A 109,839-nucleotide genomic window follows, 5' to 3' on the forward strand; every position below is an offset into this window, starting at 1 on the left:
AAAGCGACCAAATCAATCTCCTCACCCTTGCGCCACCATCTACCGATTTTTGTGAAGCGGAACGGAAGCTCCCCTCTTCTGTTCAGCTCGATTAGGAACTCCCTCGCAATTTGCTCGAAAACGAAGCCGAGGTACTCGTTGAAGTTCCGCTTAATGTCGTCAATAACGTCAATCCCCATTTCGATTTCGCTCCTCCGCGGATAGACGAAGCGGAACCAGAAGTTGAAGAGGTTGTCCGCTATGCGGTAGCGCCCCCGCTTTCCGCCGGTTACGGGCAGTTCCTCGGTAACGTAGCCCATCTCCTGGAGGACGAGCAAGTACTTGCCAAGCGAGTTCTTCTCTATCCTCGCCCTGTCCGCTATCTCCCCGAAGCGGGTGTAGCCGAGCGCTATCGCCCTGAGGATTGAGAAGTAGCGCGAGACGTCGCGGAGCTCCTCCTTGAGGAGGTATTTCGGCTCGTCGTAGTACTTGGCGCCCTTCGAGAGGAGCAGAAATCTGAGGTTGTCCCAGAAGTCAAGCTCGGGATTGTAGTCGGCCCAGTACTGGGGAACCCCACCGAAGACGGAATAGACGTAGACCGCCTCCTCCGTGCTCAGCGGGTGGAACTTCCTGACCTTAAAAAAGCTCATCTCCTCGACCTTCCACGCTCCGGTTCTCCGCCCGTATATCGGGGATTTTGCCGAGAGAATGCCCTCCATGAATGAAACCAGCGAGCCACAGAGAACGAGCATTATCTTCGTCTTCGAAAGGTGCAAATCCCAGTACTTCTGAAGGACGCTAAGGAATTCCCTGTGGGCCTTGGCCACGTACTGAACCTCGTCTATCACCACGACGAGCCTCTCCCCGCTTTTTCCCGCGAGGTAAGTGAAAAACGCTTTCCAGCTCTGGAGCGGATTCTCCCGCAGGAACGGGTCGTTGAAGTACTCCGCCAATCTCTCCGAGAAATCCTCTAAGATGGTCTCGCTCTCCTCCGCGAGGAGATAAACTCCCCCGACCTCCGAGAGGAACCGTTGAAGGAGGTACGTCTTGCCTATCCTCCTCCGGCCGTGGAGGATTACCAGTTCTGGCTTCCCCGAGGCGTACCTCGACCTCAGGAACTCGAGCTCGCTTTCGCGATCAATGAACTTACTCGTGAGTATCATACTTGTGAGTACGTTTTATGGCTTATAAACTTTGGGGCTTGGAGTTGATGTGGTATCGTGGGTCCCGCTGGGGCTACTTCTTGTGGAGAATCCCCGCTAACAGCTCCGCCAATCTCTCGGCGCGCTTCCTTATCAGCTCGCTCGGCTCCTGAAAGAGGCCCGTCGAGCCTGGCTGACAGCCTATGAGCACGAACTCAGCGTTAACCATCGTCTTCATGAACTGGGTGACGAACTTCAGCGGAAGTCCGTGCGTAGAGATGGCCTCGCCGAGAGTCCCCTCTGGGTCGGCTATGATGTACTCGCCGACCTCACCGCCGAAATCAACGGCATCGACGAGGACGACGAGGTCGGGCTTAAAGTTCGCTATCTTCCCAGTGTAGTTCTCAGGAACCTCGCCACAGTTCAGCACGAGGACGTTGGGGTTGTCCAGCAACTCCTTCAGCCTCTCCGCCACAAGCACGCCGAAGGCGTCGTCCCCCCTGATGTCGTTTCCAATTCCGCAGACCACGACCCTTTTCGCGTTCTGGAAGAGTTCTTCGAGGTTCATTGACTACCCTCCCCAACGAGCTTCTTTTTTCTCAACAGCTCGATAAGCTCAAGGCCCGTTACGACGTAAATTTTCGTGTTTTCAACTTCAATTTTCATGCTTTCGTTTCTCATATCGAGAAGGTCTCGGTCGTAGGTAACTATGGCGAACGCATCGCCCTCAACTGCGACCTCAATCCACTTGTCATCGCTTTCATCTCTGCACAGTTTGACCTGCTTTTTTGGCGTGACGAACTGGCTGTGCTCTTCAATAAACCTTAAAACCCTCGTGGGGTTCTGGAGAGGAACTTTGGAGCTTTTGGGAACCTTTGAGTACAGTGCCGTTATCTTCGGGTGCGCGAGCTTGTACCTAATCTCCGCTACGGTTTCGGAAGAAGCGTAGTTTATGAGGATTCCCCGGCGGATTAGCTCTAAAATGAATGCAACGGCGTTCCTTTTCGGGTTTTTGCTGAGGAGAAACGATATCAGGGCCGATGTCTCAATCACAACTCCAAGCCCATGGCCTTTAGCTTTCTCTCGATTTCCAGCCATTTTCTGATGTCCTCCTTGACCTCGATGAGGAGTTCGCTGAGGCTCTCTGGGGCGTCTTCCGTCGGCTCCTCAACCTCAAGGCCTTCAACGGCCTTTTCCTTTTCAGCTTTCTCAAGTCTCTCAAGGTTCTCTTTCCATTCGAGATACTTGAGGAGTTCCTCAACGGTAACGCCGAGAGAACTGGCGAGCTTTAAAACTATCTCGGAGATTAAAACCCTCTTCTCCCGGTCTTCAAGGAGTCTTTCAACGGTGTAAACTTCAGAATTAATGACCTCGCTCATGGTCCCACAGGGGTCGTTTTGACACGGGCGTATTTTAAGGTTGCGATTGGGAACCGGGAGAAAGAAAAGTCAGATGGCCTCTGCCCCGTGCTGTCTCAGAAGGTTGTAGATGTGCGGGGCGGCGTCGGTGTAGAGCGTGAACTTCTTGCCCCTTGCCTTGAACTCAAGGTAATAACCGCCGAGAAGGGCCTTTTTGAGCTGAAGGAACTTTATCTCGCTCAGCGGAATGTCCTCGTAAACTTCACCGATTCCTGCGGCCCTTAAAGCGGCCTTTATGGCGACCGTTGCAACGTAGCCCCTCAGCCTGTACTTGCCCGTGAGCTTGAGCCTCTTGTTCGTTATCACGAGGTTTCCGACGCGCTCCTGACTCATCGCCCCCATCTTGAAGCGGACTTCACCGCGGTAGAGTTCCTTTTCGGGCTCTTCCGCCGAGACGGTAACCTTCTCGACGGTTTGAGGCACTTCAATCGGCTTCGCCTCTGCGAAGCGCTCCGCTTGCTCTTGAGTGGCTTTGGCGACCGCTCCGGTTTCGGCCTCGTAGGCTTCAACGACGGCCTTGAGAAGGAAGTAGTGGAACTCAAAGAGGTATTTGAAGAACTTAACGTCGCCGACGACAAACTTATCGCGCTCGTCGAGCATTTTGCGGGCTTCGTTGAGTAGCTCACGCATTTTCTCCACGTCGCCGAGGTAGAGTGCGTCGCAGGCGCGGGCGGCGAATTTTAATGCCTTCAACATTATGGCAATATCATGTAATGGCTTAGGCACTACTTCTTGGCCAATAACATCTTTTAGAACTTCTTGGGATTTCCACCCTAAAAGATCTCTTGTTAATTTTGAAGCGAAGATGTTCATGCCTTCCAACTCTTTCGTAGCGAGTTTGAGATTTGAAGCAGCGTTCTCAAAATCTCCCTCAGCTAATGCCAAAATTGCTTTGCTAATAGTTGGCCGTAGAACATCAATATAAGCCTGTTTCCAAGATTTTTTAAACTGTGCTAACATTTTTGAAACGTCTCCACTACAGGCTTGTTGCACATCTTCAAGAAGCTCTTTTTCTCGCTTCTGTGCTTTCAATAACTTAGCCTTAGCTTGAGAATAGCTACGATGTGCGTCATACCAAAGGAAGGGGAATGTAAACCAAAATGATGAAAGAGCTACTGCCACTATTAAAACGCTGAGATTGTTTATAGATTTGATGAATAGGTAAGCACCTAACGCCCCAAGAGGTGTCGTTATTAGTGTCCATCTTTTAAATCTTTCAACATCCTTTTGATGAAATTCCACATCATGCTCTAGTTTCTCGCGTCTCTCTCTCCTCAGCAGCTTTTTTGGCAATATTTAGGCAGTTGTTAATTTTAGTAAAGTCAATTTGTGGAGCTTCTTTTACCCGCTCCAGCTCAGCTTTCATCTTCTCAAGAAGAGCGTCGAGGTTGACGTTGGCCTGCAACGACACACCACCCGAAGAAGTAGGGCGTGAAGATATTTAGGGGTTTCGGCTCGGAGCCTCTAAAAACGTTCTTTATTCACACGATGAATTCCAGTCAGGATTATAAGTGGCACTCCTTTATCTATGGTGGTCAAGAGATACAGGCAGAAGACGACAATTCCAGACCCTCTATGGTCTCTATATCCGCCTCTGCCTCATCCTTCGTGTAGTTTATTGGCACGTCCCTCTTTCTCAGTTCGTAAAGGAATTCCCTCAGACTCAGGCCCGCAAATTCCGCGGCCTTTCCGAGGCTCAGCCTCCCCTCGCGGTACAGTTCTATGGCCGCGAGCAGAAGAAGCTCCCTCTCCGGTTTCGGGCCGAGGAACTCGCGAAGCGTGGCAGGGGTGACACCTTCCATGCTCTCACCTGAAGTACAGTCTCCGGAGGAATATTTAGGGATTTCGCCCCCTGAAACGAATAGAAAAAGAAAGCTCACAGCTTCTCCGCAAGCTCCCTGATTTTTTCAGCGAACTCCGTCTTCATGAGCTCCTCGACGTTTCCAATCTTTGCGTCGAGGTCAGGATAGAAGGGTATGCCGATGAGGTACGGGACGTTGTAGCGCTCGGCGAGCTTCCTGACGTCGCTCTCGTCAAGCCCCTCCGAACGGAGAACCATGTTCTCGACGACGCCGAGGACCTTGTGCTTCTCCTCGAGGAGCAACTGTATGAGCTTCTCGACGACGTTGAGGGCGAGCTTCGACGGGGTTGCAACGACGAGGAACTCACCCCTCTTGAGGAAGCGGAGGACATCCAACAGCTGGTCGCCGAGTCCAGGTGGCATGTCGATGACGAGGTAGTCAAGCTCGTCCCAGCGGGTTATCGTGAGGAGCTCGATGAGGGCGTCGCTTATCTCCTTCCCGCGGAGAGGTGTGGGTCTGTTCTCGGTGTAGTAGGCGATGCTCATGAACTTTATCCCGTGGACAGTCGGCGGGACAACGCCTTTGTCCTCCTCCGGGAACTCCTTCGGTTCGAAGCCGAGAATCACGTGGTCGCTGGCTCCGTGGAAGTCAAGGTCAAGCAGGCCGACCTTATAACCCTTCTCGGCCAGAGCTAAAGCGAGGGTCGTCGAGATGAGCGATTTTCCTACTCCCCCCTTCCCGCTGACGACGGGGATTATCCTCTTGACATTCTCAAGCCTCGCGCTTATGGCTATCTCGCGCGGGTCAATCATGCCTCTCCCTCCTTCTCAATCATTATCCCGGCGACGTAAACGCCCCTTCCCTGGACGACCTCAAAGTCGTGGCTCCCGCACTTCGGACAGGCAAGAAACGCGTGGACGACATCAGGAATGAAGTGGATGTCCTCCTTTATGCGCTCGTCGAACTGGTCCTTGACTTCCTTGAGCTTCCAGGTGTGCCCGCAGTTGCGGCACTTGAAGACCGCCTCTTCCTCCTCGAAGATTATCTCGGCCCCCTCGGCAATCGTTCCCGCGAACATCTGCTCCATCGCGAACTTCACTATGTCCTCTGCAACGTCCTGGAGTTCGCCGAGAACGACTTTGACTGCCTTTACTCTCTTCGCCCCCTCCCTCTGGGCGTAGTTCAGAACTGTCCTGACTATGGCATCCGCCAGCGCCCACTCGTGCATGGTATCACCGACGGAAATTGGCGTGCCACCTTAAAAATGGTTGGGTTTGAAACCGGTGGTGTGCAGACAAATTTATTAACGGTTCGATGGAACTCTCCACGGTGGTGGGATGGGACACGAGCACGGGCACGGGCTTAAAAGGAATCTAGCAATCTCAATCGCCCTGAACCTCACGATAACCATCGCAGAGGTAATCGGCGGTCTCATCTCGGGCAGTCTGGCGCTCCTGAGCGATTCGCTTCACAACTTCAGCGACAGCATGAGCCTGCTCGCGAGCTACTTCGCCCTAAAAATCGCCGAGCGAAGGCCCAACGAGAAGTACACCTTCGGCTACAAGAGGGCCGAAATCCTCGTGGCCTTTATCAACTCCGCCGTCTTAATCGGCGTTTCGCTCTTCCTCGTCGTCGAGGCCTACAGGCGCTTCAGAAACCCCCGGCCGATTGACACGACGGTAATGCTCCCCGTGGCGGTCCTCGGCCTAATCGCGAACCTCCTCTCGGTTTTCCTCCTCCACGAGCACGCCCACGGCCTTAACGTCCGCTCCGCCTACCTTCACCTTCTGAGCGACACCCTCTCGTCGGTGGCCGTCGTGATTGGTGGTTTGTTGATTCGGTTCTACGGCGTCGAGTGGGTTGACCCGCTCGTTACAGTTTTGATAGCGCTCTACATTCTCCGCGAGGCCTACGAGGTGCTGAGGGAGAGCGTTGACGTCCTGATGGAGGCATCGCCGGAGCTCGACCTTGAGGCGATAAAGGCCGAGCTGGAATCGATTCCCGGCGTTAAGAACGCCCACCACTTCCACGCCTGGTGGGTCGGTGAGAGTGGGATTCACTTCGAGTGTCACCTATCTGTTGAGGACATGCCCCTGAGCGAGGCGCAGAGGATTATAGACGAGGCCGAGGAGAGGCTTAGGAGATTTGGGATAACCCACGTTACGGTTCAGCTTGAGGTTGACCGGTGCGAGCCCGGTCTGCTGTGCCCAGACGCCTGAAGAGGAGCGCGTAGCTCAGCGGGCCGAGGATGGCCTCCCCGAGCACGCCGGTGAGTTCGAGCAGGACGTCGTAGACTATCAACCAGAACGCCAGAAAGCCGAGCACAGCCTTTCTCTCGTCACCGTTGAGGGAGGCGAAGAAGAGGACGAGGGCGAGCGTTCCAACTGCATCGGTGGCGAGCGGTGGGAGAACCCTGGGGAGAAAGGCGAGGGCCGTGAAAATCGTCGCCCCCGAGATGAAGCCGGCCGTGAATGGACGCGACGGCGTGAGGGGAACGTCCCTGCTCCCGAACTTCTTGGCGAGGAGGAAGAGCGCGAGGGCAGATAGAAGGGCAACCGAGTACTGACCCGGGGAAGGGACGTAGCCGGTGAGGTGCGCGAAGGCAAAGGCGGAGGTGCAGAAGGCGATTGTGGCCAGAAGGGCCCCGCGTTTCCCGATGAGGGGCCTTCCACGCAGTTCGGGGTAGAGAAGCTCCACTATCAGAATCGGGAGGGCCATGCTCATCGTGGCGTGGTAAGCCGTCAGGAGAACGGCCCAGCTCGTGTTCACGCCGAAGACCCTGCCGTAGTCCTTAAGAACTCCGAGGTCGGGCCAGTTCGGGTCGAACCACGAGCGGATTACGAGCCCTTCCTCAACGACGCCGTAGAGGGCGCCGAGGAGCATGAGGCCGACCTTTCCCCGGCCGAGCCGTATCCACGCCTCGCGAATCAACAAAACGCCGGAGCCGTAGAAGAGCCAGAGGAGGGGAAAGGAGAGCGGTTGGACTACAAGCTGGATAGGGTGCGTTGAGCCACCGAGGACCTCGGCCAGGAAAGGTGAGAGGAAGGTGAGGAGTAACACAGCTCTGGTCTCTTGTCTCATGCGTTAAACTTCGCCCTTCCGGTTAAAGCTTTATGCGTGAACCTCTTGGCTTCCGTAGACCTCCGCGAGACCCTTCTCAATCGCCACCTCAACGGCCCGGTAGTAGCCTGGAACGTAGAGGCTCGGTCCGCGGAGAACGACCGTCTCGTCCACCCAGTTGAGCTCGGTGAGGGCCTTCGGCTTTCCGTGCTTAACTATCTCCTCCCAGAGGCGTCTGTTGATAACGCACCCGGGGTCGTCGCCGGCTAGATCCAGCGTGTAGTGGTAGGCCCTCGCGCGGCAGCCCCCGCAGATGTACTTGTAGGGGCACCGGCCGCACTGGCTCTCCCAGCTATCCCTGTCGCGGAGGAGGTTGAATATCCTGCTGTTCTCCCATATCTCCTTGAACGGTCTGTGCCTGACGTTTCCAACGGGGAGCGGGAGGAAGACGCAGGGTATCACTGTTCCGTCGGGCTCGATTCCCGCGTAGATCCTGCCGGCACCGCAGCCGCCTATGAACTCGGCGAGCGTCTTCACGGAGTTGTCCTCGCCTATGTAGAAGTGCGCCGGCGTGACGCTCTTTCCCTGGCTCATGAGCAGGGTAACGCGCGCGTACTGCGGCGCGGTCGTCAGTATCTCGAGCTTCCTCTTCTTCATCTGCTTGTAAACCTCTTTCATGAACTCCTCGCGCTCCTCGGGAGAGAGGTCCACCTTGACCATGTCCTCCGCCCTTCCCGTGGGCACGAGGTTAAAGAAGATGACGCGCCTCACGCCTATGCTCTCGGCGAGGTCGAGTATGTCGTCTATCTCCTGGTAAGTCTCCTTGTCCATTATCGTGGCCATTCCGTGGCTGAGCCCCAGCTCAACCGCGTTCTCCAAGGCCTTCACCGCGTGCTCCCACGCCCCCGGGATTCCGCGGAACCTGTCGTGCTTCTCCGGCTTCGCCGAGTCCACACTGACCTCGACGTACTTTATTCCTGCCTTGATCGCCTTTTCAAGCTCCTCCTTCTTGGCGAACATCCAGCCGTTGGTTGCCACCGACGTGTGAATTCCCCTGCTCGACAGCTCCCTGACGATTCTGAGGAAGTGCGGGTGTATCGTCGGCTCGCCGCCGCTTATCGCAACCGCCGCGACGCCGGCCTTGTCGAGCTGGTCAACGAGCATCAGCTTCTCCTTGAGGGATAGCTCGCTCGCGAGCGGTTTGTCTGCCCTCTGGTAGCAGTGCTGGCAGCGGAAGTTGCACATGTTGGTGAAGTTCCAGACTATAAGGAACGGCCCAGCAAGGCGCTGGGGGACGGTGACGCCGTACTTCGCTATGCCCTCGAGGACGACCCAGATTCCGCGCCTTATGTGGGGGTCCCTCAGCAGGGCCTCCTTGACGGCCTCCTCGTCGCCGTGGGCGAGCTTTATGCCGAGCTTGAGCAGGAGCTTTATCGTGTCCGCCTGGAAGCGGACCATCATCGGCGCGTTTATGCTCTCGCCCGCGTAGATGCTTAGCGCCCAGTACAAAGCAGGGAGCTCGCGTCCGTTGATTTCATACTTCTTCAGAGTCGGCTTTATCAGCGCCCTCGCTATCGGGTTTCCGAGGATGAGTTTGAATGCCTTCAGTGCCGTGGTTACTTGATTTCCCCCGCCTTCGCTGGATTCGACCTCCTCTTTGACGTCTGCGGATGGATTCATTGCGTTTGGAAACGGCTCCTTTATCGTTTTCGGAGCCTTCATTTTCCCACCTCCGGTGAATAATATCTCCAATGGGTGTTTAAAGTTTTCGGAAATATCAGGAATTTCTGACATAAACGTTAGCCTTTAATGGGTTTTGCTTTCATGAGTCAAAGGAGGTTTTATAAGCAAGTAAACCGTAGTACAAATCTGGGTGGAACACGATGGGTGACGAAAAGACTTTCGTCAGACTTATTGAGAAAATAATGATTCGTTGGGGTTACTCCCACGTTGAGGGCAAGCTGTATGCGATGCTTCTCCTAAGTGAAGAGCCCCTTACGATTTCTCAACTCGTTGAGAGAACTGGGTTTAGTCGTTCTGCAGTTTCTACTGCTCTCAATCGCCTCGTTCGTGATTATCTGGTTGAAGTTAGGAGGCGGGGTAGAATAAAGTACTTTACAGCCATCCCGGCATTTTTTGAAAAGTTCCTTGAGCAACCTAAGAACCTGCTTGAGAAAGAAGTTCTCCCTCTTGAGGAGGCGGTTAAAGGTTTACTGTCCTCTGACCCCCCAGAGGGTACGAAACATCGTCTTAAGGCAGTCCTTGCCGAGCTCAGACTTCTTGAGTACTCCCTTCTTCGGCTTATGGAGATTGAAGCGGATGAACTCAGGAAGCATTACCTGACTGATGAAAAACCTTTTAAATGAGGCTCTTCTCATTTTCTTCGGGTGACCTAAAACGAACTACCCGGAGTTAGCGCTCATAGCCTTCATCCTGAGCGTCGTCTTTTCGATAGGTGGCGTCGGTTCGGCCATAGCCATAGTTCCGGTTATGGGATGGCTGGGAGTACCCCTGATGAGCGCCAAGCCGACGGGGCTGTTCATAAACGTCCTCTCGATGCTTTCAGCGACCGTCAAGAACCTGCGGGCGAAAAAGCTTGACGTCCGCTTCGGCCTGCCGATTCTCGTCACCGCGACTTTAGCTTCGCCCCTCGGGGCCTACTCCGGGAGGTTCATACCGCACCGCGTCGTTTTAGCTGTCTTCGTGGCTTTCCTCCTCTACTCGGGGACGATGATGCTCTTCTTCAGGCCGAAGGGGAGGGAAAGGAAGGGTAACCACATCGTTGAAAGCTCGCTCATCGGTGGAATTGCTGGCTTCCTCGGCGGTCTCCTCGGCGTCGGCGGAGGCGGGATAATCAGCCCGGCCCTAATCCTCCTCGGCTACGAGCCGAAGAAAGTCGCCAGCACTACCGCTTTAATAGTGTTCTTCTCCTCGCTGAGCGGTTTTCTGACCTACTGGAAGCTCGGAACCCTTGACTGGGAGTTGCTACTCTGGGTCTCCCTTCCAGCAATACTCGGTGGCTGGCTCGGAACTCACCTGATGCACTTCAAGATGAGCTCGGCTCAGGTAAAAAAGGTGATAGGGGTCATAATGTACGTTATAGCCCTCAAGACGCTCCTCGTCGCGCTGGGCTTCTGAAGACGAAGTTCCTGAGCGTTAAGGCTCCGGTAACCAGCCACATCGCCAGCAGGAGCCAGTAGAGGGCGAAGCCGAAGTCGGTTATCGCGTTTATCCCGAAGGTCGTCCCGACCTTGAAGGTCGCGCTGACGTAGGCGCCGAAGGGGAAGATGAAGGCCCACCACGCGAGGCTGTAGGGCAGGTTGAGCTTCCTGATGTAGTGGAGCGTTAGTATTACCGCCATGACGAACCACCAGACGCCAAAGCCCCAGAAGATTAATCCGAACGCCAGGAACGGCTCCTTCACCTTTAGGAAGTCGCTGGCCTTCACGAGGGCGTAGAGCGTGCTCGTCCCGGCTCCTATCGGTCCGAGGTTAATCCAGATTGACGGGGCGATTCCACAGGGCATCGGCTCGTGCTTTATGAAGCGGTAGAGGACTATCGCGAAGAGGGCCAAGTAAAGGAAGAAGCCCGCGCCCCAGGCGAAGTAGTTGATGAAGGCCATCAGCTCCTTCACGGTTCCCGAGGAGAGCGCCATGAGCTTCGCCCCGCTGATGGGGATTACTATGAGTCCGACAGGTGGAATGAACCAGGCCGGCGTTATGTTCTTGGTGTCTATTCTATCTCCTGTGAAGACGATGTAGGGAATCAGGAAGGCGAAGAGCAGGACGAAAGGAACGCCGAAGAGCCAGAAGGCCCAGGCGAGCCTTTCATTTCCGAAGATGAAAAGCCAGTCCGCTGAGAGAACGAGAGCCGCGACGCCTATCGTGCCGTAGAAGTTGCCGAGGACCGGGTGGTAGAGGTCCTTCAGGGCCTCCTCGCGGTACTTTACCCACCTCAGAGTCCACGGAATCAGGAGGACGAGAAAGAGGAGCGTGTTGAGGTAGACGAGGAACTCCGCGAAACCGTTTAACGCCGAAAGCCTTGATGAGTAGGCTTTGCTGACTAAAGCCAGCGCTCCAGTTCCCATCACGCTCGCGAACCAGCTTGGGGCGAAGTCCTTAACTCCCATACGACCACCAAAGAAATGAAAAAAAGTTCATTTAAAAAGTTTTTCAATCCTTCCCCTCGAGAAACGCCTTCACGACCTCTACCGCCCTGCCTTCGAGTCCGGTGACAACGCTAATTCCAAGGCTCTGGAAGTGTGCGAGGGCCTTTCTGCCGACCCTGTTGGCAAGAACGACATCGACGTTTTTCTCCTTTAGAAGTCTTGGGAGCTCCCCCGCTTCGTGCTCTTCCGGCAGTTCTATCAGTTCGGCTCCGTTGAGCATACCCTCCTTTACGGAGAATACGGCAAAGTACCTCGCCCGCCCGAAATGCTCGCAGATTTCACCCTCGAATGAGGGCTCCTCGACGGGAATCGCTATCCTCATCCCAACCACCAGAATCATGAACGTGTTTTCACGTAAAAACCTGTCGGTTTAAAATGGGAGGTTGATAACATCAATGAACCAAAACCGTTAAAAGCGTGTTACCATTTTTGGATTTGGTGATACGATGCTGACCCTCAACAGGCTTGTTGAGGCCAGGGATTACGAGGGAATCCTGCGCTACGCCAGGGAGTTCCACGGACACGTCTGCCCCTACCTCGCGCTCGGAATCAGGGCCTCGATTATAGCGATGGAGGAGCTCGGCGTTGGGCGGCTTGACTACGAGGGAAGCGTTGATGAAAGGATCCTTGCAATAGTGGAGAGCAACAGCTGCTTTGCCGACGGCGTTCAGGTGACGACCGGCTGCACCCTCGGCAACAACTCGTTGATATACCTCGACCTCGGTAAAACGGCGCTCACACTCGTTAAGCGCTCGGACTGGAGCGGTGTGAGGGTCTATGCCGACGGTGAGAGGCTACGGAAGTACTACCCTGAAGAGGCCACCGAGCTCTTCAACAGGGTCGTGAAGGAGCGAAAGGGGACAGAGGAGGAGAGAAAGCGCCTCTGGGAGCTCTGGGAGGAGATCGCCCACAGGATGCTGCACCTTCCAAGGGGTGAGTTTAAAATAGAGCGCGTGAAGGTTAGACCCATAGAGCCCGCCCCGATTTTCGATAGCGTTCGCTGTTCAAGGTGCAACGAGCTTGCAATGGCGAGCCGGATTGTTTACCGCGACGGAAAATCCTTCTGCCTGAAATGCGCCGGCGAGAAATACTACGCCGTTATAGGCAGGGGCATCGTGGAGGTGAATGGAGATGGGGTTTGACTGGAGGAAGGTTCTGGCGGTCTTTCTCGTCGTTCTGGCCGTCTCAATGGCCGGCTGTATAGGAACCTCGACGTCGAGCTCAACCAAGCCAGTCAGCTCCTCCCCAACGGTAACGAGCTCAACCGCGAGCCAGGGCTACATCACCGTCACCGACATGCTCGGGAGGACGGTAAAGGTTCCGGCAAACGTAACACGGGTCGTTGCCGTTGGACCGGGAGCTTTGAGGATACTCGTTTATCTCAACGCTACCAAAGACGTCGTCGGAATCGAGGAGTTCGAGAAGCGCTTCCCCTACGGGAGGCCCTACATCCTGGCCCACCCCGAGCTTCTCAAACTGCCGGTCATCGGCCCGGGTGGTCCCGGAAAGCTCCCTGACATGGAGGCCCTGATTAAGGTCCATCCGCAGGTCATCTTCATGGTTTTCGTGAGCAGGCAGACCGCCGATGAGGTTCAGCAGAAGACGGGAATCCCCGTCGTGGTCCTCAGCTACGGAACGCTGAAGAACTTCACAGACCCGGTCTTCTTCAAGTCGCTCCTCCTGGCCGGAAAAATCCTCGGAAAGGAGAAGAGGGCCGAGGAGGTCATAAAGTTCATCGAGGAACAGCAGAGCTACCTTGAAAACCTCACGAAGGGCCTGAAGAGTCCGAGGGTTTACGTCGGCGGAATAGGCTTCAAGGGCGCCCACGGGATAACGAGCACCTTCACCGACTACGCGCCCTTCACGGTTCTGGGCCTCGACAACATAGCGGCCAACCTTACGAGCACCAACTACGGCTGGGTGCAGGTGGACAAGGAGTGGCTCCTCAAGGAGAACCCGGACTACATCTTCATCGACGAGGGTGGTTTGAAGATAATCCTCGACGACTACAGGAGCAACCCCGACTTCTACAACTCGCTCAAGGCCGTGAAGGAGGGCCACGTCTACGGAGTCCTGCCCTACAACTTCTACAACACCAACATCGGAATCGCCATAGCCGACGCCTACTATATCGGAAAGGTCCTCTATCCAGAGCGGTTCAAGAACATCGACCCAGTTAAGAAGGCGGACGAAATATTCACGTTCCTCGTCGGGAAGCCGGTTTACGGCGAGCTCGCCAAGGAATTCGGCGGGTTCGGAAAGATAGACCTCGCCAGCGGAAACGTCACCTACGGCCTTCCAACGAACCCGTGATGCCCTATGGACTACAAGGCGTACCTGAGGCGAAAGCTCCTCATAGGCCTCGCCCTTTTCCTTTCCCTGTTAGCTGTCTCTCTGTTCTCCCTCTCAAGCGGACCCTATCACGTTCCGGTTAGAGAAGTCCTCGCGGTTCTCTTCGGCGGTGGAACCAAGGACGACCGCCTCGTAATCCTCGGCATAAGGCTCCCGAGAATCGTCGCCGGAATCCTCGTCGGGGCTTCGATGGGCATCGCCGGAGCGGTTCTGCAGGGCTACCTGAGAAATCCCCTCGCAACTCCCTTCACTATGGGCGTCTCGAACGGCGCCATGTTTGGCGCTTCCCTGGCCATAATCCTCGGCGCGGGTTATTCCCTCAACTCGGGGCAGGTCTTCCTCAACAACCCCTACGCGGTGGTTCTCTTCGCGTTCCTCGGGGCGATAAGCGCCACCCTCGTCATTCTCGCTCTGGCTAGGCTCCGCGGTCTGAGTCCAGAGGCGATAGTTTTGGCAGGAGTCGCGATGAGCTCCCTCTACGTTGCTCTAACTACCCTCGTTCAGTACTTCGCAAACGAGCTTCAGCTCTCGGCGATGGTCTACTGGAGCTTCGGAAACCTCGCGAGGGCAACGTGGCGTGAGAACGCAATAATGGCGCTCGCGTTCGCCTTCGTTTTCGCATACTTCCTCGTCAAGCGGTGGGATTTGAACGCCTCAACCCTTGGAGACGAGATAGCCAAGAGCGTTGGGGTCAACATCGAGAGGGAAAGACTGATAGGGACCCTCCTGGCGGCGTTCGTTACGTCCATAACGGTGGCCTTCGTGGGGGTAATCGGCTTCATCGGACTCATCGCGCCCCACTCGATGCGCCTCATCGCTGGCGGTGATTACCGCTCGCTGATTCCCCTCTCGGCGTTAGCGGGGGCGCTGCTCCTCGTCTCGGCCGACACAGTCGCGAGGCTAATCGTTTCGCCCATGAACCTCCCCGTTGGCGTCATAACCTCGTTCCTCGGCGCGCCGACGTTCATATACCTCCTCGTGAAGATGGAGGGCCGGCGATGATTGAGGCGAAAGGCATAAGCTTCTCCTACGGCGAGCGGGAGGTCCTGAGGGGAATAAGCTTGGAAGTCGGCGAGGGTGAGTTCGTGGCAATACTCGGCCCGAACGGGGCCGGAAAGAGCACCTTTCTCAGATGTCTCGCCGGAATCCTGAAGTGCGACGGTGTCTTCGTCAAGGGCAGACCGATTAACGACTACCCGCCGAGGGAGCTCTCGAAGGTTCTCGCCTACGTCCCGCAGAGGGTCGAGCCGGGGTTTTTGACGGTCTTCGACACCGTTCTCCTCGGCAGGAGGCCCTACATGGGGTTAACCCCTTCGGAAAGGGATTTGAAAGTCGTCGAGGAAGCCCTGAAGAGGCTCGGCATTGAGGAGTTGGCCCTCAAGAGGACGAACGAGATAAGCGGCGGCGAACTGCAGAAGGTCAGCATAGCGAGGGCTCTGGCTCAGGAACCCGAAATCCTGCTGATGGACGAGCCGACCAACAACCTCGACCTCAAGAGCCAGCTTGAGGTGATGAGGCTCGCGAGGGAGCTGGCGAAGGAGGGAAAGACCGTCATTACTGTCATGCACGACGTGAACTTAGCTCTGCGCTTTGCGAAGAGGTTCGTCTTCATGAAGGACGGGAGAAAAATAGCCGATGGTGACCTCGAAGTCCTGAGCGAGGGACTCTTTGAGGAAGTCTACGGCGTTAAGGTGGAGATAGGGGAGGTAAGAGGGGTCCCCGTGGTGGTTCCCCTCTAAAGCTCCGCCTCTCCAAGGAACTCGAGCATCTCGAGCAACCTCGGGTCCTTGACCTTCTCGATGGCCTTCTTGGCCTCTTCCTCGTCAATCTTGCCGTCCTTGAAGAGTGCGAGAGCTTTCACAGCCTCAAAGAAGTCCTTCATGTCCGGGAAGGCGTTGATGAACATGTCTATGTTGAGGTAAACCGTCTCGAAGTCGTCGTCGAGGAAGAGTTGCCAGAGGACGTCCATCAGCGAGCCGAAGGCTATGTCCTCGTAGTCCGTTCCCCTCGCCCTTATGAGGGCGTAGAGGCACTCCTGTAGGGCCGCATCGTAGTTCTCTTCCTCCTCGAAGATTTCCTCGAAGCTGAGGTGGGCCTCGACGAGAAGCTCGTTGTCGTTGAGGACCTTCGGCAGGACACCGGCTATTATGGCCTTGCCCCTGTAGGTGTCGCCGGCCTCGAAGGTTATGTAACCCCTGTGAATCTCAATCCTGAGGAGTTCCCTCTCGTCGCCGAGCTCCTTGTAGAGCTCCTCAGCCTTCTCGATTAGCTCGAGGGCCTTCTCGTACTCCTGGAGCTCCTCGTGAATCATGGCCATGCTGTAGTATATCCTCGCGGCGTGCTCGATGTTGCCCTTGGCGACCTCCTCTTCAAGGAGCGCCCTGAACAGCTCAAGGCTCTTCTCAAGCTCCCCGATGAGGTAGTAGAGGTCAGCCAAGTGGAACTTCAGCTCGAAGTCGTCGCTCTCCTTCGCGAGCTTCTCGAACTCCGAAATCTTGTCCTCGTTGAGTATCTCGTGGTAGTAGTAGAGCACGAGCTTGTAGAGCTCCCAGTCCTTGCACTCCTTCGCAAGTTTTTCGGCCTTCTCGAGGACCTCCTTAAGCTCCTCGTCGCTCAGGTCGTCCACCTTGTAGTAGAGAATCCTCCTGAGCTTTTCGCAGTTCTTCTCCTCGATGGCCTTCATAATCTCCTCCATGCTTTCACCCCGGTTTTCTAACGCGCCGATGTATTTAATTCTTTGGCTACCTTTTTAACCCCTCCGCGAGAGCTATGGACATGCTCCAGGTGATTTTTCTCGGCACCGGCGGGATAATGCCGACGCGCGAGAGGAACGTTCCAGCGGTGGCGCTCCGCTACAAGGGTGAGGTTATACTCTTCGACGTCGGCGAGGGCACGATAAGGCAGATGAACACCGCGAAGCTCAGCCCGATGAAGGTCGAGAAGATTTTCATCACCCACTTCCACGGCGACCACTACCTCGGGCTCGGCGGGTTGATTCAGACGATGAACCTCTGGAATCGGGAAAAACCCCTCCACATCTACGGGCCGAAGTACACCTTCGAGTTCGTGCAGAACTTCATTAACAGCGGTTTCTTCAGGCCGGTTTTTGATATACACGTCCACGAGCTCGGCGAGACGAGGCTTAAGTTCGGGGACTACGAAATCTGGAGCTTCAAGGTCGAGCACGGGATTCCGGCTCTGGGATACGTCTTCAAGGAGAAGGACAAGCGAGGAAAGTTCCTGCCCGAGAAGCTTAGGGAATACGGCCTCAAGCCCGGGCCGATGCTCGGAAAGCTTGAGAGGGAAGGCCAAATTGAGTGGAACGGCAGGATAATCCGCCTCGAAGACGTCACGGGACCGAGGAGGCGGGGAGTTAAGATAGTCTACACCGGCGACACCGAGCCTGCCGAGAGGGTGAGGCTCTTCTCCGAGAGGGCCGATTTGCTGATTCACGACGCCACTTACCTCAGCGATGAAGACCGGGGAGATAGCTACCACTCCACAGTTAAGGAGGCCTGCGAGACCGCGAGGAGGGCGAAGGTAAAGCTACTCGCCCTCTTCCACAGGGCCTTCCGCTACACCTACGACGAATACCTGAGCGAGGCATCGCGGATATGCCGGGAATTCGGCGTGAACTTCGTCGTTCCGAGGGACTTCGACGTTTTAACGTACAAATCCGGCGAGTGGCGATTCCGGAACCTTCTGGGGGGAGGAAGATGAACTACCTCCGCTACGTCAAGCTCATAGGCACGATGCACGTCTCGCCGAGGAGCAGGGAAGAGGTCATCAGAACGATACTGGGGGAGAGGCCGCACGCCGTCGCGATAGAGCTCGACAGGGCGCGCTTCTTGGGGATGGAGCGGAACGTCGAGCTAACGCTTGAAGATTCACTCAGAATGGGCAGGGCTGGTTTGATAAACTACGCTTTGGCCAAGGTCGAAGAAAAGCTCGGTGAGACCTTCGGAATGTCGCCTGGTGAGGAGATGAAGGCCGCGATAGAATCTGCAAAGCTGTTGGGAATCCCGCTATACCTGATTGACGAGGACATCAGCGTAATCCTCGCCAAGATTGCCTCGGCGCCCTTCAGGGAGAAGCTCCTAATGGCGCTCGAGGGCCTGAGCGTTTTCCTGCCCCTAGGAAAGGCCGAGGTGGGCGACCCGATGGAGGAGTACAGGACGATGATGGTCGAGTTCAGGCGTCGCTACCCTTACCTCTACCGCGTCCTCGTCGAGGAGCGCAACGAGGTGATGGCGAGGAACTTGATGGCGATAGTGGATTCACTCCTCGCGCGAGGGATTAAGAGGCCCAGGGTTATAGCCGTCGTCGGCCTCGGACACAAGCCCGGCATCGAGAGGATTCTGAACGGACGTTACTTTTATATGGAGAAGTGAGGAAAATTTTCGGGGATTGGCCATGAGGGACAGGCTTGAGAAGATGCTGAACGTGGAAATACTCGACATTGAGGAGACCGACGATAAGATTATCGTCTACGTTCCCGCTGATAAGGTTAGAATCGCGGTCGGGAGCGGTGGTGCGGCCGTCAAAGCTGCCGAGCTCGTAATCGGCAAGAAGATTGAAGTCCGCGCCAAGGAGTGAACCACCACCTCAGGTGATACCTTGGGGAAAGGTTAAATAAGTTAAAGCGGAGTTTCTTCGGTGGTGCTTATGGAGTACAAGAGACCCTTCGGCGCCAGGATTGATGAGAACGGAGTTATCCCCGGGGCCAAGAAGCTCGTTAGAAGGCTCAGCGACATGAGGGGCTACTTCTACGACGAGAAGGCCTACGAGGAGCTCCTCAAGGAGGACCCCGTTGTCTACGAAGTCTACGCGGTTGAGCAGGAGGAGAAGGACGGCGACCTCAACTTCGCGACGACAATCCTCTACCCTGGCAAGGTTGGTAAGGAGTTCTTCTTCACCAAGGGCCACTTCCATGCGAAAGCCGACAGGGCCGAAATCTACTACGCCCTCAAGGGGAAGGGCGGAATGCTCCTCCAGACGCCGGAAGGAGAAGTCGAGTGGGTTCCAATGGAGCCGGGAACGGTCGTCTACGTTCCACCCTACTGGGCGCACAGGACGGTGAACACAGGAGACGAGCCGTTCGTATTCCTCGCAATCTATCCAGCGGATGCGGGCCACGACTACGGCTCGATAAAGGAGAAGGGCTTCGCCAAGCTCGTCGTCGAGGAGAACGGTGAGGTTAAGCTGATAGACAACCCGCGCTGGAAGTGAGCGAAACCCTTATTAGGTTTCTCCTCTTTTTCACTCTCGGTGATACATAATGTGGGACGGGCTTTACGCTTCTGCCTTCGAGAGGGTTAGGGCTAAGGTAGGCAACGTTAAGGGCGTTCTCCTAGCCTACAACACCAACATCGACGCCATCAAATACCTCGAAAAGAGCGACCTCGAGGCGAGGGTTGAAAAGGCTGGAAGAGAGGAAGTCCTCCGCTACTCCGAGGAACTGCCGGAAAAGATAACGAGCGTTCCCCAGCTACTCGGCTCAATCCTCTGGAGCGTCAGGAGGGGTAAAGCTGCGGAACTGTTCGTCGAGAGCTGTCCCGTCCGCTTCTACATGAGGCGCTGGGGATGGAACGAGCTCAGGATGGGTGGTCAGGTCGGCATAATGGCCAACCTCCTTGGAGGGGTTTACGGGATTCCTGTTGTGGCCCACGTTCCCCAGCTCTCGAAGCTCCAGGCGGGCCTCTTCAAGGACGGGCCCATCTACGTGCCGAAGGTCGAAAACGGTGAGCTCAGGCTCGTCCACCCAAGGGATTTTGGTGGTGACGAGGAGAGCTGTCTCCATTACATCTACGAGTTTCCCAGGGGCTTCATGGTTCTTGACTTCGAGGCCCCGCGCGAAAACCGCTTTATCGGAGCGGCCGACGACTACAACACGACCCTCTTTATCCGCGACGAGTTCAGGGAGCGCTTTGACGAGATTGCCTCCGGCGTCAGCCTCGCGATAATCAGCGGGCTTCAGGCTTTGACCAAGGACAACTATCGCGAGCCCTTCGAGACGATAAGGGAGCACCTGAAGGTCCTCAACGAGAAGAACATTCCCGCCCACCTCGAGTTCGCCTTTACGCCGGACGAGACGGTGAGGAAGGCCATCCTCGACCTGCTTCCCGCTTTCTGGAGCGTCGGCCTCAACGAGGTCGAGCTGGCCTCGATAATGGAAGTGATGGGCGAGAAAGCCCTTGCCGAAAAGCTCCTCGCGAACGATCCCGTTGACCCGATAGCGGTTACCGAGGCGATGCTCAAGTTAGCTAAGCTCGGCGTTAGGAGGATTCACTTCCACACCTACGGCTACTACCTCGCGCTGACCGCTTACAGGGGCGAGTTCGTTCGCGATGCGCTGCTCTTCGCGGCTTTAGCGGCGGCGGCGAAGGCCAAGCTCGGCGACGTTCCCTCGATAGACGAGATAGTCAGGGCCATGGACGTGCCCGTGAACGAGAAGGTAAAACCCGTCGAGGAGGCCTTAGCCAAAGAGTACGGAATGAAGGAAGGACTCGCTGAGGTCAACGGTTACCAGCTCGCATTCGTTCCGACAAAGATAGTGGCCAAGCCGAAGTCAACGGTCGGTATAGGCGACACCATATCGAGCTCGGCCTTCGTCGGGGAGTTCGCCCTTCGCTGAGGGCAAGCTTTTAATTTTCCCCGTCGTATTTTTCATTTGAAGGGATTTTGGAGGTGATGCTTTGCTACTTGAGGCGCCGGTTTATAAGGAGCTCTTCGGGGCGGTTGAAATATACGAGGTTCAGAAGGTCATAAAGCTGGACAGCGAGACGAGGGACGTTGGAACCTTCACCGTAAGGAACGTTCCGAGGGAGGACATCTACCGAATCCTCGAGGATATAGCGATAGTAGTCCCGATGAAGGACGAGAAGCTCCAGCTCGTTGACGGCGTGCTCAAGGCAATTCCCCACCAGTGCCCGATAATAATCGTCTCGAACAGCAAGCGTGAGGGGCCGAACCTCTTCAAGCAGGAGGTAGACCTTGTAAAGCACTTCTACAACCTCACGCGCTCGCGGATAATAATGGTCCACCAGAAGGACCCGGGCCTGGCCGAGGCCTTCAAAAAGACGGGCTACACCGAGATACTCGACGGCGACTCGGTGAGGAGCGGTAAGGGGGAGGGCATGCTAATCGGCCTGCTCCTCGCGAAGGCGATAGGGGCAAAATACGTCGGCTTCGTCGATGCCGACAACTACATCCCCGGTTCGGTGAACGAGTACGTCAAGGACTACGCCGCTGGTTTTCTCATGAGCGAGAGCGACTACACGATGGTCAGGCTGAGCTGGCGCCACAAGCCCAAGGTGACGACGAAGGGGCTCTACTTCACGAAGTGGGGGCGCGTCAGCGAGATAACCAACCGCTACATGAACGCCCTTTTTGGGGTCGCCACAAACTTCGAGACCAACATCATAGCGACCGCCAACGCCGGCGAGCACGCGATGAGCATAAAGCTCGCCGAGATAATGCCCTTTGCAACGGGCTACGCCATAGAGCCCTACGAGCTGGTCTACCTCTTCGAGACCTTTGGAAGGTGGGGCAGGGGCAAGGATGAGGTCTACGACCAGGGCGTCGAGGTCTTCCAGATTGAAACGCTGAACCCGCACCTCCACGAGGACAAGGGCAAGGAGCACGTGAGGTCGATGTTGCTGAGCTCCCTAGGTACGATATACCACTCGGAGCTCGCCACAAGTGAGCTCAAGGGGCGCATCCTTGATGAGCTCAGGATTCACGGCCTCCTCGGCGAGAACGAGGAGCCCCCAAGGCCTAGGGTGATGCCCCCGGTTGAGGGAGTGGACGTGAGCGAGTGGATGAAAACCCTCGAGGACGAGGCTGAGACGCTCCTCGAGTTCGAGGTGTGAGCGTTGATTAGGGTCATCTTCCTCGACCTCGACGGAACTCTCCTGGGAAGCGATTACTCGCCTGAGGGGGCCCGTCCCGTCATTGAGGAGCTCCTGCGGCGGGGCTACGAGGTCGTTGTGAACACCTCAAAGACCCGCTTTGAGGTCGAGTACTACTTAAAGGCCTGGAACCTTGAGAAGCCCTTCGTGGTTGAAAACGGGAGCGCGGTCTACGTTCCGGTCAACTACCTCCCTCCCAAGGTCGTCGACGAGTTCAGGGTGAAACGCGGAAAGTACCGCGTGATTGAGCTAGGGAGGCCCTATTCGGAGATAAAGCGCGCGCTCGATAAACTTGCTGGGGAGTACGGGCTCAAGTACTACGGCAACTCGAGCCTTGAGGAAGTTATTACCTTCACGGGCCTGCCCGAGGAGCTCGCAAAGCTCGCGATGAAGCGCGAATACAGCGAGACGATATTCAGGTGGACGAAAGAGGGGTTCGAGGCGGAGCTTGAAAAGATTGGATTTAGAGTAAGCAGGGGGACGAGGTTCCTGAACGTCACCGGCAACACCGACAAGGGCAAAGGGGCCAGTGCTCTCCTCGAACTCTACTCTCTCCTCGGCGAGGTTGAGAGCTACGCGCTCGGGGACGGTGAGAACGACTTTTCCCTCTTCGAGGTTGTTGATAACGCCTTCATCGTTGGGAAACTCTCTCATCCAAAGGCTAAGCATATAAGCTCGATTGAAGAACTCCTGGGGGTGATACCGTGAAGACCGTAATCCTTGCGGGAGGAAAGGGAACGAGGCTGTGGCCCCTGAGCAGGGAGCTGATGCCGAAGCAGTTCGTCCGCTTCCTCGACGATAGGAGCCTCTTCCAGAAGACCGTTGAAAGGGCGCTTCTCTTTTCAAAGCCGAGCGAGATATTCATTGTAACAAACAGAAACTACCGCTTCCGCGTTCTGGACGACTTAAGGGAGCTGGGTGTTGAAATCCCCGAGGATAACATACTCCTTGAACCGAGCGCCAAGAACACCCTGCCGGCCATCCTCTGGGCGACGCTCAGGATAGAGGAGGAGTTTGGGAACTCGGTCGTTGCGGTTTTACCAAGCGACCACCTCATAGAGGTCAACGAGGCCTACGAGAGGGCCTTTAAGAACGCTGAGAGGCTGGCTAAAAACCACCTCGTCACCTTCGGAATCAAGCCGACCAGACCGCACACGGGCTACGGCTACATAAAGCCGGGCGAGAAGATTGAAGAGGACGGGAGGATAATCGGCTACACCGTTGCGGAGTTCAAGGAGAAACCCGACCTCGAGACGGCAAAGCGCTACGTCGAGAGCGGCTACTACTGGAACAGCGGGATGTTCGCCTTCTCGAGCTCGCTCTTCATTGAGGAGGTTCAGAAGCACGCCCCCGACGTCTGGGAGGCCTTCGAGGAGAGCGGTGACATAGAGGAGGCCTACAACCGCGTCCCGGAGATAAGCATAGACTACGGCGTCATGGAGAAGACCGACAAGGCGGCCGTCGTTCCTCTCAACACGGTGTGGAGCGACCTTGGAAGCTTCGACGCCATCTACGAAGTCCTCGAGAAGGACTCCGACGGAAACGCGGTCAGGGTTCGCGGAAAGAACGGCTACCACATAGGGGTCAACTCGAAGAACAACCTCATAATGACCGAGCGCCTGACAGCGACTGTCGGCGTTGATGATTTGATAATCATAGACACCGGCGACGCCCTGCTCGTGGCGAAGAAGGGCGAGAGCCAGCGCGTTAAGGAGGTCTACAAGGCACTTAAGGAGCTCGGCGACGAGCGCGTCATCGTCCACAGAACCGCGTACAGGCCCTGGGGAAGCTACACCGTGCTTGAAGAGGGCGACCGCTACAAGATAAAGCGCCTGACCGTTCTGCCGGGCAAGAAGCTCTCCCTCCAGATGCACTACCACCGCTCCGAGCACTGGGTCGTGGTCAGGGGAACCGCCAAGGTCATCGTTGGGGACAGGGAGATACTTCTTCGCCCTGGAGAGAGCACGTTCATTCCAGCCGGCGTTAAGCACCGCCTTGAGAACCCCGGAAAGGTCGTTCTGGAGGTCATAGAGACCCAGATTGGTGAGTACCTTGGCGAGGACGACATAGTTCGCTTTGACGACGAGTTCGGGAGGGTCTGAGATGGGAAAGCTGTTCGGAACCTTCGGCGTCCGCGGGATAGCCAACGAGAAGATAACGCCCGAGTTCGCGCTCAAGATGGGCATGGCCTTCGGGACGATGCTCAAGCGCGAGGGAAGGGAGAAACCGCTGGTCGTCGTCGGCAGGGACACGAGGGTGAGCGGGGAGATGCTGAAGAACGCGCTCATCAGCGGACTCCTCAGTGTCGGCTGTGACGTCATCGACGTGGGAATAGCACCCACCCCAGCGATACAGTGGGCCACCAACCACTTCAAGGCCGACGGCGGGGCGGTTATTACGGCCAGTCACAACCCGCCCGAGTACAACGGCATAAAGCTCCTCGAACCGAACGGAATGGGCCTCAAGAAGGAGCGCGAAGCGGTCGTTGAGGAGGTCTTCTTTAAAGAGGACTTCGACAGGGCGAAGTGGGACGAAATCGGTGAGGTTCGCGAGGAAAACATAATCAAGCCCTACATCGAGGCGATAAAGGCCAGGGTGGACGTTAAGGCAATCAGGAAGAGAAGGCCCTTCGTCGTCGTTGACACCTCCAACGGCGCCGGAAGCCTGACCCTTCCGTATCTCCTGCGTGAGCTCGGCTGTAAGGTTGTGAGCGTCAACGCCCACCCCGACGGTCACTTCCCGGCCAGAAACCCGGAGCCTAACGAGGAGAACCTTAAGGACTTCATGAAGATTGTTAAGGCCCTCGGTGCTGACTTCGGAGTTGCCCAGGACGGCGACGCTGACAGGGCCGTCTTCATAGACGAGAACGGGCGCTTCATCCAGGGCGACAAGACCTTCGCCCTCGTCGCCGATGCGGTTCTTAAAGAGAGGGGCGGTGGACTGCTCGTTACTACCATTGCGACCTCAAACCTGCTCGATGACATCGCGAAGAAGAACAACGCGAAGATTATGCGCACGAAGGTTGGGGATTTAATCGTCGCGAGGGCTTTGCTTGAGCACAACGGGACCATCGGCGGCGAGGAGAACGGTGGCGTCATCTTCCCGGACTTCGTCCTTGGAAGGGACGGGGCAATGACCACCGCGAAGATAATCGAGATTTTTGCCAAGTCCGGCAAGAAGTTCAGCGAGCTGATTGATGAACTGCCGAAGTACTACCAGTTCAAGACGAAAAGGAAAGTTGAAGGCGACAGGAAGGCGATAGTCGCCAAGGTTGTGGAGCTCGCCAAGGCTAAGGGCTACGAGATAGACACGACCGATGGAACGAAGATACTCTTCCCCGACGGCTGGGTTCTGGTTAGGGCAAGCGGGACCGAGCCGATAATAAGGGTCTTCAGCGAGGCCAAGAGCGAGGAGAAGGCCAGGGAGTACCTTGAGCTCGGGTTGAAGTTGCTGGAGGAAGCCCTGGCCTCCGGTGGTTGAGCCTTTTCCTCACACTCTTTTCACCGTCCTTGGCCTCCTATCAATGTTCTCTTACGGCACCAAATGGTTCAAATTCTAGTGTCACTGGCACCAGTAATATTACCTAAAAGAAGATACTATTTGAGCTTTTAACTTCTAAGCTGCGCGTGGGTGTGAAGTTGTGTTACATACTAATTCGGCTGAATCGTATCTGTTAGAAGTTTGCACCAACATGCTTAAATTAAGTTGTTTATTATATAAAAACGCCAGATGTTACGTGTCGGTGGAGGGTTGGCAAATGAGGAAGATTCGGGCTTTAGTAATTTTTTGGATTGGACTTATGGTTTTTAGTAGTGTTGCTTTTGTGATGGCAACCCCATACTACCACCACATAGCCAGATATGTTGTTGGTGGTAGTGATAGGGAAGAAGCGAAGGATGGTATGTACGCTTTTGTGTCCGGAACCTTCTACCTGCCCCCCAAATACGGCAACGGAGGTTTTTTAACGAACATCCATTGGGATGCGGGACCAAAGGACGTGGTTGGGATAGGATTCTATCCACTGTATCCACATTGGGGGGAGAATCCAAACGCTAAGATATATGGCCCCAATGCGTATGCTGAGGTGAAAGTAGTCGATGATTTTGTGGTTGTATACGCCGAGATTGACGAACATGATGCTTATAGGGCTGCATGGGAGGATAAGCCCCACCACGGGGTGGGCAACCAATGAAAACCAGCGCATCTGCGCTCCTCCTCCTAGTTTTTCTCGTAACCTCACCTGTCTTGGCAGCGGGGACGACCGGCCCTGGTGTGCCGTACTGGGTTAGACCCGGTGCAACCCTCGAGTACCGTGCCTTCAGCACCCATCCAGCCGGCGGCGGCTTCATCTTCAACGTCAGCGGGGTCCCTGTGGCCGTCACGGGCCCCAACGTCACGGTGGTTTTCCGTGTGCTCGAAGTCAAAAACGGACTCGCTCTAATGCACGTTTCCATCATCGTGACGACTGGAAACGTGTCCTTTGCACCCGTTCTCGTTATCTACCCCAACAACTCCACGGTGCGCCCCTTCTGGAATGAGAGCAGTATAGTGGCCGTGAAGGCTTTGGACAACTATACGAAGGTTGTACTGAGCTCCCTGAGGGTGGATGGGCAGTACCGGATAAACCTGACGACCGGGTGGGTCTACGACCTCAAGGGAAGGCCCTACGGACACACGGTTCTGTGGGATGATTTCAGGCCGAACGAAACCTTCGCCCTCTACCACGGGAAACGTGTTAAGGTAGTTGCCGTTAAGATTGTAAACGTGAGCATGAGGACGTACTACGGGACCTTTCCCAAGCCCAACGTGGTGGTACACAGCGGGCGCGTCGTCACCCCCATAACTGTTTCCTCCTTCGACGCCATTTACAGCCCCGAGTACGATATCTGCATATCCTTCATGACGGACCCGATACCGGACTTCAACGCCGTTGGGGTCTACGGCTTCATGTGGACCGATGACAGGGCAACCAGAATTGACACTGAGCTCTCGGAGAGGCATAGAGGGATGGTGAGCGGCATGTGGGCGTGGGGGGTTATACTCTCCAACGCAACCCTCAGCCAGGGACACGGCGCGGCCGTGACGCCCCCTCGGAACTCCAGGCTTCGTTATCTGGTGGTATTTCTGCTCATTGTAATCTGTGTGACCTCAGCGGTGTGCTTTGAGAGACGGAGGCGGTGAGGATGGGGCGTTTGGCGAACCTCTTCTTCTGGGAGATTAACGACCCCCTCAGGGTCCTGGTTACGGCAGTGGGGACCTTCGTTATCGGCCTCATATTCCAGCACAGCCTCCTCGTGAGCCTCGGGCAGGTTGGGACGGTCTCCCAGATGGCCGAGGGGCTGCACTCCATGACCGGTCTGGTGCTCGTTCGAGCGGCGACGTCGTCCAACCTGTGGGTTGTGGCTACGTTCTTCGTGGTCGTTTTGACGGCCCTTGCGTTCCGGGCAGGAATTGAGAGGGGCTACGAGGCGGTGGTTTTCTCCCTCCCCTACTCCCGCGCAGGGGTGTTCTGCGTTAAGCTCGTGGCAACCCTCCTGATGTCCGTCGTGATACTTCTCGTGCCGGTTGTTCTCTTAACCGCGGTTAACCTCGCGGACGTTCCCCGCTTTGACCTCTCCGTACTCCTCGGGGACAGGTTTCTTGGTCTAACAATAGTCCTTCTGGCAGGTCTCTTTTACGTTGTTTCGATTGCAACGCTACTCGCCACCGCCCTCAGGAGCATGCTAATGGCCCTCGTCCTGGCCTTTCCGGTCCTGATACTACCGTACCTCCTGGGCGTGAACCTCCCACCGAGGAACTTTCTCTTTGACGTCTGGGGTACGCTGACGATACTGACGGCTGACTTTTCCCTATCCCGGTTCATCACTGAAAAAATCCTCCTCTACGGTTTTATAGTTCCCGGGGCGGCCGTCGCGGCGTCCCTTCTGATGATTCTCGGGAGGGACGTTAGATGAGGCACCGCCTCGTGCTCTCCATCCTAATCATCCTCGGGTTCGTTTTCCTCCTTCCTGTGCTGGAGTTTGGAGCAATCCATGGGGCCGTCTGGCCGGGAGGCGTTTACACTGTCTCACAGACGGAGGGCTCCCAGTTCAGCTCCCCTGGATGGGCGGTGCTCAACCTAACGTGCAACGGCAGGACCGGTAGGGTGCTCGTGATGGACGACACGATGGGCAGGCCCATCCTGAACGCCACGGTCTTCGGTCACGGAAACTTTGAGGTCGTTATCCCCCATGCGGGTGATTACAGCGTTTTCTCCATGTCTAACGGAACCCTCGTGTGCACTGACCGACTGTGGTGCCCCCACCCAACGGAGCGCGTTCAGAACGTCTCCTATCTGGCATCTTCCACATGCTTTGCGCTCTCTGCGTTCCTTCTCTGGAGGTGGTGGCATTGATTGAGGCGGAGAACCTGACCAAGCGTTTTGGGCGCATAGTGGCGCTCGATGGTGTTACAGTTGAGATTCCCGAGGGTTTCAACCTAATCCTCGGTCCGAACGGCGGCGGAAAGAGCACGTTCTTCAAGCTCGCAACCGGCATCTACAGGCCGAGTTCCGGGAGAATACGGCTGTTCGGAGAGAACCCCTGGAAGGATGCTGGGATTAAACGGAAGATTGGGGTCTCCTACGACCCCGTTTCGTTTCCTCCTCTAATCTCTGGCAGGGAGTGGCTTGAGTTCATAGCGCGTTCCAAAGGCTTCGATGAGAGTGAGGTCGAGCGCGTTGGGAAGCTCTTTCAACTCGACTTTCTCGACGAGAGAACGTCCAACTATTCCTCGGGAATGCTCAAGAAGCTCGCGGTGGCTCAGGCATTCGTAGGCGCTCCCGACTTGATAATGATAGACGAGCCCCTGGCTAACGTCGACTTTGAAACCATGGGGCGGTTCATAAAGCTTTTCAGGAAGATGAAGGGCAAAACGAGCTTTCTTATTATAAGTCATATATGGAGCCCTCTGAAGCCCCTCGTGGACCGACTGTACGTTATCTCGAACGGAAGGCTCATCCTCCACGGGGAGGCAAGGGACCTCTGGGATGACGTTGAGAACCTGTTTCGCTTTCCAAGTCTCGACTAGTTCAGGAACTTTATAAGCATGTCACTTATACTTCTCTGGGGAAGACCATGAACGGAACGACGCTCTTCATAAACGCCCTCGCCCTTGCTTGCCTCGCCCTCGGCTTCATGAAGGACCGGGCAAAGACGAGGCAGGCTCTGAAGGTCTCCGTGAAGTTTTTCGTGCGGATTCTTCCGACGATGCTCGCGATAATCCTGATAATCGGCCTTATGTCCGGCTTCGTGCCACCCAAAACAATCTCCCGCGTCGTCGGCCGGGAGGCGGGGTTCATCGGCGTCCTAACGGTAGCGGTTCTCGGGGCGATACTCCAGATACCCTCCCTGATAGCGTTTCCCCTCGCCGCGTCCCTGCTCAACATGGGGGCCTCGCTAACCTCGGTGGCAGTTTTCATAACGACGCTGACGATGATTGGCTTCGTTACCCTTCCGTTGGAGATTAAAATTCTCGGGAAGCGCTTCGCCCTGCTGAGAAACGTCCTCAGCTTCGTAATCGCGATTCTGATAGGTCTTTTAATGGGGGTGTTACTTTGAGGGCCGACGGCAAAGTTCCAAAGGGTCCGGGGAAGGGCCGTGGAGCCATGAAAAATCAGAAGAAGGCCCTCCTGCGCGATTTGGCGTTCCTCGGTGTCGTTGTGGTGATAACCGCGGTGCTCCTCCTAATGTTCCCGGAGAAGAGAGCTCCTGTTTTCTCGGCGTCGAAGGACTACCTCGTGGAGATGCTCCTCGTAATGCCAGCAGTAATGGTCCTGATGGGCCTGTTCTCGGTCTTCGTCCCCGATGAGCTAATCGTGAAGTACCTCGGGAAGAGCTCCGGGCTCAAGGGCATGCTTATAGCGATACTGCTCGGCGCTTTCCCGACCGGACCGCTCTACGTGGCCTTCCCGATAGCGGCGTCGTTGCTCAAGAAAGGCGCCCGCGTCGCGAGCGTCGTTGTTTTCCTCTCGGCCTGGGCCTGCATAAAGATTCCGCAGGAGCTGGTTGAGTTGCAGTTCCTTGGGCTGAGGTTCATGGTAACGAGGCTGACCCTCACGATAGTCTTCGTGCTGGCAATGGGCCTGCTCATGGAGAATATTTTGGGGAGGGAGCTGAGGGACGTCCCCGGAGCTCCTGAACCGGGAAGGCGGTGAGGATTATCTCTGGAGGAGGCCCCTTAGAATCCCCACCGCCTCCTCCACGCTCAGCGGGATTTCGTTGATGCCGAGCTCGTGGAAGAGCCTCACTATCTCGGGCACGTCAAGGTTGGCCTTTTCTATGAGTTCCGGCCTCGAGAACAGCTCCCTCGGCGTTCCCTCGAAGAGGATTTCTTTGTTCACCACGTAAACCCTGTCGGCGAGGCGAATCAGCCTCAGGTCGTGGGTAACCACCACGACGGTCTTTCCTTCCCCCTTCCAGCTCCGAATCATGTCGAGCACGAAGTTCCTGTTCCTCAAGTCTAAATCCCTCGTCGGCTCGTCGAGGAGGAGAACTTCCGGCTCCATTGCCGTCACGCAGGCTATCGAGGCCTTCTTCTTCTCGCCACCGCTCAGGCTGTACGGGTGTCTATCGGCCAACTTCTCGATTCCGAGCTTCTTGAGTTCCTCCCGCGCCCTTTCAAGGCCCCGCTCTTTACCCCACAGGTGAACGGGTCCGAAGGCCACATCCTCCAGAACCGTCGCGCTGAAGAGCATCACGTCCGGGTTCTGGAACAGGAAGCCGACCTTCCGCCGGAACTCCTTGTCTGTCATCGTGTCCTCCGTTATCGGCTTTCCCTCGAACAGTATCTCGCCCTCCGTTGGCATGACCAGCGCGTCCATCAGCTTGAGCAATGTGGTCTTTCCGGCGCCGTTCGGCCCGACTATGGCCAGGGTTTCTCCCCTCTCAACCTCCATGTTTATTCCCCTGAGCGCCCACTCCCCGGTTGGATAGCGGTAGGAAACGTTTCTGAGCTCGTAAACCTTCATAGCAATCCCCTCGTGAAGGCAAACGTTAGTACGACGAGGAGAACGGTGAAGGCCGAGAACGCGTAGTCGACCGTTCCAGCCTTGAACTCCCTCAGCGGTTCGATTTCGTTGGCGTAGCCCCTGGAGAGCATGGCATAGTAGAGGTCCTCGCCAAGGGAGTTGGCCTTTATGAAGGTTGCCCCGATGTGCTTTCCGGCCTCCTTCCAGCTCTCGACCATGCCGAGTTCTCCAGCCAGCCTCGCCCTCCTCGCGTGCATCGCGTCGAGCAGGAGCTTGGCGAGGAGGAATATGTAGCGGTAGGTTAAGGTCGTTATGGTTATCACCATTCCGGGAACCCTGAAGAACGCGAGGGCCGAGACGATGTCGTTCCACCGGCTCGTCATCGTGAAGAGTATCGCGTAGGAAACCGCCGTCGCGACGCGGAGCGTAAAGAGAACCGCCCAGTGTATTCCCTCCCTGCTCGCGGTGAGACCGAAGAGGTGAAAGGCCGGCTCGCCCGGAATCATGAATATCGAGGGGAGCGCTATAACCCCCGTGAAAATCGGAATGAAGACCCAGACCCTCTTCGTGAACTCGACTACCGGCAGTCTGGAGAGGACCGCGAGGGCGAGGGCGAGGAAGTAGAAAGCTAAAATGGCGTCAATCCTCCCGAGGGAAACCACCGTCGCGACTATCGCAACGAGCGAGAACACCTTAACCCTTGGGTCGATTCTCTGAAGCAGGCCGTCCATTCTCGCGTACCTCTCGGAGAAGACGGCGTTGGTCGTGAACTCGAGGACTTCCCTGGCGGTCTCTTCAAGGAACCCCATTCCCACCACCAAAAAATAAATTCAGGAGGAGGCGCCCTTGCCGACCACGAACTTGACGAGGGCGTAGTAGAGGGCAACGACGAGTGCCGTTCCAACTATTGCGGAGATTATGTAGCCTATCGAGGCGTGGAGCTTGTCCTCCCAGCCCGGGATGTTGTAGTCGGGCAAAATCGCGTGGTTCCATATTGTTGAGAGCTTCTCCATGCCGGGCAACTTGTGGCCGACCATGTGCTCTACTGTCTGGACGTCCCACTCGCCCCAGGCATCGTCGTAGTTCCACACGAGCAGTATTCCAATCGGCGAGAGGATTATCATGACGCCGACGATTGCGAGGAGGGTTTTGGTTACCCTGTCCATTCAATCACCCCCTTGCAAGGGTCCTCATCTCAAAGAGGTCGGGCCTGCTCTTTCTGACGTACCACACGACTGCCGCGGTAACGACCGCCGCGGCGGGGCCCGCTGTGACGAGGTGCGCTATTGCCATCGCCGGAACGGAGACGCTGAGGGGGTAGGGGCAGTAACCGGGCTGAATGTAGGGCTGTATTCCGAGTTCGATGCCCGCCATTATCGCGGCCGTTACTATGCCGACGTAGGCGCCGATTCCAGCGGAGAGGACCTCGTTGAGCTTGAACTTCTCGGTGAGGAACTTGTAGGTGTAGTAGCCGACGAAGGGGAGGACGACGCCCATGTTGAAGACGTTGGCGGCGTAGGTCGTTATTCCGCCGTCGCCGAAGAAGAGGGCCTGAATGAGCAGAACTATGCTGAGCGATACCGTCGCGGCCCAGGGGCTTATGAGTATCGCTATTATCGTTCCCCCGACGATGTGGGCAGTAGTTCCCCCGGGAACCGGCATGTTGTACATCATAACGAGGAACGAAAAGGCCGTCAGCACTCCCAGCAGGGGCACCTGGCTTGGCTTGAGGTTCTTGAGCCACTTGAAGGCCTTGTACCAAATCGGTATCATAATCAGGTAGAAAAACGCACAGGTGTAGGGACCCAGGTATCCGTCGGGTATGTGCACCTTTATCACCCCTCTTCTCGGTTGGGTGTTATCAAAAATCAAATGGGTGCTATCATATAAAAAACTTTTTGAAAAGAGTGTTACCAACCTCGGGTTCACAACCACCCGATTGCAAGGAAGCGGAATCAAAACAAAATCTGGGAGAAGGGGCTCAGAGGTAGCCCCTGTCCTCTTCCTCCGGGGTCGGAGGCATAGTCTGCTCGAGCATCGCCCTCTGCATCTCCTGAACCTTTCTGAGTATCTCCTCGGTTTCTTTGGCGCGCTCCTCGAGGGCCGTCATGTCAACCTCGATTCCGAGCACCTTGGTGACTGCCGTCAGGACGGCCTTCGCTGCCTTTGCGTCAACGATGTAGCCGAGGCTCTCGCCGAGCAGGCTTATACCGTACATCGAGCGGAGCTTGCCCATGCCGAGGAGAAGGCCGGCCGCTCCCACTATGGCTCCTCCCTCGTCCTCCCTCCAGATTACCTCTACGGAGCAGTCCTTGAGCTTCTCCTTGTAATAATCCACGAGCTCCTCGTGGGTTACCGCCGCCAAAACCCTCGGCTCGCCCTGGAGCTCCGGCACCTGGTAGCCACCCATCGTTATTATCTCCCTGACGCCGAGTTCCTGAACGAGGTCGAGCATCTTGCCGACAACCTCGTAGTGGCCGGGGCTGTCCGTCGGCGGAACCTGCTGGTCGCCGGTGATGATGATTAGGTCCCTTCCGTTCTCGTCGGGGTTAACCCAGTAGTAGAACTCGTTCTTCATGAGTTCGACGATTGAGCCCTTCTTTATGATGACCTGGTGCATGAAGTGCGGTGAGTAGAGTTCTGCGAACTTCACCGCGTTGAGCTCCTGGATGAGGTGCTCCGCGGCGAGCTTTCCAACAAGGCCTATGCCCGGGAGCCCCTCTATGAACACCGGGTCCCTGAGCTGGGGCCTCTCAAGGAGGTAGATGGTGGTTTCCTTCATTTTCTCACCTCTATCCCAAGGACTTCCCTTCTCCACCTGCGCCTGTACTCACCGTAGGGGTCCTCCGGCGAGAAGCGCGGTGGGTGGGCTACCTTGGTCTTGGCCCCGCAGACGGGGCAGGTCTCCTTTAGGGTGTACCTGCCACATTCGGGGCACTTCCTTATGCGGAACTTCATGGTTACCTCCTCTTAATCTTCCTTATGCGCTTCTCCTTTCTAATGAGGGTCGCCTCTCCGCCCGCTTCCTTTATGACGCGGAGGATTTCTTCAGCTATGCTCTCGAGAACCTCTTCCGCCTTGTAGTAGTCCGGGGCGGTTATGTCAATCCTGTACCTCGGAGCGCCCTGGTAGGTGAACTTGACGTCTATGTCCTTCTCCTCGTTGGCCCTGTCCCTGGCCCTAATCAGGGCCTCCTTGATTATCTCGATTCCGTTGGGCTTCGGAACGGTTATCTCGAACTCCGCATCGATGGTAACGGTCGGAATCTCGACGTAGGCCTCGATAATCGGCTTGAGCGCGTCGAGCCACTCATCTGGAATGAGGCCCTTCAGAACCTCAATTCCGTTCTGGGCGGCGTCCTCGAAGGCGGCGTAAACTTCTCCGTATTCCTCCTCGAGCGGAACCCAGACCTCGCGCCAGGCCGTCTCGAAGTCCTTGCCTATCTTCTCGGCGGCCATCTTGAGGAGGTTCTCGGCCTTCTGAGCCCTCTTGTACTCCTGGAGCTTGGCCTTCCTCTGCTGCTGGTTCACCCTCTTGAGGCTCAGGTCTATGTGCCCCTTCTCAGGGTCAACGCGGATGACCTTGACGACTACCTTCTGGCCCTCCTTCACGTAGTCCCTGATGTTCTTGACCCAGGTTGGAGCAACCTCGCTTATGTGCATGAAGCCCTCCTTTCCGGGATACTCGTCAAGGGTGAGGAACGCTCCGTACGGGTGAATGTTCTTGACGGTAGCGACGACGAATTCTCCCTCCTCGGGAAACTCCTTGGCTTTCCTCGGCATTCTAACCACCTCTAAATTTTTCTCTCCGGAAGGTTTACGAGAAGAGGTTTTTAAAAGTTTGGCGGGGAGTAAAAAGGAGGGAAATCACTCGAGAACCTCGAGGATCTTGGCCTTGATGACGCCCTTACCACCGGTCGGCTCGACGAGAGTTGCACCGCAGACGAGACAGCGAACCTTCGTAGCCGGGTGGCTGAAGACTATCTGCTCGTTGCCGCAGTCAATGCACTTGACGCGGAGGAACCTGCTCCTCGGCATCGGGATGAGGTTCTTCGGGAGCGCCATGTTCACACCTCCACGAGCTCGAACTTCTTAACGCGGAAGCCCTTTCCTCTGGTGTGGGCCTTACCGCAGACGGTGCAGCGGAAGCGGAGGTCGAGCTTCTTGACCGGCTTCTCCCTTCCGGCTGGGTTCGGCCTCGGGAAACCGCGGTAACCCTTGAGGATTCTGCGGAAGCGCCTCTGACCCTGGCTGAGCTCGCTCCTCGGCCTCTTCTTGACCTTCTCTACCTTGTGGATGGTGTGCTTCTTACAGTACGGGCAGTACGTCCTTATCTGCTTCGGGTACTTCATCTCACTCACCTCCACCGGGAGCCCGGCGGGTTCCTTAACGGATACCCCCGAGCCATGAGCCGATGATTAGCTCGGGTTCCCGGTTTGAGACGATGTTTAAAAAGCTTTTTCCCGGTTCCGAAACTTTTAAATACTAAATGTTACTAAAATGTCCCGGTGATGGGAAATGAGGAGGATGATTGACCTCGTCAGGGAGGCAAAGAAGGTTGAAGAGAGGGCTGAGAGGGACTACCGGAAGCTCCTCAAAGAGCTCGATAAGCCGGAGTACGCCGATTTGAGGGGGCTTATTTTAAGGCTCGCAATAGACACGGCCTTCCACAAGCGCCTCATGGAAGCCCTTGAGAAGGCCTACAACGACGCCATCAAGCTGGTGGAGGAGTACGCCGTCGAGAAGCCCAACGAGGACTTCGCCCTCATCCCGGGCGTTCCAACGATGGTCATGCCCCTCGGCTTCGGCCCGATTGGCGCCAGGATTCCGCCGGAGGAGATAATCGAGGAGTACCTCAAGGACTTCCCGACCGAGGTCGTTCTGCCGGACACCGAAGAGAAGCTCATCGAGATTCTGAGGAAGTACGCTGAGGAAGAGGAGCAGATGAAGGAGCTCTACGAGGAGCTCTCAAGGAGGGCATTCCACCCGGTTGTGAGGGAGCTTGTGAAGGAGCTCAAGAGGAACGAGGAACAGCACGAGAGCCTCGTCAAGGGCCTCGTCGAGAAGTACTCTAAAGATTGAGTATCAGCGGAACTACGAAGGGAACGACCGCGGTTAGAATGAAGCCGTGGACGAAGGCAACCAGTGCCACCTCCCTTCCTCCAAATTTTGTTATTATCGGCAGGGTTGTGTCCATCGTCGTTGCCCCGCCCATCACCACCGCCTTTTTTGGGTCGATTTTTCCGATTGCAATGGGGTAGAGCAGGATGGTCAGGATTTCCCTCATCAGGTTGCCGAGGAAGCCAACCGCACCGTAAACCGCTGAGTACTGTGCTATAAGAGGGCCCGTCAGCGAGTACCATCCACAGCCGGCCCCTATGGCGAGGCCCCACCTTGGCTCTATTCCAAGAATCAGCGACGCCAGCAGTCCGCCAAGAATTGAGCCCGTCAGTGTCAAAAACGGCAGGACGAGAGCCTTTCGTCCGACCTTTCTGAGCTCCTTAGCGTTGAAGTTCAGCCCGAGGTCCATCCCAATCAGGAATATGAGGACGTAGAGCATTAGCTCGTAGGCGTTCCCGAAGTCTGGACTGAGGAAGTGCCCCACGAGCGTTCCAATGGTGAGCGATGCAAGGACGAGGTAGAGAAATCTCACCTGACCACCTCCGCGAGGAGAAGGCTACCGGCTATCGTCAGAACCGCGAAGATGGCTGAAACGCCGAGGAGCCAGAGGCCGTTTACCTGGACTTCCCCGGTCTTGACCCCAAGGAAGAAAATCATTGCGAGTAGCGCGATGCTCGTGGGAGTTTCAAGGTTCGGCCTTTTTCCGGCCCTTTTCAGGAGGTAGCCCAGCAGAAGGCCGAGGATGAGCGGGATGAACACGTTCATGCCTTAGATTTTGCTCTGAAGGTTAATAAAAGTATCGAATGGGCTCGGAGGGTGTTCACGTCATCATCTGTGAGCCCTCAGTTTGCTTGCTATTCTTCATCGCCCGGGAAGGCTTTGAGCGGGAGGTTTTAAACGTTTCCCGAAAATCCATCGCTTTACGGCCGTTTTCGGCGAAACTTTGAGACTCAAGGTTTTTATGATGAACGTCTCAACCTTCGGGTGGTGGTCGTTATGATTAGGGCATCAGAGCGTGCAATGGGCGTTGAGTACGCGATTAGAGACGTTGTTCTCCCGGCGAGGGAGCTCGAGAAGAAGGGAATAAAGGTCATAAGGCTCAACATCGGTGACCCCGGCAAGTACGACTTCCAGCCGCCGGAGCACATGCAGGAGGCTTACTGTCGCGCCATAAAGGAGGGCCACAACTACTACGGGCCGAGCGAGGGTTTACCGGAGATGAGGGAGGCGGTCGTTAAGAGGGAGAAGTGGAAGAACGGCGTGGACATAACGCCGGACGACGTCCGCGTCACAACGGCCGTAACCGAGGCGCTCCAGCTCATATTCGGCTCGCTCCTTAACCCCGGCGACAACATACTCGTTCCAAGTCCAAGTTATCCCCCATACGTCGGCCTCGTCAAGTTTTACGGCGCCGAGCCGAGGGAGTACATGACCGTCGAGGAGAACGGATGGCAACCGGACATCGATGACATGAGGAAGCTGATAGACGAGAGGACGAAGGCAATAGCCGTTATTAACCCTAACAACCCGACCGGGGCGCTCTACGAGAAAAAGACCGTCAAGGCGATACTCGATTTAGCTGGAGAGTACGACCTGCCGGTTATAAGCGACGAGATTTATGATTTGATGACCTACGAGGGCAAGCACGTTTCCCCCGGCTCGCTCACTAAGGACGTCCCGGTTATAGTGATGAACGGACTCTCCAAGGTCTACTTCGCCACCGGCTGGCGTCTGGGCTACTTCTACTACGTTGACCCCGAGAACAAGCTCACGGAGCTTAGAGAGGCGATAGACAAGCTAATGCGCATAAGGATATGTCCGAACACCCCCGCGCAGTTCGCCGCTATAGCCGGCTTGACGGGTCCGATGGACTACCTTGAGGAGTACATGAAGAAGCTCCGCGAGAGGAGGGACTACATCTACAAGCGCATCAACGAGATTCCCGGTGTCAGCGCGGTCAAACCGCAGGGGGCGTTCTACATCTTCCCGAGGATTGAGGAGCGCTCGAAGTGGAAGAACGACAAGGAGTTCGTGCTCGATGCCCTCCACGAGGCGCACGTCCTCTTCGTCCACGGCTCCGGCTTCGGAAAGGCCGGTGACTGGCACTTCAGAATAGTCTTCCTCCCGCCGGTCGAGATACTCGAGGAGGCCATGGAGAAGTTCGAGGAGTTCATGAGAAAGAGGCTCGGGGCTTGATGCCCCGTTTATCCCCCTGAAACAACGGGGATTACCTCCACTTCAGTTCCGTCCTCGACTCTCTCGTCCTCAAGGACTACCCTTCCATTAATCCTCGCTATGGCGCTTTCAGTATTGAAGCCGACCTCTCTGAGGACGTCAGCTATCGTCATGCCTTTCCTCCATTCGATTTCCCTCTCTATTCCCCTTCCGAGGACCCTCACCCTAATCATCACAACCACCGATGGACGTATCCTCTCCAGTCTTATAAACTCCACTGGCCAATGATGAGCGGTCGGCCCGGCACCGAGAGGTGCGGAGGGCCACCACTTCTGAGGCCAGCAAGCTTTGCTTGCGCAAAGCTTGACCAAAAGGGGTAAACCCCCCCAGAACTGGCAACGGAAGAGTTACATGCCTTTTACATAATCCGTCAGTGAGAGGTTCACATTCATACGGGCTTGGAGGTGTTTAAACTCGAAACGCGCCCGGAGGGCGCTAATGAAGGAAACACGTTCAAGAATGGCAAATTTAAGAGCAAACCCACCCGAAAATGAACCCTTTAAAAAAGCATGCTTCACTTTGATGAAACTTTGCCCACAGCCTTTAAGAAAGGCTGGCGAAATAAGCGCCCTTTTTACCAAAGAGCAAGAGGTCAGTCGTGCACTAACAAAAGAGCAACCAGCGGGGGTTTAACACTACACCAAAACTCCTTGAGATAGTTTCAACTTATTTTTGGCGTCCTCCGGACGCCGTTTGTAGAGTGAAACCCTTTTGAAAGAGCAAGTCAAAAAGAAACTCCTTTACAACTGCCGAATTTCAAAAGGGGCACCTTATCTTCCGCCAGCGCTTTCGTCAGAAAGGGCTGTAATGGTGGGCCCGGGGGGCTTTGAACCCCCGACCACGCGGTTATGAGCCGCGCGCTCTGACCAGGCTGAGCTACGGGCCCACTGATGGCGCCGCCGCCCGGATTCGAACCGGGGACCGCCGGATTAACAGTCCGGCGCTCTACCAACTAAGCTACGGCGGCTCGACCCAATGTAGGGGATACAAGGGACGTTTATAAATTTTGCGGTTGGAGCGGGGAAAAGGTTTTTAACTCCTGGCGGAATCCCTAAAGCGAGCCTGCCCCGGTAGCCTAGCCTGGCGGGGCGGCGGACTTGTAATCCGCCGGTCGCGGGTTCAAATCCCGCCCGGGGCTTCATTCACTTCTCGAGCAGAGCCTCAACGAGTGCAACAATCTGCCTGTGGACACCATCAACGTCCTCCAGTGCGTTGACGATTTTAATCTCAGGAAAGCGCTCCGCGAGCTTTAGGTAGTTTTCGCGAACCTTCTTCTGAAGCTCCACTATCTTGTCGAACTCGGTCTTTATGCTCCTCCTGCTTATGCGCTTCATGCTCTCCTTGACGGGAAGGTCGAGGAGCAGAACGAGGTCGGGCCTTATTGCAAAGCGGTTGAGGTCTATCAGCCACTCAAGGTCGAGTCCCCTCGCCCATTGGTATGCAAGGGAGGAGTAGAAGTATCGGTCCGAAATCACAACCTTTCCGGATTCGAGCGCGGGTTTTATGAGCTTGTCAACGTGTTCGGCCCTGTCCGCCGCGAAGAGTAAAGCCTCGGCCTCGTGGCTTATTTTAGCCCCGTCAATGATTCCCTCCCTTCCACCCGTCAAAACGAGCTTCCTGATGAGCTTGCCGAAGGGAGTGTCCGTCGGTTCCTTGGTGAGAACGACCTCGTAACCCTTTTCTTCAAACCACAGCTTGAGCAGCTTTGCCTGGGTTGACTTTCCAGCGCCGTCTATGCCCTCAAGCACAATGAATATCCCCAAGCCCGTCACCCCCAAAATGGAAGAACGTGTAAACCCCTCGGTGAGGGGCTTATAAAACTGCCGTTAGAGCCTTTTGAGGTAGTCGAAGAGGGACCACATACTCATGAATTCCTTCCGCTCGCCGTCCTTGTAGAACTCAACGACGCCATCGGGTCTAAAGCGCATTCCAAAGTCGTAGTCGCCTTTGCTCAGCTTGTGGAGGAAGACCTCCTTGGGCTTCGGTGGCAGGTAGCTGGTCATCATGTCGTTCATGAGCTCGACCTCGAAGCCAAAGTGCTCGTTCATCCTTGGGAAGAAGAGCACCGCAGGGGTGTTCATTGCATCAACGAGGGCTTTTCCCTCAAGCTTGAAGTTGTAGTGCTTGAAGACGTCGTGCATGAAGTCGTCAAGGGCGTTGGGGTAGTAGACCGTCGCACCGATATCGTTGGGCTGGGCCTCGATGAAGCTCCTGCTCTCGAGGATGGCGTTTATCTCGTCGACGTCGATTCCACTGACGTAGACGCGGACGCCCCCGTAGTAGTAGACGTACGCAAGGGGGAGGCCCTTCTTATGGGCGAAGTCCTTGAGTGCTATGAGCGGAATCAGGCGGACGTCCATTATTGTTGAACCGGTGCTGACTATGCCAACAACCATCGCCCTCTTTCCATAGCGTGAGATGGCCCTTCCGTCCCTGCCCACTATTATCGTACCATGGGAAACGGTTCCTATGGCCCTTCCAAGGAGGGCAAGCTCCTCGGGATTAAACCTCTGCGAATAATACACTTCCACTTCCACCACCTCAATCTGGGAGTATTATACTCTCCCGACCAATCCTTGACTCGACCCAAATCTTCACGTTCGAGCCTATCTTGCTGAAGTCCTCGATGAGCGTGTTGTCGCCGATGACGCTACCGGGCTGTATGACGACGCCCTTGCCTATGTGAACGTTTTCTCCTATTATGGCCTCCTTTATCTCGGCACCGTCCTCGATGGTCACGCCTGAAAAGATTACCGAGCGTTCAATTTTAACGTTTCTGCCTATCTCAACGTCATCACCAATGACCGCGAAGCCCCTGATTTCCGGCTTCCGCAGAACGCAACGCCTGCCAGTGTAGAGCGCCCCACCGTACTCAAGGTTGCCCTTAAGGCTTTCGGTCTTCACCTGAGGCAGGAGGAGCCGTCCGAGGAACACATCTTCCGTCGCCTGAAGGTAGCTCGACGGCCTTCCGACGTCGTTCCAGTACTCCTTGAAGGGGAACCCGTAGAGCGGGAGGTCGTTTTCGAGCATCCTCGGGAAGAGGTCCTTGGAAAAGTCGAAGTTCTTGTTCTTGGGGACGTGGTCGAACGCTTCCGGCTCAAAGACATATATGCCAGCGTTGACGAGGTTGCTGAAGACCTCTTCCGGTCTGGGCTTTTCCTTGAACTGCTGAATCCTGCCGTCCTCGTCTATTATCGCTATGCCGTACTGCGTTGGGTCGTCAACCTCCGAGAGGGCTATCGTAGCGAGGGCCTTTTTCTTTTTGTGGTACTCGTAGAGCGCCCGCAGGTCGAGGTTCGTGAGAACGTCGCTTGAGACGACAAAGAACGTATCGTCCATGTGCTTGACGACCTTCTTGGTGGCACCGGCCGTTCCGAGCTTCACGTTGTCCTTGTTGGAGTAGTGAATCTCTATCCCCCACTCGCTTCCGTCGCCGAAGTAGTCGATTATGCGCTCCTTAAGGTAGCCGACTAGAACGTAAACCTCATCGACCCCGGCCTCGATGAGGCTCTGGAGGGCGTACTCCATCAGGGGTCTGTTGAAGAATGGTATCATGGGTTTTGGCCTGTAAACCGTCAGCGGGAGAAGCCTCGTTCCCTTGCCTCCGGCCAAAATCACTGCCTTCATCTTGCACCGCACCGCTTTATTGTATCACTCCCAGTTAAAATACTTTGCGCCCGTCGTCGTTCATTCACATGGATGCGTCCATAAGCCCACTGATGACCATTACTCGGTGCATGAGTTGACAACTCTGCCCAAAAAATTCGACGTTACATCAGACAATGGCCCTTTAATCGCCCAGTTGATGGTCACAACGACGAAGGAACTTTAAATAGGTAAGATGCACACATCCGATGGAGGCGACAAAAATGGACGCCCTTGAAAAGCTTAGGGAACTCCTCCCCGAGGAACAGTTTGAGAAAGTTAAGGCGATAGACAACCCCGAGCTTCACGCTTTTTTGGCGGAGTGGATTGAGTGGCTCGAGCCGAGCAAGGTCTTCGTCTGCACCGACAGCGAAGAGGACGAGCAGTACGTCCGCTGGAAGGCCCTCTACTACGGCGAGGAAAAGATGCTCGAAACGCCGAACCACACGGTCCACTACGACAACTACTACGACCAGGCCAGGGACAAGGCCAACACCAAGCTCCTCGTTCCGGGTGGAAAGGAGATACCCTTCCTCAACACCAAGGACCGCGACGAGGGCCTGAAGGAGATTAGGGAGCTCATGAAGGGTGTCATGAAAGGCAAGGAGCTCTTCATCTGCTTCTTCGTTCTCGGACCTAGAAACTCCGTGTTCACGATTCCCGCCGTTCAGCTCACCGACTCGGCCTACGTTGCCCACTCCGAGTTCATACTCTACAGGAAGGGCTACGAGGAGTTCAAGCGCCTCGGAAGGAACGCCAAGTTCTTCCGCTTCGTTCACAGTGAGGGGGAGCTCGACGAGAGGAAGACGAGCAAGAACCTGGACAGGAGGAGGATTTACATTGACCTCGTGGACGACACGGTCTACTCCGTCAACACCCAGTACGGCGGCAACACGATCGGCCTTAAAAAGCTCGCCTTCAGGCTCACCATCCAGAAGGCGGTCAGGGAGGGCTGGCTCAGCGAGCACATGTTCCTCATGCGCGTGAACGGCCCGAACGGCAGGAAGACCTACTTCACGGGTGCCTATCCGAGCATGTGCGGCAAAACATCCACCGCCATGATTCCCTGGGAGAACATCGTCGGCGATGATCTGAGCTTTATAATACCCGTGAACGGCGTCGCCCGCGGTGCCAACGTTGAGAAGGGCGTCTTCGGCATAATTCAGGGCGTCAACCCCGAGGACGACCCGATAATCTGGAAGGTTCTCCACTCTCCGGTCGAGATAATCTTCTCGAACGTCCTCGTCAAGGACGGGAAGCCCTACTGGAACGAAATGGGCGTTGAAATTCCTGATGAGGGGGAGAACCACAGCGGAAGGTGGTGGAGGGGCAAGAGGGACGCGGAAGGAAACGAGATACCGCCGAGTCACAAAAACGCGCGCTTTACGGTTTCTCTCGAGCACTTCCCGAACGTTGACCTTGAAGCCTTGGAGAACCCGTGCGGTGTGGAAGTCGGCGGAATGATTTTCGGCGGCCGCGATAAGGACACCTGGCCCCCGGTGAGGGAAGCCTTTGACTGGAAGCACGGAGTGGTAACGATGGGCGCCTCGCTTGAGAGCGAGACGACGGCGGCGACCCTTGGGAAGGAAGGCGTTAGGGCCTTTAATCCGATGGCCATACTCGACTTCATGAGCGTCCCGCTCGGCGAGTACATCGAGAACTACCTGAGGTTCGGCGAGAAGCTGAGAAAAGCGCCGAAGATATTCGCCGTCAACTACTTCCTCCGCGACGAGAACGGCAACTGGCTCAACCACAAGCTCGACAAAGCGGTGTGGCTCAAGTGGATGGAGCTGAGGGTTCACGGCGACGTTGATGCAATCGAGACGCCGATAGGCTACATTCCCAAGTACGAGGACTTGGCAAGGCTCTTCAAGGAGGTTCTCAACAAGGACTACAGCAGGGAAGCCTACGAGAAGCAGTTCACGATAAGGGTTCCAGAACTGCTTGCGAAGATTGAGCGCATAGAGAAAATCTACCGCGAGAAGGTCAGGGAAGTTCCCGAGGAGCTCTTCCAAGTTCTCGAGGAGGAGAGGAAGAGACTCCTTGAGGCAAGGGAGAAGTACGGCGACTACATAAGCCCGTTCGCGCTTGAGGGCGCATGACTTCTTCTTTTCTCCTTTCGTCGAACGCCTAACTAAACTGTTCTTCTTTTTGGGAGTGTTCGTGAGTTTTCAGTGAATTAACTCCCCACCAACCAATCACAAAGGCTGAGGCGGAATGAACGTCCAAACCCAATCCCCGAGCAAATTCCCGCCCTAATTTTGAGGAACCGGCAGGATTAACCAGATAGACCTCAAAACCCCTCTTCAACGCCATAACAACACCATACTCAAGAAGTTCTTTCTTAGCAAAAGTTGACGCCTTACGATTTCCTTTCCTTGAAGTCGTTGCCTTTCCGTTTTTCCTCTTAATCCTCCCCAAATCCTCGAAGAACACGACCCTAACACCATGATAAAACGCATAATCCAGCAATCGAGCAAGAGCCTTTAGCCTCAAATCCCGAGCCCTCCTGTTCGAGAACCCCGGAGAATTAACTCCCGGAAAATGCTCAACCTTAACGTCCCGAATAATCCCCCTCTCATCGAGAATAACCATATTCACCCTGTCCGAATTCAAATCAAATCCAGCGTAAAGCTTTCCATTAGCAGTCCTCCCGTAGTGTTTAAGATAAACCTCGAAAGGCACCTGAACATGAAGATAAACCTTCCCATTCCGAAGAACAACCTGCACGCCGTATTTGAACTTTTGAGCATCCAAAAGGACAGGAAGAAACTTCCCAGCGGTCTTCATCTTAAAGTTTAGCCATTCACCGTTCGAGCGGATTCTAACGTTCAACCCTTCAATCTTCACGTTCCTGTTCCCCTTCTCGTTCTCCTTGGGTTTGCTGATGAGGAATTTCGACTTCAAGTGAATGTGTCTCGGATTCCCACCGTTTTGCTCTGCCCCCTTTAACAGCATTTTAGCATAATCCCACGCGCTGTCAGAATACCACCAGTTATTGAGAACCAGCCGAGAAACTTCCTTTACACCCTCGCTCTTCTTGACTCCCTTGAGCTGGAGTCTTATCGCCAGTTCGACGGCTCTTTTGAATTTTTCAGTCAAGAGAGCGAGTTTCAGGTAGTCTTTCTGTCTTTCTGGTTCGAGTTTTGTTTTGATTGTGATGTAATTCACTTCCGCTCGGTGGGTTTTTCGTGTTTTTCGAGCCATAATTCAATAGCCTCCGTTATGGCCATTCCAAGAGCACCCTTTTTAACTCCATAAACGTCGAGGATTTTCTTTCGGAACTTAACTTCCAGCTCGTCCGGGATTTTCACGGTGATGACACCCATTGTATTCACCAAAATACTTAAATACTTGTTTACTTAAATAGTTTTTGGTAATGATGCCGGCCCGGTGAAGTCAGTGAGCTAGGCGAGGTGGAGGGCTGGCTGAACCCTGTGGGTGTTCGGGCGACCCGTTCCGCCGGAGTGTGCTGAAAGAGTAAGGAGAGTTGGGCGGGGCGGTCTAAGTCTGGGCACCCGCAGTAGCTCGGGGAATGAATCTCTACGTGGGCACACAAAAACTCACGTAGAGAAGACCCCGAGCGACAGGGTTTTTAAGGTTCGCGAGAAATTAGTATCACCCATGATGATACGCGGTGGTTTCTATGGCGAGGGTTGACGAGTGCACTTATGAAACAATTCGTGAGAGACTTCCGAGTCCGCTCAGGGGGCTCGCTGATTTAGCTTACAACTACTGGTGGAGCTGGAACAGAAGGGCTACGAAGCTCTGGGAAAAGATAGACCCCGAGCACTGGGCCGAGTACAAGAACCCTGTGAAGCTTCTCCTCGACACGCCCCCCCACAGGTTCCGCGAGCTCCTTCGTGATGACGACTTCATGAACCTCTACGAGCTCGTCATGGAGCAGTTTGAGGACTACATGAACCCGGACTCAACTTGGTTTTCGACCAACTATCCAAACTGGGACAAGCCGATTGTGTACCTGTGCATGGAGTACGGCATAAGCAAGAGCCTCCCCATTTACTCCGGCGGGCTCGGCATCTTGGCCGGCGACCACGTCAAGACCGCGAGCGACCTCGGGCTTCCCTTCATAGCCGTCGGCCTGCTCTACAAGCACGGCTACTTCCGTCAGGAGATAGACGAAAACGGAAACCAGATTGAGGTTTTCCCGGAGTACAGACCTGAAGAGATGCCGATAAAGCCCGTCCTCGACAGGAACGGGGAGAGGCTCCTAATTGAGGTGCCGATTGAGGACAGGACGGTCTACGCGAGGGCCTTCGAGGTTCAGGTCGGCAGGGTGAGGATTTACCTCCTCGACACGGACGTCCCCGAGAACGGCGAGGACGACAGGAAGATATGCGACTACCTCTACAACGCCGAGATGGACAAGAGGATAAAGCAGGAAATCCTCCTCGGCATCGGTGGAATGAGGCTGTTAAAAGCCTTGGGAATAGAGCCCGGCGTCGTCCACCTCAACGAGGGGCATCCGGCCTTCGCGAACCTCCAGAGGATTGCGTGGCTCATGGACGAGGGCCTCACGTCCACCGAGGCGCTGAGCGTCGTCAGGGGAACGACGGTCTTTACGACTCACACGCCCGTTCCGGCCGGCCACGACAGGTTTCCGATTGAGGAGGTTCGGAAACGACTCGCCAAGTTCCTCGAAGGCAGAGAAGAGCTCCTCGAACTCGGCAGGGAGGGGGACCACCTCAACATGACCCTTCTAGCGATTAGAACGTCGAGCTACGTTAACGGTGTCAGCAGACTGCACGCAGAAGTGAGCAGAAGGATGTGGCAGGACCTCTGGCCTGGAGTTCCGCTCGACGAGATACCCATTGAACCAATAACCAACGGCGTCCACACCATGACGTGGGTTCACAACGAGATGAGGAAGCTCTTCGACCGCTACATTGGCAAGGTCTGGCGCGAGCACACGAACCTTGAAGGTATCTGGTACGCGATTGAGAGGATTCCCGATGAAGAGCTCTGGGAAGCCCACCTCGAGGCTAAGAGGCAGTTCATCGAGCTCCTCAGGAGGAAGGCGATGGAGCGGAACGAGCGCCTCGGAACCGACGACCCGATTCCGGCCATAGACGAGAACGCGCTCATAATAGGCTTCGCGAGGCGCTTTGCAACATACAAGCGCGCGGTTCTTCTTCTCACGGACCTTGACAGGCTCAGAAAGCTCCTGAACGACCCGACGAGGCCCGTCTATATTGTCTTCGGCGGGAAGGCCCACCCCAACGACCTGGGAGGAAAGGAGTTCCTGAGGAGGATTTACGAGGTCAGCAAGATGCCCGAGTTCAGGGGCAAGATATTCGTCATGGAAAACTACGACATGGGAAGCGCGAGGCTCATGGTTGCTGGTGTTGACGTCTGGCTGAACACGCCGAGACGGCCCCTCGAAGCCAGCGGAACGAGCGGAATGAAAGCAGGATTGAACGGGGTTTTGAACGCAAGCATCTTCGACGGCTGGTGGGTCGAGGGTTACAACGGAAAGAATGGCTGGGTCATAGGCGAGGAGAGCACCGAGCCCGAGAGCGAGGCCGACGACATTAAAGATGCTCACGCCCTCTACGACCTCCTTGAGAGGGAGATAATCCCGACCTACTATGGCAACAGGCCGAAGTGGATTTACATGATGAAGGAGAGCATAAAGAGCATCGCCCCTCGCTTCAGCACCCACAGGATGGTCAAGGAGTACATGGACAAGTTCTACTCAAAGGCCATGAGCAACCACATATGGCTCATGAGGGAAAACTACCGGGGCGCGAAGGAGATAGCCGAGTGGAAGGACCGCGTAACCGAGTCGTGGCCAAAGGTGGGCTTCGTTGACGTCAGGGTTCTGGACGACCGCTCTGGCCTTGAGGTGACGGTTGACCTCGACGGGCTGAAGCCTGAAGACGTCCGCGTCGAGCTCTACTACGGGGTCAGGGCGGAGGGATACCACATAGAGAGGCCGCACATCGTCGAGCTCAGGCATCCGAAGCGGCTCGAAGGTGGAAAGTGGCTCTACACCTACCGCGGAAGCGCGCTGAGGCACCTCGGAGACCCCTGCTGGCACTACGCGTTGCGCGTTTACCCGCACCACGAGAAGCTTCCCCACAAGTTCCTGCTCGGACTTATAAAATGGAGAGGGCTGGATTGAAAAGAATCACTTGTGGGCGAAAATCGCCCTGACCTTTCCATCTTTTACCTCGTCTATTCTCACGAAGCCGAAGCGCTCGAACTGGACGACGTCATCAACCTTAACGTCGGCGTCGCTTTCAAGGAGTCCCTCCCTGATGATGAGCTCCTCGCCCTCGGGAACCCAGACTTCACAGGGCTTGCCCTCGGTGACCCAGTGAACCATCCTCCACCTGTTCTTTCTGGCCACTTCGTAGTCAACGCTGTGGAACCTCGCCTTAATGCCGTCCTCGTTCACCTCAAGGATTTCGACGTTGAAGAGGTCCTTAAGGCGAACGAAGTTGCCGGGCTTGAAGAGCTCCATGTCGTCCCTGGAGACGTAAACCGGTTTTCCGGGGACGAATTTGAGCCTCCTAACGCCCCTCTCCGGGTGGTCTGGATGGAGTGGAATCTCGGCTGTGAATTCCTCGTCGTAGCCCTCTATGTACATCGGAACCGGGTCGGCGACGAAGAAGTAGCGGTTCGCTATCGGCTCGATTATGCGCCTGTTTATCGCCGCGAGGTTGTCCCAGCTTATTGTTGTGTCACTCCTCTTAAGCCCAACCTCGATGATTAGCTCCCTTATCGCTTCCGGCCTTATGCCACGCCTCCTCAGGGCCCTAATAGTTCCGAGCCTCGGGTCGTCCCAGCCGAGGTATTTACCTTCCTCGATGCCCTTCCTCGTCTTGGACTTGCTGAGGATAACACCCTCGATGCTCAGCCTGCCGTGGTGCACCGTGACCGGATACTCCCAGCCGAGGTACTCGTAAACGTACCTCTGCCTCGTCTCGTTCTCGGCGTGCTCCTGCCCGCGGAAGATGTGCGTAACGCCAAGCTCGTGGTCGTCTATGGCGGAGGCGAAGTTGTAGAGGGGCCAGACGCGGTACTTGTTGCCTGTCCTCGGGTGGTCCGGGTTGTCTATTATCCTGAGCGCCGGCCAGTCCCTGACGGCGGGATTTGGGTGATTGAGGTCGGTCTTTATCCTGACGACCGCTTCGCCCTCCCTGTACTCTCCGTTGAGCATTTTCCTCCAGCGTTCGAGCTGAACCTCAACCGGCTCGTCCCTGTGGGGGCAGGCTATTCCCTTGTCGCGGAGCTCGCGGAACTTCTCCGGCGGGCAGGTGCAGACGTAGGCCTTGCCCATCTTTATCAGCTTCTCGGCGTAGTCGTAGTATATCTCGAGCCTGTCGCTCGCTATGTGTATCTCGTCAATCTTGAAGCCGAGCCACTCAAGGTCCTCCTTAATCCACTCGTAGAAAATCGGCTCTGGCCTCTTGACCTTGGGGTCGGTGTCGTCGAAGCGGAGTATGAACTTGCCGTCGTACATCCTCGCGTACTCGTGGCTCAGAATAGCTGCCCTCGCGTTTCCGAGGTGGAAGGCACCGTCGGGGTTGGGCGCGAAGCGGGTGACGACCTTCCCCTTCTCCGCCTTGGGAAGCGGGGGAAGGCCCTTCTTCTCCTCCTTCTTGGCCTTTTTCTCCTCGAAGAACTCGGGATAAAGTTCTCTCAGCTTCGCCTCCTGCTCCTCAACGGAGAGGTTATTCACCTTCTCGACTATCTCGTTCACGAGCGGGATTATCTCCTTGGCTTTTGGCCTCAGCTCGGGGTTCTCACCAAGAACCTTTCCGATGACGGCTTTGGGGTTCGCCTTTCCCTTGTGGGTGTAGGCGTTGATGAGCGCGTACTTCCAGATTAGCTCCTCCACCATCTTTAACCACCTGTGGGAGAATGGGGAAAGCGGTTATAAAGGTTAGTCCAAAAATACAAAAGAGAGATAAACCTAAACGTTAAAATCTAGTTTACGAACGTTACGGTGAGGTGACCATGGAGCTTCTGAGCACTGGAATCAGAAAACTCGACCGTGCAATCGGGGGAGGCCTGATTCCAAACGGCAACCTCTTGATAATTCACAACACCTACTCAACCGGCTGGACAATAGCCTTTGAGATTATGAGAAATCGAGTTGAGATGGGAGACTTTGGAGTTGTAACGAACACCGTTTTGCCCCTCTCCACGCTGGAAATTGAGCTCGTTCCCTCCGGCGTTGACCTCCGCACCCTTGGTGAAAGTGGAGACCTGGCAGTCATAGACGTCTTCGGCTCCCTTCACGGTATCAAATACAATGAAGACTTCGTTTACTCCGGGGAGAACCTCTCAGCAGACACGTTCGTTCCAAAGTATTCAATGCTGTTCAGGACAATTGAACAGGAAAAAATGGGCGACCAGCGGGTTGTTCGCGTGGATTTCACACTCGATGGCTTTGCGTTTTTCCTGGGGGAGAGGAACACACTGAGAATATTTCAGAGGTTCATGGCACTTAGTGAAGCAGACGGTAGAGAGTCCATAAACCTGTGGGTTCTCAACAGGGACAGAACCTCGGAAAAGTTCCTGTCGTGGTTCTCGCTTTACGCCCACTACGTCGTTGAAGTCGTTTCCAGGGAAGGCATGGGGGAGAGGCTGTACGTGAGAAAAAGCCCCCTGGTGTACACCCCAAAGGAGAAGGGAATGTCAATAGAAAGGGGAAGAAAAGGAGTAATCCTCCGCTAATCACTCGGCGAAGGTTATTATCTTGAGCTGGACAGGCCTTCTAACGACGTTGTACTTCCTCGCGCCGATTAGGTAGCGAACGCCGGTTTCGCTGACTGTGTCGATGAGCCTCTGGGTGATGACGCCGTTGAAGACGACTGCGTAAACGTCCTTGCGCTCTTTGAGCTGGTTCGTGAGCTCCCTGACTGGAATCTCCGCTATGACGTTCTTGTTCTCGTCGAGGAGGAGTGCTATTCCGTCCTTCTTAACGCGCTCGATGAATTCGCCGAACTCCTCAAGCTCTGGAACGCGGGCCTTCTCGATGGGCTTGACTATCTTCTCCTCCTTGGGCTCTGGCCTCTCGACTTTCTCAACCTTCTCCGGCTTCTTTTCCTCGACTTTAACCGGGACGACCCTCGGCTCCCTCGGCTCGACCTTCCTGGGCTCGGGCTTCCTCTCTTCCCTTTCCCTTATCAGCTCGTAGAAGCTCTTGCCCTTGTTGAACATCTCGTTGATGACCTGCTCGGCCGGAACCTTGCTCCTCAGGGCCTTGACTATCTCTTTCTTGGTGAGTTCCTCGACCTCCTTGCCCTCAGGGGCACGGGCAACGTAGTCAACGTCCGCCACCTGGAGGAGCTCCTTGAGTATGAGCTCTCCACCGCGGTCACCGTCGGTGAAGGCGGTAACTATTCTCTCCTTGCTGAGCTTGATTATGGTTTCTGGAATCGAGGTTCCCTCCACTGCTATCGCGTTCTTTATGCCGTGCTTGAGCAGGTTGAGGACGTCGGCCCTTCCCTCAACGACGATGATTGAGTCGGAGAACGGAACGTGGGGTCCAGCGGGAAGCTTCTCAGGGCCGTACTCGATGAGCTCCTTAGCTCTGACTGCCTTCTTGACCTCCTCGGTGAGCTCCTGGGTCTCCGGAATCTCCTGCTCCATGAGGGTTTCGAGTATCTCCTTGGCCCTCTCGATGATGTACTTCCTCTTGGTCGCCCTGACGTCCTCTATGCGTAGGACCCTTATCTTGGCCTCGGCTGGCCCAACGCGGTCGATGGTTTCGAGCGCCGCGGCGAGGATTGCAGTCTCGACCCTGTCGAGGCTCGACGGGACGGTAATGGTTCCGTAGGTCTTGCCGGCCTTGTTGTGAACCTCGACGCGAATCCTGCCAATCCTTCCGGTCTTCTGGAGCTCCCTCAGGTCGAGGTCGTCCCCAAGAAGACCCTCGGTCTGTCCGAAAATAGCACCCACAACGTCGGGCCTTTCGACGATGCCGTTAGCCTCAAACTCGGCGTAGATGACGTATTTGGTTGTTCCGAACTCGTCCTTTCCTGACATGAAACCACCCTCTTTAGCCTTTTTTCGTTTTTCAGCCAAAACCTGCTGGAGTATCGTCTTCTTTCTCTTCATCGAATCCCCTCCAGCCGGGGGTCAGAAACGGAGATTACCTTCAAATAGAGGCCGTAGAGGTCTTCAATGCCCTTAATGTCCTTTTTGACCAGCTTCTTGAGCTCCTTCCGGGTTTCCGCGTCCACCCTGCAGGGGTAGCCGGCCAGGTAGCGAAGGAGCTTTTTGGCCAGCTCCTCCCCCTTTCTGTCAAAGTCCGTGAGTATCTTGACTTCGCCGTAGGATGAGGCGATGAGCGCGACCTCTGGTAGAGGCAGGCGGGAGAGCCTGATTATCTCCGCTCTGACCCCCAGATTCCTCAGAGCCACCTCGTCTCGCATGCCCTCAACGATGAGGGCGCCTTCAAACTCTCGCAGTTCGTCTATAAGCTCCAGGAATCTTTTATAGTTTTCGGCGTACATAACGCCCTCGCTCTCCAATACTCCGTGAAGTTAAAAGCTTTTGGGTTCAGCAGACTGGGTCTATACTTCCGTGGTAGCTCATAGGCTCTTCGTAGAACTCCTCTATAAGCTTCTGGAGCCTTTTTGAAAGCTCTATCTGAATCCCCCACGAGCCCTCTATTTTTCTCTTAGCGGCCATTCTACCGAGGAACTTCTTCATCTCCTCGCTCAGCGGGCTCGGCTTGCACCGCGCCCAGGGGGTTCCCGGAAGGGGCATGAAGTAGTGTGCCCTGACCTTTCCGCCCTTCCGCATAATCCACTTCATAAGCTCGATGCTCCTCCTCTGGCTCTCCGCGCTCTCGTTCGGCAGGCCGACGATGAAGTCAACCACCGGCTCGAAGCCGTACTCGAGCATGTACTCAACGGCCCGCTGAACGTGCTCGACCCTGTGAAGGCGATGCATCGCTTTCAACATCGTGTCGTCCCCGCTTTGGGCTCCGATGGCAAGCCTCCTGTTGTCGGCGTAATCAATGAGCAACTCGAGCGTCTCAGGAAGGACGAACTCCGGCCGAACCTCGCTCGGAAAGGTTCCATAGAAAAGTCTTCTGCCCTCTTTCCTGAGGGGCTGGAGGGCCTTGAGCAGGGCCTCGAGCTTGTCCAGCTTAAGTATCGCACCCGGAGAACCGTAGGCGAAGGCGTTGGGGGTTATGTAACGCATGTCCTTCATTCTCCTCGAGTACTTCACAATCTGGTCTATGGGTCTGTGCCTCATGCGGAATCCCTTGATGTAGGGAGTTTGGCAGTAGTAACAGCGGAAGGGGCAGCCCCTGCTTATCTCTATCGGCGAAATCAGGCGGACGCTCTCGGGATACGGCGGAAAACGCCAGAAGTCCTCGACCTTAGCGAAGCCGGTAAAGGTGAACTCCCCGTTGAGGTAGAAGGCGAGACCCTTCACCTTGGCGAGCTCGGGGGTTATTCTGTAGTTTGTTCTCTTCAGGATCGTCAGGAGCTGGTAGATTACCTCCTCGCCCTCGCCGATGACGGCTACGTCAAAGCCGAGCTGTTTCAAGGTATGTTTCGGCATCGCTATTGCATGATAACCTCCCGCCACGAGAAGCGCGCCGTTCTCCTTCAAAAGCCGGACTTCCCTCGGGAGGTCGCCCCAGATTTCCTCCGTGAAGAAGGAGTAGAGGACGACTTTGGGTTTTGCCTTCAGAATCTCGTTGAAGTCCTTCGTTATGAGGAGCTCGCTCAAATCGAAGCCCTGGCTCTCAAGGGCCCCAAGGAGATGAACGAAGGCGTTGTGGTTGCGCCTGGTCATCCGAACGGCTATTTCCTGCATGGTCGGAAGCGCGAGAAGAGGCTTAAAACGCTAACGGTCAGAAAGGGATGGAAAAGCCAAAAAGGCCATCAGGCCTTGATGGCAAGCTTGATGTCCTCGGCCTTGACGGTCTTCCTGCCGGCGTGCCTGGCGAACTCGTTGGCCTTCTTGGAGAGCTCGATGGCGTACTCCTCGAGGTACTCGGCAAGAACCTTAGCGGCCTCCTCGCTGACCCTCTCGGCACCGGCCTTCCTAATAAGTCTGTCAATCGGGGCAATTGGAAGCTCGGCCATTCACAACACCTCCGTAAAAGCTTTTTCGGTATTTTTTAAGCAATTCGAGGTATATAAAGCTTTCGGTAAAAACGGCCTCTGGAGCCCCCAAATCCGGTGTACACCTAAGTATCAATGTCGTTTTGTCACGGGAAAAATCTACCGGGTGCTGGACATCGTAGGATTTACGACAATTGTTAAAAGGGGATAAAAAGACACCACCCAGATACGGCCCTTAAATCCAGACGATAGCCCGGAAATTATACCTTTTGACACTTCCGGACAAATGGATTCAATTCATCCAAGTTTCTTGGCCCTACGCTTTGAGAGGGCGATTCCAGCGCTTCCCTGGTACCTTCCACGATAGGGGTTCTTCGCGGGTCCTTCAAGGCGGATGAATGCAATCTGAACAAAGCGCTCCCCATGGGAGAGCTCAACGGGCTCATTAGAGGCGTTGTAGATGCCGAGGGTCAGCTTTCCATCCCAGCCAGGGTCCACCCACGCAAAAGACCCGATAAGCCCCTCCCTCGCGAGACTGCTCCTTAGCTTCATGTCTCCCATGACGTCGTCGGGAAGTTTGATTCGCTCGAGGGTTAAGACAAGCGCATACGTCTTGGGAGGGAGTACAATGGCTCCGAGCTCCTCGACGTTCAGGATTTCCCCGTTGATGTATGCCTCGTCTCCAACGTGGAGGTCGTAGCCGGCCGGCTGAAGCGATTCCTCGAAGAATGGCTCGATTAAAATCTCCCTTCTTATCTTCCAATCGGGGAGCATCATAGGAACCACCGCTGGGGATTTAAGGGGGTGATATAAAAACAATCCGGCCGATGTGTTTATGCCCCCTGGACTGAGTGGTTGGGCTGGCGCTGAGGGGTTCGAGAGGCACCCCCTCGGGGGTAGCAAGCTTCGCCTTCAGCCTTTGAGGAAGGCTGGCGAGCAAGCTTTTGGGAAAAGCTTGACCAAAAGTGTAAACCCTCACAAGGGGCAAAGGTGGATTGGGGGTAATCCCCTTAAAAACCCGCTATCTCAAAAAGCATTCCTAAATTTTGATGAAACTTTTGCCAAGCAAAGGTTTTCCCCGCCAGCACTTTCGTCAGAAAGGGATGATGTGGAGCCGGGACCGGGATTTGAACCCGGGTGGAAGGGATCTGCAGTCCCTCGCCTCGCCTCTAGGCTATCCCGGCATTGACCCAGAGAAGTTAATGGCGCCGCGGCGGGGATTTGAACCCCGGTGGGCACCGCCCACCGGCTTAGCAGGCCGGCGCCCTACCAGGCTAGGCTACCGCGGCACGCCCGAGGTATATGAGCGGGAGAGGGTTTTTAAGTTTTTTGGCGGGCAAAGCTTTTTACATCCCGTCCTCAACTTAGGCTCGATGGTCGAGCTCTTCAACTCCAAGCTCTGCGCAGTCTGCAAGGGCCGAAAGCTCCTCTGCGGAAGGCCCACCTGCCCGATTCTCGAGCGCTTTAGGGTAGCCCGTACTGTGGAGCAGAAGCTCAACAAGAGGCATCTCTTCGGCTCCTCCCCGCCAAGCATCTTTGTCGGCGAGTACGGCTACCCTAAGGTCAGAATCGGCCCCCTCGTTCCTCCAATCGAAGGAAACACCAGCCATCTCGACAGTCCTCTCAAGTGGGAGGGCAAGACGATTCGCGATATCCTTTACTACCGCTCCCTGCTCGTCATGGGTGAGACGAAGGCCGATGTGAACGTAAGGAAGAGCGGGAGGATTCTGAGCGAGGTTCAGGAATTGGCGATGTCAGTGAAACCGGTGGACAGTGAGATAATCCTTAAGAGAAAGCCCGTTCTCAAGGTTCTGCCGAGCGAGTTCGCCCCGCCCATCGGACCCAAAGCGGAACTCCTCGACTTCGAGCTGACCGAGAACCCGAGGATACCTAGAAGAACCGACTACGTGGTGAGCGACGAGCTGAAGGCTGAACAGGCGATAATGCGCCTCTACAACTGGGGCTTCGACGAGTACTACATCATAAGGCTTCTCTCGGCGGGCCTTCTTGGAATTGAGAGGAAGCTCGTTCCGACGCGGTGGAGCATCACAGCGGTTCAGGACACCATAGGCAAGAACCTGAGGCGCGAGATTCTGCACTACCCGGAGATAAACGACTACGAGGTCTACTTCTACCGCTTCCTCGGCAACCGCTACGCCGTTCTGCTGATGCCCCAGTCTTACGCCTTCGAGCTTTTGGAGGTTTGGCTGAAGGGTTCGCTCTTCGGTAGCGAGAAGCCGAGCGTGATTCACGACTACGAGGACTTCCGGGGAAGGAAGGAGTACGTCAAGGAAACGGCTGGAGCCTATCATGCCGCCCGATTGAGCGTCCTCGAAGCCCTCAGGGCGAGAAGGAGGCAGGCACGGGCTGTCGTCTTCAGGGAAGTTACGCCAGAGTACTACGCCCCAGTCGGCGTCTGGCAGATTCGCCTCGGCGTGAAGAAAGCTTTGAACAATCCAATCGGCCGTTTCGAGACGCTTAAAGAGGCCCTCGACGCGATACGTAGGAGGCTTGAGCACCCCTTCGAGGAGTACCTCAAGAGGAGCTACATCTTGGGAAGCCTCGCGAGGCAGAAGACGCTCGACGAATGGCTCGGAAGGAATTTATACCGGGTTGACCAATGAAGTCCGGTGAATGATGACCACTCCATCCCACTGAGCGGTGATGAGTGCACGTCAGGCTGACACCGGTTGGGGGTGATTGTGTGGAGGGAGTTGACGTCGTTAGAGAACTCATGAGGATTGAAAGGAAACTTGAACATATAGAGAAGCTCCTCAACGAGCTACTTGAAGCTGAGGAGAGCTACGCCCTAATGAGACTCTCAGAAGAATCTCTAAAGGAGTTCCTTGAGGACGAGCCCGATTTATACTCCGAGGAGGACCTCAAGGTGAGGTATCGATGAAAGGAAAAATCGTCCTAGTGCCGTTTCCTTTTACAAGCCTAAGGGGAACTAAACTCCGCCCTGCCCTTGTGTTGTTCGAGGACAAAAACGATGTCACATTGGCATTTATTTCCTCACGGGTTGAAAGGTATAACCCATATACGGACGTTCTGATTGAAAGGTCACACCCGGAGTTTCAGTTAACCGGCCTGAAAGTCTCATCGTTCGTTAGGCTAACAAAAATAGCCACCGTTCAGAAGGACATTCTCATTGGAGAACTCGGAGAGATAGGACCAGTCCTCAAAAAAGAAATAAGCCAGAAGATATGTTCTCTTTTGGGGTTTGAACCATGAGAAAAAAGCTCGTCCTAATAAGCCTCGACGGAAACGGGGTTTATAACCTCAAGCATATGCCGTTCCTGAGCGAGTTGGCCGAAACCGGGAGCTTCGCCGTTGTGGATTCCATCTTCCCGACGCTGACGGATTTAGTGCACACGAGCGTAATGACCGGGGTCTGGCCGAAGGACCACGGCGTCGTTGAGAACGGCTACTACGACAAGCTAACGGACAGGAAGGTGAACTTCTACGACTACGAGGTCGCCTTCAACCCCCACAAGGTCATAAAGGCCCCGACAATCATTGACCTGCTCCGCCAGCGCGGGGTTCGGACGGCGAGCGTTTCGGGTTACACGATGCCCCCCTTCAGCGGAACGGACGTGAGGATTTTCCCTCCATTTTTCGCGAGCGACAAGATGTACAGGCAACACGGGCGCGACTGGAGGAAGGACGTGTGGGTTCTCAATTCCGCGCTGTACCTCTACGAGGAGTGCAGACCTGACCTGCTCCTCGTCCACTTCGCATCGATAGACGGGATGAGCCACGACCACGGACCGCTGAGTGAGGGTGCGCTCAAGGCCGTGCACACCGTTGATACCGCAGTTAGGACGCTGTGGGAACGCCTCAAGGACGAGTACGCCTTCATAATCTTCGCGGACCACGGGCAGGAGGAAGTCCACACGTGGGTGAACCTGAAAACCTACCTCCGGAAGCACGGGATTGAAACGCTCCGCGTTTCCTCCGGCGGGGGCGTTCACGTTTACCTGAGGAACCCAAACGAGGCCGAGGAAGCCTTTGAAGTCCTTATGAGGGCGCCGGGAGTTAAGGCCGTCTTCTTCCGCGAGGATCTGGAGCACCTCAACAGCCCGGAGGGCGGGGAGCTGGTAGTCTCGGCGAAACCCGGCTACTGGTTCTGCTCCCACAGGATGTGTAAGGGGATAAAGGGGGTAAGCCACTGGGTCAGGGGAATGCACGGCTCGATGAACGAACCGGTGATGAAGGTCCCGCTGATTCTCTGGGGGTTTGAGGAGGTTAACCTTGAGGAACCGAGCCTCATGGACATAGCGCCGACGGTTCTGAAGTTCTTCGGAGTTGAGAAGCCGGGAAACATGGTGGGGAAGAGTTTGGTTTAGGAAGCATGGACACACCCCTAAAGGCTTTAAAACGTCGAACCTGAATAGCTCCACTCCACACAAAGCCCCTAACAACGAGAGGAGAAAAGCAGAAGGATAAAAGAGGCCTCCAGCCCTCAGCGGGAGGACTGGGCAATCCTCTCGATTTCTTCCTTCTTGCTGTAGGCGAAGCTCTTCGGGTCCTTGTTGGCGGCGGCAATGATTTCCTCGGCGAGGGCCTGGGCAAAGGTGGTCTTGTTGCGGTAGCACTTTATGCTCGCACCGAGGGCAATGTTCTTGAGGGCAATGTCGAGCCTCCTGAGTGGGGAAACGTCAACGGCCATGTGGTAGCGGATTCCACCGAATGCGATGGTAGTGGTGTCCTCCCTCGGGGCGGAGTTCTCGATGGCCCTTATGAGAACCTGAATCGGGTTCTGCTTGGTTCTTCTCTCGATAATCATGAAGGCCTCCTTGACGACCTCGTAGGCCTTCATCTTCTTGCTCATTATCGAGCGGTGCTCGCGCCTCATGAAGTGACCGCCGGCCTTGAAGTGGCTGGCACCGCTTCTCATGACCTTGTTGATGAGCCTCTCAACGATGTGAACCTGGGCCTTGCCAAAGGGCTTCTTGGCGTGCCTGCCGTGGCTGTGCGGGAGGATTCTCGCGTCGAGGTTTATGTAAGGCCTCAGCGAGGGGTCGTTGACGACGACGTCCTCAACGCTCCAGCGTCCCATGACCTTAAGCTCCTTCGGGATGAAAAAGCGCTCGGTAAGCGGCTTGGCCATTCTCCTTCACCTCCTCGGCTTCTCCTTCCTTCCCTTGACGAGCTCCTTGAGGCTGACCCTGTTGACCTTGACGACCTTGTAGCGGATTCCGGGGATATCACCCATCGAACCGCCCTTAGGACCGCCGATTCCCTCGATGATGACCTCATCGTGCTCGTCAATGTGGTTTATAGCTCCGTCACCTGGGGTGAAGGCGGTGACGACCTTACCGTTCTTGATGAGCTGAACACGAACCGCCTTACGCATTCCCGAGTTCGGCTGCTTGGCCTCGACGGCTATCTTCTCAAGGACGATTCCCCTGGCCTGCGGAGCGCCCTCGAGCGGGTCACTCTTCTCCTTGAGCCTGAGAACTCTCCTCTTGTAGCGGATGTCGCTCCAGCGGAACTTCTTCCTCTTGAGCTTGAGCTTTCTACCGGCAAATTCACCATACGGAGCCTTCTTTCCGGGCATGAACATCACCTCAAATTATAATCACGTCGTGAATGCCGTGGTGTCTCTCCATCAACTCTTTTACGAGGTTTATGTTCTGGCCGCCCCTTCCGATTGCCCTCGGTTTGTCGCGCGGGCCGATATCGAGGAGGGCGACCTTCTTACCGTCCTTCTTCTCGGTGATATGAACCTTTTTAACCTTAACCCCGAGGCTCTTATAAATGTTCCTCAGGAACTCCTCAGGGTTCTCGGAGTGCTCTATGAGCTCGATGTCCTTGCCGAGCATGTTCTGAACGCGCTTGACGTTCGCGCCCTTCTTTCCGAGGGCGAGGCCCATCTCACCCTTCTTGATGACGTAGATGAGCCTGTTCCTGTTGGTGTCGATGAGGCAGTCGAGCACTGTTGCTCCGGTCATGCTCTCGAAGAGCGCTATGTACTTTATCTGGTCGGTGTTGAGCTTGAGCGGCATCACTCCTTACCCCCGGCAAGGGCGAGTATCTTGCTCTCGCCCGGGTCGATTATCGCGAGGGCCGAGACGGTGTGAGGCCTTCCAAGGAGGGTTCCGAGCTCGACGCTGGTTCCCTCAAACTCGTAAACCGGGATTCCGCTGAGCTTGGCGTAGTAGTAGATGTCCTCCTTGATGTCGGGCCTCGCGTTCTTCGCGACTATAATCATCTTTGCCCCGCCGACCTTGGCGTACTGGATGCTCTTCTTGGCTCCCATCACTATCTTACCCGTGTCCTGGGCTTTCCTAAGCTCAAAGGCGAAGTCAACCATTAACTACACCTCCCTACTCCCTTTTCGGTCTCAGGGGGAGATTCATTGCCAGCTTGACTATTCCCGTACCCACGGGAACGGGCTGGCCGATGAGGACGTTCTCAACGACACCGTTGAGCGGGTCTGTCTCTCCCCTCTCGGCGGCCTCGAACAGGTGCTGGGTCGTAATCTCGAAGGCCGCCCTTGCCAAGACGCTCGCCTTCTCCCCGACGACACCGTGCCTGCCTATCGGCAGGATGACGCCGTCGAGGGTCATCATATCGGCGACGAGCATGATGTGTCTGACGTCAACCTCAAGACCCTGCTCGCGCATCGTGTTGACGATTTCCTCGATGATTGCGTTGCGAGCTGCCTCAATACCAAGCACCTGGGCAATCTCGTGGATGTTGTTGGTCCTCGTCCTGGTCGGGTCGACGCCGGGAACCTTGAGGACCTGCTTGAAGTTCGAGCCCTCGGTGTATATCACGTACTCGTCGCCTTCCTTCCTTATGATGGTCTTTCCGACGCCCGAGAGACCCTTAAGGCGGTGCTTTTTAACCTTTTCGGCAAGCTTTCTCAGGTCTGAGAGCTTCTTTATCTTCTTGGGCCTCACAATGAGCGTGTATCCGTCAACCTCGAATTCGGCGCTCTTGAATGAGCTCTCAAGCTTTCTCTTGACGCGCTCCATGTCGAGGCCGGCCTTCTCAAGCCTCTCGGGGTCAATCTCGACTATGAACTCGAAGTTGAGTATGTCTATGGTTTCTTCCCTCGCGAGGTTTTCGAGGCTCGTTCCCTCAATCTTCCTCGCAACTTCAAGGGCCTTCTCACGGTCATAGCGGTGCTTCTCGTCGAGGTAAACGGTCATGATTGGGGTCGATGGGTTCTTTCTGGCATCAACAATCTCGATAATCCTCGGCAGACCGAGGGTAACGTTGATTTCCGCGACACCCGCGTAGTGGAAGGTGTTGAGGGTCATCTGGGTTGAGGGCTCACCTATTGACTGCGCCGCAACGGTTCCTATAGCTTCCCCAGGCTCAACGAGGGCGTTCTGGTACTCCTTGACGGTTTCCTCAATGATTGCTTCAACTTCGGCCTTCTTGAGGTTGTACTTCTCGTTGTACTTCACGAGCTTCTCGTAGAGCTCCTCCTTAACGCTCGCCGGGAGGTCGGCCTTCTCAACGAGGTTCTTTATGGTTCTCTCGGCGACCATGAGCATCACCCCTTGGCACGGGTCTTCAACAGGGTTCTGATTATAACCCTGTCAACGTCTACGGTCTTACCGCCCCAGCTCTTCATCGGGTCAACACCGTCCTCTCCATAGCGGAACTGGACGATGATTCCGGTCGGGTCTCTAACGGTTCCGTCGTAGTCGACCTTGAGGTCCTGGAGGGCGTTGATTAACCTTCTCTGCATGTAACCGCTCTGCGCTGTCCTGACGGCCGTATCGACCAGTCCCTCACGTCCACCCATTGCGTGGAAGAAGTACTCCTGTGGTGTGAGACCGCTCTTGTAGGAGTTAATGACGAATCCCTTGGCCCTGGCTCCCAAGTCGCCGGGCTTGAAGTGGGTGAGGACCCTTCCGCGGTAGCCACGGTAGAGACGCTTTCCACGGATTGACTGCTGACCGAGCATCGCCGCCATCTGAGTGATGTTGAGTATCTTACCCCTCGCTCCGGTCTTGGCCATTATGACCGCGTGGTTGCTCATACCGAGGTACCTCTCTGCGACCTTACCGGCGTTGTCACGCGCTTCCGCCAGGACGGCCATTATCTTGCTCTCAAGGGTCTCCTCAAGGGTCTTACCGGGGAGCGGTTCGAGCTCACCGCGCTTGTAGGCTTCGATGAGCCTGTTAACTCTCTCCTCAGCCTCGCGAATGATTTCCCTAATCCTGTCGAGGGCTTCCTGCGGGAGGTCCTCGTCGTCTATAGCGGTGGTAAAGCCCTTGTGGGTTATGACCCATATCGTCAGCTTGGTAACCTGGTCGAGGAACTGCCTGGCCCTCTCGACGCCGTACTCCCTAACTATGAGGTCGAGGAGTTTTCCGTCCTCCCTACCGTAGGCCTTTTTGTCTATCGCACCGCTGAGGAGCTTTCCGTTCTGAATGTAGACGAAGCCGTCGTAGGCAAGCTTTCTAACTTCCTCCTGGTCTGGAACGAGCTTCTCCTCTATGAGCTTCTCAAGGGCCTCACAGCGCTCGGGCTCGTCGCAGAGCTTGTTGCGGTACCAGATGGTGAGGTCGTCCGGAAGGAGGAGCGAGAATATCGTCTTTCCGCTCCAGAGCTCGGCGCCGTTCTCGACCTTGTCCGGTTTTGGAAGCTCCTCAACGTCAACGCCGGCGAACATGAGCATGAGCTCGACCTCTGAGCGGGTGAAGTAGGCCCCCTCGCGCGTGAGCAGGTAGCCACCGGAGATGTGGTCCTGGATTCCAGCGATGAGCGGGCCTCCGTACCTCGGTGAAATGATGTGGTTCTGGACCTCCATGAGTATCTTCGCTTCCGCCTGGGCCTCCTCCGTCTGGGGCACGTGGAGGTTCATTTCGTCACCGTCGAAATCGGCGTTGTAGGGCGGGCAGACGGCAAGGTTGAGGCGGAAGGTTCTGTAGGGCATGACCCTGACGCGGTGGGCCATGATAGACATCCTGTGAAGTGAAGGCTGTCTGTTGAAGAGAACTATGTCGCCGTCCTCAAGGTGCCTCTCAACGGTCCAGCCGATGTCGAGCCTCTCGGCTATGAGCTCAAGGTTGTTCTCCATGAGGCGGATTCTCCTTCCCTCGGGGTCGATGACGTAGTTGGCTCCAGGATACTTCTCGGGACCGTTGAGAACCCTCTGCTTGAGCTTCTCAAAGTTGAACTCGGTGACCTTCTCGGGAACTGTGAGCTCCATGGCGACCGCCATAGGAACGCCGACCTCGTTGATGCTTATCATCGGGTCGGGGCTGATAACTGTACGGGCCGAGAAGTTGACGCGCTTACCGCTGAGGTTTCCACGGAAGCGACCCTCCTTACCCTTCAAACGCTGGGCGAGGGTCTTGAGGGGCCTTCCGCTCTTGTGCTTGGCCGGAGGAATGCCCGAGGTCTCGTTGTTGATGTAAGTTGTCACGTGGTACTGGAGGAGGTCCCAGAGGTCCTCTATAATCAGCTGAGGAGCACCTGCCTCGATGTTGCTCTTGAGCCTGTTGTTGATACGGATGATATCGACCAGCTTGTGAGTGAGGTCGTCCTCGGCGCGAATACCGCTCTCGAGCGTGATTGACGGCCTCATAGTGACCGGCGGGACGGGCAGGACGGTGAGAACCATCCACTCGGGGCGGGCCTTCTCTGGGTGGAGTCCGAGGAGTGGCAGGTCCTTGTCTGGTATCTTCTCGAGCCTGTCCCTGACCTCGCTCGGCATCATCCTGTGCTTGTACTCGTTACCTTCTTCGTCCTTCCTGAGCTCCCAGTATATGGTGGGCCTCTCGAACTTAATCGGGAACTGCGGTGCTCCACAGTGCGGGCAGACCATTCTTTCCTTGGCCTTCTTGTGAATCTCCTTGATGAGCCTGTCCTTGGCCTTCTTTCTGTCGCCAACGACCTCGAACTTCTTCATGTACTCCTCTATCTCCTCGTCGGTGAGCTTTATCCTGCCACACTCACGGCAGGTGCTTTCGAGAACCCTGTGAATTGTCTTGGCGAATCCGACGTGAATGACAGGTCTCGCGAGCTCGACGTGGCCGAAGTGGCCGGGACACTCGCCGGCCCTTGCCCCACAGGTCTCACACCTAAGGCCAGGGTCGATGACACCGAGCCTCTTGTCCATCAGACCGCCTTCGATGGGGTAACCGTCATCGTCGTAGGTGTCCGGGACGGTAATCTCCGCCGCACTCATTTTTCTGATTTCCTGGGGTGAGAGTATTCCGAACTCGATACTCCCGATGACCTTTTTCATCGACTGCATGGCCATCACACCCTATCCTTCAACTTGAGGGAAGGCCTAATCACCATCGCCTTCAGCTCGTCGAGGAGCAGTTTAAACGCGTAGCTCATCTCGACCTTGCTTATCTTCTCCTCCTCGCCACAGACCGGACAGTAGACCTTACCGCGACGCTTGTCCTCAAGTGCCAGGTGTCCACAGCTCTCGCAGACCCATACTTCCGTCTTGTCGCTCTCCTCAAGGAGACGCTCGATGAGCAACATCGCCGCGCCGTGGCCGATGAGGACGTCACGCTCCATCTCACCAAACCTGAGACCGCCCTCGCGAGCTCTTCCCTCTGTCGGCTGTTTGGTGAGAACCTGAACCGGACCCCTGCTCCTCGCGTGCATCTTGTCCGCTACCATGTGGTGGAGCCTCTGGTAGTAGATGACACCGACGAATATGTCAGCCTCAAGGCGCCTGCCGGTTATGCCGTCGTACATAACTTCTCTTCCGCTGTGCTTGAAGCCGAGCTCTTCAAGCTCCTTCCTGAGCCTCTCCTCGGGCTCACCGATGAAAGCGGTTCCGTCAACGCGCCTTCCCTTGAGCGAGGCGACCTTTCCGCCGATGGCCTCTATGAGCTGTCCGACGGTCATACGGCTCGGGATACCGTGCGGGTTGACTATCAAATCCGGAACGATACCGCTCTCGGTCCAGGGCATGTCCTCCTGCGGGACGATGAGGCCGATAACACCCTTCTGACCGTGCCTTGAAGCGAACTTGTCACCGAGCTCTGGAATGCGCAGGTCCCTGACGGTGACCTTGACAAGCTTGGTTCCGTCGCCGGTCTCGGTGACGATGACCTTGTCAACGATACCCCTCTCGCTCGGCCTGACCGTTACGCTCGTTTCTCTCCTTCCCTGGAGGGCCATTCCGCCGAGACCGCTCTGCTCCTCAAGGAACCTCGGCGGGGAAGTTCTTCCGACGAGGACGTCCTTGCCCTCAACTTTTGACTCGGGGAAGATGAGACCGTCCTCGTCGAGGTGGCGGTAATATTTCTCGCCGAGGTAGCCCTGTATCGTCGGGTCGGGAACCTCAAAGGTGTCCTTCTGACCACCCAGATATCTCTTCTCCTCGGCCTCGTAGGTTCTGAAGAAGCTTGAGCGAGCCAATCCACGCTCGATTGAGGCCTTGTTGATGATTACGGCATCCTCCATGTTGTAGCCGTGGTAGCTGAGCACCGCAACGACGAAGTTCTGGCCGGCCGGCCTCTCCTCGAAACCGACGGCCTTCATTATGCGCGAGTTGACGAGCGGAACCTGCGGGTAGTGCATGAGATGACCGCGGGTGTCAACCCTAATCCTGAAGTTGGCCCAGCCGAGACCGAGGCTCTGCTTGGCCATACCCGCGCCGTAGGTGTTTCTTGGAGCCGCGTTGTGCTCAGGATAGGGAACGAGTGAGGCAGGTATTCCGAGTATCGCGGCCGGCATGAGCTCGAGGTGGGTGTGCTCCTCGGTGACCTCCCAAGGCCAGGTCGCAACGTAAGCGTTCTCTTCCTCCTCGGCGTCGAGGTATTCAATGACGCCCATCTTCACGAGGTCGCTCCAGGTGAGCTGGCCGTTCTTAACGGCCTCGATGTGCTCGCGGGTGAGCTTGGGCTTGCCGTTCTCGACTATGATGAGGGGCCTCCTAACGCGACCGTCATCGCTGTTGACGTAGATTTCTTTGACTTCCTCGTCCTCGTAGATGGCCACGTTTATGACGTCGCTTATCTTACCGCTCCTCCTGTCGGCCCTAATTCTGTCCACAAGAGCCTGGCCGTCCTCGATGGTTCCGATGAGAACACCGTTGAGGTAGACGCGGTAAAGACCCGGAGCGGGCCTTCTCTCCTCAATCGGAACTATGCCGAGCCTCATGAGGTACTCGCGAACCTCCTCCTCGGGAACGCCTGTGGTTATCTGGGACATCAAAGCCAAGTTCTTGACGAGACCACAGTTCGGGCCTTCGGGAGTCTCGGTCGGACAGATTCTTCCCCAGTGGGTTCCGTGCAAATCACGGGCCTCGAAGTGGGGCTGGTCCCTGCTGAGGGGCGAAGTCACGCGCCTGAGGTGTGAGAGAGTTGAGATGTAGTTGGTTCTGTCAAGGAGCTGGCTGACACCGGTTCTTCCACCGGGCCAGGCACCGGTAGCGAGGGCGTGCTCAATCCTCTCGCTGAGAACGTCGGGCCTTATCGAGTTCCTCACAAACCTCTGAACGTTCTCGAAGGTGTAGCGCTCGCCCTTCCTCTGGTAGGTCTTGGTCATCTGGTACTGCATGTCCTTGACGAGCTGGCCGAAAGCGATTCTGAAGAGGTCCTTGAGTAGGTCTCCAGCCAGCTTGAGCCTCTTGTTGGCGTAGTGGTCCTTGTCATCCTCACCGCGCAGGCCGAGCGAAAGCTCAAGGACTTTAAGGGCCATCATGCCGAGGTAGTAAGCCTTAGCCCTCCTCCTCTCGGGCTCGACGCCCATGTGCGGGAGGAGGTTGTTGTCTATGATGTGCTCGGCCCTCTTGAGCCTGTACTCCTTGGGCTGGCCCGGAAGTGAGAGCCTTCCTATGAGGTCCAGAGCTTCCTCCTGGGTCCTTATGTCGCTTGCATCCTCGAGGTTGTCGAAGAGAATCTGCTGAATCCTCGGGTCGTCGCTTACTGCCTCAACTATCTCCTTATCGCTGAGCAGACCGAGGGCGCGCATGACGTAAACGAACTTGACAGGCTTGGGAACGTTCGGGATAGAAACGTAAAGGATTCCGTCCTTCTTCCTCTCGACGGTTATCAGGGCTCTGTAGCCATGCCTGTAGGAGAAGACCTTCGCTATAACGCGGTTCTGCCTCTCGTCTCTCTCGACGAGGGTCTTGTTCGGAGCTAAATCCTCGATAGAAACGATAACCCTCTCGGAACCGTTTATGATGAAGTATCCTCCCGGGTCCTTCGGGTCCTCGCCAAGCTTTATGAGCTCCTCATCGCTGAGACCGTAGAGACGGCAGGCCTTGGACTTGAGCATTATCGGTAGCTCACCGATGCGAACCTCCACAGGCTCCTGCTCGATGCCGTTAACGACGGGAATCATCTCAAGGTAGAGCGGGGCCGAGTAAGTCAGGTTCCTTATTCTCGCGTCCATCGGGTAGAGGGGCCTTCTCTGTCCCTGGGCCTCCTGGAACTCGGGCTCACCGAGCCTAATCCTTCCGAACTTGACCTCGAGGCCAGGAATATCGGGCTTGACGCCACCGAACTCGTTTACAACCTCCTGAAGGCCGTGGTCGATGAAGGCGTTGTAAGAATCGAGGTGCTGTCTCACAAGACCCTTTTCCTTCCAGTAGGATTCCATAACGAGCCAGAGCTCGTCCGGAGTTAGAGTGGGCTCGTTAACCGTAACTCCTCTGCTCATAAACTCTCACCCCTAAAATCAGTCCTCCACGACGAGGCGGTAATAGTAGTAGTAACCCGCCGTGGGGCTCTTCCTCTTTATCTCGATGACATCGCCGGGCTTGGCTCCAAGGGCAACGACAGCAGGGTCAGAAGCCTTAATCTGCGGAAGCTGGGAAATCCTAATCCTGTACTTCTTGAGGAGCTCCTCCTTCTCCTCCTCGCTGAGGATTCTGTGCTCGGGAACCAGCACGTGAGTGAATATATCAAACTCCTTTTTCGCCGCCACCGAGAATTGCCCCCTTAACGTTTTTTATTAGAACGATATCACTACCCTCCACCTGCGGGTTCCGGTATATAAGCTTTTCGAGTGGTATCTCGGTGGAGAGGCTTTATATCGGTTGCGTAAAGTTTAAGAACCGGTTTTCAGCCCGTTTCGGTTCGTTGATGTATTGGATTGTTCATTTAACGCGGACGGGTTTGAAAAACCTTTTTAAACCATGGTCGCAGGCGGAAGGATAAAGAGAAAGGCTCACTCCAGAGCCGCAAGGAGCTTCTCCATGAACATCTTCTCCGGATAAGCTCCCTCAAACTGGACCTTGTCCTCGCCGTCCACCTGGATAACTATCTTCGGGACGGCCATGACGCTGTACTGGTCGGCCCACTCGGGATACTCAATGGCCTCGACCATGTCGCCGAGTATCTTGCCCTTGCCGGCGTTGGTGTTCTCGATGGCGAACTTGTGGGCCATCCTGACAGCCAGCGGACAGTAAGGGCAGGTTGGCGTTACAAAGACGAGTATCCTGACGTCCCTGTCAATCTTGGCGAGCTCCTCCTTGCTCTCGGGCATCAAATCGGTGGTCATGTTGCTGACGTCAACGATGTCCTCGAGGAAGGCGCCGAACTCGTGGCCGGCCGGAAGGCCGAAGAACCTGACGCCGACGTCCTGGCCGTTTCTGGTTATGCTGACGGCAGGAGCGCGGTCAATCCTGTACTCCTCGGCCTTCTTCTTGCCCTCCTCTGTGTCGAAGTCTATGAACTCATAACTCAGCTTGTCGCTCAGCTCGGCAAGCTCCTGAACGAGTTGCTTGAGCTGGTCGCAGTACTGGCAGTGGTCCTTTCCCGTGAAGACCATGAGCTTAACCGGCTCGGTGAGCTTGGAGAAGAACTCCTCCTTTATTACCTTCTTGTCGGCATCGCTAATCAGTCCCATTCATCACACCCCCATCTAAAGGTTTATAATCACCGCGAACCATTTTCTCCGGGTGAAAATCCCCTGGTTTGCAACCTTAAGTTTAATGTCCAATATATAAGCTTTACGTCACAGGTTTGGGTGGGTGTGGGCCATGACTGAACCCGACATCTTCTACATACTCGGGAACAGGGTGAGGCGCGATTTGCTCAGCCACCTCACCTGCACCGAGTGCTACTTCAGTTTTCTGAGCAGTAAGGTTAGCGTCTCCTCAACGGCCGTAGCGAAGCACCTTAAAATAATGGAGCGCGAGGGGATACTCAAATCCTACGAGCGTGAGGGTCCCTTCATCGGCCCCGCGAGGAAGTACTACGACATAAACATCGCCAAGACGTACGTCGTCACTATAACCCCCAACATCTTCTGGTACCGCGGTCTTGACCTGAGCGAGGAGCCGGAGGTCTCGATAGACCTCCCGAAAGAGCCCAAAAACCTCGATGAAATGATTCTAACATTTAGGAACCTGAGCAAAAAGCTTGAAGAAATCCTCAAGGAGCTCCAGGCGATAGAGGGCCGGAGAGACAGGCTCATGGCGATGATTAAGGAGACCTACCTCAAGGAAATCGGCGACATGACCCAGCTGGCAATCCTCCACTACGTCCTCCTCAACGGCTCGGCCACCGTTGACGAGCTCAGCGACAGGCTCAACCTCAAGGAGAGGGAGGTGCTCCAGAAGGCCAGTGAGCTGGACAGGTTCGTTCCGTTAAGAATAAAAGACGGCGTTATAACGATAGATGACGAAAGGCTAAAGGCAAAGCTCGGCGGTGAAGACGATGCCGGAGAAGATTAAAATCGTCGTTAACGAAGACCGCTGTTACCTATGTGGTGGCTGTGCTGGAGTCTGCCCGACTTTGGCTATAGAGGTGCACTCGAGCGGCTGGGAGTTTATTCAAGAGAAATGCATAAGCTGTAAGATATGTGTCAACGCCTGCCCGGTTGGAGCCCTGAGCGCCGAGCCCCTGGAGGTGAAAGCATGAGCTGGAAGTACGACGTCGTCGTCGTTGGGGCAGGAATAGCAGGGCCCATCGTCGCCAGAAACGTCGCAAAGGCCGGTTACTCCGTTCTCATGATTGACAAGAAGTGGGCCATCGGAACTCCAAAGCAGTGCGCCGAGGGCATAAGCATAAAGGTCTTTGAGAAGTACGACATCCCCTACGACAAGCGCTTCATCAACCGCGAGATTTACGGAGCGAAACTCTACTCCCCGAGCGGTTACGAACTCGAACTCCGCTACAAGGACGTCAGCGGTGTTATCCTTGAGAGGAAGGTCTTCGACAAGATGCTCGCCTACTACGCCGCTAAAGCTGGAGCAGACGTCCTCGCGAGGACTGAAGCTTTAGACGTCATAAGGAAGGACGGAAAGGTCGTTGGAATCAAGGCCAAGCACGAGGACGAGCCGATTGAGATTTACGCCGACGTTATCGTCGCGGCTGATGGCGTCGAGAGCACCATCGCGAGGAAGGCCGGTATAAACACCTACGCCCCGCCACACGAGTTCGATTCGAGCTACGAGTACGAGATGCTCATAGAAGGCTACGACCCCGACCTCATACACCTCTGGTTCGGCAACGAGATTGCCCCAAGAGGTTACGTCTGGGTCTTCCCGAAGGACGAGGACAGGGCCAACGTTGGAATTGGAATCAACTCGGACAACCCGCAGACGGCCAAGTACTACCTCGACAAGTGGCTGAAGGAGAACAACATACCTGCCAAGAAGCTCCTCGAGGTAAACGTTGGAGTCGTCCCCGTTGGAGGCTTCGTCAAGGAGCTCGTCAAGGACAACGTTCTCGTCGTCGGCGACGCCGCGAGGCAGGTAAACCCGATGCACGGCGGTGGAATGGCGGAAGCGATGGAAGCCGGAACGATAGCGAGCAAGTGGATTGTAAAAGCTCTGGAAGAGGAGAACCTCTCGCTGCTCCAGAACTACACCACGGAGTGGTGGGAGACCGACGGAAAGAGGCTTGAGAAGGTCCTCAAGGTCAGGCGCGTTACCGAGAAGCTCACTGATGAAGACCTTGACCTCTTCATACAGGTTCTCAGCGGAGCCGACACCGAGAAGATTGCCGCCGGAGAGTACACGGAGGTCATAAAGGCCCTCCTCAAGCACCCGAAGGTCCTCCTCAGCCCGAGGAGGATAAAGCTCCTCAAGGAGCTCCTCTGAGCCTGAACCCCTTTCCCTTCTTCCTTGAGAAGACCACTATCTCCCTTGCACTCCCAACGCTCAGGCTTCCCCAGGGGGAGTGAAGACCCTTTGAGTTCTCGATGAGGTAGTAGAGCTCAACATCCCCTGAAACCGTTTTTCTGAAGGAGGAAACATCGGGGAGCTCGGCTATCTCCTCGCAGGTTCCGTCGGAGCACTCTAAAGGTTCCTCGTCGAGCCCCAATCCGAGCTCAAGGGCCAAAAGCCTCGCGGTCTCATCTATCGGGGCGGGGTAAAGCGTGTAAAGCCTTCTGACGGCCTTCAGGAGAACGGGAAAGCGCCTATCGCCCTCGTCTATCCCGTAGCCGATGCTCCTGAGAGGGTCCCTAACGGGTTTTCCGTGGAGGGCGTTCCTGAGCTGGACAACGCGATTGGCCCAGACCATAGTCGGCTTCGGCTCTCCAAGGAGCGAGAAGCGTCTGTCAAGGGAAAAACCCCTCTCCGGGTTCATCTCCCTGAGGGGAGAAAGCCACAGGTCAAGTTCAGGCTCGCTTATGAATAGGTGGCCGGCCTTGAGAACCTCCAACCCCTCCAGGAATAGCCTGTAAGAGCTCTCTACGACTTCATCTCGCCCGATAGAGAAGGCGTAAAGGCTCGCGTCCGCCAGACCGAGGACGAAGGTTGACTGGACGTCAAGGAGGCTCGCCACCGTTACCTCGTTCAGCCTGACCTCGTCGCGGAGCCTTTCAAGGAACTCGCGGGCGTTGGCCAACAGAACCTTTGCCGTCCTCTCCCACTCGTCCATGATGGGAATTCATCATAAGTAAAGATAAGGCTATCGCTTCCAGTCCTTGCAGTTCATGTCGAGGCAAATCTCGTACTCCCTACCCTTCTCGCGAATCTTCACGACAGGGGCACCGTTGCAACAGGTTTTGTTGGTGGGAATGACCTCACCGCGCTGGAGTATCGGATAGGTGACGTTGCACTTGGGCCAGTTGGAGCAACCGACGAAGCGCTTGCCGGTTTTCCTGTTGTATTTGAGAACCAAATCACCACCGCACTTGGGGCACTTTCCGAGAACGAGCCTCTGCCTCTCCGGGGACTTGGTCTTCTTCGGCTCTTCCGTCCCGGATTTCGCGGAAGCTCCAGAAGCCCCGGACTGGGACTTTGATTTCTCCACCCGAACCGAGTCCTTCGAAGTCGTAACGCCTGTTCCGGTTGTCTCAAGGAGCATCCTGCCGATGTCGAGTTCCTTCTCCTTGAAGATTTTCAGGATTTTAATCAGCTGGTCCTTGCTCTCCTCTATTACCTCGTCCTTCTTTGCCTTCCCTGCCATTATCTCCTCCATCTTCTCCTCGAAGGCCCTCGTGAGCTCAACGCTGACTATGTCGGGAACGTTTTTCTCGAGCGCTTCCACGACGCGCATGCCGAGGGGTGTAACCTTTATCTTCTTCTTGCCCTCGATGTAGCCCCTGTTGTAGAGCGTTTCAAGGATTTGCGCGCGCGTCGCCTTCGTTCCGATGCCCAAATCCTCCATCTTCTTGATTACGGCCGCTGGAGAATACCTCGCTGGAGGTTTCGTTTTCTTCTTCTCGCGCTTAATCTGGACGACCTTGACGGGTTCACCCTCCTTAAACTGTGGCAAAATAACCTCGTCGAACTTGACGTATTTCCCGTAAACCTTCAGCCAGCCCTCCTTGAGGGTTCTCGCACCGCTCAGGATGAAGCGGTGACCGTTGGAGTTTATGATTACCTTCACGCTCTCCCTAATGGCGGGCTCCATGAAGAGAGCTAAGAAGCGCCTCACGACGAGGTCGTAGATGTTCTTCTCGTCCTTGGTCAGCTCGCCGGGCTTTGGAAGCTCGCCGGTGGGATAGATTGCCGGGTGGGCGGGGTCTTCCTTCTTGCCATCAACGGGCTTGAGGTTGCCCTTGCCCAGAAGCTCGTGGGCGAAGGGCTTGTACTCGGGCAACTTCGCAAGGTTCTGCAGTATGGAGCGGAAGTTGAGGTTCTTGGGGAGCTTTTGGGACGAGGTACGGGGATAGGAGCAATTATGGACGACAACCCCATTGGCAATGAAATTGTGATAGTTCTCCACAACGAGGTCGTAGACTTTACCCCTGTAATGAAACTTTTCAATAGACTTTATTCCAAGAACGTAGACGTCACCGGTGGCAATCCTGCGAAGGTCATCGTCGGTCAGGTAATCCCTGATTCTTTCAAGTTTGTCGAGACTTATTCCACGCCCGTGGGCCGTCTGGTTGGACATATCAAACTCTTTCCAGAGGGCATTGTCGGGTCTTAACTTCCCTTTCCAATCCTTGACTTTAAGAACGCTGTAATGGTGGGAGTACGCTTTTCTCTTTCTAATCGCAACCTTCCGCACTTTCTCCAAGTCATGCCTTTTGACTCTCAGATGGTTCTTCATGATTTCATAGAACCTAAGGGAATCTCTTGAATACACCTTAAGCTCGTAGGCAATGAAGTTACCGTGTTTGTCTTTTTTCTCCCATAGGTAAGTGCCAACGCCGAGCAACTGCCACATGAGCTTAACTGTGTATATGGCGTCTCGGTTCTTGGAAGTCAAAACGATTTGAGGGGATAGCGATTTCCTACCACCCGTTGGTTTCGTCCCAATGTGGCTGTCGGCATCGTAATAGCCAGCCAAGAATGAAGCAATCCATTCGGGCTTTGCTAGTATTTCCCCAGGAATCTTGAATATTTCCGTTTTGTTTCCGGGGGGACAGCCAAGAAGTTCAAACAGCCTCGCAAGAGACTTACTACGGAGTATTATCACCTTGTATTTCGAATCATAAGCGAAGGGGACACCCAGAGAACTTGAGACCTTTCTCAACACATCTACAGTTTCCTCTGTCCTGTCCTTTGCGGCTATTGTTATCTTACCCTCCTTTGTGATATGGCCGTCCCCTACTACAAATCCATACAGGTACCAAAAGTCCTTATTGAAGTCAAACGAAATTGGTGTCGTTGAAGTTCCGTAAGAGAATCCCCTGAAAACATCTTTTGCCTCTTCTTTTGATATTGTTCCCTTCTCCAAGAGGAACTTGAAAACTGGAACAGGCATCTTGCCCCTGAGGTATTTGTAGTAGGTAGGCTCTTTGATTTTGAACTTCCACAAGATTTCCACCTTTAGCCCAGCTCTCTTTATCCTCTCCCTGAGAACTGAACCAAAGGACGGTTCATAGAGGATATAATCTCGCATAGAAGGGGCGTTCTTGAGAATGAAGTCGAACAGTTTTGGAGTTCTGTCCACACTTTGGAACTCTTCACGATTTATAAGAAGCACGACTTGGTCATCTTCTCTAAGTTCCTCGGCAGGAACAAATATCAGCTTGTCATCTCTGTAAACAAGAACTGGATGGTCTCCAGTTAGATAAAGCTCCGTTCTATCGCTGAGAACAACTTTATACATCGGCTCGTCTGCATCTCTTTCAAGTAACCGGTACTTGGCCCTCGACAACTTCAGGTCGAAGTCAAGAGCAAAGACCTCGCCCTCTTTTGGCAACTCTTTGATTTTCTTCACTCCCTCTGGAGTCGGTATGAGTGAATCCGGATGAAGGCAGTACCCTTTCTCGTAGAGCTTCTGTGCAATCTCCAGGGTCTTCTTCGGGCTGTAGCCGAAGGCAGAATAAGCTTCCCTCTGGAGAGTTCCGAGGTCGAAGGGCACTGGAGGATTCCTCTTCTGCTGTTTCACTTCAACTTTCTCAACGAAGGCCGGCCCCTTCTTGGCCTCCTGGACGATTCTCTTCGCCTCCTCCTCGTCCCATATCTTGTCCTTCTCGTAGGTCGCCGTGTACTGCTTGCCCTCTTTCTCAAGAATCATCTTGATGACCCAGTACGGTTTCGGCTTGAAGTTCTGGATTTCCTTTTCCCGCTCTACGAGGAACTTAAGGGTGGGCCCCTGAACGCGACCGGTGCTCAAAACCTGCCACTTCCCGCTGGCGCGCTTTATGGCAGATGTCAGGGCCCTCGAGAGGTTCACACCCCAGTACCAGTCGAGGACGTGGCGCGCTATTCCCGCATCTGCCATTCCGAAGTTTATCGTCGGCTCGAGGTTGTACCAAGCTTTGAGAAGGTCCTTCTTCGTCAACGCCGAGAACTTCATGCGCTTGGCCTTCGAAGGGTCAACACCGCAGGCGTATTTCAGAGCAGTATAACCGATAACTTCGCCCTCTGTGTCGTAGTCGCAGGCGACTATGAACTCATCGGCTTTCTTCGCGAGGGTCGCGAGGGCTTTGATGTAGTCTTTCGCGTAGCCCTTGCCCTTCTCGGCGACGTAAACAGGTACCCATTCGATGTCGAAGACGGGGTAACCGTAGGTCTTGGTCTTCGGAGCGAGGGAGAAGAGATGGCCAACAGCTGGAGCGACTATCACCTTCTTGCCGTCGCGGGTGAACTCGTAGTAGCTCACCTTCCCTATTGTCTTCCGGACGGGCTTTCCCTCGGCCAAGGCGTAGGCTATCTTTCTCGCGACGTTGGGCTTCTCGGCTATGATGAGCGTGACCATAGGCCTCGTCCTCGATTGGCGACCCCATATAAAAAACCTCCGACGAAGGGTTTATAACCCGCTAACTGAAGGGTCGTTGATGACGATGCTGAGCGTCGGAGGTGTCGGTGTTCTCTTCAGCGGGGAGCTCAACGACGGCTTCGTTGACGGCTTTAGAACGCTTTTCGCTCGGCGCTACCTGCCGGACGTTCTAAGGGCCGAGATAAAGCCCGACATTCTGATAGAGCGCTTCAAAGGCGAGTCCTTCAGGGTCTTCAGCTCGATGTACGACGTCAACGGAAAGGACCGCTACAAGCTTGAGTCCGCGGTTCCTTCAGCCTATAAAAACGAGGCGCCGGTTTTCTTCCTCCTTCAGGCGACGGCGAGGGCCGGCGCGCGGAAGGGCAGGATTTTCATAACCGATTCGGTGAGCGTCGTCAACCCCGAGGGAAGGGCCGTTCTCTTCGTCGGCTACCCCCACACGGGCAAGAGCACGATGTCAGCCATAGCCGTCTCCGAGGGGTTGGACGTTCTCAGCACCGAAAATACGGTCGTTGACGTTCGCGAGGGGAAGCTCTACGTCATCGGAGGAACCGAGGTCCTCGTCTACGACCCGAGGATTGAGGACGTCTACGGCGTCTCGATAGACTACGACGAGACCACGAGGAGCGGTTACAGGATAGTTGACCTGGAGAGCACCGAGCGGAGAAGACTTCTCAAGAAGGGCGTCGAGGTCGAGAAGATTATAGTCCTCCACGCGTCCTTTGGTGGAGGAGAGGCCAGCTTTTCACCGGTCAGGGGAAGGAAAATCAAGAAGACACTCTGGTACTTCTCGACGTCGCTCCTCAAGGGAATGGACTACTACGAGCCGGCACCGCTCTACATGCCGATGGGCGAGGAGATAAACTACAACCTCAACAAACTGCTTGACTCCGCCGTTGAGAGCTATTCGGGGAAGATGTTCGAAGCCTTCGGAAACCACAGGGACGTTTTTAAGAGAACCGTGCTTTTCACTTAGCCGGTGGATGCGATGGCAAAAGTTCTCTGGGTCGTCAAGGCCGGTGGTAGGCTCTACTCCAAGGTTCTGGGGGAGTACCCGTACTACGTCGAGGTTGACCTTTCCACCGGCGAAAGCCTCTGTACCTGCCCGCTCGGAGGAAACTGCCCCCACGTCTCCGCGGTGGTTGAGACCTACGAGAAAGGCCTGTACTTCGATGCCGGAAGCGAGGGGCCCCTGAATCCCGAATCGCTCGCGTGGGCCTACCTCTCAGAGGTCCCCCGGCTGGCGCTTGAGGTCACCCTTGCAGAGCTCTTTAACTCCCTCAGAAGAGACGAGAGCGGGAGCGAGACGGCGATGCTCTTCCTCCGCGCGTTAAGACTTCTCCGCGAGACGAAAGCCGAGGAGTACCTTCACCCGCTCGGCGAGGCCCTCGATGAGCTGTCGGCTGTTTTCCACGATTATCCCCTCGTGAGCAGGCTGAGAGAAGCCTATGAGGGGGTCAAAAACGCCCTCCAAAAGGAACCCTTATAAGGGCCTACCGGCGGAAATAACAACTTAGAGGGTGGGAATATGAAGGCGATTTACAGGGAGGCCTGCCCAAACTGCTCGGGTAGAATCTCCGACGAAAGGCTCGTAATGAAGAACCCCTGTGATGAGTGTCTCGATAATCCCGTCACCGCTGAGGACTACTTTGAGCTCGTAAAGGCCGTGAGAAAGGCACTCAAGGAGAGAAAGAAGCTAAAAGCCTGGGAGGAAATCTACTCCCTCGAAAAGGGGCTCAGGGACGTTGAGAAGTTCTTCGAGAAGGCAACCGGTTTTACCTTCTGGAGCGCCCAGAGGACGTGGGTCAAAAGGCTCCTCAAGGGAAGGAGCTTCTCGATAATCGCTCCAACCGGAATGGGCAAGAGCACCTTTGGAGCGTTCATGTCCGTCTACTACGCCACGAAGGGCAAGAAGAGCTACATAGTCGTCCCCACGACACCCCTTGTAATCCAGACCATAAAGAAGGTCCAGGCGATAATCGAGAGAACGGGGCTGGACATTAATCTCGCCTACTACCACGGCAACCTCAGGAAGAAGGAAAAGGAAGAGATGCTCGCTAAAATCGAGGGTGAGGACTACGACATACTCATAACGAGCGCCCAGTGGTTAGCTAGAAACTTTGACGAGAAGCTGAAGGGCAGGCACTTCGACTTTATCTTCGTTGACGACGTCGATGCCTTCCTCAAGGCGAGCAAGAACATAGACCGCTCCCTCCTCCTTCTCGGCTTCACCGAGGAAATCATCGGCAAGGCGTGGGAAATCATCAGGCTCAGGAAGCAGATGAGCCGTTATCTGAACGGTCGCGCCCAGGACAGGGAGGAGAAACTCAAGGAGCTCAACGAGGCCATAGAAAAGCTCCAGCACGAGATTGAAGAGTTCAAGAGGAAGAATGACATCGGAATCATGATTATCGCCTCGGCTACCGGTTCGGCGAGGGGCGACAGGATAAAGCTCTACCGCGAACTGCTCGGCTTCGAGGTCGGTTCCGGAAGGAGTGCGCTGAGGAACGTCGTGGACAGCTACCTGAAGCCGAGTGGGGACGTAAAGGAGCACGTGGCGGAGCTCCTCAGGAAACTCGGGAAGGGCGGCCTGATATTCGTTCCCATCGACCAGGGGCTGAGCTACGCTGAGGAGCTCGTGAACTATCTTAAGGAGAGGGGCTTCGCCGTTGAGCTCGCGAGCTCGAAGAACAAGAAGGCCGTTGAGAGGTTTGAGAACGGCGAGGCCGATTACCTGGTCGGCGTGGCAACCTACTACGGCTCGATAGTCAGGGGGCTTGATTTGCCCCACCTCATCCGCTACGCGGTCTTTACGGGCGTCCCGAAGTTCAGGTTTTCGATAGACCTTGAGAGGCCCACCATATACCGCGCCCTCGGTCTGCTCAGCGAGGTTATGGACTTCCTCGACGACGAGGACAGGAGGAAGGCCGAAAAGCTGCACGCGAGGCTCAGGAGGCTGATTAGAAACATCCCGCAGTTCGAGCTCCTCAAGATTGAGGAGGCCCTGGCGGAAGGCCTTCCCATCGAGAACGACTTCCACAGGACGGTTCTCAACGTCTTCCGCGAGCTCGTCGAGTTCCTGCGCGAGGTCCTGAAGAAGGAGGACGTTCTCAAGAGGCTCGCGGAGGACCCCTTCGTCAGCCTCGTGAAGGAAGAGGGCAAGTGGTTCATCGAGATTCCGGACGTCAGGACGTACATCCAGGCTACCGGGAGGACGAGCAGGCTATTTGCCGGCGGAATAACGAAGGGACTCAGCGTCCTCATAGTGGACAACGAGAAGGTCTTCAACGGCCTTGTCAGGCAGATGCGCTGGCGCTTCACCGAGTTCAAGATGGTGCCCTTCGAGGAGCTCGACCTCGAGGAACTCCTGAGGGAGATAGACGAGGACAGGGAGAAGGTAAGGCTCGTAATGGAGGGCAAGATAAGCTCGAAGGTCAAGGACCTCGTTAAATCGGCCCTCATGATTGTGGAGAGCCCCAACAAGGCCAGGACGATAGCCAACTTCTTCGGCAGGCCGAGCAAGAGGCGCATCGGTGATTTGGTCGCCTACGAGGTGAGCATAGGCAACAGACAGCTGACGATTCTCGCGAGCGGGGGCCACATGTTCGACCTCGTCACTGACGAGGGCTACCACGGCGTCCTAATCGAGCGCGAGGAGGATATGCTCCGGTTTATTCCGGTCTACGACACCATAAAGCGGTGCCGTGACTGTGGCTACCAGTTCGTGGACTGGGAGAAGAAAGGCATCTGCCCGCGCTGTGGCTCAACGAACGTCCGCGACGCCCTTGAGAACGTCATCGCGATGCGCGAGATTGCTCAGGAGGTCGACGAGATACTCATCGCAACCGACCCTGATACGGAGGGTGAGAAGATAGCCTGGGACATAAGGAACATTCTGAGCCCCTACACGCCGAACATCAAGAGGACGGAATTCCACGAGGTCACGAGGCCGGCCATACTGAAGGCAATCGAAGAGGCGAGAGACGTGAACGAGAACCGCGTCGAGGCTCAGATTGTGAGGCGCATAGAGGACAGGTGGATAGGCTTCGAGCTGAGCGGTGAGCTCCAGAGGGTCTTCGAGAACAGGAACCTCTCCGCTGGCAGGGTTCAGACGCCCGTTCTCGGCTGGATTATCAAGAGGTATAAGGAGTTCAGCGAGAGCGAGGTCTACTTCCTCGGCTTAACGCTTGAGAACGGCCTTCAGGTAACGGTTGAGCTTGGAAAGGACGGCAAGGACGTCGAGCCACCGGAGTACGTTACGGTGGAGGAGGTCCAGCTTGAGGAGAGGGAGCTCAACCCCGCCCCGCCGTACACGACCGACGCAATGCTCCGCGACGCTTCCACCTTCCTCAAGCTTTCGGCCCCGGAGACGATGCGCTTGGCCCAGGACCTCTTCGAGATGGGTCTCATCACCTACCACAGAACCGATTCAACCCACGTGAGCAACGCGGGAATAGAGGTTGCCAGGGAGTACATAACGAGTGAGCTCGGCGAGGAGTACTTCAAGCCGAGGCCCTGGGGTGAAGAGGGCACGCACGAGGCCATAAGGCCGACGAGGCCCATCGACACCGGCAGATTGATGCAACTCATTCGCGACGGCGTAATCCAGCTCCCGAGGAACCTCACGCGCAACCACTACAGGCTCTACGACATGATATTCAGGCGCTTCATGACGAGCCAGATGGTTCCGGCGGTCGTTCTCCACGAGAGGGCGGTGATAAACGCGGGCGTTGGAAAGGTCGAGCTCGAGGGTTACGTCGAAATCATCAAGGACGGCTGGACGAAACTCAGAAGCCCGCCCATGAGACAGTTGCCGAAGCTTGAGCAGGGGGCGAAGCTCAAAGTGGTTGAGTCCAAGAAGTGGAAGGCGCCGAAGGTTTCCCTCTACACGCAGGGCGACATAATAGCCCTGATGAAGGAGCGCGGTATTGGAAGGCCTTCAACATACGCGAAAATCGTTGAGACCCTCATACGGCGTGGCTACGTTGTCGAGACGAGGGGCAGGAAGAAGCTCGTTCCGACCGAGAAGGGCATAAAGGTCTACCACTACCTCATCAGCAAGTACCGCGAGCTGGTGAGCGAGGAGCGCACGAGGGAGCTTGAGAAGCTCATGGACTTAATCGAGGAAGGAAAGGTCGATTATACTGGGGTTCTAAACGACCTTTACGCCGAGATTAGGCGCTACGTTTATGGGGAAGGGTAAACGTTCCTATTTATTCCCTTGCACTTTTGGTAACTATTTTTGGTCATCTTTTCCGCATGCATAATCGGGTAGTGAAACTTTGGTTTACGGTTGTTGTTTTATTTGATGGTAAAACCAAAAACCTTAAAATTCATCTTTGAGTAATGCCTTTGCATGTCCATGCAACCCGGGTTTTATCTCGGGAAGTCACCCCTTGCAATTGGGAGGTATTTGCTTGCAACACTCCCAGTGTTTGGAAAAAGTTTATAATGGATTTCCTCGAATTTAGGGATAAGAAAGTTGGTGGTGGTAAAGATGGTTAAGGACAGGATGGTGGAACTCCTCCAAGAACACTTTGAGTTGAACCTCTACGAGGCAAGGGCGTACGTCGCCCTCGTTGGCTTCGGCGTCCTCACCCCCGCGGAGCTCGCCAGCGTCTCGGAGGTTCCTGCACCAAGGACCTACGACGTCCTTAGGAGCCTTGAGAAGAAGGGCTTTGCCATTAGCCAGCCAGGCAAGGTCAACAAGTACAGGCCGGTTCACCCTGAGAACATCCTCGAGAAGTTCATCGAGGAGTGGCAGGAGAGGGTCCAGGAAGAGCTTGAGGCCAAGAAGCAGGCGAAAGAGGAGCTCCTCCAGCTCATGAAGCCCCTTATCGAGACCGAGATTCCGAAGTATGGCGTTGAGCGCGTCTGGGTCGTCCGCGGAATCAGGAACGCAACCCTCAAGACCAAGGAGATGTTCGAGGAGGTCAAGGAGCAGATTCTCCTCGCCGACGATGGGTACATAGCAATCAACCTCGAGAGCGACATCATAAGAGCCATAGACAACGGTGCCAAGGCCAAGGTAATCGTCACCGAGCCCGTCCTCAAGAGGATTGAGGGCTCAAAGATTCTCGACTACGCCAAGAAGGGCAAGCTCGAGCTCAGGGTCCTCGACAAGTTCGACCTTCCGATGCTCATCTGCGACGACGAGGTCTTCTTCGCCCTCGAGGACATGGCCGCGCGCTACTTCAACTACGAGACCCAGGTCTGGATTAAGGACTTCAGGATTAAGGCCCTCTTCGAGGCCAAGTTCAACGAGTACTGGGAGAAGGCCAAGAAGGTCTGATTCCCCTTTCTTTTTGTTTCCGCTTATCGTTTTTGGATTCTGAAATGAAATCCGAATATGAAAAAAGAGGTCAGACGTACTTGAACTCCTCTTCGAGCTCGTCTCTCTCCTTCAGCTTCCAGTAGAGCTTGCCGTCCTTCTGGTAGCTCTCGACCTTTCCGCTCTCGGCGAAGCGGAGTAAGTAGCGCCTTACCTCCATCGGCTTGATGCCGGTCTCTTCGGCTATCTCCTCAACCGTCTTCGGGCCGTTTTCGAGGGCCTTAAGGACCTTCACGTTCTTCATTCCCCTCCCTCCAGAGCCTTGTACCTTTCCAACAGGTTGATTATCAGCTCCATAACCCTTAAGTGTTTCTCAAGCTCCTCGACGTCGTCGGGCATTGAGTTCGCCAGCTCGGTGAGCTTCTCCATGAGCCTCTCCTCAACCCCTTTCATCTCGCTCGCCATCTGCTTCTTCCTGTGCTCGCAGACCGGACAGAAGACCTTTCCGTCCTTCTCGAAGAGCGGGGACCCACACTTCGGACAGTGTCTGTCGAGCATCTTCGCGCCGGACAGCATCAGGGGCATGATTATCTTCCGTATCTCCTCGTCGCTAATCGACATGGCATCACCCCATCAGGAGCTGAAAGACCTCGAAGAAGGCCTTCTTTCCGAGCCTTGAGCGCCTAAGCCTGTCGGAAATCTCGGCTATGTCGAAAGCGATTATTTTGAAGTTCTCCTTTATTGCCTCGAGGATTTCAAGGAGTTCCTCGAGCGTCAGCTCCCCGTGCTGGAAGCGGGCTATCTTGTACTCGGGCCTTAGAACGTCCATATCGACGGTCAGGTAGATTTCCTCGCCGAGGTACTTCTTCGCTTCGCCCATTATCTCCTCGACCGAGTTCGTCTGGAAGTTCTTGTAGGCCCTCCACTTCCCGCGAACTTTCCTGCTCCTTAGCGTTGCCGGGAAGACCTTGACGCGCCTCGTCCAGAGCTGGGTTCGCTCGGTCGTTGGAATCATGAGAACCGGGGCCATCACCACGGCCCTCTCGATTAGCCTTCGCTCGAGGGCGTAAGCCAGCCATGAGCCGTGGTCGAGGTAGTCGTGCATCAAATCCGTGTGGGCGTCAACGCTGATTAAAGATTTGGGCCGGAGCTTCTCGATTATACCGTAGGTGGCGAGGTGCTCACCGATTATGTAAGCCCTGTCCTGGGGAACCCTGTCGGGGAGGAGCTCAACCCTGCTGGCCTCGACGATGACGTAGTCGTCAATCAGCTTGTTCCTCTTCAAAAGCTGGAGCGCGTAGAGCACACCTTCCCTGTTGGGCTTCTCGCCGAAGGGAATGAATGTGACCATTCAACCCACCGAAAAGGATTAGGGGCTTCTTTTTTAAACCTTGACGAAAATTTTTGGCATTTTCTTGTAAATTTTCAAAGCCAAACTTTAAAAAGTCGCCCCGAAACCATAAATCGAAAACCTTTCGGAGGTCTCGCCATGATACTCCAGGTCGCCCTTGATTTGACCGACATCGAGCAGGCCATCTCTATAGCTGAGAAGGCCGCTCGCGGTGGCGCTCACTGGCTTGAAGTTGGAACGCCACTCATCAAGAAGGAAGGAATGCGCGCCGTTGAGCTTCTCAAGAGGCGCTTCCCGGACAGGAAGATTGTTGCAGACCTCAAGACGATGGACACCGGAGCTTTGGAAGTCGAGATGGCCGCGAGGCACGGAGCGGACGTCGTTTCTATTCTCGGTGTCGCCGACAACAAGACCATAAAGGACGCCGTTGACGTTGCGAGAAGGTATGGAATCAGGGTTATGGTCGACCTAATCGGCGTCAAGGACAAGGTTAAGCGCGCCAAAGAGCTCGAAAAGATGGGCGTTCACTACATACTCGTCCACACTGGTATAGACGAGCAGGCCCAGGGTAAGAGCCCTCTGCAGGACCTTGAGGAGGTTGTCAAGGCCGTTAAGGTCCCCGTCGCGGTTGCCGGCGGTCTGAACCTTGAGACGATTCCAAAAGTTATAGAGCTCGGCGCGACGATAATCATCGTCGGAAGCGCCATAACCAAGGCCAAGGACCCTGAGAAGGTCACGAGGCAGATAATCGACCTCTTCTGGGGCGAGTACATGCAGACCATCAGAAAGGCCATGAAGGACATCGTCGAGCACGTGAGCAACGTCGCCGACCAGCTCAAGCTCGAGCAGGTTCGTGGGTTCGTGGATGCAATGATTGGGGCCAACAAGATATTCATCTACGGGGCAGGAAGGAGCGGGCTCGTCGGAAAGGCCTTCGCTATGAGGCTAATGCACCTCGACTTCAACGTCTACGTCGTTGGCGAGACCATAACGCCAGCCTTTGAACCGGGAGATTTGCTCATAGCCATCAGCGGTTCCGGTGAGACTACGAGCATAGTTGATGCCGCGAAGATAGCCAAGAAGGAGGGCGGAAAGGTCGTGGCAATAACCTCCTACGCCAACTCAACCCTCGGAAAGCTCGCCGACGTCGTCGTTGAGATTCCGGGAAGGGCGAAGACGGACATCCCGACCGACTACATAGCGCGCCAGATGCTCACCAAGTACAAGTGGGTCGCTCCGATGGGAACGCTCTTCGAGGACTCGACGATGGTGTTCCTCGACGGCGTCATAGCCCTTCTCATGGCGACCTTCCAGAAGACCGAAAAGGATATGAAGAAGAAGCACGCGACCCTTGAGTGAGGGTTGCGATGCGCTCTTTCACTCACCTTTTTGTTGGAATCGGCAACGCTGGAGCCGGGATAGTCGACAGGATAAGCGCCGACGGCGTGGTTAGGGTGACAATCAATCCCGGCCACTACCTTCTGCGCCCGGGGCGCTACGCGGAGAGAATCAGGGACTTCTTCTCGCACCTGCCCGAGGACACCTTTCTGTGGCTTCTCTTCGAGGACAAGGAGATAAACCTCGAACTGGTTGACCTTATCCTCGAACACAGCCCCTCGGACGCGATAAAGCTCGCCTACGTCCTCACGCCGAGGAGGGAGCTCATCCACGAGAAGCCGGTTTGGGCCGATAACTTCGAGACCGTCTTCTACGACTCCCTCTGGGACTTCCTGAGCGAGGACGTGCCTTTGGGGGTTGCCTTCGAGAGGGCCTCCGTCTCGATAGCCGAGCTCTTTTCAAGGCTCTACTACTATCTCGAAAACCAGATGCTGGTCAACATAGACTACGCCGACCTGTTCAACATGATTCGCGGGGGCAACGTCGGCATAATGCGCCTCCTCGATAGGGTTGACTTCAGCTGGCACTGGGGAATATGGGAGAGGGGTCTGATAGGAATCCTCGTCGGGAACGACTTCCCGCTGAAGGGAGCCCACGAGATACTGTCGCGTTTCCAGGAAATCCTCGCCGAGAAGGATATAATATGGGGCATCGTGACCGATGAGAACGTTAAGGGTGTCGAGATACTCGCGTTGCTCGTGAAGGGGTGGGAGGATGAAGGCGGTTCTCTTTGACGTTGACGGAACCCTGCTCACGGAAATGCCACTTATTCAGCTCTTCCTCCCCTGGGTCTACGATGAGCTCGCGAAGAGGCTCGGGGTCACTAAGGAGGAAGCGAGGGAGCGGTTCCTCAACGAGATTATGGCGAGGAGGGACACCTACGACTGGCACGACTGGAACTTCTTCTTCAGGCTCTTCAACGTTGACCTCAACTACGAGGAGCTCCTGAGAAGGTATCCCCACAAGCTCCACGTTTACCCGGACGTTGTGCCCACCCTTGAGTGGCTGAAGGGCAATGGCTACCGCCTCGGTGTCGTCACGAGCGGGCCCGAGTACCAGAGGCTCAAGCTTGAACTTACCGGGCTCGATAAATACTTCGACGTAATCGTGACGCGGGAGGACGTGAAGGCGATAAAGCCCGAGCCGAAGATTTTTCTCCACGCCCTTGAAAGGCTCGGCGTTGAGCCCGGTGAGGCTCTCTACGTTGGCGACTCCCTCAGCCAGGACGTTTACGGGGCCAAGCACGTTGGGATGAAGGCCGTCTGGATTAACCGCGACGGCTCGGACGGCTATCACATGGCCGATTACGAGATTAGAACCCTCCACGAGCTTAGGAAGATACTGGGGTGATGGGTATGAAGGTGTTCGAGGCGGAGGGTGTTTTCGTCCGCTACTCGGAGAAAGAAGTAGAGATAAGGCCCGGAGATAAGCTCGTCCACAGGAGCGAGGAACCAACGGAGCTCTGGTGGAAACTCAAGGAGGCTGTCAAGGGCAGGAAGGTCAAGATAATAGTTTACGAGGTGGAAGAATGATTGCCCACCTGATAAACACCGACGTCGGGGGCAGGGGCGTCGGAAGGCTCTACCTCGACTACAGGAGGAGGGACTTTAATTTTTTACATAATTCTACAAAGCTGTTTTTAAATAATTATGGAAAAGTGTTAATCGTTACCGGCTTTCCGATTCCTCCAATGAACGTCCCGGAAACCGACGGCCCACCGGGGGCGCTGGCATTATATCGTGCCGTCAGGGAGCTCGGTGGGGAAGCCGAGATTCTCGCTCAGGAAGAGGTCATCAACGCGATGATTCCATTCCAAAAGGCCCTTTCCCTGCGCTTTGCCAGGGAACCAGACGTCTCAAGCTACGACCTCGTAATCTTCGTCGAAACGCCCGGAAGGGCTCAGGACGGCAACCACTACTCCATGTCCGGCCTTCCAATCGTTGGAGAGACCTTCGACTGGGTCGCGGAGAGAGCCAGAGAACATGGAATCCCGACGATTGGAATCGGCGACAGGGGCAACGAGATTGGTATGGGAAAGGTTCGGGATTTGGTGGTTCGCTACGTTCCACACGGGGAGAAGATAGCCTCTACAATTGAGACCGATGAGCTTATCCTCTCCGCCGTCTCGAACTGGGGGGCCTACGGTCTGATTGCCCAGGCCTCGCTGGAGCTCGGGAAGAACCTTCTCTCCGGCTGGGAGGAGGCCTTCGTCGTCAGGCTCCTCGTTGAGAGTGGTCTCATTGACGGCGTCAGCAAGAAAAGGGAAGTGAGCGTCGACGGGATTCCAATCGAGGTTCACGTTGCTTTCGTTGAGTTCCTAAACAATGTTGTTGATATAAGGATAGGGGAATAGGCTAACCTTTTAAACCCCTTCCTTTTTCTCCAACCGATGTGCTATGAAGCTTGAGGAGTTCATACCCGACGCCAGGACGCGGGCGCTCATAGAGAGGACGCGCGAGTTCGCGAGGGGCTTCTTTGAGCGGGAGGGAACGCATGGCTTCAGCCACGTGGAGAGGGTTTTCAACCTCTGCATGTACATAGGCAAAGAGGAAGGGGCTGACCTTGAAGTCCTCGCCCTCGCTTCGCTCCTCCACGACATAGCGAGGCCCCTTGAGGACGCCGGCAAAGTTGAAGACCACGCGGTAGAGGGCGCGAAAATCGCGAAGCGCTTCCTATTGAGCCTTGGTTACCCGGAGGAGAAGGCAGAGGCAGTGGCTCATGCAATAGAGGCCCACCGCTTTTCAAGGGGTCCTGAACCGAGAACGCTCGAGGCGAAGATACTCAGCGACGCGGACAAGCTTGACGCAATAGGGGCCATAGGAATCGCCCGCGTTTTCATGTACTCTGGCGAGCACGGGAGGGATATTGAGGCTTCCCTCAGGCACTTTGAGGAGAAGATACTCAAGCTCAAGGACCTGATGTACACCGAAACGGCAAAGCGCATCGCCGAGGACAGGCACCGCTTTACCGTTGAGTTCATCGAGAGAATTCGGCGGGAAATCGAGGGCGAGCTTTGAGTTCTTCCCCTTTCGGGCCACATAATAACCTTTTTAAAGGGCTTCCTGAATTAAGGGTTAGCCCATCAAGGTCATTCTAAGGAGGTGAGAACGTGAAGGCGCCAATCTGTGAGGTTTGTCTCAAGACCGACGACATTCTCTGCCCCGCTGACGAGAAAAAGCTCCAGGAGGGTATAATCTCCGAGCTGGACGTTAAGGTTGCACGCTTACTCTACAAGCTCCTCGGCGACGTTGAGGTCGAGTTCAAGAAGGCCGTCGAGGCCGGGGACCTTATCGTTATCGTTGTCGGAGAGGGGGACGTCCCGATAACCATCGGCAAGGGCGGGAAGAACATAAAGACCCTCATAAGGGAGCTCGGGAAGCGCGTTAGGGTCATCGAGGGCATGAAGGCGGAATCAACCGATGAGCTCAAGAAGCTCGCCTCCGACCTGCTCTATCCGGCCGGTGTCTTCGGCGTCAACGTCGTTTACAGGCCCGGCGGAGAGACCTACTACAAGGTTCTCGTCTTTGGCAGGGACAGGAAGAAGCTCCCGGAGAAGCCCGAGATACTCGAGAGCGTCCTGAGCCAGATAGTCGGGAAGGAAGTCAAGATTTCGTTTGTCTGACCCCTCTTCGGTTTCTTCGTTTCTCCCCCGTGCATCGAATACCTTTAAAAGCTCGCCCCTACTCCTTCTGGGGATGGCCATGTACAGGACGCACTACTCGAGCGAGATAACCGAGGAACTCAACGGCCAGCGCGTTAAAGTGGCCGGCTGGGTGTGGGAAGTCAAGGATTTGGGCGGAATCAAGTTCCTCTGGCTCAGGGACAGGGAGGGGATAGTCCAGATTACCGCCCCGAAGAAGAAGGTTGACCCCGAGATATTCAAGCTCATTCCGAAGCTCAACAGCGAAGACGTCGTCGCGGTCGAGGGAATTGTAAACTTCACGCCCAAGGCGAAGCTTGGCTTTGAGATTCTCCCGGAGAAGCTTGAGGTCCTCAGCAGGGCGGAGACACCTCTACCCCTCGACCCGACGGGGAAGGTCAAGGCCGAGCTCGACACTCGCCTGGACAACCGCTTCATGGACGTCAGAAGGCCCGAGGTAATGGCGATTTTCAAGATACGCTCGAGCGTCTTCAAGGCGGTCAGGGATTTCTTCCACGAGAACGGCTTCATCGAGATTCACACGCCCAAGATTATTGCGACGGCAACCGAGGGCGGAACGGAGCTCTTTCCGATGAAGTACTTCGAGAAGGACGCCTTTTTAGCTCAGAGCCCTCAGCTTTACAAGCAGATTATGATGGCGAGCGGTCTTGACAGGGTTTACGAGATAGCGCCGATTTTCAGGGCGGAAGAGCACAACACAACGAGGCACCTCAACGAGGCGTGGAGTGTTGATGCAGAGATGGCCTTCATCGAGAGCGAGGAGGAGGTAATGGAGCTCCTCGAGAGGCTCGTGGCTCATGCAATCAACTACGTCCGCGAGCACAACGCGAAGGAACTCGAAACCCTCAACTTCGAGCTGGAGGAGCCGAAACTGCCCTTCCCGAGGCTGAGCTACGATAGGGCCCTTGAGATTCTCTCCGACCTTGGGAAGGAAATCCCGTGGGGCGAGGACATAGACACCGAGGGCGAGAGGCTCCTCGGGAAGTACATGATGGAGAACGAAAACGCTCCGCTCTACTTCCTCTATAAGTATCCGAGCGAGGCGAAGCCCTTCTACATAATGAAGTACGACGATAAGCCTGAAATCTGCAGGGCCTTCGATTTGGAGTACAGGGGGGTCGAGATAACCTCCGGTGGCCAGAGGGAGCACCGTGTTGATGTCCTCGTCGAGCAGATAAAGGAGAAGGGGCTCAATCCAGAGAGCTTCGAGTTCTACCTCAAGGCCTTCCGCTACGGAATGCCCCCCCACGGTGGCTTTGGTCTTGGGGCGGAGAGGCTGATAAAGCAGATGCTCGACCTTCCGAACATCAGGGAGGTTATCCTGTTCCCGAGGGACAGGAAGAGGCTCACACCGTAAGGCCTTTATACCTTTTGTCTATTTTAAATAGACGAGTGTTGCCTATAATCTAAGGAGGTTTGAAGATGAAAAAAGTTATGGCGTTTAGTATTATAGGCATTCTAATGTTTTCACTCCTGTTGTCAAGCGTGGGAGTGGTGTCCGCGGATGATACCCTGTACGGTAAGATTTATCCAAGTGTTGAGCTCTCCCTGGGCTCAAAGGTTACCGTCGGTCCGTACACAATAGAATTCAAGGACACCGACAGGTACTTTACTACCGCCGTTCTTGTAGTCAGCGGTCCCGAGGGAACCACTCAGGTTTTTGTCCAGGAGGGGACCACCGCTTATTATCCCTCTCAGTCAAACCCAGTGCTTGCCTTCAGGGTTGCCATATGGACTCAGAACGACAAGCCGGTTGCCTACTTAGACATTCTCTCCCCCCTCAAGAAGGTCAATCCAAACGCAATAACCCTCAGCGCAGGCGCCACGTACAACCTTCCCGTTGGAACCCTTAGGGTGTCATCACTGACGAACACTAGTGCAACCTTCACTGTTTACCTTCCCAACAACCCCGCCCAGAGCATTACTCTCAAGGCCAACCAGTCGGGAGGTATAACTTACTCTTTCCCCAACTCGGACTTCAAGTACAGCAACTTCGTTTACATAACCGTCCAGAGTGTTTCAACGAAGTCCGTTACCTTTGACGTTTACATGCCCCGTGTGGCGGCTACGAAGATAACGACGTACTCGGGTAGCGGTTCGTCGTCGTCCAGTTCAAGCTCTTCATCAGGCACCCAAACTGTGTCGACAACGCTGATTTACAACGGTGTTCTTTACACAAACGAGAAATTACCAATAACCGTGAACAGCACAAAGTATTACATTGATTTGATATCCGTGGTCTCCACAAAGGTCAGCCTCAAGGTCTACAAAGGTGATAGCGTTGTTGGTGTATTCTTCGTGAACGTCGGCGCGATTCAGGACCTCAAGGGAACACCCTTCAAGATTTTAATTCAGAGAACCGAGCCCATTTACAACCGTGCGAGCCTCGTGATTTACGGCCCAGAGAACGCCCAAGTGACTCCAATACTTCGCTCTGCCGACATCGTTGCAACGATAAGCACAGTTCCAAAAGCCGTGATGCTTGGGGACGACATGATAATCGTAGTCTCAGTTGAAAACAAAGGCAAAGGAGACGCATACGACGTCACCGTTGCCGCTCCGATACCCAACGGGTTCCAGTTAGTAAGCACTACCAAGAGCTGGACATTTAAGAGCCTTCCAGCCTTCACTAAGATGCCCGCCCTCATATACGTCCTCAAGCCAACCAAGGTCGGTAAGTTCGACATAGGAAAGGTTCTCGTCAAGTACTACGATGACCAGAGTCTCGAAACTGGCCAGATGAAGACGGTTTACTCCGCTCCCCTTACGAACATAGTGGTCTACGGGGTACCGAAACTTTCCGTGTCTGCGGTGGCATACAACGGCAGTACAACGGGCAAGTACGTTCACGCTAAGGCCAATCAGGAGGTTACGCTCAAGTTCACAGTATCCGCTCAAAAGGGCAACCCAACGTATGAGTTCATAAAGAACGCAACCCTCTACCTCGTGCTTCCAAAAGGCCTCCAGGGCAATTCCCTCATCAAGGTGGGGGACCTGAAAGCGGGTTCCTCCAAGACCGTACAGACCAAGGTTAAAGTTGCGGGCCAAGCACTCTATAACGTTGGTGCCGTTCTGGTCTACTACGACCCCGTTGGCAACAAGCACGAGCTCAACCTTGGAAACCTAGTAACGATAAACAGTGTTCCTCCCGCCGTTGTCACTAAGGAAGTCAAGGTCTGGCCCAGTGAATCTGAGATACCCTCTTACATAGGCCAGCTCCTGACGAAGTCCAAGGACCCCCAGAAGCTCACCGAGGAGTTGCTCGTTGAACTTGCACCGTATACGACCAATGAGAGCCTATCCCAGTACCTCAACAAGGTTCTCAATGGAACCAACTCAACCGGCCTTGCAAAGGTCGCGTACGACACCGTGACCGTGTACTACAAACCCTCAAACCCCTGGAAGCCGCTGGCGGTTATCTTCCTCCTCGCGACTCTCGTGGTGGCAGGTTTGGCCTATAACTACAGAACCGAAGCCGATAAGCTCCGGGAGAGGCTCGAAAAGAAGAAGAGCAGACGCCCCGGAGGACTTCCAAAGAAGGAAGAGACCGAGGAAAAAGAGGAGGGCGCTTGATTTTTAAACCCTCCCTACTTCTTTTCTTCCATGAGCGCGTTCAAGTACAAGCAGGTTATCGTCTCGCGGAAGGACCTGAAGCTCAGCAAGGGCAAGTTTGCGGTTCAGGTGGCTCACGGTGCAGTAACCGCCACCCTAAAAGCCCAGAAGGAGAAGCCCGAATGGTTTAAAGCGTGGTTCAACGAGGGGCAGAAGAAGGTAGTCGTCAAGGCCGAAAACCTTGAGGAGCTGTTCCAGCTCAAGGAGAAGGCCGAAAGGCTCGGACTCCCGACGGCGCTCATAAGGGACGCTGGACTAACGGAAATCCCGCCCGGGACGGTTACTGTTCTCGCCATCGGCCCCGGCCCCGAGGAGCTGGTGGACAAGGTTACTGGCCATCTCAAGCTGGTGTGAGTCATGGACTATCGCGAGTTCTTCTCCCAGTTCCGGCACCTGAGCGAGAAGCCCGGGATAGGGGGCAGAATCAAGGCCCTTCCCGAGGATTTTGTTGTCATCGAGGAACCCCTACCCCAGATTTTTGAGGGAAGAAAGTACGCGATTTTTCTCCTTAAAAAGCGCAACTGGGACACGATGGCAGTTATTAAGGAGGTTGCCAAGCGCGCCGGAATAAGCCACCGGGATATAGGCTTCGCCGGGACGAAGGACAGGCACGCGGTAACCTACCAGTACATAAGCGTGCCAGCGAAGGCTAAGGAGAAAGTTGAGTCGGTTCAAATCCGGGACGTTGAGCTGAGGTTCGTCTCCTACGGGAGGTTCATAAAGCTCGGCCACCTTCTCGGCAACAGGTTCAGGATAATCGTCAGAGACGTCGGCGAGGACGCCTTTGAAATGGCCAAGGAAATAATCCGGGAACTCCGCGAGAAGGGGGGCTTTCCAAACTACTTCGGCTACCAGCGCTTCGGCGAGAGAAGGGTCGTGAACCACCTGATTGGAAAGCTTCTCCTCCAGGGGGAGTTTGAGGAATCTGCAAGGCTCTTCCTCGGCTACGCCGACGGAAGTATGGAGGGCGACGAAGCCAGAAAGAACTTCTGGGAGACGGGCGACGTTGACAGGGCCCTGGAGGAGTTTCCGCGCTTCCTCCGTTACGAGAGAACTCTACTCTACACCTACAAGAAGACCGGAAGCTGGAAAAAGGCCTTCCTGTCGCTCCCGCTCCCGATAATGCGCATCTTCATTCATTCCTACCAGAGCTACCTCTTCAACCTCTACCTGTCAAGGCGCATTGAGGAGCTACCTCTCAACGAACCACTGGTCGGCGATATAATCGTTCAGGTGAAGGGAGGAATACCGTACCGCGACAGGACATACCGCGTCACCGAGACGAACATCAACTTCGTCCGTGAGAAGGTAAAGAGGGGCGAGGCCATGGTTTCGGGCCCGCTCTTCGGCTTCGCGATGAGGAAAGCCAAGGGACTTCCCGGCGAACTTGAGGGGGAAATCCTCAAAGAGGAGGGGATAACCCTTGACGCATTCAAAAAGCTCCCGAAGCCGATGGCAGAACCTGGTGGAAGACGGGAACTCCTCATTCGCCCAATAGGCATGACCTACGGCTACGTTCCCGGAACTGGAATGTGCTTCCGCTTCTTCCTTCCTAAGGGGGTTTATGCGACCAGTGTGCTCAGGGAGATTATGAAGGACCATTGAAAGCAAAGCCTTATATTCCCGCAACCTTTTCCGTCTTCGGGTGAGAGAATGAGGATTAAGGCGATATCCCTTGACATAGACGGCACGATAACCTACCGCGACAGGACGCTGAGCATCGACGCCCTGAAGGCGATAAGGCTCGCCGAGAGGCTCGGCGTTCCGGTAATGCTCGTAACGGGGAACTCCGTTCCATTTGCAGAGGCCGCGGCCGTTTTCATAGGAACGAGCGGACCGGTCATAGCTGAAGACGGCGGGGCGCTCTCGCTGAAGGGCGAGGGAACGGTGAGGAAGCGCGTTTTTCTGACCGACATGGACGAGGAGTGGATACTCTGGAGCGAGCTGAAGAAACGCCATCCCGAGGCCGAGCTGAGCTACTCGACGATGGAGCGAAAGGCCGGTCTCGTCCTGAGGAGAACGGTTCCCGTTGAGGTCGTCAGGGAAATCATAGAGGAGCTGGGGCTTAACCTGGTGGCCGTTGATTCGGGCTTCGCAATCCACGTGAAGAAGCCCTGGATTAACAAGGGGACCGGGATAGAGAAGGCCTGCGAGTTCCTCGGAATAAAGCCCGACGAAGTCGCCCACGTCGGCGACGGTGAGAACGACCTCGATGCCTTCCGGGTCGTCGGCTACCGCGTTGCCATCGCCCAGGCCCCCGAAAGCCTCAAGCGGAGAGCTGACTACGTTACCGAGAAGCCCTACGGGGACGGCGGGGCGGAGGCGGTAATGCACATCCTCAAGAAGTTCGGCTACCTGGGTGAGGACGATGAGAATCCGCTGGGCGACCCTTGACGACGTTGGGGGAATAGTCGAGCTCCATACCGCCGGAGAAAAGGTGAGCGGTAACCTCTACGAGCGCTACACCCAGGGTGGCCCCTGGATGGCCGTTGAGACCCTCTCGATTCACCTCAACAACCTCCTGCTCGATGACCAGCTTGTTGCAGTGGCTGAGCTCAACGGAAAGGTTGTCGGCGAAGTGGAGGTGCTATTCTCAGAGGAGTCAATCAACGGAGAAATCAGAAGGATAGGGCACGTTGACCTCATAGAGGTTCACCCCGATTACCGGAGGAAAGGCGTAGGCAGGGCGCTGATGGAGTTCGTTGAGGACGTTGCGAGGGAAAGAGGAGTCGAGATGCTGACGGTTCAGCCGGAAGGGGAAGCGGAGGGTTTCTACAAAAAGCTCGGCTTTAACGTTGAGGTCTTTGAGGGGACTACCGTGTGGGTTCCATTGAAGGGTGAGGGAAAGGCAGAGCCAACCGCATTTAGCTGGGATGACGTTAAAGAGCTTGAACTCGTCGCGGGTCGTTTTCAGAGCTCGTACAGCATGTATTTCTCGGTGTTTAAGGACAGCATCGCGGGGATACATTACACGGTCGAGTCCGGGAGGGTTGGAGAGTCATATTATGCACTCAGGAACCTTCCGGGCAGGGAAGGGGTTGCGGTTCTCCTTTGGGGCAGGGTCGAGGACCTCAAGCCTCTCCTCGGGAGGGCACGGGCTCTCGGATTCAAGCGGGCTCTGACGACCCTTCCAGGAGAAGTTGAAAGCTTTGGTGCCGAAAAAATACGAAAAATCAAAATACTCGCGAAGGAGCTCACTTGAGGAACTCCCTGGCAAGCGCCACTTCCATTGCGGTGCCGAGGTGAAGGACGTCTTCGTCCACGTCGAACCTCGGGTGGTGTGCCGGATAGATTATTCCCTTTTCCTCATTTCTGATTCCAAGGGCGAGGAATGCCCCGGGGACACGCTGGAGGTAGTACGCAAAGTCCTCAGCGCCCATTGAGGGCGGAACATCAGATTGGTTGAATCCATACTTTTCTGCCACCCTCCTTGCGAAGTCAGCCATTTCCTTGTGGTTGATGGTCGGCGGAACGAGTTCAACAATCTCACTCTTGCTCTCAAGGTTGTGAGCTTTGGCTATGCCCGAAATTATCTCTTCAATCCTCCTCTCGATGAGCTTTCCGACCTCTTCGTTGTAGAACCTGAAGGTTCCCTTAAGTTCGGCCTCCTCAGGAATTACGTTGTGCGCCGTTCCCGCGTTGAATGCCGTGACACTGACAACTGCGGTCTCGAAGGGCGACACGTTCCTGCTGACGATGGTCTGAAGTGCCATCACAGCTTCGGCCCCCGCGGGAATGGGGTCCCTTGCGAAGTGGGGGTAAGCCCCGTGTCCTCCAAGGCCCCTGAACTTTATCGTAAAGAACCCTGCCCCCGCCAGGAACGGGCCGTCGCGGATTCCAATGACCCCACTCGGCAGTTCCATCCAAACGTGGAAGCCGAAGATGGCGTTAACTCCCTCAAGGGCGCCCCCTTCAATCATCTTCAAAGCTCCGTTTCCGCCCTCCTCAGCGGGCTGGAACACGAGCCTGACCCTGCCGTTGAACTCTTCAATGTGCTCGGCGATTATTTTCCCAGCTCCAAGGAGCATGGCCGTGTGGGCGTCGTGACCGCAGGCGTGCATCTTTCCGGGAACGCGGGACTTGTATGGAACGTCGTTCTCCTCCTGAATCGGCAACGCGTCCATGTCGGCGCGTAACGCTATGGTCTTCTCACCCTCACCGATGTCGGCTATGATTCCCGTTCCAACGCGCTTTATCCTGTATCCCCACTCGCGGAGGTGCTCTTCCACAATCTTCGAGGTCCTCTCCTCCTCGTACTTGAGTTCCGGCCACATGTGGAAGTCCCTGCGCCAGGCTATTATCTGATCCTTAATCTTCTCGGCTTCTTCAATCGGATTCATTCCAATCACCGGTTCAATGTTGGCAGAGATGCATATTAGCTTTTCGATGTATATCTGAAAAGAACATTCGACCGCAAAATTTATAAACCCGCCCAGAAAGGAGATAACGGCGTCACTGGAAGTGGGCCGGTAGCTCAGCCTGGTATGAGCGCCGCCTTGGCAAGGCGGAGGCCCCGGGTTCAAATCCCGGCCGGTCCACCATCCTTGGGTTGGGCCCGTGGTCTAGACTGGTTATGACGCCACCCTGACAAGGTGGAGGTCCGGGGTTCGAATCCCCGCGGGCCCACCATCGAAACTTTTGCCAAGCAAAAGTTTCATCAAAGTTCGTGATTCTCTTTGAAAAAACTTATTCTTTGGGTAGATTTCTCTTTTAGTTGCTTCTTTGGAGAGTGAATTCTTTCAAAAGCGCCTTTTACAAGGGAGTTCGAGTCTTTTGCGCTCCTTTGGAGCGCGGTTTAAGTAGAACCCGCGCGTAAAAAGCCCCAACATGGTGAATTCAAACTTTCAACGGCCGACTTGATTTTGAAATCCCATTGCAGAGGAGTCCTAACGAGGAATCACGAGCTTTTGGTGAAGCTTTTTCTAAAAGCTTCCTGCGCAAGCGCTGGCGGAAGGTTAAGTGCTTTTTTAAAGTGTTCACTTTGTAATGACGTCTTTGGCTTAGGCTACAAACCTTTAGTGGGGAGGCATTCCCGGATAAATTTTATAAGGAAACTCTCCATCAACGGGCTAGTTTAAGGAAATCTGAGTTTGATGAAACTTGAGGAGCACGGTTTCCGGGCAAAGGTTTATAAAACGTCCCCGGGAACACTCTCCAGTCTCCGAGAATGCTTAACTTTGGGGTGATGCTCATGGGAAGGACTGTTAAGGTCGGTTCAGCCGGAAGGTTCGGTCCAAGGTACGGTCTCAAGATTAGAAGAAGGGTCGCGGCCGTTGAGGCCAAGATGAAGCAGAAGCACGTTTGTCCCGTCTGCGGAAGGAAGGCCGTCAGGAGGATTAGCACCGGCATATGGCAGTGCCAGAAGTGCGGTGCCACCTTCGCTGGCGGTGCCTACCTGCCGACCACTCCCGCCGGAAAGGTCGCGAAGCGCGTTGTCGCTTCCAAGGCCTGATTCTTTTCCTTTGAGGTGATTCCTATGGTGGTAGCCGTTTACCGCTGTGCCAAGTGCGGTAAGGAGGTCGAGCTCGACCTCGCCACGACCAGAGAGGTCCGCTGTCCATACTGCGGAAGCAAGATACTCTACAAGCCCCGCCCGAGGGTCGCGAGAAGGGTTAAGGCCATCTGAGCCTTTTCTTTCGAAAGGCTTTTATCAACCAAACCCAAACGAGTGGTTGCCATGATGCTGATAACGACTTCCCACAGACCGACGAGGAGGACGAGGAGCTTTGGCCACGACCTGGAGAAGGTCTTCCCCAACTCGCTCTACCTGACCAGGGGAAAGAAGACCATTCAGGACCTGCTCATGGAGGCCTACGACAGGAACTACGAGAGGCTCTTGATAATCAACGTCTGGAAGGGCAACCCGCTCAAGATGACTTTCATAAAGGTTGACCCCGACGACTGGGGCTACCTTGGCTACCTCTACCTCCACGGCATCAAACTTCAGCGTGAAATCGGTTTTAGGGACATCAGACCAATCCGCGAGGAGATGCCCTTCGTTGTAACCACTGCCAAGCGCGTTGGCATAGACCACACCGCCTTCGCCCAGGCCTTCGCCGAGCTCACCGGCGGAAAGTTCGTCCCGCGCGGTAACAAGAGCCTCCAGACGATAGCGGACAAGAACAACACGGACGTAATCGGCGTAATCGAGAACTACCCGAGGGGGATGGCCGTCAACTTCTACCGCTTCGACGTTACAAAGGACCGGCCGGTAGGGCCGTTAATCCTCGTGAAAATCTGGATTATGGAGGACGGGCGGAGATGGGACTACAAGGAAGCTCTTCTGAGAAAGTCTGGCCAATCGAGGGAGTAATTGAGCTGACCTTTCCCGACGAGGAAACGGCCAGGGTTGTCTACGAGAGCGTTCTCTACGAGCACAAGACCGTCCCCTACAGGCGGAGCAGGATTGATTTCCTTCTCGACGGGAGGAAAATCGTAATCCGCTTTTTGGCCAAAGACAACTCGGCCTTACGGGGAACGCTGAACTCATATTTGAGATGGATTAAGGTCGCGATGGATTCCCTTGAGCTCTGATCCCGGCCTCTTCTCGTTGCCTGCCAGTTTTTGGGTTATGTCTCTACAACTAGGCTTATTGGCTTTTCCATGGCCAAAACGGCTGAGGTACATAACTCCGAAAAAATTTATCTGCTCAGAAAAGGGAATGTTGCTTAATTACAATTAATAGTAAAACTTATAAGGATAGAGTGTGTATAATGTATTGTCAACAACTATAGGGGAGTGAAACGTCGTGAAGTGGAAGGCATTGCTTGCACTCCTGTTAGGACTGCTCGTCGTTGGAGTGACTGCAGGAAGCGCGGGGGCAACAGTGGGGACACCTGTAGGCACCAGCAGCCCCTCGGACCCGTGGGAAGCATGGGCAAAGCAGCACACTGTCCGTGTGCTCGTCGTCGAGAGAATCCAATACCTGAACGGGAAGCTCATAAAGCAGGTTGAGTACACGGGTGATGAACTACAGGCCAAGTTTGGAGTTGACAGGATTTCCAAGGTCAAAGTCGCAAGAATGTCCCTCAGCGAGTTGCTGAAGCTGTATCCCCTGGAAGCAAAGACGCTGGCCTTAGGAATGCCCGTGGTTAGAACATATTACAAGACAACCGTCCTGACCACCAGCGACGACCCGTACCCCTGGTGGGAGCATCCCCCATATCTCCCGAGGTGGACCTGGGATAAAGTTGAATACTGTGGATATCTGTTCTGCCACACTTACTATGAAAAAGCAGACCCCGTCAACCTCGTCTGGGAGGGTGGTACCAAGGACGATGTCAAAAAAGTACTCAAGGATGCCGGCTGGAACGACTGGGTTGTAGCATCTAGTCAGTATATCTACGACCCGCCCCAGTATGGGGGAGGTGGCTGGGAAGAGGGAGATGACCTAGCAACTAGCTGGCATGGACTTTTTGGAAGATACCACATTCGCCTCTGGGTGATTTACAATGGAAAGATAATAGGCTCGGCCCATCATGACACAAGCTTTCCTCACCATGCTGACACATACGAGGGGGGCGAGGACAAGGTGGCGGGATATTACAAATCGCCGTGGCACGTCTGCGAAGACTGCGTGAATCTGCACAACGCTATCGGCGAGAAAAACGATGGGTACGCGACGGTAATTAAGAAGTGAGGGGTGGAAGCATGCGGCTCGGGCGCCCCTTTTCAACTATTGTTTTTGCCTTTTCAGTGTATTTTCTATACATGGGCATAATCTTTACGCTTGCACGTCTTCCCCTTTCCGGTGACGAACCGAATCTGCTCCTTGACCTCTTACCCGTCGTCATTGGCCTTTCCATGCCAGCAGCGGCCTCGCTTCTCTTCCTCCGCAAAACAAACGCCCAGTCCGGGCTTTTCCTCGTAACCTCAACGACCACCGTAACGCTCGCCTCTCTAATTACCTACTCAATCATCACGAGGAACTGTGCTCCGAGGTGCGACGATGACGTCGTGTGGTTCTTCCTCGCCGGGCTCGTCATCGTGGGCTTCGTGACTGGAACCGTCCTCTACCAGCTGGCCGGAAAGTTGAGCTCCTCAACCTCGTCCCAGTGAGTTTGGGCCCCTACCTAAACTATTTAAAGCCCCGCCCTTATTCTAACCCGGCATCACGATTACGGAGGTGTTGTCATGCAGGGTATTCCGCCGCAGGTTCAGTCCATGCTGGCCCAGCTTGAGAGCTACCAGCAACAGCTTCAGCTTCTCGTCCAGCAGAAGCAGAAGGTCCAGCTCGAACTCAACGAGGCCAAGAAGGCCCTTGAGGAGATTGAGAAGCTCCCCGACGACGCGGTCGTCTACAAGACCGTTGGGACGCTCATCGTCAAGACCGACAAGGCCAAGACCGTCGAGGAGCTCAAGGAGAAAGTTGAGACTCTCGAAGTCCGTCTCAGTGCCCTTGAGAGGCAGGAGAAGAAGCTCAACGAGAAGCTCAAGGAACTGACCGCCAAGATACAGAGCTCGCTCCGCCCCACTGCGGGCTGATTTCCCTTTTCTCCTCCGGTGGTGGGCATGGAGCAGAGGGGCGTTATTAACATCGGCCTTCCAGAGCTGAGCGAGGAGGAGATAATAGAAATCGGAGAGCTGGCTCAGAGGGTCATAATAAAGCACGTCTTTGACGCCCTCAATCGGAGCGACGTCAAGGACATCGAGGTGACCACAAGAATAAACCGGGACGAAACGCTCAACCTCGAAATCGAGGTCTACCTCGAAGTGCCGGTCTTCGTCAAGGTGGACGTCGAGAGGCTGATTAACGAGGCCCTTGAGAAGGCCTACGAAGCGGTTGAGAGAAAGCTGAGGGAGATTGCTAATGAAGGGAAAGCTCAAGCTTAAGCGCTTCCTCCAGCGCTCGCGTGACAAATCCTATCTCCTCCTCTGCCATCACAACGCCGACCCCGATTCCCTCGGCTCGGCGATAGCCTTTGCCCGCTACCTCAGGTTTATCGGCGTTGAGAGGGTTAGAATAGGCGTTGCCCAGAGCGTTTCCTCCTACGCGAAGAGGCTTTTGACGCTCTCGCCCGTTCCAGTTGAGAAAAACCCGACCGTTGATGAAGACGTTGTCGTAATTTTCGACACTTCCTCCCTCGAACAGCTCGAACCGATTGAGATTCCAAAGGGGAAGACGGTGATCCTGATCGACCATCACGTCGAGAAGGAGAGGCCGATTAAGGCCGACATAGCGGTCCTTGACTCCTCAAGGACATCAACCGCCGAAATCGTGTGGGAGCTGTTCAAGTACCTCGGCTTTGCCGACGAGGAAAGCGCGAGAGCCCTTTTGGCGGGAATCGTTACCGACACGGCCAACTTCCGCTTCGTCAACGCGAAGACCTTCAAAGCGGTGAGCGAGATACTGGAGAGGTTTCCGCTCCAGATGGGGGAGATATTTTCCCTCGTTGCCCCTGCCAGCGACGAAAACACCGACAACGCCCGGAGGATGGCGGTTTTAAAGGCCTGTCAGAGGCTCGAAATCAGGAAGTTCAGGAAGTACATCATCGCCGTCTCGAAGGTCTCGGCCTACGAGTCCTACGCCTGCAAGGTCTTCCTCCAGCTTGGGGCAGATATCGCGATAGTTGGGAGCGAGAAGAAGGGCGTTAGGATTTCCGCGAGGGCCAAGGAGAGCCTCGTGAAGAAGGGCCTCCATCTCGGAAAAATCATGGAGAAGGTGGGGCCCGTCATTGAAGGCTCTGGCGGTGGCCACGCCGGGGCCGCAGGAGCGAACGGAAAGGCCAACCTTGATAAGGCGGTAAAGCTAATCCTCAAGGAGATTGAGAACTTCCTCAGGGAGAACGGGTGATTGAGATGGCGAAGTGCCCGCTGTGCGGAAAGCCCCTCGACTGGGGGGAGCTGGTTGAGCAGATGCTGAGCCTTGAGAACGCCGAAGAAACGCTGAAGGACCGCGAGAGGTTCCTGAAAGCTATCGAGGAGTTCGCCTTCAAGTGCCCCCACTGTGGTGAGGAGTTCTACGGCAAGTACCTGCCGAGGGATGAAGCGGAGAAGGTCTTCGAGCTCCTCAACGAGTTCAAGGGCTCGATAGACTGGGAGAACAAGCGCGTCCGCCTCAGGCTGAACAGCCTTTTAGCTCTCGACAAGATGCTCGAGAACTGGGACAAGAAGATGAAAGGGTAACCCTTTTTAGGTTTTGGCACTATTTCAATCGTCCGGTGGTTTCTGTGGAATCGGTGAAGGAGAGGCTCAACGCCGGTGACTTCAAGGGCGCCCTTGAGCGGGCGAAGTCCTTAGACGACCCTCTGCAGAGGATTTTAGCGCTCAGCCTGGTCATGACAGAGTTCCCGCGCGAGGAGGTTCTCTCCGAGATGCTCGAAGCGGTTGAGACGGTCACCGGTACCTACGAGAGGGCAATAGCGTATTCGCTCGTTGGCAGAGCTTTTTACATCCTCGACCGCGAGAAGGGCGGTTCCTTCTACTTCGAGCGGGCGGTGAGCCTTGCGAAGTCTCTCCCATCGCCGAGGCTCAGGGGGGAGGCTTTGGCGGGAATCGCGAGGAACCTCGTTTTAGCGGACCGATACGGCGATGCCTACATCCTCTTCAGCGAGGCCGTTGATGAAATCCAGCGCGCGAGGGGGTTGAGTTCAAGGGCCCTTGAAACGCTCCGCCGGGTCGCGAGGCTCATCGAGAAGAGCGCCGACGAGATTCCCAACGAGAAGGCCTTAGCGTTTTACCGGCTCGCCCGCGACATCTACGACTCCCTCTTCTTCAAGCTCCAGGCCAAACACCTCTCCGACAAGATTGCGCTCATCGAAGACGTTCTCAAGCACGGCAGGGCCGTCGTCACCGAGCTGATAGAGAAGGGCGACGTCGAGAGGGCCATCGAGGTGATGCGCTTCCTCCCGCTTGAAGATAGGGCCGTCGAGATGCTTCACCTGAGCTACTGGCTCTTCCTCCACGAGAGGCCCTACCTTGCGAGGAAGGTCTTCAACGACGCGCTCGATTTAATCCTCGTTGGCAAGTTCCAGCCGAGGGACGGCGAGATTCTCTCGATAGCCAGGAAGATGCTCAAGATTGGTCGCCTTGAGGAGCCCCTAATCCTGGCCGGCGTCATCAGGGACGTGGGGCTGTCATCGGAGCTCCTCGGCGAAGTTGCACTCGCCTACTCCCGGAAGGACCCGGCGAGGGCGCGCTCGATAGCCGAGGGGATACGGGACGAAAGCGTTAAGAGACGGGTTTTGAATGCCCTCGAGGGTGGTGAAGATGTGGGACACGAGCAAGGACTACCGCTTACTGGTGGCGGAGAAGGCGATAGAGCTCTTCCTGAAGACGGTTGAGGGAGCGAAGTTCAAGGGTCACTGGGACAAGAAGAAAGCGATAAAGCTCGGCAAGGAGATGCTCCCGGAGATACAGGCGATGCGCTACAGCTACATAGAGCCGAACGAGCTAATCGAGACACCCCAGATGAAGGCCCTGAAGGAGAAGGCCCTCGGAATAATCGAGGCCCTTGGTGGAGAGGACTGGCACCACAAGTTCATAAGCAACGCCTCAAAGGACGAGCGCGAGAAGGTTGAGGAGCAGGTTGCGAAGATTCGCTTCTTCCTGAACACGATACTCGGCCTCGACAAAAGGCTCGCCCTCGGAAAGATAAACGACCCGGTCATAGCGGTCGACATCGAGGTCGGCGAAGTTATGAGCGTCGCCAAGCACCCCAACGCCGACAGGCTTCTCGTCACCAACGTCAACATCGGCGACAGAGCCATTACCGTCGTCACCAACGACTTAACAGTTAAGGAAGGAAACCGCGTGGCGGTCGCTTTGCTCCCGCCGGCCAACTTCAGGGGAATAGTCAGCGAGGGCATGTTCCTTGGCGCTGGAGAGGGCGTTCTCAAGGACGTCAAGGGCGAAATCGGTGGCCTGCCCAAGGGCATTCCGCTGGAGGCCTTAAACGAGACGAGGAACTTGGTCGAGGCGTTTTTGAAGGGGTGACTTTTCACTTCTTGTTCGGATGTATTCACTAACCTACTCGATTACTCTTCTTTCTTTTGGACTGTCTCAATCGCAAAACCCAACTCCGAACAAATTTATACTCGAAAAAAAAAAAAGGAAGAAGTTTTACTAACAGTAAACGAAAAAGCTTATATATGCTAACATTTCCATAAGTGTAATGAAAACTCTCAGGAGGTGAACCACTTGAGGTGGAAACCTATGTTAACAGTCCTCTTGGGGCTGCTGATAGTTGAGATGATTGCAACATCGAGCTACAGCATCGCTACTGGTCTTCAATCCTCTCCCTCCACAAAGTTACCACCGTTAGAGCCCCCCAAAGAGCTATCCAAAGTCTTTACTGGAAAAAATGCCGTATCTCAAGCAAAGGCCTTCCTTGCTAGGAAGCATCTAACATTGATTATTAAATTCGACTCAATGAAAAACGTGACTTTCGTGGGAATAGCTCTTAGGCCAGTAGGTGATGATGCATATATACCCGCTTACTACATAGTTGAGGGAGCAAAGCCATCACAATATCAACTCCTAAGAAAGAAGTTTGAAACATTTGCTGAGGCTCATTTCAAGGCTGAAGTCTCTAACGTTAGAGTTAATTCTGCAATTGAGCCTAACGTGAACTGGAACTATGCCGGCTTAGTAGACTGGATAACATCAACGACATCTTTTCTTAACCAAAAAGGGGTTCTTGAGCTTAAAGGGTTTTACTACTATCATATCGTAGATTCAAACACAATTGAGTACTACGCAGTAACAAAAGTTCGCGGGGACGTATCATCGTCTTGGGTATCTCTTAAAGACCTTCGCCTGCATGTAAGCAGGGAGGAGACCTATGAGGCAATCGATGATTTCCTCCCAGATGGACACATCGGGCCAACTACAAGCTATTCGGAGTCAATATTAATTGGATTAAGTTCTGATAAAACTGCCCAGATAAGTGCCAGCGCTAGTTATACTGTAAATACTAACGACAAATATTACTTCAGGATGGACACCCATACGTTGAATCCAAACGAGTACGTTGACTTTCATGCATATGACTTTAAGAAAAACGTAAGATTTGCACCGGACCATCCAGCATGGGGTAAGTCTTTCTACTTTAAGACTGCCGTTACAATGCATGTTAACTCACCTGACAATGCCTGCTACTTTGGAGTTTTCAAATATGACGCAAGTGCGGAATTTTATTTCCAAGTGCCCGTAGGTTTAGTGCCAGTAATAACAAAATCACCAAACGACATAAAAATCTCTGTATATGTATATCCTCCACATACAGTGTTCCATAGTTAACATCTCTCTTTCTATATTTTTTCTATCTTTGCTGAGCCGTTTTGAAGAGCTGACTTCTTGCTTTTGACCACTTTTTGAAGAAAAAGTTATAATCTTGAGTGGCAATATCTTTTAGGTGGGGTAATGCCAAAATACCAGGTTATTCTGGCCGTGCTCTTGATACTTTTCGTAATTGGAATGGCCTCTTTAGGCCGGAATTCAAACCCAATGAATACGAACTCAGTGAACAACAGCGGGGAGAGAGACCCCCACCGCCTGACGTGCTCCCTCTTGAAATACGGTTATTATAGAGGAGAACCGATTGGAGTTTTCAACGGCGCGGCGATTTACAAGGTAAGCGACGGATTCGCGATTAAAGTCAAAAACTCAACCTACCTAATTAACGCGAGCAGGGTTTTCTTCTTTGACTGGGGCTTCGTTGCCTTCAGAAACGAGAGCGAAGTTAACACTGTCCCCCTTGTAAAGTTCATCGTCGGCCAGTACGGCAAAACGAACGTGAGCACCGGCAACTTAACTGCGGAAGTTCCGGTCGTGGTTTTAATGGCCTGCAGTTACGATGGAAAACCCCTCTGGAACCTCACACTTTCGGGCTATGCCTGGGCCTACGACGACGGGGAATACGGCATCCAAGCAAACGGAACGGAGGCTCCTGCCGTCCTCGTAGCGAATACGAGCGACTACCTCTACGTTCTCGTTTACCAGACCGCCCCAAGGCAGTTTCAGGACCTCAGGAGGTATGTGCCGGACGACTACTTCTACGTTCTCGGCAAAAACGGGACGGTCAGGAAATTTGACCTCGGCGGGGGTCCCGTTCCCATCAGGAACACGTTCCTTGTCTCCAACGGTAGCTACGTTCTCATGGGACTTGAACAACCCCAGCTTGATGGCTCGCCCTACGTTGGCTACGTCATGATTTTAAACGGAACTAAGGTTGTCTGGAGTAGACTCTTCCAGATGAAGGACCCGAGCTGTCTCTGCTACGTTATTCCTGGCTGGGGCAGGATTGGCGAAAACGGCTGTGCTGTATTCAGCCTCTACGACGGCGAGGGAAGGTACTGCAACGGGAAGTTCACCTACGTCGCCAATGCAACGGGGTGAGGTGAGTCAAATGAAAATTGAAGATGCTATCACGGCAATTCTCTACGGTGTCTTCCTCCTCTTCGCCGTTCCCTTCTTCCTCTACTGGAGCTCGGCCATCGTTGACACGCTCGGCGTCGACCGGCACCTTCCTTTGGAGGTCACTCCCATTCTCGTGGTTGCCATGGCGTCGTTGGCTTTCACTGGCGTCGCTCTGATACCCTGGATTGCGTTTAGAAGCCGGAAGGACCTTAAAAGGCCCGCCGTTGCGTTCTTCTCGGTGAGCTTTGCCTTTGCCCTCTTCCTCCTCTGGCTCGGCTTTTTGAGCACAAAATAAAATGACAAGAAAAGGCCTTTTATTCTACGCCCATTCTCCTCTTCACTACCTCCAACGCCCGCTCTGCGTCTTCCCTGAACTCCGGATAGCCGAGCTCTTCCATCGTCTCCGGCAACGGGACGCCGAGCTCCTCGTGCCAGCCCCTGAGCCTGTAGAACTCCTTTCTGGCCTCAAGGAAGTCGTTGTAGTCTATGAAGGCCTTGTTGCCCTTGGCCGGGCCGTCTGGCTCCGGCTCCCACCAGCGAGGCGGAATCGTGTCGTCGAGTGGAGGCGTCACCCAGTCGAGGGCGTCGTGTATGCGCGCGATGCTCTCAACGGCCTGGGCAATTTTCCTGAGCCTCTCGACCGTCCATTCCTCACCGGTCGCGAGCGAGTAGAACTTGGCAAGGTCCTCCATCTTGTAGGACACGAACTTGCACGTTCCGAGCATGTCGGTGATGTAGCTCTCGTCCCTGCCCTCTATCATCGACGGCACGAGCTCCTTTGCCGGCCCCTGGTTCGGTAGCTGATGGGGTCTCGGCCAGCCCCTCAGGTGAGACGCTCCAACGTCGGCGGTGGCGTAGCTGAGGGCGTAGGTCCTCCTTCCGCGCGGGTCCCAGGCTGGACTTTCCATGCCCTTCACGTGCACGGCGAACTTGCAACCTCTACCGAGCCTCTCGCAGGCCCTCTTTACACCATCGGCAAGAATCGCCCCGATGCCCCTCCTCTCGGCCATCAGCTTGATGAGCTTTTCCTCGGCCTCCTCGTCGCCGAAGCCCCTGACCGGGAACCCTATCTCCTCCTCGCTTATGAGGCCCCTCTCGACCAGCTCAAAGAACCAGCCTATCGTCGCTCCCGTCGCTATGCTGTCGAGGCCGAGGTTGTTGACGAGCCAGTTGAAGTAGGCAACGGCCGGGAAGTTGAAGACGCCCGTTGCCGCTCCAAGCATCGCGATGCTCTCGTACTCGGGCTTGACGCGGATTCTCCTGCCCTTGTATTCGACCTCTACATACCTGGCGCACTTAATCGGACAGCTCTTGCCGTGGACGAACCACTCGGGCTCTACCTCGTACTTCTTGACCTCGTCCCCGCTCAGCTTCTCCGCCAGCTCCTCCGGAATGTAGGGCCTTGAGAAGTTGTAGGCTGGACTCATTCCGAGCGAGGCGGAGCTCCTAACTCCGTCGCTCGTCCCGTAGTTCCTCAGGTGCTCGTACTTCGGGTCGGTCGCGAAGTGCTCGTAGAACTCCTGCCACAGTTTCTGGAACTCCTCCGGGCTGGCAACCGGTGGCTTCTCCCCCGGCTCAACCACAACGGCCTTAACCTTCTTGCTCCCGAGGACGGCTCCAAGACCGCCCCTTCCGCTCGCGCGCTCGGTGTCGTAAATCACGTTGGCAATCCTGCTGAGCCTCTCGCCGGCCGGGCCAATCATTGCCATGCTGGCCTTCGGGTGCTCCTTCCAGAGTTCCTTGGCAACCTCGTAGTTGCCCCTGCCCCAGAGGTGCTTCGCATCCCGGATTTCGACCTCCCCATCATGGATGTAGATGTAAACCGGCTCTTCCGCCTTACCTTCGATGATTATCGCGTCGAAGTGCCCCTTGAGCTTGGGTCCGAAGGCGTCTCCACCGCTTGAATCGCTGATTAGCCTTGTCTCAGGGCTCTTGCTAACGGCTATGACCTTGCTGGAACCCGGAATCAGGCCTGTCAATCCACCGGTGGCGAAAACGAACTTGTTGGCCGGGCTGAGCGGGTCGGTTCCCGGCGGGACCTCCCGGTAAATCAGGTAGTAGCCGAGACCCTTTCCGCCGACGAACTTCCTTATCACCTCATCGGGAAGTTCCTCGTAGGTGACCTTTCCCTCGGTCAGGTTCACGCGGGCTATTTTGTTCTTGTATCCGTGCATCAGACACACCTCCGGGCTTTCTCCCTATCTTCCCTACTCAATCTCCAGCCCATAGCGCCGGCGTTCTCTTCCACGTGCTCCTTCCTGCCGGCCTTGGGAATCGCTATAACGTTCTCCTCCCATATCAGGTAGTTTAGCGCGACCTGGGCCGATGTTTTTCCGTATTTTCTCCCAATCTCGGCCAGACAGGGGTTCCTCGCGAGTGAGCCCTTCTCCAGCGGGGTGTAAGCTATCAGCGCAATCTTTTCCTTCTTCATGTAGTCGAGAAGTCCACTCGTTTCGGGCCAGCGGTCGCGGAGGGAGTACTTTACCTCATTGGCAACGATTTCGTACTTCCTCATTGCCTCCTGAGAGCGTTTCAGAAGCTCCAAGTCAAAGTTGCTGACGCCGATGTATCTTATGACCCCTTCATCAACCAGCTCCTCGAGGGCGTGGAGGGTCTCCTCTATCCTTCGCCACTCGGTTCCGGGCCAGTGGAGGAGGTGCAGGTCAATGTAGGTGCCGAGCCTATTAGCGCTCGCCCTTACCGCTCTCTTCGCCCTCTCGTAGCCGAAGTTCGTGGGCCAGACCTTGCTGATGATGAAGAGCTCGTCCCTGTCAAAGCCCTCGATGGCCCGTCCAACCAGCTCTTCCGAGTGGCCGGCGCCGTAGAACTCGGCGGTGTCTATGAGATTTATGCCGAGTTCGAGGCCGTAGCGGAGAACCTCGACGCTCTCCTCGTCCCGCGAGTAGTCGGGGCTCTCGTAGCCACCAATCCCCCAGGTGCCGAGCCCTATCGCGGTTACCCTATCCGAACCGATAGCCTTCAAGTCCTTAAAAACGCCCACAATACCACCTAATAAAATAGAAGCGTTTAATCCCTTTTAAGGTTTCCGTTTGAACGCTAAAATCTATGTCACAAAGTTGTGGAATCAGACCTCTTCGAGCTTCTTCCTGACTTCCTCGGTGTTCCTCCTGGTTTCCTCAAGGGCGTTCTTCAGCTTCTCCAGCTCGACCTTGAACTCGTTCAGGGTCTTGTTTACCTGGTAGAACGCGAATATGAGCACGACGAGTATAATCAGACCGAGGATTATGCTTATCCATCCGCTTGGGGTCGACATATGCTCACCTCCCCAGGGCATTTTCATCCCTCCAGCTTCTTTATCAGGTCGTTGTCTATGACGAGCCTGAAGGGCCTGGCCCGGTAGTACTTCTTGGCCCTCGGGTCGTCGGGCTCGAGGCGAAGCTCGCTCTCGACGAGTCCTGCCTTCTCAAGCTTTTTGAGGTGGAGATACAGGAGTTGCCTCGATATTCCGAGGGTTTTGGCGAGCTCGTAAACGTACCACTCCTTTTCGCAGAGTAGCTTGAGTATCTTAACCCTGACGGGATTTGAGAGTGCATCGCATACCTTTGCCAGCTCCTCGACGCTCTGGACCATGGTCAACACCGCTGATTGGGCCTGAATGGGGTTAGGAAAAGAGGGATAAAAGCTTTCCGCTGGGAACTTAGCAATCATCAGGACCCTCTGAGTTCCGCAATAGCTTCCTCCAGCAGGGCCTTGAACTCCTCCCTGTCCAGGTCGTACTTGTACTCAATCTCAACCAG

General features: G+C 55.2%; 124 protein-coding genes and 7 tRNA genes (2 of these 131 cut by a window edge). 70 read left to right on the forward strand and 61 right to left on the reverse strand.

All coding sequences use genetic code 11. The features are described 5' to 3' along the window. The 9 genes from CS910_RS05195 to hypA form a co-directional block, all read right to left on the reverse strand. A protein-coding gene (locus CS910_RS05195; protein WP_099210047.1) for an ATP-binding protein crosses the window boundary here: on the reverse strand, positions 1-1,142 show its 5' portion. The gene continues 226 nt to the left of window position 1, outside the view; only the first 1,142 of its 1,368 coding nucleotides appear in the window; its start codon is at positions 1,140-1,142; the stop codon falls past the left edge of the window. Positions 1,143-1,215: 73 nt separating this feature from the next. Continuing rightward, entirely contained in the window at positions 1,216-1,689 is a 474-nt protein-coding gene (locus CS910_RS05200; protein ID WP_099210048.1) for a hydrogenase 3 maturation endopeptidase HyCI, read from the reverse strand. Further along, on the reverse strand, positions 1,686-2,174 hold the full coding sequence (locus tag CS910_RS05205; RefSeq protein ID WP_158523805.1) for a putative toxin-antitoxin system toxin component, PIN family: 489 nt from the start codon (positions 2,172-2,174) through the stop codon (positions 1,686-1,688). The genes CS910_RS05200 and CS910_RS05205 overlap by 4 nt, the downstream gene beginning before the upstream one ends. Beyond that, complete coding sequence (locus tag CS910_RS05210; RefSeq protein ID WP_099210050.1) at positions 2,171-2,500, reverse strand: hypothetical protein; 330 nt, start codon at positions 2,498-2,500, stop codon at positions 2,171-2,173. The genes CS910_RS05205 and CS910_RS05210 overlap by 4 nt, the downstream gene beginning before the upstream one ends. Before the next feature lie 69 nt (positions 2,501-2,569). Next, positions 2,570-3,265 (reverse strand): PH domain-containing protein, encoded by a 696-nt coding sequence (locus tag CS910_RS05215; protein ID WP_145955364.1) that lies wholly within the window; start codon positions 3,263-3,265, stop codon positions 2,570-2,572. A 517-nt stretch (positions 3,266-3,782) separates the two neighbouring features. Next, positions 3,783-3,944: a hypothetical protein gene (locus CS910_RS11880; protein ID WP_158523807.1), complete on the reverse strand. Its 162-nt coding sequence runs from the start codon at positions 3,942-3,944 to the stop codon at positions 3,783-3,785. 130 nt (positions 3,945-4,074) lie between these two features. Continuing rightward, positions 4,075-4,341 (reverse strand): UPF0175 family protein, encoded by a 267-nt coding sequence (locus tag CS910_RS05220; protein ID WP_099210052.1) that lies wholly within the window; start codon positions 4,339-4,341, stop codon positions 4,075-4,077. A gap of 74 nt (positions 4,342-4,415) precedes the next feature. Continuing rightward, complete coding sequence (locus CS910_RS05225) at positions 4,416-5,153, reverse strand: Mrp/NBP35 family ATP-binding protein (protein ID WP_099210053.1); 738 nt, start codon at positions 5,151-5,153, stop codon at positions 4,416-4,418. After that, positions 5,150-5,569 carry a hydrogenase nickel incorporation protein HypA gene (gene hypA, locus CS910_RS05230; protein WP_099210054.1) on the reverse strand — a complete coding sequence of 140 codons (420 nt, stop codon included), beginning with the start codon at positions 5,567-5,569 and terminating at the stop codon, positions 5,150-5,152. The genes CS910_RS05225 and hypA overlap by 4 nt, the downstream gene beginning before the upstream one ends. A gap of 109 nt (positions 5,570-5,678) precedes the next feature. Here hypA and CS910_RS05235 point away from each other — a divergent pair, with 109 nt between their 5' ends. Continuing rightward, on the forward strand, positions 5,679-6,560 hold the full coding sequence (locus CS910_RS05235; protein WP_099210055.1) for a cation diffusion facilitator family transporter: 882 nt from the start codon (positions 5,679-5,681) through the stop codon (positions 6,558-6,560). On the opposite strand, the gene CS910_RS05240 is transcribed toward CS910_RS05235, so the two are convergent. Both CS910_RS05240 and CS910_RS05245 read right to left on the reverse strand, forming a co-directional pair. Continuing rightward, the gene (locus CS910_RS05240; RefSeq protein WP_145955365.1) at positions 6,502-7,422 is read right to left on the reverse strand and encodes a hypothetical protein; all 921 of its coding nucleotides are present in this window, start codon (positions 7,420-7,422) and stop codon (positions 6,502-6,504) included. The genes CS910_RS05235 and CS910_RS05240 overlap by 59 nt on opposite strands. 30 nt (positions 7,423-7,452) lie before the next feature. Then, positions 7,453-9,123, reverse strand: coding sequence for a radical SAM/SPASM domain-containing protein (locus CS910_RS05245; protein WP_099210057.1), 1,671 nt, complete (start codon positions 9,121-9,123; stop codon positions 7,453-7,455). A 161-nt stretch (positions 9,124-9,284) separates the two neighbouring features. Here CS910_RS05245 and CS910_RS05250 point away from each other — a divergent pair, with 161 nt between their 5' ends. Together CS910_RS05250 and CS910_RS05255 are read left to right on the forward strand one after the other, a co-directional pair. Beyond that, on the forward strand, positions 9,285-9,767 hold the full coding sequence (locus tag CS910_RS05250; RefSeq protein ID WP_099210058.1) for a GbsR/MarR family transcriptional regulator: 483 nt from the start codon (positions 9,285-9,287) through the stop codon (positions 9,765-9,767). Positions 9,768-9,822: 55 nt separating this feature from the next. After that, positions 9,823-10,539 (forward strand): sulfite exporter TauE/SafE family protein, encoded by a 717-nt coding sequence (locus tag CS910_RS05255; RefSeq protein ID WP_099210059.1) that lies wholly within the window; start codon positions 9,823-9,825, stop codon positions 10,537-10,539. Here CS910_RS05255 and tdt read toward each other — a convergent pair. Beyond that, a complete protein-coding gene (gene tdt, locus CS910_RS05260) occupies positions 10,508-11,530 on the reverse strand; it encodes a TDT family transporter (protein WP_099210060.1) in 1,023 nt (340 codons plus the stop codon). The genes CS910_RS05255 and tdt overlap by 32 nt on opposite strands. Before the next feature lie 43 nt (positions 11,531-11,573). Then, positions 11,574-11,891 (reverse strand): NifB/NifX family molybdenum-iron cluster-binding protein, encoded by a 318-nt coding sequence (locus tag CS910_RS05265; RefSeq protein ID WP_099210061.1) that lies wholly within the window; start codon positions 11,889-11,891, stop codon positions 11,574-11,576. A 124-nt stretch (positions 11,892-12,015) separates the two neighbouring features. Here CS910_RS05265 and CS910_RS05270 point away from each other — a divergent pair, with 124 nt between their 5' ends. Genes CS910_RS05270 through CS910_RS05285 form a run of 4 tightly spaced genes read left to right on the forward strand, consistent with a single transcriptional unit; the run spans position 12,016 to position 15,660 of the window. Further along, positions 12,016-12,711, forward strand: a complete 696-nt coding sequence (locus tag CS910_RS05270) for an FmdE family protein (RefSeq protein WP_099210062.1) — start codon at positions 12,016-12,018, stop codon at positions 12,709-12,711. Then, a complete protein-coding gene (locus tag CS910_RS05275) occupies positions 12,701-13,882 on the forward strand; it encodes an iron ABC transporter substrate-binding protein (protein ID WP_099212436.1) in 1,182 nt (393 codons plus the stop codon). The genes CS910_RS05270 and CS910_RS05275 overlap by 11 nt, the downstream gene beginning before the upstream one ends. A 6-nt stretch (positions 13,883-13,888) precedes the next feature. Continuing rightward, the gene (locus CS910_RS05280; RefSeq protein WP_099210063.1) at positions 13,889-14,923 is read left to right on the forward strand and encodes a FecCD family ABC transporter permease; all 1,035 of its coding nucleotides are present in this window, start codon (positions 13,889-13,891) and stop codon (positions 14,921-14,923) included. Continuing rightward, a complete protein-coding gene (locus tag CS910_RS05285; RefSeq protein ID WP_099210064.1) occupies positions 14,920-15,660 on the forward strand; it encodes an ABC transporter ATP-binding protein in 741 nt (246 codons plus the stop codon). Before CS910_RS05280 ends, CS910_RS05285 begins: the two co-directional genes overlap by 4 nt. On the opposite strand, the gene CS910_RS05290 is transcribed toward CS910_RS05285, so the two are convergent. Then, complete coding sequence (locus CS910_RS05290; protein ID WP_099210065.1) at positions 15,657-16,616, reverse strand: tetratricopeptide repeat protein; 960 nt, start codon at positions 16,614-16,616, stop codon at positions 15,657-15,659. The two genes, CS910_RS05285 and CS910_RS05290, sit on opposite strands and share 4 nt — an antisense overlap. Positions 16,617-16,696: 80 nt before the next feature. Between CS910_RS05290 and CS910_RS05295 the strand changes: the two genes are divergently transcribed. The 16 genes from CS910_RS05295 to CS910_RS05370 all read left to right on the forward strand — a co-directional run bounded on the left by CS910_RS05295 (position 16,697) and on the right by CS910_RS05370 (position 30,025). Continuing rightward, positions 16,697-17,641 carry a ribonuclease Z gene (locus tag CS910_RS05295; protein WP_099212438.1) on the forward strand — a complete coding sequence of 315 codons (945 nt, stop codon included), beginning with the start codon at positions 16,697-16,699 and terminating at the stop codon, positions 17,639-17,641. Then, the gene (locus CS910_RS05300; protein ID WP_099210066.1) at positions 17,638-18,312 is read left to right on the forward strand and encodes a TraB domain-containing protein; all 675 of its coding nucleotides are present in this window, start codon (positions 17,638-17,640) and stop codon (positions 18,310-18,312) included. The genes CS910_RS05295 and CS910_RS05300 overlap by 4 nt, the downstream gene beginning before the upstream one ends. A gap of 22 nt (positions 18,313-18,334) precedes the next feature. Beyond that, positions 18,335-18,517, forward strand: a complete 183-nt coding sequence (locus tag CS910_RS05305; RefSeq protein ID WP_042688913.1) for a KH domain-containing protein — start codon at positions 18,335-18,337, stop codon at positions 18,515-18,517. A gap of 69 nt (positions 18,518-18,586) precedes the next feature. Then, complete coding sequence (gene pgiA, locus CS910_RS05310; protein ID WP_099210067.1) at positions 18,587-19,150, forward strand: glucose-6-phosphate isomerase; 564 nt, start codon at positions 18,587-18,589, stop codon at positions 19,148-19,150. Positions 19,151-19,199: 49 nt separating this feature from the next. After that, complete coding sequence (locus CS910_RS05315; RefSeq protein ID WP_099210068.1) at positions 19,200-20,555, forward strand: ADP-specific glucokinase; 1,356 nt, start codon at positions 19,200-19,202, stop codon at positions 20,553-20,555. Positions 20,556-20,616: 61 nt separating this feature from the next. After that, complete coding sequence (mpgS, locus tag CS910_RS05320) at positions 20,617-21,792, forward strand: mannosyl-3-phosphoglycerate synthase (RefSeq protein WP_099210069.1); 1,176 nt, start codon at positions 20,617-20,619, stop codon at positions 21,790-21,792. Positions 21,793-21,795: 3 nt separating this feature from the next. Then, on the forward strand, positions 21,796-22,539 hold the full coding sequence (mpgP, locus tag CS910_RS05325; RefSeq protein ID WP_099210070.1) for a mannosyl-3-phosphoglycerate phosphatase: 744 nt from the start codon (positions 21,796-21,798) through the stop codon (positions 22,537-22,539). Beyond that, positions 22,536-23,933: a mannose-1-phosphate guanylyltransferase/mannose-6-phosphate isomerase gene (locus CS910_RS05330; protein WP_099210071.1), complete on the forward strand. Its 1,398-nt coding sequence runs from the start codon at positions 22,536-22,538 to the stop codon at positions 23,931-23,933. Before mpgP ends, CS910_RS05330 begins: the two co-directional genes overlap by 4 nt. A 1-nt stretch (position 23,934) precedes the next feature. Further along, entirely contained in the window at positions 23,935-25,311 is a 1,377-nt protein-coding gene (gene glmM / locus CS910_RS05335) for a phosphoglucosamine mutase (protein ID WP_099210072.1), read from the forward strand. A gap of 277 nt (positions 25,312-25,588) precedes the next feature. After that, positions 25,589-26,023 (forward strand): hypothetical protein, encoded by a 435-nt coding sequence (locus CS910_RS05340; RefSeq protein ID WP_099210073.1) that lies wholly within the window; start codon positions 25,589-25,591, stop codon positions 26,021-26,023. Next, positions 26,020-27,012, forward strand: coding sequence for a hypothetical protein (locus tag CS910_RS05345; protein ID WP_099210074.1), 993 nt, complete (start codon positions 26,020-26,022; stop codon positions 27,010-27,012). The genes CS910_RS05340 and CS910_RS05345 overlap by 4 nt, the downstream gene beginning before the upstream one ends. Next, positions 27,009-27,785 (forward strand): hypothetical protein, encoded by a 777-nt coding sequence (locus CS910_RS05350; protein WP_145955366.1) that lies wholly within the window; start codon positions 27,009-27,011, stop codon positions 27,783-27,785. The genes CS910_RS05345 and CS910_RS05350 overlap by 4 nt, the downstream gene beginning before the upstream one ends. Continuing rightward, complete coding sequence (locus CS910_RS05355; protein WP_099210076.1) at positions 27,782-28,225, forward strand: hypothetical protein; 444 nt, start codon at positions 27,782-27,784, stop codon at positions 28,223-28,225. Before CS910_RS05350 ends, CS910_RS05355 begins: the two co-directional genes overlap by 4 nt. Beyond that, positions 28,216-28,899, forward strand: a complete 684-nt coding sequence (locus tag CS910_RS05360; protein ID WP_317450597.1) for an ABC transporter ATP-binding protein — start codon at positions 28,216-28,218, stop codon at positions 28,897-28,899. The genes CS910_RS05355 and CS910_RS05360 overlap by 10 nt, the downstream gene beginning before the upstream one ends. Positions 28,900-28,946: 47 nt before the next feature. Next, positions 28,947-29,429, forward strand: a complete 483-nt coding sequence (locus CS910_RS05365; protein WP_099210078.1) for a permease — start codon at positions 28,947-28,949, stop codon at positions 29,427-29,429. Further along, positions 29,426-30,025, forward strand: coding sequence for a permease (locus CS910_RS05370; protein ID WP_099210079.1), 600 nt, complete (start codon positions 29,426-29,428; stop codon positions 30,023-30,025). Before CS910_RS05365 ends, CS910_RS05370 begins: the two co-directional genes overlap by 4 nt. Before the next feature lie 3 nt (positions 30,026-30,028). Here CS910_RS05370 and CS910_RS05375 read toward each other — a convergent pair whose 3' ends face one another. The 9 genes from CS910_RS05375 to CS910_RS05415 all read right to left on the reverse strand — a co-directional run bounded on the left by CS910_RS05375 (position 30,029) and on the right by CS910_RS05415 (position 35,189). Then, positions 30,029-30,838, reverse strand: a complete 810-nt coding sequence (locus CS910_RS05375; RefSeq protein WP_099210080.1) for an energy-coupling factor ABC transporter ATP-binding protein — start codon at positions 30,836-30,838, stop codon at positions 30,029-30,031. Next, complete coding sequence (gene cbiQ / locus CS910_RS05380; protein WP_099210081.1) at positions 30,835-31,647, reverse strand: cobalt ECF transporter T component CbiQ; 813 nt, start codon at positions 31,645-31,647, stop codon at positions 30,835-30,837. The genes CS910_RS05375 and cbiQ overlap by 4 nt, the downstream gene beginning before the upstream one ends. Positions 31,648-31,668: 21 nt before the next feature. After that, positions 31,669-32,004 (reverse strand): PDGLE domain-containing protein, encoded by a 336-nt coding sequence (locus CS910_RS05385; RefSeq protein ID WP_099210082.1) that lies wholly within the window; start codon positions 32,002-32,004, stop codon positions 31,669-31,671. Between the two features lie 4 nt (positions 32,005-32,008). Next, on the reverse strand, positions 32,009-32,668 hold the full coding sequence (gene cbiM / locus CS910_RS05390; RefSeq protein WP_099210083.1) for a cobalt transporter CbiM: 660 nt from the start codon (positions 32,666-32,668) through the stop codon (positions 32,009-32,011). A 151-nt stretch (positions 32,669-32,819) separates the two neighbouring features. Further along, on the reverse strand, positions 32,820-33,620 hold the full coding sequence (locus tag CS910_RS05395) for a proteasome assembly chaperone family protein (protein ID WP_099210084.1): 801 nt from the start codon (positions 33,618-33,620) through the stop codon (positions 32,820-32,822). Further along, entirely contained in the window at positions 33,617-33,796 is a 180-nt protein-coding gene (locus tag CS910_RS05400; protein WP_099210085.1) for an RNA-protein complex protein Nop10, read from the reverse strand. The genes CS910_RS05395 and CS910_RS05400 overlap by 4 nt, the downstream gene beginning before the upstream one ends. A gap of 2 nt (positions 33,797-33,798) precedes the next feature. Further along, positions 33,799-34,620 carry a translation initiation factor IF-2 subunit alpha gene (locus CS910_RS05405; protein WP_042688955.1) on the reverse strand — a complete coding sequence of 274 codons (822 nt, stop codon included), beginning with the start codon at positions 34,618-34,620 and terminating at the stop codon, positions 33,799-33,801. An 84-nt stretch (positions 34,621-34,704) separates the two neighbouring features. Then, the gene (locus CS910_RS05410; protein ID WP_015859102.1) at positions 34,705-34,902 is read right to left on the reverse strand and encodes a 30S ribosomal protein S27e; all 198 of its coding nucleotides are present in this window, start codon (positions 34,900-34,902) and stop codon (positions 34,705-34,707) included. 2 nt (positions 34,903-34,904) lie between these two features. Further along, positions 34,905-35,189 (reverse strand): 50S ribosomal protein L44e, encoded by a 285-nt coding sequence (locus tag CS910_RS05415; RefSeq protein WP_042688957.1) that lies wholly within the window; start codon positions 35,187-35,189, stop codon positions 34,905-34,907. Positions 35,190-35,355: 166 nt separating this feature from the next. Here CS910_RS05415 and CS910_RS05420 point away from each other — a divergent pair, with 166 nt between their 5' ends. Continuing rightward, a complete protein-coding gene (locus CS910_RS05420) occupies positions 35,356-35,919 on the forward strand; it encodes a ferritin family protein (protein WP_099210086.1) in 564 nt (187 codons plus the stop codon). Here the strand turns inward: CS910_RS05420 and CS910_RS05425 are convergent. Further along, complete coding sequence (locus CS910_RS05425) at positions 35,909-36,490, reverse strand: lysine exporter LysO family protein (RefSeq protein WP_099210087.1); 582 nt, start codon at positions 36,488-36,490, stop codon at positions 35,909-35,911. The genes CS910_RS05420 and CS910_RS05425 overlap by 11 nt on opposite strands. Further along, complete coding sequence (locus CS910_RS05430; protein ID WP_099210088.1) at positions 36,487-36,723, reverse strand: hypothetical protein; 237 nt, start codon at positions 36,721-36,723, stop codon at positions 36,487-36,489. Before CS910_RS05430 ends, CS910_RS05425 begins: the two co-directional genes overlap by 4 nt. 231 nt (positions 36,724-36,954) lie before the next feature. Here CS910_RS05430 and CS910_RS05435 point away from each other — a divergent pair, with 231 nt between their 5' ends. Then, complete coding sequence (locus CS910_RS05435) at positions 36,955-38,154, forward strand: pyridoxal phosphate-dependent aminotransferase (RefSeq protein ID WP_099210089.1); 1,200 nt, start codon at positions 36,955-36,957, stop codon at positions 38,152-38,154. Between the two features lie 8 nt (positions 38,155-38,162). On the opposite strand, the gene CS910_RS05440 is transcribed toward CS910_RS05435, so the two are convergent. The 3 genes from CS910_RS05440 to CS910_RS05450 all read right to left on the reverse strand — a co-directional run bounded on the left by CS910_RS05440 (position 38,163) and on the right by CS910_RS05450 (position 39,160). Then, entirely contained in the window at positions 38,163-38,366 is a 204-nt protein-coding gene (locus CS910_RS05440) for a MoaD/ThiS family protein (RefSeq protein ID WP_099210091.1), read from the reverse strand. Positions 38,367-39,001: 635 nt separating this feature from the next. After that, a tRNA-Ile gene (locus CS910_RS05445) sits at positions 39,002-39,079 on the reverse strand. A gap of 5 nt (positions 39,080-39,084) precedes the next feature. Continuing rightward, positions 39,085-39,160 (reverse strand) — tRNA-Asn (locus tag CS910_RS05450). Positions 39,161-39,257: 97 nt separating this feature from the next. Between CS910_RS05450 and CS910_RS05455 the strand changes: the two genes are divergently transcribed. Further along, a tRNA-Thr gene (locus CS910_RS05455) sits at positions 39,258-39,331 on the forward strand. Between the two features lie 4 nt (positions 39,332-39,335). Here CS910_RS05455 and tmk read toward each other — a convergent pair. The 3 genes from tmk to CS910_RS05470 all read right to left on the reverse strand — a co-directional run bounded on the left by tmk (position 39,336) and on the right by CS910_RS05470 (position 41,820). Further along, positions 39,336-39,956: a dTMP kinase gene (tmk, locus tag CS910_RS05460; protein WP_099210093.1), complete on the reverse strand. Its 621-nt coding sequence runs from the start codon at positions 39,954-39,956 to the stop codon at positions 39,336-39,338. Positions 39,957-40,019: 63 nt separating this feature from the next. Further along, complete coding sequence (locus CS910_RS05465) at positions 40,020-40,724, reverse strand: phosphohexomutase domain-containing protein (protein WP_099210095.1); 705 nt, start codon at positions 40,722-40,724, stop codon at positions 40,020-40,022. Positions 40,725-40,734: 10 nt separating this feature from the next. Continuing rightward, positions 40,735-41,820: a nucleotidyltransferase family protein gene (locus CS910_RS05470; RefSeq protein WP_099210097.1), complete on the reverse strand. Its 1,086-nt coding sequence runs from the start codon at positions 41,818-41,820 to the stop codon at positions 40,735-40,737. 242 nt (positions 41,821-42,062) lie between these two features. Between CS910_RS05470 and CS910_RS05475 the strand changes: the two genes are divergently transcribed. Continuing rightward, entirely contained in the window at positions 42,063-43,940 is a 1,878-nt protein-coding gene (locus CS910_RS05475; protein WP_099210099.1) for a phosphoenolpyruvate carboxykinase (GTP), read from the forward strand. Between the two features lie 28 nt (positions 43,941-43,968). On the opposite strand, the gene CS910_RS05480 is transcribed toward CS910_RS05475, so the two are convergent. Then, complete coding sequence (locus CS910_RS05480) at positions 43,969-45,009, reverse strand: transposase (RefSeq protein WP_223211933.1); 1,041 nt, start codon at positions 45,007-45,009, stop codon at positions 43,969-43,971. Then, on the reverse strand, positions 45,006-45,176 hold the full coding sequence (locus CS910_RS11885) for a hypothetical protein (RefSeq protein WP_158523809.1): 171 nt from the start codon (positions 45,174-45,176) through the stop codon (positions 45,006-45,008). The genes CS910_RS05480 and CS910_RS11885 overlap by 4 nt, the downstream gene beginning before the upstream one ends. A gap of 308 nt (positions 45,177-45,484) precedes the next feature. On the opposite strand from CS910_RS11885, the gene malP reads away from it, so the two are divergent. After that, positions 45,485-47,983, forward strand: coding sequence for a maltodextrin phosphorylase (gene malP, locus CS910_RS05485; protein WP_099210103.1), 2,499 nt, complete (start codon positions 45,485-45,487; stop codon positions 47,981-47,983). A gap of 6 nt (positions 47,984-47,989) precedes the next feature. Here malP and CS910_RS05490 read toward each other — a convergent pair whose 3' ends face one another. After that, entirely contained in the window at positions 47,990-49,708 is a 1,719-nt protein-coding gene (locus CS910_RS05490; protein WP_099210105.1) for a glutamate--tRNA ligase, read from the reverse strand. Between the two features lie 110 nt (positions 49,709-49,818). Between CS910_RS05490 and CS910_RS05495 the strand changes: the two genes are divergently transcribed. Beyond that, the gene (locus CS910_RS05495) at positions 49,819-50,547 is read left to right on the forward strand and encodes a hypothetical protein (protein WP_145955367.1); all 729 of its coding nucleotides are present in this window, start codon (positions 49,819-49,821) and stop codon (positions 50,545-50,547) included. Here CS910_RS05495 and dnaG read toward each other — a convergent pair whose 3' ends face one another. The 7 genes from dnaG to CS910_RS05530 all read right to left on the reverse strand — a co-directional run bounded on the left by dnaG (position 50,548) and on the right by CS910_RS05530 (position 55,192). Continuing rightward, the gene (dnaG, locus tag CS910_RS05500) at positions 50,548-51,933 is read right to left on the reverse strand and encodes a DNA primase DnaG (protein ID WP_042688685.1); all 1,386 of its coding nucleotides are present in this window, start codon (positions 51,931-51,933) and stop codon (positions 50,548-50,550) included. Next, entirely contained in the window at positions 51,930-52,331 is a 402-nt protein-coding gene (locus tag CS910_RS05505; protein ID WP_099210109.1) for a toprim domain-containing protein, read from the reverse strand. Before CS910_RS05505 ends, dnaG begins: the two co-directional genes overlap by 4 nt. A gap of 46 nt (positions 52,332-52,377) precedes the next feature. Then, entirely contained in the window at positions 52,378-53,652 is a 1,275-nt protein-coding gene (locus tag CS910_RS05510) for a TIGR04013 family B12-binding domain/radical SAM domain-containing protein (protein ID WP_099210111.1), read from the reverse strand. Between the two features lie 68 nt (positions 53,653-53,720). Beyond that, positions 53,721-53,924, reverse strand: a complete 204-nt coding sequence (hpkA, locus tag CS910_RS05515; RefSeq protein WP_099210113.1) for an archaeal histone HpkA — start codon at positions 53,922-53,924, stop codon at positions 53,721-53,723. Positions 53,925-54,200: 276 nt separating this feature from the next. Further along, the gene (gene dcd, locus CS910_RS05520; RefSeq protein ID WP_099210115.1) at positions 54,201-54,680 is read right to left on the reverse strand and encodes a dCTP deaminase; all 480 of its coding nucleotides are present in this window, start codon (positions 54,678-54,680) and stop codon (positions 54,201-54,203) included. A gap of 332 nt (positions 54,681-55,012) precedes the next feature. Then, positions 55,013-55,087: transfer RNA gene (locus CS910_RS05525), tRNA-Cys, on the reverse strand. Between the two features lie 19 nt (positions 55,088-55,106). Then, a tRNA-Ser gene (locus CS910_RS05530) sits at positions 55,107-55,192 on the reverse strand. 84 nt (positions 55,193-55,276) lie between these two features. On the opposite strand from CS910_RS05530, the gene CS910_RS05535 reads away from it, so the two are divergent. From CS910_RS05535 to CS910_RS05550, 4 genes are all read left to right on the forward strand, one after another. Then, positions 55,277-56,527, forward strand: coding sequence for an Nre family DNA repair protein (locus CS910_RS05535; RefSeq protein ID WP_099210117.1), 1,251 nt, complete (start codon positions 55,277-55,279; stop codon positions 56,525-56,527). A gap of 80 nt (positions 56,528-56,607) precedes the next feature. Beyond that, on the forward strand, positions 56,608-56,805 hold the full coding sequence (locus tag CS910_RS05540) for a hypothetical protein (RefSeq protein ID WP_099210119.1): 198 nt from the start codon (positions 56,608-56,610) through the stop codon (positions 56,803-56,805). After that, positions 56,802-57,137, forward strand: coding sequence for a type II toxin-antitoxin system PemK/MazF family toxin (locus tag CS910_RS05545; protein ID WP_099210121.1), 336 nt, complete (start codon positions 56,802-56,804; stop codon positions 57,135-57,137). The genes CS910_RS05540 and CS910_RS05545 overlap by 4 nt, the downstream gene beginning before the upstream one ends. Beyond that, positions 57,134-58,252, forward strand: a complete 1,119-nt coding sequence (locus tag CS910_RS05550; RefSeq protein ID WP_099210123.1) for an alkaline phosphatase family protein — start codon at positions 57,134-57,136, stop codon at positions 58,250-58,252. The genes CS910_RS05545 and CS910_RS05550 overlap by 4 nt, the downstream gene beginning before the upstream one ends. Before the next feature lie 116 nt (positions 58,253-58,368). Here the strand turns inward: CS910_RS05550 and rpsG are convergent, their stop codons facing one another. From rpsG to pdo, 9 genes are all read right to left on the reverse strand, one after another. After that, positions 58,369-59,016: a 30S ribosomal protein S7 gene (gene rpsG, locus CS910_RS05555; protein ID WP_099210125.1), complete on the reverse strand. Its 648-nt coding sequence runs from the start codon at positions 59,014-59,016 to the stop codon at positions 58,369-58,371. A 6-nt stretch (positions 59,017-59,022) separates the two neighbouring features. After that, the gene (locus tag CS910_RS05560; protein ID WP_042688992.1) at positions 59,023-59,466 is read right to left on the reverse strand and encodes a 30S ribosomal protein S12; all 444 of its coding nucleotides are present in this window, start codon (positions 59,464-59,466) and stop codon (positions 59,023-59,025) included. Between the two features lie 10 nt (positions 59,467-59,476). Next, entirely contained in the window at positions 59,477-59,914 is a 438-nt protein-coding gene (locus CS910_RS05565; protein WP_099210127.1) for a NusA-like transcription termination signal-binding factor, read from the reverse strand. Next, positions 59,914-60,222, reverse strand: coding sequence for a 50S ribosomal protein L30e (locus CS910_RS05570; protein ID WP_099210129.1), 309 nt, complete (start codon positions 60,220-60,222; stop codon positions 59,914-59,916). Before CS910_RS05570 ends, CS910_RS05565 begins: the two co-directional genes overlap by 1 nt. 13 nt (positions 60,223-60,235) lie before the next feature. Beyond that, positions 60,236-61,411, reverse strand: a complete 1,176-nt coding sequence (rpoA2, locus tag CS910_RS05575; RefSeq protein ID WP_099210131.1) for a DNA-directed RNA polymerase subunit A'' — start codon at positions 61,409-61,411, stop codon at positions 60,236-60,238. A gap of 5 nt (positions 61,412-61,416) precedes the next feature. Continuing rightward, complete coding sequence (locus CS910_RS05580) at positions 61,417-64,134, reverse strand: DNA-directed RNA polymerase subunit A' (protein ID WP_099212440.1); 2,718 nt, start codon at positions 64,132-64,134, stop codon at positions 61,417-61,419. 5 nt (positions 64,135-64,139) lie between these two features. Then, positions 64,140-67,511 carry a DNA-directed RNA polymerase subunit B gene (locus CS910_RS05585; protein WP_099210133.1) on the reverse strand — a complete coding sequence of 1,124 codons (3,372 nt, stop codon included), beginning with the start codon at positions 67,509-67,511 and terminating at the stop codon, positions 64,140-64,142. Between the two features lie 18 nt (positions 67,512-67,529). Beyond that, positions 67,530-67,778, reverse strand: coding sequence for a DNA-directed RNA polymerase subunit H (locus CS910_RS05590; RefSeq protein ID WP_042688985.1), 249 nt, complete (start codon positions 67,776-67,778; stop codon positions 67,530-67,532). A gap of 243 nt (positions 67,779-68,021) precedes the next feature. After that, entirely contained in the window at positions 68,022-68,702 is a 681-nt protein-coding gene (gene pdo / locus CS910_RS05595) for a protein disulfide oxidoreductase (RefSeq protein ID WP_099210135.1), read from the reverse strand. Positions 68,703-68,835: 133 nt separating this feature from the next. On the opposite strand from pdo, the gene surR reads away from it, so the two are divergent. Genes surR through CS910_RS05610 form a run of 3 tightly spaced genes read left to right on the forward strand, consistent with a single transcriptional unit; the run spans position 68,836 to position 70,902 of the window. Continuing rightward, positions 68,836-69,531 carry a sulfur metabolism transcriptional regulator SurR gene (surR, locus tag CS910_RS05600; protein WP_099210137.1) on the forward strand — a complete coding sequence of 232 codons (696 nt, stop codon included), beginning with the start codon at positions 68,836-68,838 and terminating at the stop codon, positions 69,529-69,531. Next, entirely contained in the window at positions 69,515-69,718 is a 204-nt protein-coding gene (locus CS910_RS05605) for a DUF362 domain-containing protein (protein WP_099210139.1), read from the forward strand. Before surR ends, CS910_RS05605 begins: the two co-directional genes overlap by 17 nt. Beyond that, positions 69,715-70,902: a geranylgeranyl reductase family protein gene (locus tag CS910_RS05610; RefSeq protein ID WP_099210141.1), complete on the forward strand. Its 1,188-nt coding sequence runs from the start codon at positions 69,715-69,717 to the stop codon at positions 70,900-70,902. The genes CS910_RS05605 and CS910_RS05610 overlap by 4 nt, the downstream gene beginning before the upstream one ends. Here the strand turns inward: CS910_RS05610 and CS910_RS05615 are convergent. Both CS910_RS05615 and topA read right to left on the reverse strand, forming a co-directional pair. Next, the gene (locus CS910_RS05615) at positions 70,886-71,686 is read right to left on the reverse strand and encodes a hypothetical protein (protein WP_099210143.1); all 801 of its coding nucleotides are present in this window, start codon (positions 71,684-71,686) and stop codon (positions 70,886-70,888) included. The genes CS910_RS05610 and CS910_RS05615 overlap by 17 nt on opposite strands. A gap of 30 nt (positions 71,687-71,716) precedes the next feature. Beyond that, positions 71,717-75,409: a DNA topoisomerase I gene (gene topA / locus CS910_RS05620; RefSeq protein ID WP_099210145.1), complete on the reverse strand. Its 3,693-nt coding sequence runs from the start codon at positions 75,407-75,409 to the stop codon at positions 71,717-71,719. Positions 75,410-75,494: 85 nt separating this feature from the next. Here topA and CS910_RS05625 point away from each other — a divergent pair, with 85 nt between their 5' ends. From CS910_RS05625 to trmBL2, 4 genes are all read left to right on the forward strand, one after another. Then, positions 75,495-76,406, forward strand: a complete 912-nt coding sequence (locus CS910_RS05625; RefSeq protein WP_099210146.1) for a hypothetical protein — start codon at positions 75,495-75,497, stop codon at positions 76,404-76,406. 12 nt (positions 76,407-76,418) lie between these two features. Continuing rightward, complete coding sequence (locus CS910_RS05630) at positions 76,419-76,919, forward strand: SWIM zinc finger family protein (RefSeq protein ID WP_099210148.1); 501 nt, start codon at positions 76,419-76,421, stop codon at positions 76,917-76,919. Between the two features lie 39 nt (positions 76,920-76,958). After that, positions 76,959-80,633 carry a reverse gyrase gene (gene rgy / locus CS910_RS05635; RefSeq protein WP_099210150.1) on the forward strand — a complete coding sequence of 1,225 codons (3,675 nt, stop codon included), beginning with the start codon at positions 76,959-76,961 and terminating at the stop codon, positions 80,631-80,633. A 294-nt stretch (positions 80,634-80,927) separates the two neighbouring features. Next, positions 80,928-81,722 (forward strand): HTH-type transcriptional regulator TrmBL2, encoded by a 795-nt coding sequence (gene trmBL2, locus CS910_RS05640; RefSeq protein ID WP_099210152.1) that lies wholly within the window; start codon positions 80,928-80,930, stop codon positions 81,720-81,722. 70 nt (positions 81,723-81,792) lie between these two features. On the opposite strand, the gene CS910_RS05645 is transcribed toward trmBL2, so the two are convergent. From CS910_RS05645 to CS910_RS05655, 3 genes are read right to left on the reverse strand one after another with little or no spacing between them, the layout of a single operon-like run. Next, the gene (locus CS910_RS05645; protein WP_042689035.1) at positions 81,793-82,005 is read right to left on the reverse strand and encodes an ArsR family transcriptional regulator; all 213 of its coding nucleotides are present in this window, start codon (positions 82,003-82,005) and stop codon (positions 81,793-81,795) included. Continuing rightward, on the reverse strand, positions 82,002-82,322 hold the full coding sequence (locus CS910_RS05650; protein WP_099210154.1) for an Sjogren's syndrome/scleroderma autoantigen 1 family protein: 321 nt from the start codon (positions 82,320-82,322) through the stop codon (positions 82,002-82,004). Before CS910_RS05650 ends, CS910_RS05645 begins: the two co-directional genes overlap by 4 nt. A 4-nt stretch (positions 82,323-82,326) precedes the next feature. Next, positions 82,327-83,052 carry an arginase family protein gene (locus tag CS910_RS05655; protein WP_099210156.1) on the reverse strand — a complete coding sequence of 242 codons (726 nt, stop codon included), beginning with the start codon at positions 83,050-83,052 and terminating at the stop codon, positions 82,327-82,329. Positions 83,053-83,190: 138 nt separating this feature from the next. Here CS910_RS05655 and hxlAB point away from each other — a divergent pair, with 138 nt between their 5' ends. From hxlAB to CS910_RS05720, 13 genes are all read left to right on the forward strand, one after another. Then, positions 83,191-84,411: a bifunctional 3-hexulose-6-phosphate synthase/6-phospho-3-hexuloisomerase gene (hxlAB, locus tag CS910_RS05660; protein WP_099210157.1), complete on the forward strand. Its 1,221-nt coding sequence runs from the start codon at positions 83,191-83,193 to the stop codon at positions 84,409-84,411. 8 nt (positions 84,412-84,419) lie between these two features. Then, positions 84,420-85,184: a hypothetical protein gene (locus CS910_RS05665; protein ID WP_099210159.1), complete on the forward strand. Its 765-nt coding sequence runs from the start codon at positions 84,420-84,422 to the stop codon at positions 85,182-85,184. Continuing rightward, entirely contained in the window at positions 85,165-85,800 is a 636-nt protein-coding gene (locus tag CS910_RS05670) for a TIGR02253 family HAD-type hydrolase (RefSeq protein ID WP_099210161.1), read from the forward strand. The genes CS910_RS05665 and CS910_RS05670 overlap by 20 nt, the downstream gene beginning before the upstream one ends. Beyond that, positions 85,800-85,982: a hypothetical protein gene (locus tag CS910_RS05675; RefSeq protein WP_042689052.1), complete on the forward strand. Its 183-nt coding sequence runs from the start codon at positions 85,800-85,802 to the stop codon at positions 85,980-85,982. The genes CS910_RS05670 and CS910_RS05675 overlap by 1 nt, the downstream gene beginning before the upstream one ends. Then, on the forward strand, positions 85,979-86,803 hold the full coding sequence (locus CS910_RS05680; RefSeq protein ID WP_099210163.1) for a DUF4392 domain-containing protein: 825 nt from the start codon (positions 85,979-85,981) through the stop codon (positions 86,801-86,803). The genes CS910_RS05675 and CS910_RS05680 overlap by 4 nt, the downstream gene beginning before the upstream one ends. Before the next feature lie 43 nt (positions 86,804-86,846). Then, complete coding sequence (locus CS910_RS05685) at positions 86,847-87,467, forward strand: HD domain-containing protein (protein ID WP_099210165.1); 621 nt, start codon at positions 86,847-86,849, stop codon at positions 87,465-87,467. Between the two features lie 92 nt (positions 87,468-87,559). After that, the gene (locus tag CS910_RS05690) at positions 87,560-88,072 is read left to right on the forward strand and encodes a KH domain-containing protein (RefSeq protein WP_099210167.1); all 513 of its coding nucleotides are present in this window, start codon (positions 87,560-87,562) and stop codon (positions 88,070-88,072) included. A gap of 79 nt (positions 88,073-88,151) precedes the next feature. Then, positions 88,152-89,468 (forward strand): aspartate--tRNA(Asn) ligase, encoded by a 1,317-nt coding sequence (gene aspS, locus CS910_RS05695; RefSeq protein ID WP_099210169.1) that lies wholly within the window; start codon positions 88,152-88,154, stop codon positions 89,466-89,468. A 137-nt stretch (positions 89,469-89,605) separates the two neighbouring features. After that, entirely contained in the window at positions 89,606-91,684 is a 2,079-nt protein-coding gene (locus CS910_RS05700; RefSeq protein ID WP_158523810.1) for a COG1361 family protein, read from the forward strand. Between the two features lie 30 nt (positions 91,685-91,714). Next, positions 91,715-92,077, forward strand: coding sequence for a peptidyl-tRNA hydrolase Pth2 (gene pth2, locus CS910_RS05705; protein ID WP_099210173.1), 363 nt, complete (start codon positions 91,715-91,717; stop codon positions 92,075-92,077). Between the two features lie 3 nt (positions 92,078-92,080). Next, on the forward strand, positions 92,081-93,328 hold the full coding sequence (truD, locus tag CS910_RS05710; protein ID WP_099210175.1) for a tRNA pseudouridine(13) synthase TruD: 1,248 nt from the start codon (positions 92,081-92,083) through the stop codon (positions 93,326-93,328). A gap of 48 nt (positions 93,329-93,376) precedes the next feature. Further along, positions 93,377-94,117: a phosphoglycolate phosphatase gene (locus CS910_RS05715; RefSeq protein WP_099210177.1), complete on the forward strand. Its 741-nt coding sequence runs from the start codon at positions 93,377-93,379 to the stop codon at positions 94,115-94,117. Further along, the gene (locus tag CS910_RS05720) at positions 94,092-94,925 is read left to right on the forward strand and encodes a GNAT family N-acetyltransferase (RefSeq protein WP_099210179.1); all 834 of its coding nucleotides are present in this window, start codon (positions 94,092-94,094) and stop codon (positions 94,923-94,925) included. The genes CS910_RS05715 and CS910_RS05720 overlap by 26 nt, the downstream gene beginning before the upstream one ends. Here the strand turns inward: CS910_RS05720 and CS910_RS05725 are convergent. After that, positions 94,918-96,063 (reverse strand): M20 metallopeptidase family protein, encoded by a 1,146-nt coding sequence (locus tag CS910_RS05725; protein ID WP_173866275.1) that lies wholly within the window; start codon positions 96,061-96,063, stop codon positions 94,918-94,920. The genes CS910_RS05720 and CS910_RS05725 overlap by 8 nt on opposite strands. A gap of 123 nt (positions 96,064-96,186) precedes the next feature. Between CS910_RS05725 and CS910_RS05730 the strand changes: the two genes are divergently transcribed. The 17 genes from CS910_RS05730 to CS910_RS05810 all read left to right on the forward strand — a co-directional run bounded on the left by CS910_RS05730 (position 96,187) and on the right by CS910_RS05810 (position 106,376). Continuing rightward, positions 96,187-96,264 (forward strand) — tRNA-Ala (locus CS910_RS05730). Between the two features lie 10 nt (positions 96,265-96,274). After that, positions 96,275-96,352, forward strand: a tRNA-Val gene (locus tag CS910_RS05735). Between the two features lie 562 nt (positions 96,353-96,914). Continuing rightward, complete coding sequence (locus CS910_RS05740) at positions 96,915-97,175, forward strand: 50S ribosomal protein L37ae (RefSeq protein ID WP_014121315.1); 261 nt, start codon at positions 96,915-96,917, stop codon at positions 97,173-97,175. 24 nt (positions 97,176-97,199) lie between these two features. Continuing rightward, positions 97,200-97,349 (forward strand): DNA-directed RNA polymerase subunit P, encoded by a 150-nt coding sequence (locus CS910_RS05745; RefSeq protein ID WP_099210181.1) that lies wholly within the window; start codon positions 97,200-97,202, stop codon positions 97,347-97,349. Positions 97,350-97,400: 51 nt separating this feature from the next. Then, positions 97,401-98,036 (forward strand): ribosomal biogenesis protein, encoded by a 636-nt coding sequence (locus CS910_RS05750; RefSeq protein ID WP_014122035.1) that lies wholly within the window; start codon positions 97,401-97,403, stop codon positions 98,034-98,036. After that, a complete protein-coding gene (pcc1, locus tag CS910_RS05755; RefSeq protein ID WP_099210183.1) occupies positions 97,985-98,257 on the forward strand; it encodes a KEOPS complex subunit Pcc1 in 273 nt (90 codons plus the stop codon). Before CS910_RS05750 ends, pcc1 begins: the two co-directional genes overlap by 52 nt. Before the next feature lie 214 nt (positions 98,258-98,471). Beyond that, positions 98,472-99,362: a hypothetical protein gene (locus CS910_RS05760; protein WP_099210185.1), complete on the forward strand. Its 891-nt coding sequence runs from the start codon at positions 98,472-98,474 to the stop codon at positions 99,360-99,362. Positions 99,363-99,373: 11 nt separating this feature from the next. Further along, positions 99,374-99,781 (forward strand): hypothetical protein, encoded by a 408-nt coding sequence (locus CS910_RS05765; protein WP_099210187.1) that lies wholly within the window; start codon positions 99,374-99,376, stop codon positions 99,779-99,781. 75 nt (positions 99,782-99,856) lie between these two features. Then, positions 99,857-100,207, forward strand: coding sequence for a prefoldin subunit beta (locus CS910_RS05770; RefSeq protein ID WP_099210189.1), 351 nt, complete (start codon positions 99,857-99,859; stop codon positions 100,205-100,207). A gap of 27 nt (positions 100,208-100,234) precedes the next feature. After that, positions 100,235-100,555, forward strand: a complete 321-nt coding sequence (locus CS910_RS05775) for a DUF3194 domain-containing protein (protein ID WP_099210191.1) — start codon at positions 100,235-100,237, stop codon at positions 100,553-100,555. Continuing rightward, the gene (locus CS910_RS05780) at positions 100,533-101,516 is read left to right on the forward strand and encodes a DHH family phosphoesterase (protein ID WP_099210193.1); all 984 of its coding nucleotides are present in this window, start codon (positions 100,533-100,535) and stop codon (positions 101,514-101,516) included. The genes CS910_RS05775 and CS910_RS05780 overlap by 23 nt, the downstream gene beginning before the upstream one ends. Positions 101,517-101,521: 5 nt before the next feature. Next, on the forward strand, positions 101,522-101,848 hold the full coding sequence (locus CS910_RS05785; protein ID WP_099210195.1) for a Trm112 family protein: 327 nt from the start codon (positions 101,522-101,524) through the stop codon (positions 101,846-101,848). Between the two features lie 35 nt (positions 101,849-101,883). Continuing rightward, positions 101,884-103,005 carry a tetratricopeptide repeat protein gene (locus CS910_RS05790; RefSeq protein WP_223211934.1) on the forward strand — a complete coding sequence of 374 codons (1,122 nt, stop codon included), beginning with the start codon at positions 101,884-101,886 and terminating at the stop codon, positions 103,003-103,005. Further along, complete coding sequence (locus CS910_RS05795) at positions 102,932-103,657, forward strand: tRNA-binding protein (protein ID WP_099210199.1); 726 nt, start codon at positions 102,932-102,934, stop codon at positions 103,655-103,657. The genes CS910_RS05790 and CS910_RS05795 overlap by 74 nt, the downstream gene beginning before the upstream one ends. A 219-nt stretch (positions 103,658-103,876) precedes the next feature. Continuing rightward, positions 103,877-104,962 (forward strand): hypothetical protein, encoded by a 1,086-nt coding sequence (locus tag CS910_RS05800; protein ID WP_099210201.1) that lies wholly within the window; start codon positions 103,877-103,879, stop codon positions 104,960-104,962. Between the two features lie 207 nt (positions 104,963-105,169). Next, a complete protein-coding gene (locus tag CS910_RS05805) occupies positions 105,170-106,060 on the forward strand; it encodes a hypothetical protein (RefSeq protein WP_145955368.1) in 891 nt (296 codons plus the stop codon). Between the two features lie 10 nt (positions 106,061-106,070). After that, entirely contained in the window at positions 106,071-106,376 is a 306-nt protein-coding gene (locus CS910_RS05810; protein ID WP_099210205.1) for a hypothetical protein, read from the forward strand. A 19-nt stretch (positions 106,377-106,395) separates the two neighbouring features. Here the strand turns inward: CS910_RS05810 and CS910_RS05815 are convergent, their stop codons facing one another. From CS910_RS05815 to CS910_RS05835, 5 genes are all read right to left on the reverse strand, one after another. After that, positions 106,396-108,255 (reverse strand): aldehyde ferredoxin oxidoreductase family protein, encoded by a 1,860-nt coding sequence (locus CS910_RS05815; protein ID WP_099210207.1) that lies wholly within the window; start codon positions 108,253-108,255, stop codon positions 106,396-106,398. Beyond that, a complete protein-coding gene (locus CS910_RS05820) occupies positions 108,255-109,082 on the reverse strand; it encodes an aldo/keto reductase (RefSeq protein WP_099210209.1) in 828 nt (275 codons plus the stop codon). Before CS910_RS05820 ends, CS910_RS05815 begins: the two co-directional genes overlap by 1 nt. An 84-nt stretch (positions 109,083-109,166) precedes the next feature. Further along, a complete protein-coding gene (locus CS910_RS05825; protein ID WP_042689110.1) occupies positions 109,167-109,355 on the reverse strand; it encodes a hypothetical protein in 189 nt (62 codons plus the stop codon). A 23-nt stretch (positions 109,356-109,378) separates the two neighbouring features. Then, positions 109,379-109,672 (reverse strand): ArsR/SmtB family transcription factor, encoded by a 294-nt coding sequence (locus CS910_RS05830; protein WP_099210211.1) that lies wholly within the window; start codon positions 109,670-109,672, stop codon positions 109,379-109,381. 77 nt (positions 109,673-109,749) lie between these two features. Further along, on the reverse strand, positions 109,750-109,839 hold the end of the coding sequence (locus tag CS910_RS05835) for a translation initiation factor IF-2 N-terminal domain-containing protein (protein ID WP_099210213.1). It continues 537 nt past the right edge of the window; the window shows 90 of its 627 coding nt (coding positions 538-627); its start codon lies beyond the right edge, outside the window — the gene reads right to left on this strand; its stop codon occupies positions 109,750-109,752.

This window comes from Thermococcus henrietii (genome assembly GCF_900198835.1).
In the GTDB taxonomy this organism is placed as follows: Archaea; Methanobacteriota_B; Thermococci; order Thermococcales; family Thermococcaceae; genus Thermococcus; species Thermococcus henrietii.

Coding starts and splice junctions, on each gene's coding strand:
- CS910_RS05535 (WP_099210117.1), top strand. CDS start 55,277: ATGGTCGAGCTCTTCAACTCCAAGCTCTGCGCAGTCTGCAAGGGCCGA.
- CS910_RS05375 (WP_099210080.1), bottom strand. CDS start 30,838: ATGAAGGTTTACGAGCTCAGAAACGTTTCCTACCGCTATCCAACCGGG.
- dcd (WP_099210115.1), bottom strand. CDS start 54,680: ATGATGCTCCCCGATTGGAAGATAAGAAGGGAGATTTTAATCGAGCCA.
- CS910_RS05220 (WP_099210052.1), bottom strand. CDS start 4,341: ATGGAAGGTGTCACCCCTGCCACGCTTCGCGAGTTCCTCGGCCCGAAA.
- CS910_RS05435 (WP_099210089.1), top strand. CDS start 36,955: ATGATTAGGGCATCAGAGCGTGCAATGGGCGTTGAGTACGCGATTAGA.
- CS910_RS05385 (WP_099210082.1), bottom strand. CDS start 32,004: ATGGACAGGGTAACCAAAACCCTCCTCGCAATCGTCGGCGTCATGATA.
- CS910_RS05440 (WP_099210091.1), bottom strand. CDS start 38,366: ATGATTAGGGTGAGGGTCCTCGGAAGGGGAATAGAGAGGGAAATCGAA.
- pgiA (WP_099210067.1), top strand. CDS start 18,587: ATGGAGTACAAGAGACCCTTCGGCGCCAGGATTGATGAGAACGGAGTT.
- pdo (WP_099210135.1), bottom strand. CDS start 68,702: ATGGGACTGATTAGCGATGCCGACAAGAAGGTAATAAAGGAGGAGTTC.
- CS910_RS05395 (WP_099210084.1), bottom strand. CDS start 33,620: ATGAAGGAAACCACCATCTACCTCCTTGAGAGGCCCCAGCTCAGGGAC.
- CS910_RS05565 (WP_099210127.1), bottom strand. CDS start 59,914: ATGCCGCTCAAGCTCAACACCGACCAGATAAAGTACATAGCGCTCTTC.
- CS910_RS05830 (WP_099210211.1), bottom strand. CDS start 109,672: ATGGTCCAGAGCGTCGAGGAGCTGGCAAAGGTATGCGATGCACTCTCA.
- aspS (WP_099210169.1), top strand. CDS start 88,152: ATGTACAGGACGCACTACTCGAGCGAGATAACCGAGGAACTCAACGGC.
- CS910_RS05430 (WP_099210088.1), bottom strand. CDS start 36,723: ATGAACGTGTTCATCCCGCTCATCCTCGGCCTTCTGCTGGGCTACCTC.
- CS910_RS05810 (WP_099210205.1), top strand. CDS start 106,071: ATGAAAATTGAAGATGCTATCACGGCAATTCTCTACGGTGTCTTCCTC.
- CS910_RS05770 (WP_099210189.1), top strand. CDS start 99,857: ATGCAGGGTATTCCGCCGCAGGTTCAGTCCATGCTGGCCCAGCTTGAG.
- CS910_RS05490 (WP_099210105.1), bottom strand. CDS start 49,708: ATGGTGGAGGAGCTAATCTGGAAGTACGCGCTCATCAACGCCTACACC.
- CS910_RS05365 (WP_099210078.1), top strand. CDS start 28,947: ATGAACGGAACGACGCTCTTCATAAACGCCCTCGCCCTTGCTTGCCTC.
- CS910_RS05300 (WP_099210066.1), top strand. CDS start 17,638: ATGAACTACCTCCGCTACGTCAAGCTCATAGGCACGATGCACGTCTCG.
- CS910_RS05805 (WP_145955368.1), top strand. CDS start 105,170: ATGAATACGAACTCAGTGAACAACAGCGGGGAGAGAGACCCCCACCGC.
- CS910_RS05625 (WP_099210146.1), top strand. CDS start 75,495: ATGCTGAGCGTCGGAGGTGTCGGTGTTCTCTTCAGCGGGGAGCTCAAC.
- rpoA2 (WP_099210131.1), bottom strand. CDS start 61,411: ATGGTCGCCGAGAGAACCATAAAGAACCTCGTTGAGAAGGCCGACCTC.
- CS910_RS05470 (WP_099210097.1), bottom strand. CDS start 41,820: ATGAAGGCAGTGATTTTGGCCGGAGGCAAGGGAACGAGGCTTCTCCCG.
- CS910_RS05745 (WP_099210181.1), top strand. CDS start 97,200: ATGGTGGTAGCCGTTTACCGCTGTGCCAAGTGCGGTAAGGAGGTCGAG.
- CS910_RS05650 (WP_099210154.1), bottom strand. CDS start 82,322: ATGTCGATTAGCGACGAGGAGATACGGAAGATAATCATGCCCCTGATG.
- CS910_RS05305 (WP_042688913.1), top strand. CDS start 18,335: ATGAGGGACAGGCTTGAGAAGATGCTGAACGTGGAAATACTCGACATT.
- CS910_RS05295 (WP_099212438.1), top strand. CDS start 16,697: ATGCTCCAGGTGATTTTTCTCGGCACCGGCGGGATAATGCCGACGCGC.
- CS910_RS05645 (WP_042689035.1), bottom strand. CDS start 82,005: ATGAAGAACGTGAAGGTCCTTAAGGCCCTCGAAAACGGCCCGAAGACG.
- CS910_RS05720 (WP_099210179.1), top strand. CDS start 94,092: ATGAGAATCCGCTGGGCGACCCTTGACGACGTTGGGGGAATAGTCGAG.
- CS910_RS05740 (WP_014121315.1), top strand. CDS start 96,915: ATGGGAAGGACTGTTAAGGTCGGTTCAGCCGGAAGGTTCGGTCCAAGG.
- CS910_RS05765 (WP_099210187.1), top strand. CDS start 99,374: ATGCGGCTCGGGCGCCCCTTTTCAACTATTGTTTTTGCCTTTTCAGTG.
- CS910_RS05285 (WP_099210064.1), top strand. CDS start 14,920: ATGATTGAGGCGAAAGGCATAAGCTTCTCCTACGGCGAGCGGGAGGTC.
- CS910_RS05290 (WP_099210065.1), bottom strand. CDS start 16,616: ATGGAGGAGATTATGAAGGCCATCGAGGAGAAGAACTGCGAAAAGCTC.
- CS910_RS05685 (WP_099210165.1), top strand. CDS start 86,847: ATGAAGCTTGAGGAGTTCATACCCGACGCCAGGACGCGGGCGCTCATA.
- CS910_RS05475 (WP_099210099.1), top strand. CDS start 42,063: ATGGACGCCCTTGAAAAGCTTAGGGAACTCCTCCCCGAGGAACAGTTT.
- CS910_RS05410 (WP_015859102.1), bottom strand. CDS start 34,902: ATGGCGCTCCCGAAGAACCTCATCCCGATGCCGAGGAGCAGGTTCCTC.
- CS910_RS05280 (WP_099210063.1), top strand. CDS start 13,889: ATGGACTACAAGGCGTACCTGAGGCGAAAGCTCCTCATAGGCCTCGCC.
- CS910_RS05675 (WP_042689052.1), top strand. CDS start 85,800: ATGGGTATGAAGGTGTTCGAGGCGGAGGGTGTTTTCGTCCGCTACTCG.
- surR (WP_099210137.1), top strand. CDS start 68,836: ATGACTGAACCCGACATCTTCTACATACTCGGGAACAGGGTGAGGCGC.
- CS910_RS05355 (WP_099210076.1), top strand. CDS start 27,782: ATGAGGCACCGCCTCGTGCTCTCCATCCTAATCATCCTCGGGTTCGTT.
- hxlAB (WP_099210157.1), top strand. CDS start 83,191: ATGATACTCCAGGTCGCCCTTGATTTGACCGACATCGAGCAGGCCATC.
- CS910_RS05405 (WP_042688955.1), bottom strand. CDS start 34,620: ATGCCGAGGAAAGCCAAGGAGTTTCCCGAGGAGGGAGAATTCGTCGTC.
- CS910_RS05815 (WP_099210207.1), bottom strand. CDS start 108,255: ATGCACGGATACAAGAACAAAATAGCCCGCGTGAACCTGACCGAGGGA.
- tdt (WP_099210060.1), bottom strand. CDS start 11,530: ATGGGAGTTAAGGACTTCGCCCCAAGCTGGTTCGCGAGCGTGATGGGA.
- trmBL2 (WP_099210152.1), top strand. CDS start 80,928: ATGGTTAAGGACAGGATGGTGGAACTCCTCCAAGAACACTTTGAGTTG.
- CS910_RS05725 (WP_173866275.1), bottom strand. CDS start 96,063: ATGAATCCGATTGAAGAAGCCGAGAAGATTAAGGATCAGATAATAGCC.
- CS910_RS05265 (WP_099210061.1), bottom strand. CDS start 11,891: ATGAGGATAGCGATTCCCGTCGAGGAGCCCTCATTCGAGGGTGAAATC.
- cbiQ (WP_099210081.1), bottom strand. CDS start 31,647: ATGGGGTTCCTTGAAGAGACCGCCAGGGAAGTCCTCGAGTTCACGACC.
- CS910_RS05270 (WP_099210062.1), top strand. CDS start 12,016: ATGCTGACCCTCAACAGGCTTGTTGAGGCCAGGGATTACGAGGGAATC.
- CS910_RS05560 (WP_042688992.1), bottom strand. CDS start 59,466: ATGCCCGGAAAGAAGGCTCCGTATGGTGAATTTGCCGGTAGAAAGCTC.
- CS910_RS05655 (WP_099210156.1), bottom strand. CDS start 83,052: ATGGTCACATTCATTCCCTTCGGCGAGAAGCCCAACAGGGAAGGTGTG.
- CS910_RS05825 (WP_042689110.1), bottom strand. CDS start 109,355: ATGTCGACCCCAAGCGGATGGATAAGCATAATCCTCGGTCTGATTATA.
- CS910_RS05420 (WP_099210086.1), top strand. CDS start 35,356: ATGAGGAGGATGATTGACCTCGTCAGGGAGGCAAAGAAGGTTGAAGAG.
- CS910_RS05585 (WP_099210133.1), bottom strand. CDS start 67,511: ATGAGCAGAGGAGTTACGGTTAACGAGCCCACTCTAACTCCGGACGAG.
- CS910_RS05250 (WP_099210058.1), top strand. CDS start 9,285: ATGGGTGACGAAAAGACTTTCGTCAGACTTATTGAGAAAATAATGATT.
- CS910_RS05505 (WP_099210109.1), bottom strand. CDS start 52,331: ATGTACGCCGAAAACTATAAAAGATTCCTGGAGCTTATAGACGAACTG.
- rpsG (WP_099210125.1), bottom strand. CDS start 59,016: ATGGCCAAGCCGCTTACCGAGCGCTTTTTCATCCCGAAGGAGCTTAAG.
- CS910_RS05545 (WP_099210121.1), top strand. CDS start 56,802: ATGAAAGGAAAAATCGTCCTAGTGCCGTTTCCTTTTACAAGCCTAAGG.
- hpkA (WP_099210113.1), bottom strand. CDS start 53,924: ATGGCCGAGCTTCCAATTGCCCCGATTGACAGACTTATTAGGAAGGCC.
- CS910_RS05570 (WP_099210129.1), bottom strand. CDS start 60,222: ATGGTTGACTTCGCCTTTGAGCTTAGGAAAGCCCAGGACACGGGTAAG.
- CS910_RS05630 (WP_099210148.1), top strand. CDS start 76,419: ATGGCAAAAGTTCTCTGGGTCGTCAAGGCCGGTGGTAGGCTCTACTCC.
- CS910_RS05210 (WP_099210050.1), bottom strand. CDS start 2,500: ATGAGCGAGGTCATTAATTCTGAAGTTTACACCGTTGAAAGACTCCTT.
- glmM (WP_099210072.1), top strand. CDS start 23,935: ATGGGAAAGCTGTTCGGAACCTTCGGCGTCCGCGGGATAGCCAACGAG.
- CS910_RS05200 (WP_099210048.1), bottom strand. CDS start 1,689: ATGAACCTCGAAGAACTCTTCCAGAACGCGAAAAGGGTCGTGGTCTGC.
- CS910_RS05715 (WP_099210177.1), top strand. CDS start 93,377: ATGAGGATTAAGGCGATATCCCTTGACATAGACGGCACGATAACCTAC.
- CS910_RS05610 (WP_099210141.1), top strand. CDS start 69,715: ATGAGCTGGAAGTACGACGTCGTCGTCGTTGGGGCAGGAATAGCAGGG.
- CS910_RS05245 (WP_099210057.1), bottom strand. CDS start 9,123: ATGAAGGCTCCGAAAACGATAAAGGAGCCGTTTCCAAACGCAATGAAT.
- dnaG (WP_042688685.1), bottom strand. CDS start 51,933: ATGAAGAGAAAGAAGACGATACTCCAGCAGGTTTTGGCTGAAAAACGA.
- CS910_RS05345 (WP_099210074.1), top strand. CDS start 26,020: ATGAAAACCAGCGCATCTGCGCTCCTCCTCCTAGTTTTTCTCGTAACC.
- CS910_RS05780 (WP_099210193.1), top strand. CDS start 100,533: ATGAAGGGAAAGCTCAAGCTTAAGCGCTTCCTCCAGCGCTCGCGTGAC.
- CS910_RS05680 (WP_099210163.1), top strand. CDS start 85,979: ATGATTGCCCACCTGATAAACACCGACGTCGGGGGCAGGGGCGTCGGA.
- CS910_RS05240 (WP_145955365.1), bottom strand. CDS start 7,422: ATGAGACAAGAGACCAGAGCTGTGTTACTCCTCACCTTCCTCTCACCT.
- CS910_RS05315 (WP_099210068.1), top strand. CDS start 19,200: ATGTGGGACGGGCTTTACGCTTCTGCCTTCGAGAGGGTTAGGGCTAAG.
- CS910_RS05670 (WP_099210161.1), top strand. CDS start 85,165: ATGAAGGCGGTTCTCTTTGACGTTGACGGAACCCTGCTCACGGAAATG.
- malP (WP_099210103.1), top strand. CDS start 45,485: ATGGCGAGGGTTGACGAGTGCACTTATGAAACAATTCGTGAGAGACTT.
- topA (WP_099210145.1), bottom strand. CDS start 75,409: ATGGTCACGCTCATCATAGCCGAGAAGCCCAACGTCGCGAGAAAGATA.
- truD (WP_099210175.1), top strand. CDS start 92,081: ATGGACTATCGCGAGTTCTTCTCCCAGTTCCGGCACCTGAGCGAGAAG.
- CS910_RS05235 (WP_099210055.1), top strand. CDS start 5,679: ATGGGACACGAGCACGGGCACGGGCTTAAAAGGAATCTAGCAATCTCA.
- hypA (WP_099210054.1), bottom strand. CDS start 5,569: ATGCACGAGTGGGCGCTGGCGGATGCCATAGTCAGGACAGTTCTGAAC.
- pcc1 (WP_099210183.1), top strand. CDS start 97,985: ATGGGACTACAAGGAAGCTCTTCTGAGAAAGTCTGGCCAATCGAGGGA.
- CS910_RS05800 (WP_099210201.1), top strand. CDS start 103,877: ATGTTAACAGTCCTCTTGGGGCTGCTGATAGTTGAGATGATTGCAACA.
- CS910_RS05340 (WP_099210073.1), top strand. CDS start 25,589: ATGAGGAAGATTCGGGCTTTAGTAATTTTTTGGATTGGACTTATGGTT.
- CS910_RS05510 (WP_099210111.1), bottom strand. CDS start 53,652: ATGCAGGAAATAGCCGTTCGGATGACCAGGCGCAACCACAACGCCTTC.
- CS910_RS05415 (WP_042688957.1), bottom strand. CDS start 35,189: ATGAAGTACCCGAAGCAGATAAGGACGTACTGCCCGTACTGTAAGAAG.
- CS910_RS05775 (WP_099210191.1), top strand. CDS start 100,235: ATGGAGCAGAGGGGCGTTATTAACATCGGCCTTCCAGAGCTGAGCGAG.
- CS910_RS05580 (WP_099212440.1), bottom strand. CDS start 64,134: ATGCAGTCGATGAAAAAGGTCATCGGGAGTATCGAGTTCGGAATACTC.
- CS910_RS05615 (WP_099210143.1), bottom strand. CDS start 71,686: ATGGACGAGTGGGAGAGGACGGCAAAGGTTCTGTTGGCCAACGCCCGC.
- CS910_RS05605 (WP_099210139.1), top strand. CDS start 69,515: ATGCCGGAGAAGATTAAAATCGTCGTTAACGAAGACCGCTGTTACCTA.
- CS910_RS05785 (WP_099210195.1), top strand. CDS start 101,522: ATGGCGAAGTGCCCGCTGTGCGGAAAGCCCCTCGACTGGGGGGAGCTG.
- pth2 (WP_099210173.1), top strand. CDS start 91,715: ATGAGCGCGTTCAAGTACAAGCAGGTTATCGTCTCGCGGAAGGACCTG.
- CS910_RS05550 (WP_099210123.1), top strand. CDS start 57,134: ATGAGAAAAAAGCTCGTCCTAATAAGCCTCGACGGAAACGGGGTTTAT.
- CS910_RS05275 (WP_099212436.1), top strand. CDS start 12,701: ATGGGGTTTGACTGGAGGAAGGTTCTGGCGGTCTTTCTCGTCGTTCTG.
- CS910_RS05400 (WP_099210085.1), bottom strand. CDS start 33,796: ATGAAGTTCCGCATAAGGAAGTGCCCCGAATGTGGCAGGTACACCCTA.
- CS910_RS05750 (WP_014122035.1), top strand. CDS start 97,401: ATGATGCTGATAACGACTTCCCACAGACCGACGAGGAGGACGAGGAGC.
- CS910_RS05795 (WP_099210199.1), top strand. CDS start 102,932: ATGTGGGACACGAGCAAGGACTACCGCTTACTGGTGGCGGAGAAGGCG.
- CS910_RS05665 (WP_099210159.1), top strand. CDS start 84,420: ATGCGCTCTTTCACTCACCTTTTTGTTGGAATCGGCAACGCTGGAGCC.
- CS910_RS05225 (WP_099210053.1), bottom strand. CDS start 5,153: ATGATTGACCCGCGCGAGATAGCCATAAGCGCGAGGCTTGAGAATGTC.
- rgy (WP_099210150.1), top strand. CDS start 76,959: ATGAAGGCGATTTACAGGGAGGCCTGCCCAAACTGCTCGGGTAGAATC.